Below are 109,553 nucleotides of genomic sequence, written 5' to 3'. Positions count from 1 at the left end.
TGCTAGCTTGCAGCAGGCCCAGACAGCTGACAGGATTTCTGCGGACAGCCAGATGGCCGAGGCAAGGAAGCGGTGCGGTGACGCTCGGGCTGAGCGAGAGCGAGCAACGCGGGAAAAGTATTCGGGTGCCACCACGCCGTAAGTGTGGGCGCTTTGCGCGCCCACTTGCTCTGGTTCAGGGTCACGCGTCCTGGATGGAAATATCCCGGATGAAGCCAGCCTCATCCAGCGGAACTCCGTCCATGCAGCATTCCCTCGCGGCTTCCATTTCTCGGTGCAGACGCACCAGCGCGTCGTTTTCAAGGCAGTCGATGCCTGGCGTGTTGAACGTTGCCTGATCGATCAAGCAACCCAGGTTGTAGTGATCGCGGAGCCAGCGGATACGCCGGAGGATGCTGTCTCGCGTCACGCCATCGATGGTCGATGGCCTAGGGTTCTCGACCAGACGCAGCTTGGGCCTTTGCCCATCACGCCTTGCGACGCGCTGAGCGATCACCTGGGCCAATGCTTCGAGTGTCCCCGCGGCTGGGGGCTCCTTCTTCTGCTTCTCCATCCTTCTCCCTGAGCCTTTGCGCAAGCGCCTTGCTGAAGTCGATCAGGTTGTCGGGCGTTACCGTTGCCTCACCTCGCTGATAGAGGTACTCGTAGGCATAGGCCAGTGGTGTACCGTCTTCTTCATTGCTGAAGTCATCAATTCCGAGGTTGGCAAAGGTCAGCCTCACAAGCCTAATCGCGGAGGCGATGATCTCAGGGTCGATTCGCAGATCCTGAGAACCAGCAGCGGCCCCAGCACCAGCGTCGTCGTCGGACCTCGGCTGGTCCAGCCAGCCATGGGATAGCCCGGCCGCGCGTTCGATCTTGCGCGCAACGTCATCCCCCATCTTCTTGCCGTTCAATAGCTGGTTCAGATAGGAAGGCGCCATGTCCAGGTGGATGGCGATCGCCTTCTGCGTCCCCAACTGGGGTTTTAGCGTGGCGACCAGGGCCTGGAGGTTGAGGTGTCTGGCGGTGATGGCATCCATACGCCAAGCGTAGCTAGTAGCTAAACAGGGAAGTTGCGCTGAGAGCTTGACAATGGGGTTTAGCTCCGGGCTAAATACTGGCGCTATGGACCTACTCACCTTCATTTCGGACCCCGAACGTAAGCGGCGCCTCGCTGCCTTGACCGGCAGTTCTGAGGGATACCTGTGGCAGTGCGCGACCGGATGGAGGAACAAGAAGCCCAGCCCGGTCTTGGCGCGAAAGATTCAGCTGGCATCGGTCGAGATCGGTGTCGCGCTGGGTTGCGAGCCGTTGGCGCTCGCCGCAATCCGTCCCGACATTTGGCCGGCTGAAACTGCATGACCGCCTCGGCAGACATGAGCCAGGTTTGCGGGCGCAAACAGCACCGCTACCACTCCGCCGACGCCTGCTGCGGCGTCATAGGTACGGACAGCGGTGAAGCGCATGCGCTGCGGGAAACTGATGATCTCTGCCATGCGGTCAATGTTGTCCCCGCCGCAGTCAGCTTTTCCACGATGATCGATGGCGCATTTCAGGGGGCCGCATGACGTGCCGTCGCTCTGACCTCTACTGGCGGGACGCGCTGCACAACGCAGTGACCCGTGCTCCTGGGGGGCTGCAGGACGCGGCCGCGCACATTAGCAAGCGCCGTGGCAAGTCGATCTCGGCGGAAACACTGAGGAAGAAGCTCAGGGGCGTCGATGGCGAGTCCGTTTCGATGGAGATGGCCGAGATCCTGACGGACTACCTGCAGCTATTCGTCGGTACGCAGGAGATTGCAACTGACTGGGTCTGCTCCCTTGCTGCCCAGTACGACCTGATGGTCGATTACGTACCGCCGCCGCCGCAGGGTGGTTGGCCTGACGAGCTGGCCGCGATCCAGGCGAAGCTGCTGGAACTGCACAAGCTCACGGGGGCGTTGGCTGGTGCGGGCATCGATGCGATAGCGGATCAACGCCTCAGCGTTCCCGAGGCAGATCGAATCCAAGACCTTTCGCGCGAGGTGCGCAAGCTCTGCTACCGCTTGGAGCGCAATGCGTGCCGTGCGGCTGGGCAGCAGGGGACGGAGGACTGACGTGGGTACGGACCACGCCCGTCGATCTCAGTATCGAAGGCGTGGCATAGCCAGCGCATCCGCGCGGCGAGCCATGGAGCTTGCGGCACTTGCGTTGACCGATGCAGTGCCGGGGCTGATAGGCGAGGAAGCATTGGCAGAGCGAGAGCGCATCCGCCAGCGACAAGAGCAGCACGACAACCGGCAGCACTGTCTGCCTTTGGGGAATCCAGATGTACCAAGCAAGCATTGATTCGGCCCCATCCCCCCGGGTGGCTTGTGAAAGGCCGCGTGCAGACCGTGCTACTGAATCCGCCTTGGCATTGCGAGTCATTCGCGATACCAGCGATGGGTCCTCCCTGGACCTGACGAGCGCGGGTATTCGGACGCGCATTTCCTGGGTAGATAGCGGCTCGGGAAACTACTGAATGTCTGAGAACTATGGGGATGTGCTGCAGCAGTTGCAGTCAGCCGGCCTGCTGGTAACCGAGTTGGACACCACAGGGCGAATGGTTCGCTGCCGCGTCGAGGGCTCACGCGAGCGCCGTGGCTGGTACGCGCTGCACGAACTGAATACCTCGTCCGGCGAAGTGCTGGTCGTCGGCACCTATGGCGTCTGGCACGGCAACGAAAACGGCGCGACCAAAGTTGATCTGCGCAAGCGCGACAAGACCTTCTCTGATGAACAGCGCGAAGCGCTGCGCAACCGGTTGGCCGAGGATCGTCGCAGGGCCGAGTCTGCTCGCCAGACCCAGGCGAAGCGGGCGGCCGAGCGGGCATCGTCGGCCTGGGCCAAGGCGAATGCAGCCGGCGAGGCCGACTACCTGGTCAGCAAGGGCGTGCAGGGATTCGGTCTGCGCTATGGCACCTCCGGCGCGGCACTCGTCCCGCTGCTGGACGTCAACGGCCAGGTGCATGGCTTGCAGGTGCTGCGCAGCGCGAAGCTGGCCGCCGCAGGACGCAAGCCGGCCAAGGAGTACTGGCCGGCAGGCATGGTCAAGAAGGGCCACTTCCATCTGATCGGCGGAAGTCCCCAGTGGATCTTGCTGGTGGCCGAGGGCTATGCCACTGCGGCCACGCTACACATGGCGACGGGATACCCGGTGGCAGTGGCGTTCGACGCCGGCAACATGCTGGCCGTCGCCTCGGCACTGGCAAAGCGCTATCGCGGCATCAAGATGCTGCTGTGCGCCGACGACGACGTGCTGCAGAAGTGTCGACACTGCAAGAGCCGCCTGGTGCTCGCCGACCATCCGCAATTCTGCCCCTCGTGTGCGCAGCCGCACGGCGCGTCGAATGCAGGCCTGCTCGGTGCCGAGGCCGCCGCGCTGGACGTGGGCGGAGCGGTGCTGCACCCCTTCTTTTCCGATGAGCCGGCCAGACGGGAGCGCTTCATCGACAACGGCCGCAAGGTCAGCGACTTCAACGATCTGCACGCCCAGGAAGGCCTGCATGTCGTTCGCGCCCAAGTCGAGGCTCGCCTCACGGAGCTGTCGTGGCGGGTGCCTGCCGAAAAACGCGCGCCTTCCATCACCAGCGACGGGGGCGAGGGGAATGATCGTCTTGCCCCGATCCATTCGCTGAACGAGCTGCTTGAGCGCTTCGCTCTGGTCTACGGGCAGGGTGGCACGGTGTTCGACCACAAAGAGCACATGCTGGTTGCCCTGGGCGACATGCGCGATGCATGCGTGCGCAAGGAACTGCACCGGGCGTGGATGGAGCATTCGGATCGGTCAATCGTGCGGGTGCGGGAAGTGGATTTCGACCCGTCATGCGAGAAGCCCGGGGTGACGTGCAACCTCTTTGCCGGTTGGCCGACGGTGCCGCAGGAGGGCAACTGCGACCGTCTGCTGCAGCTGCTGTGGCACATGTGCGGCAACGAAGCTAACCAGAAGGCGCTGTATGACTGGGTGGTCAAATGGCTGGCCTACCCGCTGCAGCACCCTGGCGCCAAGATGAAATCGACCATCGTCATCCATGGTCCGCAGGGCACCGGCAAGAACATGTTCTTCGATGAGTACATGAAGCTCTACGGTGAGTACGGCCGGGTGCTTGACCAGGCGGCGCTGGAAGACAAGTTCAACGACTGGGCGAGCCGCAAGCTGTTCCTGCTGGCCGACGAAGTGGTTGCACGCACCGAGGTGTACCACCTGAAGAACAAGCTCAAGGCGCTGATCACGGGAGACCGCATCCGTATCAACCCGAAGAACATTCAGGCCTACGAGGAAGACAACCACGCCAACCTGGTGTTCCTCTCCAACGAGGCGATGCCTGTCGTGCTGGAGGAGGATGACAGGCGCCACGCAGTGATCTGGACGCCGGACAAGCTCAGTCATGAGTTCTACACCGAGGTGCTGGCCGATATCCGCAATGGCGCCACGGCGGCGCTGCACCACTATTTGCTGCAGGTAGATCTGACCGGCTTCACCAATGGCACCAACCCGCCGATGACCCAGGCGAAAGAGGAGCTGATTGGCCTGAGCCAGGATAGCCCGCAGCGGTTCTTGGATGAGCTTTACGGCGACGACATCCCCGGGCTCAAGCCCATGCCGGCGCTCTCGAAGGAGTGGTACGAGGTCTATAAGGCCTGGTGTGCGCGAGAGGGCCTGCCGCGCCCGGCGCCGTCACCAAAGTTCATCAACGCGCTGGTGCGCAAGCGCCAGATCACCCATCCCGACCGGGCGCGCAAGCGCTACCAGATCGAGCAGAGCGTGAACGGACCTCACGGCTTCCTGATGCTCGGCAACTGCACCGTGCCTGACGGGAAGACAGAGGCAGCATGGCTGGGAGACCAGGTCGTGTCCTTCCGTCGCATGTTCTCCGACTACAAGGGGCGTGCGTGATCACTATACCCATCAATGTGCGGTGCGTGCGGGATGTGCGGGCCGATGTGCGGGCATTGAATTGCCGTGATTCTCTTGCAGCAGTAGGCATGTGCGGGACGTGCGGGACTCGGCCTACATGGGCGTGCGCGGGCGCGAATGGGCGTCATGCCGTCGCACCACGATGCGCCTCGCGTGCGTATATGGGTGGGCGCACATCCCGCACACGCCGCACACGGCTTGTGCCACAGCCATTCAGTGGATATCGCATCCCGCACACGCCACCGCACAGCCCGCACATGCTCGCGCGCGCGCGTTTTTTCCGCTTTAACGATCTTCGAAGGAAATGGAGTAGGGGGTAGCAATGGCTGAGGATGACGTGACGATCACTGGCAAAGAGCTGGCCTCCCTGATCGGCTGCAAGCCATCCTACGTGGTCGAGCTGAGGAAGAAGGGGAGGGTGGTGGTGGGTGCTGGCGGAAAGGGATTCCTGAAGACCGCCTCCCTGGAGCTCTACGCTCGTACCACAGATCCGGTCTATGCCGGCGTAGCCCAGCGCCACGCCGATGAGCGTGGCAGCTCGCTGGTGGGGAGTGGGGAGGGTGCCAATGCTCTCGCCCCCGACATCGATGACGATGAAGAGGATAGCGACGAGGACGATTCCAGGCCCTCACGGGCCGGCCGGCCGCAGACCCCGGATTCCGCGCGCAAGGCCAAAGCGCTGGCCGACAAGGCCGAGACCGATGCGCACATGGCCCACATCGCGCTGCAGAAGGAGCTGGGGTTGCTGCTGCCTCGTGCGGACGTAGAAGCCTTCCTAGCAGAGCACGCCACGACGTTTCGGGGGGCGATGGAGCGGTTGGCCGATACGCTAGCGCCGCAGCTCGCTGCAACGCTGGATGAGGCTGGGTGCCGCCGTCTCGTGTGGGATGAGGTGAGCCACGCTCTGGAAGAGCTCAGCCAGGGCTTTCGCACGTTGGCGGCCAAGGTGGCAGAGGGTGCGGAATGATGCAGGCACAGCACTGCCTGGCGTCGGTTCTGGCACGCTCGCTTCAGCCGCGACGGCCGATGAGCGTGTCGCAGTGGTGCGATGAGCACATGCGTCTGTCCACCAAGAGCGGTAGCAAGCCCGGGCGCTGGGTGACGGATCGCAACCCGCCCCTGCGTGAGCCGATGGACAACATGTCTGCCCGAAGCCCCGTCCACGACCAGGTCTGCATGTTTCCGATCCAGTTCGGCAAGAGCCAGCTTGCGACCAATGCCATGGCCTATTGGATGGACTACGCTCCCGGCCCGATGATGTATGCGCTACCGGGCGAGGTGTCCATGAACAAATGGATTGCCCAGAAGCTCAACCCCATGATCGAGGTCTGTGCAGCGGTCAAGAAGGCGCTGACCAGCACCGCCAGCCGCGACAGCGCCAACCAGCGCACGTTTAAGGACTTCGCCGGCGGCCAGCTGTTCGTGGAGCACATGGGCAGCCCGCAGCGCCTGAAGTCCTCGACGGTGAAGTACCTGCAGGTGGATGAGATCGATGAGGCGCCGCAGCAGCTCTCCACTGGCGACGATCCGGTGAAGATGCTGGACGGCCGTACATCGTCGTTCCCGACCACCTACAAGCGGCAGTACATCAGCACCCCTGGCATCGCCGGACTCAGCCGGATTGCGAAGCTGTACGACAAGAGCGATCAGCGTCGGTATCACGTGCCGTGTCCCCACTGCGGCCACTTCCAGGCGCTGCAGTGGAGCGGCCTGGTGTGGGCGCCCGACAAGAGTCACGCATGGTATGCGTGCTGTGAGTGCGGCGTCGCGATCGAGGAGCACTTCAAGACAGAGATGATTGCGAAGGGGCGCTGGGTCGCCGCCAATCCGGACTCGCCCATCCGCGGCTACACCATCAACTGCCTGTACTACCAGTTTGGCCTGGGTCCACGCTGGCTGGACCTGGTAAAAGAGTGGCTGGAGGCGCAGGGCGATCCAGCTTCCCTCAAGACCTTCGTGAACGACCGTCTGGCCGAGACGTGGGAAGACCCGGCAATGAGGGCGGTCAAGCACAACGTCATCAAGGATCGTGCCGAGCCCTATGCGCTTCGCTCGGCTCCGCAAGGTGTGCTGGCTATCACCGTAGGTGTAGACACACAGGACAATCGCCTTGCTGTTCACGTCGTCGGCTGGGGGCGGGGTATGACCGCCTGGACGCTGGACTATGTGGAACTGCAGGGCGATCCAGCCGAAGAAGCGGTGTGGGTAGCCCTGACCGATTTGCTCAATCGCGCAATCGAGCGCGAAGATGGCGCGCTGCTCCGGCCGCTAGCTGTCGCCATCGACGCTGGTGGCCACCGCACCGAGGCCGTCAAAAACTACGTCCGTCAGCGGCGCATCACCCGGCCAATGTGCATCTTTGGTGCTGTACCCAACAACGCTCCTGTGCTGTCCAAGGGAAAGCTGGCTGACGTCACCTGGAAGGGCAAGACCGACAAGCGCGGCATCACCATCAACCACGTGGGGACCGTTGCAGCCAAGCACTACCTCTACAGCCGTCTGTCGGCCGACGCCGAGCGCAAGCCCGAGAATCGCATGGTCCACCTCAGTGACCAGCTACCGGAGGAGTTCTTCCCGGGCTTGGTGTCGGAGGTCTACAACCCAGTCAAGAACCGCTTTGAGAAGAAGGTGACCCGAAACGAGCCATTGGACACATGGGTATATGCCTACGCGGCGACCCATCACCCAGAGGTCCGTATCAACCGCTTCACGCGTTCCGATTGGGACCTTTTGGAACAACGGCTGGCTGCGCCGCCAAGCGTGAGCGTTTCACGCGAAACGCCAGCTGCTGCGTCGGAGGCCGACGCTTCCACTGATTCCCGTGAAACATCGAGTGTGCCTCGCCGGCAGCGGCCCGCGCAGCCTCGCAGCATGGGGAGGCAGTGGTGAGCAGGAACACAGTCCGAAACAAGGTGCGAATCAGTGAGCTGACGGAGGAGCTCGCGGTCGGCGCCGCGCTGCGCCTGCGATGTGACAGCGACGACATACGCAGCGTTGTGGAGGCCGTGGTGGCCTACCTTGTCGAGGAGTACCCAGCCCAGGATCTGTACATTCCCGCCAGCATGCAAAGCAGTGCCTACCCTGTGGAAGCGATCCGGAAAGGGATGCAGGAACAGGAGTCAGTACGGTCGCTGTGTAGGAGGTTCAGGATCGACAGACGGACGCTGTACCGCTTGCTTGATGAGCCTTGCTCCAATGGGTAGGGGGTGCGGGTGAGTTCCCCGAGACTCACCCGCACCTGATCAGGAAACTGGCATCCATGATCTCGCGGATGCCTCACTGATGAGCTGGACCAAAGACGATGTGCAGAGGCTGAAGGCCGCCATCGCCAGCGGCCAGTTGTCCGTCCGGCATGGTGATCGTCAGATCACGTATCAGTCTGTCGAAGCAATGTTGACAGCATTGGACCGCATGGAAGCTGAGGTTGCCGCCACGACGGCGGGGCGACGGAAGTCGGCCACACGCCGCTATCGGTTCACGACGCTGAGGGGCTTCTGACATGGCGGCCTCGCTACTGGACAGGGTCATCGGCGCCATTTCTCCGCAGGCAGCCCTGAAGCGTCATCGCGCCAGGGCAACGCTGGATGCGGTGCGTGCCTACGAGGGCGCCTCACGCACTGACGGTTGGCGTGTTCGTAGGGCAGGGGCCAGCGCGAACGCCGATCACCTGGCCGACGCCCGCGAACTGCGCAACCGCGCTCGGGCGCTGGTGCAGAACGTTCCGTACTGCGCGCGGTCCCTCCAGGTGCTGGTGAGTGCAACGATCGGGACCGGCATTACTCCCAAGGCCGAAGGCCCAAACGCTTCGCGCTGGACATCCTGTGGGGCCGCTGGGCCGATGTGGCGGATGCGGACGGAAAGTCGGACATCTACGGCCTTATGGCTACCGCGTATCGCGCGATGGAGCAGGACGGTGAGGTCATGATTCGCCGCCGCACCAGGCGTCAGTCGGACGGTCTTGCGGTCCCGCTGCAGCTTCAGGTGCTGGAGATCGACTGGCTGGATGGGAACAAGAACGGGTCTGCGTCGGGCGGTGGTCAGATCATCAACGGCATTGAGTACGACGCGATCGGCCGGATTCGCGGCTACTGGTTGTTCGGAGCGCATCCCGGTGAGGCTGTGCGCGGCTCTGTACGCTTGAGCAGTTCGTTGGTGCCGGCATCCGACATCATCCACCTCTACAACCCCGTCCGCCCCGGGCAGGGACGCGGCATTACGCGCTTCGCCCCGGTGATCGCGCGAGTGCGCGACCTGATGCTGTACGAAGACGCCGAGCTGGCGCGGAAGAACCTGGAAGCGCGGCTTGGCGTTATCGTCAGTGGCGACATCGACTCGATGTCCAACGCGGACGATGACGGCCCTTCGCAGCTCGGCTCAGATCGCGACCAGGTCACCGACCTTGGGCCACTGCCCAGCGGTGGGGTCACCCACATCACTGGTGCCACAGCCTTCCAGACTGTCGAGCCAAAGCCGGCAGGGGGCTACGTCGAGTATTGCAAGTTTAACGCGCACATCATCACTGCTGGCATCGGTGTGCCGTACGAGTCGGCCACCGGTGATATGCGTGAGGTGAACTTCTCCAGTGCCCGCATCCGGCAGATGGAGTTCCGTCGTGATTGCGAGCAGATGCAGTGGCTGGTGCTAGTCCCGCAGATGTGTAAGCCGATCTGGCGCTGGTTTGACGAAGCAGCTGCGCTTGGCGGTGGGGTCCGTTCCACGGGAAGCACTGCCGACTGGAGCACGCCGCGCTGGGACTACGTCAACCCCAAGCAGGACATCGAATCGGAAATCGCAGCGATGGGCGCCGGTCTCAACTCACCCAGTGAAGCGCTGCGTCGGCGTGGCTACGACCCAGATGCGGTGTACGTCGAGATGGGCAAGGACTTCAAGCGGATGAAAGAGACCGGCGCCCTCGGTCTGATGACTTTCCTTCAATCCAGTGGCGCCCGGACCGGCCTGGTCGACGCCTCAACAACCAACGAGGAATGACCATGCCCCAGCCAATCCAGGCTCCGACGCAGGACGGTACGACGCGCCTCATGCCCCCGCAGTTGCGTGAGGCCAAGCTGCAGCCGACCAGCTTCGATAGCGAGGCACGCACGATCGAACTCCAGTGGACCGCCGGTACCCGTGTGCGCCGCTACGACTGGTGGAATGACACGTACTACTGGGAGGAGCTGGTCGTTGATGAGGCTGCCTGCAACATGGAGCGTCTGTCGTCTGGCGCTGCACCGGTCCTGGACAGCCATAACACCTGGGGCATCGGCTCACAGATGGGTGTGGTTGATCGCGCCTGGCTCTCCAATGGTGAAGGCCACGCCCTTATCCGTCTCTCCGGTCGCGAGGAGCTGGCCGGCGTAATCGCCGATATCGGTGCCGGAATCATTCGCAATATCTCGGTTGGTTACACCGTGCAGCGCTATGAGATCGAGCGCGCCGTCAACCCCGGCGATCTGCCGATCTACCGCGCGGTGGAGTGGACGCCGAGCGAGATCAGCTTCGTCACTGTGCCGGCCGACCCGGCAGCAGGTACCCGCAGCAATCAACCCGCACAGGGGACCCCCTGTGTATTCACCCGTAGCGCATCGTCGCAGGAGCACACCATGCCTCAGCCCGCCGCCCGCGCCGCCGAATCGGCGGTCCAGCAGGAACCCATCAACAACACCCCGGCTCCGGCAGCGCCGGCCGCAGCTCAGGCTCCGGAAGGTGACACGCGCGCAGCCGACATCGTGGAGCTGGCAGCTCGCCACGGCCAGACCGAGCATGCAGCTGGCTGGATTCGCGCTGGTCACTCGGTTGACCACGTGCGCGGCCTGATCTTGACCACGCTGGAGCAGCGCGACGCGGCTGCTGGCGGCAACATCAACCGCATCAGCGTCACTGAGGACGAGCAGGATCTGCAGCGCTCCGCTGTGACGCATGCGCTGCTGCACCGAGCCCAGGTGATCGATCCCGCAACCAAGCGGATCTTCGCGCTCACCGGTGACAATCCAGTGCGCGGCCTGACCCTGATGGATCTGGCCCGTCGTAGCCTGGAGCGCTGCGGCGTACGCACCGATGGCATGGCGAAGCTGGAGCTGGTCGGCCGCGCGTTCACGCAGAGCGGCAGTGACTTCCCGGTGCTGCTCGAAAGCACGATGCACAAGGCGCTGCAGGCGGCCTACGCCGTTGCGCCGGACACCTGGTCCCGCTGGTGCGTCACCGGCACCGTCAGTGATTTCCGCGAGCATTCGCGCTACCGCGTGGGCAGCATTGGCAACCTGGACAAGCTGACCGAGGCTGGCGAGTTCAAGAACAAGAAGATCCCGGACGGCGAGAAGGCAACCATCACCGCTGGCACCAAGGGCAACACCATCAACCTGACGCGTCAGGCGATCATCAACGACGACCTGGGTGCGTTCCTCGGCTTGGCGACCGCCTTCGGTCGTGCCGCAAAGCGGACCATTGAGGCCGACGCGTATGCGTTCCTCGCCAGCAATCCGAAGCTGGATTCCAACAAGACGCTGTTCCACGCCGACCACGGCAACATCCTGGCGGCAGCAGTGCCGAGCGTCACCTCGGTCGACGCGATGCGCGTCCAGCTGGCCCAGCAGAAGGACGTGGGCGGGAATGATGTGCTGGATCTGTCGCCGGCACTCTGGCTCGGTCCGACCAAATACGGCAGTGCCGCGCGTGTCACCAACAAGGCCGAGTACGACCCGGACGCTGAAGGGAAGCTGCAGCGCCCGAACGCTGTGCAGGGTCTCTTCCGCGACATCGTCGACACCGCGCGCATCAAGGACGACAAGTGGTACCTGTTCGCCGATCCGAACGACTGTCCGGCCATCGAGGTCGCATTCCTTGATGGGATCACCGAACCCTTCCTGGACTACGAGGAAGGCTTCACCGTCGACGGTGTGCGCTGGAAGGCCCGCCTCGATTTCGGCATTGCCGCCCTCGACTATCGCGGCGTGCAGCGCTGCGGCTGATCCCCAACTGGAGCACTGAGACATGGCACAGAACTTCGTATCCGATGGGGACGTGATCCCCTGGACCAACACCACCGAACAGCAGGTTGCATCGGGTCAGGCGGTTGTCGTCGGTCATCAGCTGGGGGTTGCCCTGGTCAACATCGCCGTCGGCGCGACGGGCAGCGTAGCCCTGGGCGGCGTGTTCACGCTGCCGAAGGTGCCGACTGCGGTCTTCGAGCAGGGTGAAAAGCTGGTGTGGAGTGCAAGCGCCAAGGCAGTCGACGGTAGTTCCGCGACCGCCGTGGCCGGCGACATCACCGGCGCGGCGTTTGCCTGGGCTGCAGGCTCGGCCGGCCAGGCGACGGCCGAGGTGCGGCTCTCGCCGGGCAACGCCACCAAGGCGTAACCGAATAGGTCGGCACCGCTCACAGATGCCCGGGTGGCGTGAGCGGTGCCAGCCTTCCTTGACCCGCTTTGGGGGAACGATGAAAGACCCGATCAGCCAGGACCTGTTGGCAGCGATGCTTAAGACAGCACCGACCGCAACCGTGGCCGTGGCTACGTTCGATCCAGCTAAGCACCTCAGCTTGGCTGTGATGGTGGTGACGCTGCTGGTGGGCCTCTCGCAGTTCTTCACCACCGTGGTGAAGAACTGGGGCGAATGGATGGGCTGGCTGTCCGCACGCTGGGTCGACGGAGTGCGTTTGCGGCGCTGGGGGGCCCACAGAATCGGCCGTGCTGGCGTTGGCGTTGCGCGCGCATGGAGGTGGCTGCGTGGCCGCTAACCCGAACAGCACAGCCGGCAAGCCCGACGGCAAGTCTCCGGGCGGCCCCCTGGCGCTCGGTTCTGCAGTGCTGCTGGCTCTGTTGGCGCTGTTCGAGAGCGGTGGGAGCACAGTGACCATTGTGTACGCCGACAAACTCGCTGGCGGGTTGCCGACGGTGTGTGATGGCCTGACACGCCATGTCACGGACACCCCGATCATCGTGGGCGAGAAGTGGTCCAAGGAGAAGTGCCGGGTCGAGACCGAGCGTGCGGTGGCGAAGGTCCAGCGGCAGCTCATAAAGTGCTTCCGGATTGAGCCACCGCAGCGCGTCTTTGATGCGGCGTCCTCGCATGCTTGGAACCTGGGCGCCACCGCCACCTGCGGTAGCAGTTCCATGACCGCATGGAACGCCGGCCGCTGGGACCTTGGGTGCCGGCGCTTGCAGCTATCTGACGACGGACGCCCAGTTTGGAGTTACGTGAAGGCGGGCGTCGCAGCCGATGGCAAGCCGGTCTACCGTTTCGTTCAGGGGCTGGCCAACCGCCGCGCCAAGGAACGAGCCCTGTGTGAGGGAAGGGCATGATCCGCACCCTCGTCGTCGCCATTCTTCTGCTGCTGGGCGTCATCGTCTGGCAGCGCGGCTCGGTGTCCATCGCGCACCGTGCGGCCGACCTGGCCGCGTCCAGCCGTGACGCCATGGAAATCGAGCGTGATGCCGCTCGCGCTGAGGCCGATGCCGCAGCCAAAACCCTGAAGGCAGAGCGTGGCAGCGCCGCCGCCGCGAACAACCTGGCATCCAAGTACGAAAAGGAAAAGAACGATGCACAGAAGGCATCTGATCGCCTCATCGCTGATCTTCGCGCTGGCAACCAGCGCCTGCACCAGCGTTGGCAAGCGTCGGTCGCCACCGCAGAGCTGTCCGCGGCCGCCGCTGCCGGCAGCCAGCCTGATGGTCGAGCCGACGACCGAATTGAAAGTGCGGGCCGAGCTATTGGCGCCGCCGCCCAGTGCGACGCCCAGGTGAGGGCACTGCAGGCTTACGCGATGCTGTGTTCGGGAGGTGCGCGGTGAGCGAGGTCGACTTCCTTCGCGATCTGGATGGCACCTTGCACGCCGCCTTTGCGCTGGCAGGCATGGCGTCGCAAGGTCGGTACACGGCCAAGGATGGTCCGACCACCGAGGGTGTGCGTGCCTATGTGGAGCGCGACGTTGAGACCATCGGTGAACTGCGTCAGTTCAGGTCAGGCCGTGTGGAGATCGCGTACCTGCGTTCGGACGTAGCGCCTGACCAAGGCGATCGCTTCGAGGTGGTTTCGAGCGCGTTCGGTACGGAGGTCTTCGTCAATAGCAAGAAGATCAGCGATGACGGCTCGCAGAGCCGCTGGTTGGTGACCCGTGTCTGACCTGGCAGAGCCGCTGTCGTGGCAGCTGGTGGAGTTCCTGGCTGCTCGTGTCCGCCTGATCTTGCGCAGCAGTGGCTTCCGCACTGACATTGGTGCGGGCGCCGTGATCATCGATGAAACCGAGATCAGCGAGGACTGCACCGAGCCGGCAACGATCATCTCTGTCCGCCAGCTTTCGCGCAGTGGCGGCGGCGTGGCCCAGTCCAGCTCCGATGCGGCCATCACCATCGAGTTCGAAGTTCCGCGTGGCAGCGATGAAGCGAATCCCAGGCTGCTCGTTCATCGCGCGCGCCACGACCTGATTCGCGCCCTGACGTTCAAAGAGAAGTCGCTGCCGCTGGGGGTGACCAGCTTCGAACTGCTGGAAACCCAGCTGGCGACCCTGGAGGACGATGCCGGGCATACCGCCGTAGTCGCTCAGATCACCGCGCGGGCTGGTCTGACCGAGACCTTTGAGCCCGTGTCCAACCCGTAAAGGAACCAGAACCATGGCACAGCCCAAAGTCCGTAAATTCGCAGGTGACCTGCGCTTCTGGGAGCACGGCTCCGAGGGCGTTCGCGTCCCCGTCATTCCCGAGCCCGCCGATAAGTTCGGTAACCAGCCCCTGGAGCAGTCCTCGCTGACCTTCAGCTACGAAGCCGGCGATTCGGTGGAGATCAAGAGCAAGCGCCGCGATGCTCGCTATCAGCAGATCATCCACAAGGATTCGAATCCGGGCGTCACCAACGTCTCGATTACCGCGCTGGAAGTGCCGACGGCCTTCCTGGCTCGCATGCTGTACGGCACCCTAGTCAACACCACTGTGGCAGCCGGCTCGGCCACCGCTGTGTCGGTCACTGTTGGCAGCGTGGATACCCCCGTGAAGCTGCCGCACAACTTCATCGAAGCAACGCCGGCGCCGGCGTTCAAGAAGGGCGCAGTGGACCTGGTGAAGGGCACCGACTATGACCTCGAACCCCGTCATGGTCTGTTGATCCCCAAGAAGGGTGGCGCGCTGCAGGCCGGTGATGTTGTGACGGCCGACTACAACTTCGATGCCTACCTGGAAACCGCAATCAGCGGCGGCACCACCCCGAGCAAGTCGTTCCAGATCCTGGGCGACATGCAGGACCGCATCAGTGGCGACGAAGGCCTGCTGACCATTCCCAACGTCGACCTGACCGTCGATGGTGACGTCGACTGGTTCAGTGACGAGCCGATCCAGGTGACCCTGACCGGCCCGGTCATCTTCCAGGCCGGCGAGACCGATCTCTACACCTTCAAGATCGCAGCGCAGTCGGCGGGCTGAGCGTGCTGGTGACCGCAGCGAGGGGAGGGCGCCGGGAGGGCGCCCTCCCGGTTTGAAACAGGAAAGGCACCGTGGCGTCCAATCGCAGTAACAACCTGCTCAAGTACTACGCCAGCGGCCGGCGGGCAAAAGGCTTGCATGGCCTGACCGACCTGGCTGGCGAGGTGCTGAATCGGTACGACCTGTCGGTGCAGCGGGCGTTCATTGGTCTGCAGCGCCGGGCTGGGCCGGCTACTGCGCAGGAGGTCCGTGCCTCTTACAACATCCGCGCCTCTGCGCTGCGCGGGAAGTATCGCGTGGAAACGGGCGAGCGCGGCTACAGCACCGGTAAGCGTGGCAGAGACGACTTCCTTTCGATCTGGGCCAGCACGCGGCAGATCTCGCTGATCGAGTTCGGCGGTCGCTGGGCTGGCCGCAAATCCCGAGGTGCCACGGCGGGCATTGGCGTGGGCGAATCGAAGACGTACGACGGTGCCTTCATCGCCACGATCAAGGGCCGAAAGGCGATCCGTGTGCGCACCTGGGATAGGGCGCAGCAAAAGCGCCACGGCCGTGGCCCCGTTCGCATCCTCCGAGGGCCAAGCCCGTTCGAGATGCTCTCGGGTGCTGATGGCAACAGCCGCGCCTTGGAGGCCCGTCGCCGGCTGATCGAGCGCTTTCACACCACCTACCTGACTGAACTGCGCCGCCAGTGGCGCGTCAACGGAAGCTCCAATGGCTGATCGGCTGGAAGAAGCAATTCGGGTCGTCATCGAAACGCAGGGCCGCGAGGGCGTGGATGAACTGCGCGCGGCGTTTGGCGATCTGGGGGATGTCTCGGTCGAGACCGCTGGCAAGGCGACGAAGCTGCTCGACTCTCTCACTGGGCTGAACGAGGCAGCGGCCAAAGCGGATGCCTTCGACGGCATGCTGGCCGATCTCGCAGAGCTGGAAAGGCAGTTTGATGACAATCAGAAGGCCGCGCTGGCGCTCAGCCTCGGCATCGGGGAGATGGAGAAGCCGTCCCGCGAGGTGCTGGCAGCCCAGCGCGATCTACGTAAGGAGGGCGAGCGCCTGAAAAAGGCGCTCAACGAGCAATGGGACGCCGTAGGCAAAGCCGACGACGAGCTTTCTTCGCTCGGCATCAACACCGCGAACCTGGCCGATCATCAGCAGCGCCTGCGTATCGAGGCGACCCGCAGCGCGGCAGCGCTCACTGAGCAGGCCCGGGCTGCCGCAGCAGAGGCTGAAGCGGGGCGTCGGCGCAAGCAGCAGATCGATGAGGCAGAGGCTGCCTTCCGCAGGCAGGCCACTACCAGCAAAGCAGCGGCAAAGTCCTTGGCCGAGTACCAGGAGCGCGCCGCTGATGCCGCCGCCGGCAGCGGCGACCTGGCGGACGCCACGGAGAGCACTGTCAGCTGGTTCGGCAGACTCAAGGCAGTCGCCGCTGGTGCGATCGCGTTCGTCGGCCTGAACCGAGTGGTTGACGGCATCAAGGCCATCGTGAAGGAGGGCAGCGACGCTGAGCAGGAACTGGCTCAGCTGGAAGCGGCCTTGCACGCCACGGGTCGCACCAGCGAGTTCACAGCGCAGAGCTTGGCCGCCATGCGCCAGCAGCTGCAGAGTGGGCTGTTCGATGATGGGCAGATCAGCGCCGCCCAGGTCCGCCTGCTGTCGTACACCAACATCGTGGGCGAGCAGTTCCCGGCGGCGATGCAGATCACCATCGACCAGGCCCAGCGGCTGGGCATGTCGCTGGAGCAGTCTGCCGAGGTCGTTGGCAAGGCGCTGCAGACGCCGTCGAAGGCAATGGAGAGCCTGAGCAAGCAGGGCTTCACGCTGGATGACAGCCAGAAGTCGCTGATCAAGAGCTTGGAAGCTACCGGGCAGGTGGCAAAGGCGCAGGCCATCATCCTCGACCTGCTGGCCGAATCCTATGGCGGCGCTGCCGCCGCCGCGAAGGTGGGCACCATCGCCGGCCTGTGGAAGACGGCCACCGATCGCTTCAAGGACTGGAAACAGGAAGTCGCCGACCAAGGCGTGCTGACCTACTTCAAGGAACAGCTCACCACCCTGTTGACCACGCTGGATCGACTGGCGGCCGATGGCAGCCTGTCCCGCTGGGCCAAGCGGACCGCCCAGGCCATCATCACCACGGCAGAGGCGGTGAAGGGCGCGACGCAGTGGGTTGTGGACCATGCTCGTGTGATTGGCCTGATGGCTGCTGCGTATGCGCAGTTCAAGATCGTGGGGGCATTGCTCCAGCTGAACGCATGGCGCGCGGCGTTGATCGCGACCACGAACGCGCAGATTGCCAACAATGCAGCGGTCGCAAGCGGCAGTCGGGGTATCGGTCGGTTCGGCGCGTTGCTGCGGGGCATGCCGAAGGTAGTACCCATCACGGTGGCCGTGCTGGGATTGGAAGCGGCGATAGGTGGTCTGGATGTCCTCAAGACCGTGGCGCAGGATATCTGGAAGCAGCACGACCCGGCGCTGAAGCGCGCTGGTGAAGCGCAGCGGGTCTATATCAGCCAGGTGCGCGACTCCGCGCTGCAACTTCGTCAGCAGGCGGTGTCCTTCGTTGCATACCGTGACGTGGTCATCAAGTCGGCCGAGGAAGTTGCCAAGCTCGGTGAGGCCGAGCGGCAGGCCTACGAGAAGCGGCTGTCGGGCCTGGAGCAGTACCTCACTGCGCAGGAAGGATTCCTGCTGATGCAGCAGAAGGCCGGCGTCGCAACGGCAGAGCAACTGCAGCAGCTCGGTCAGGTCACGCAGCGGCTGCTGGATGTCTCCACGGGCTTCGCCTCCCTGCGGACTGGTGTGAAGACCGCTGCTGATGCGCTCGCAAATGGAATTGGCGGTGCGGCCCAGCAGGTTGTGGCGCAGCTCAACGGAATTGATGGCAACGCAAAGCTGGCAGCGGAGTCGATCCGCAAGATGTTCTCAGGACTCAACTTCGCCGATACAGCCAGCCTCGGCTCGGTAGGCGAAGCGCTGGGCTTCATTGCCACTCAAGGTGCCGCGGCCGAGCGAAACGTGCGTGATGGCCTCCTCGCGACGCTGCAGCAGCTGTCGGGTGAAGAGCTCGCCCGGTTCCAAGGTGCGACGCAAGCGGCATTCAACTCGCTGCCGCAGGCGGCAGTGAACGTAGCGGCGGTGCTGCAAACCACCCTGCTTGCCGCGATGACCAAGCTGGGCGTGGCCTCGGGCCAGCTTGGGGTCAGCTTCACCCAAGCTGGCCGTGATGCGATCGCCGCTTTCGGGGCAATCACAGAGAACGCAGTGGCGACCAGCGCCCAGATCGAGACTGCCTTCAAGGCAGCGCTGGGCAACGTCGCCACGCTGGACGAGGCGCGCACTCTCGGCAATCTACTGCAAGCGGCTGGCGAGCAGGGGCGGGTCGGCTTCGATTCGGCGGCCCGTGCCGCCGCCGCACTGCGTGCCCGGCTTCGAGAGATCGAGGCGGGGCTGAACCCACTCACCGATGAATTCCAACGTCTTGGCATCCAGTCGCAGCAGTCGTTGAACGCCGCGCGTGACTCGGCTTGGGAGGCGTTCGAGACCATCCGCAAGGGCGCTGCCAGTGGCAAAGCGTCTGTCGAGGACGTGCGCCGTGCGTTCAGAGCGTATGCCGATACCGCCAAGGCTGCTGTGGCCGACAGTGATGCATGGCGCCGGAACCAGGTGCAGTCGCAACTGGATGTGCAGGGCGCCATCTACGAGACGGGTGACGCATTGGGCGAACTCGGCACGAAGGGCGAGTCGGCTATGGGGCGCGTGGAGCAGGGCGCGCAGAAGGTCACGGGTGCCCTGAAAGAGGTCAAGCAAGCGTCTGATGAGGCGGGTAGTGGCGTGGAGCGAGTGGCTGCCGGCGCCGCTGCGGCCGGCGACAACCTCGGTAACGCATCCTCAGCCGCCCGCGGATTCTCCCTCAACATGGGAGAAATCTCCGACAAGACCCGAGAACTGCTGGATCAAATGAGCGGGCCGAACAGCCTGCAGCAGTTCGCGAACATCTGGAATTCTCTCTACCGACAGCGTCAGGACCTAGCGAAGTACACGGAGGAACAGAAGAAGCTGCTGGACGGCATGGACGAGATCTCCGGAAAGCGGCAGGAGCTTGCCGAGCGCTTCGACCTGGTTGGCGCTGGTGAGCTTGACGCCATCGTTCAGCTCGAAAACCAAATCGAGGCCAAACGATTGGAGAAGGAGCGTGCGGCAAAACAGGCAGCCGAAGAGCGCCGCAAGGCAGCCTTGGCCGAGGCTGAGGCGCAAGCCAGGGCCGACGCTTCACGGATCCAGGCTGGCGATACGAAAGAGCAGGTTCTCACGATTGACTGGAAGGCTCCCAGCAAAGAAGTGGTGGCTGGTGCAACTGCTGCAGAAATCCAACAGGCCGAGCGCATCGCAGGGCTGGTCGCCCCCATCGTGCTGCGGAAGATTGAGCGAAGCCGCGCGGTATCGATCCGGGGGCCGCGATGAGCCGGGTCGTCCTCGCCGGGGTCGAGCTTCCGGCAGATCTGCAATGGACGGACGAATTCACTGCTTGGCGTGTCGGGCAGCAGGTTCGCCACAGCTTGAGCGGGGCGCAGATCGTCCAGGAGTCTGCGCGACAGGCAGGCCGCCCGATCACACTACAGACCACCCGCGATGGACAGGCATACGTCGCCCCCATCCAGCTAGACGTGCTGCGCCAGCTGCAGTCCCTGACCGAGCAGCTCGAGGTAGCGCCGATGCACCTGATCCTGCCGGCCCACAACGGCGGCGAGCGCACGTTCCAGGTGCGGTGGATGCGCACGGATGGGTCTGCGCTGGATGCCCAGCCGCTGCGCTTCGCCACTCCTGCCATTGATGCCGACTACTTCTCCATCACCCTTCGCCTTATGACGGTCTGACCAATGACGATTCTTGCAACCGATATCAAGATGCGCCAATCGCAGCGCCTCACCGACAACCCTGATGGCGGTGGACGCATGGTCCAGGCCGAGATTGTCGATGGAGCGATGAACAACCTCTTCCCCGACATCGGTGATGAAGAGCGGACCACCGGCCGCTCCACGCTCCGCAAGATGTTCGTGCACGTGGACACCCCGGGACCTGATGTTCTGAAAGATGCGATCGCGGTGCTAATCGACCCACCGTCCGATCCGCGAGTGACGGTGACCATGTTCGCCACCGGTTCCTACAGCGACGTGCGCCTGGACGCCAAGAATCGCGTGGAGAGCTACATCACACGTGGTACCGAATCGCGGTTCATCCTGCTGGGTGACCACTTCAGCGGCCAGATGACCATTCAGGTCTACACCACCAAGGACGCACCGAGCCCGGACATCAACGACAATCTGAGCCTGCTGACGCTGGCGGCATCGGGCCGCGACCCGGGGGAGCAGTACGTCAGGGTGAAGACCGTGCTTTCCCGTACGACCCGGACGTTTACCGATGACCAGGGCGCGTTCGAGCGCGATGTGCTGGTGATCGAGCTGGTCAACGCGTTGCTGCTCAACTTCTACGGCCAGGAGGTAATCCGGTACACCGCAACGAAGCCCGGCACCCGCATCTACGAGACCAATGTAGTCGATGCCACCAGCTACCACAGCGTGAAGCGGCTTACGGCGGCGGGGAAGCCCGGCGACCTGTCTGTGCAGATCGATTCGCCTTACGTCCCGATTGTTCCTACCTCGACCGCAGAGACCGCCGTGAGCGATGTTCTCGCTGGCATGGGAACGCTGAGTCACGTTCCTTCGGGGCCGGCCAATAGCCTGGCGCTGAGCTTCAGTAGCACTTTCGCGGCGGGAGTTGCGGTCACTCGCTTCCTCGGGACGGGCATGGCCGTCGGCAGCGTGAAGGTGCTGGTGGGCAGTATCGAGCTGACGGATGACGGCACCGGCGGCCTGGCCTCTGCGGCGCTGACACCCTGGTCGGGCACCGTCGACTATCAGGCTGGCGCCGTATCAATTGTTCACGCCACCGGCGTTGGGAGCACCAGCGTTAGTATCACCGCAACTCCTGCCGGCACCATCCCAATGCAGGGCTTCACCGATGAGATTGCGGTCACCCAGAACAACCAGGGTATGGTCTGGTTGGCCCAGTTGGAGCCGCTGCCGGCGCCGGGCACTGTCGTGGTGGATTACCGTGCGCTCGGACGGTGGTATCGCCTGACCGACAATGGCCGCGGCCAGCTCGTCGGCAAGCCTGGGCAGGGCAGTGGAACCATCAATTACATGTCCGGGTCGTTGGTGCTGACGGCCGGCGCTTTGCCCGACCTGGACAGCAGCATCATCACTGCCTGGGGCACGCCGATCATTGCCGAGGCCCGTGCCGGTGACACCAACATCAAGCCGCCTGCACTGCGGTTCCTGCTGGAGCACGCAGGTGCGATCCCGGGCACTGTACGCCTCACGGTCCGGGTAGGGGGCGCCAGTGTAAGCTTGGTCGACAACGGCGTCGGTGGCCTGCTCGTCGGGTCGGAGCTTCGCGGTTCGATCACCTACGCAACTGGCGAGTGCCTCCTGCAGCTGGAGACGCTGCCAGACGCCAACAGCGTGGTGGCGGTGAGTTACGACTGGGGTGAGCCGCTTCATGCCGCGCCGCAGCCGGTTCCTGATGGAAACGGCTTGGTTTCGTTCAGCCTGCCGCAGGGTCCTGTCAAGCCAGGCTCGGTAATGCTTGACTGGGTTGTTACCGTGATGCGGGATGCCTATGACCTGGCTTCCGCGCCGCAGCCAATGCGCGTCATCGCGAAGGATGACGGTAACGGCAACCTGGTGGCTGTCTCGGTAGGCGACACGGCTGCTACCACCGCGCTAGGGGCCATCAATTACAGCACCGGCGCGGTTACGCTCCAGGCCGGCAAGTTCATGATTCGCCAGGTGTCCTACCCGCAGTACGAACTTCGCTCGGGGCGTTTGAAGGTGGTGGGTTATGGCCGCGTGGACGTGCTTGCACAGTTCTCTGCTGGCACGTTGATCTCGGTCGGATGGACGCTGGCGGGCGCCGGCTCGGAAGCGGCTGAAGAATCTCTGCAGCTTCCGCCGGTTTCCCTGCAGCTGACGCCGACCATCAGCGACAGCATCGTGCCTGGCAGCGTGAGGTTCAGCTTCCGTGGCCGCACCTACGTGGACCGCAGCGGCGGTTTGTACCACAGCGTCGACCCCATGACCGGGGCGGGTGTTTATGCCGGGACGGTCGACTACACAGCTGGAGTGGTGAGCCTGACCGAGTGGTTGGCCGGCGGAACCAACAACGTGCAGATCCAGTCGTTGCTGACGCGGATTGGTGACCCCGGCGTCGCCAACAGCTTTTTCCGCGCACCGGGCTCGCCACTGCGGCCGGGCATGTTCACGCTGCGAGCCAACCGCCTGGATGGTGAGATGCTCACGGCAACGGCCGACATCAATGGGGCCATCTCCGGCGCGCAGATCCGTGGGTCTGTGGATTGGGAGAGTGGCGTAGCGAAAGTGCAGTTCGGCGAGCTGGTACCGGTAGCCGGGAATGAGGGGCAGCCCTGGTTTGATCCGGATCTTGTCGAGGGTGACCGGATCTGGCGACCGACGCTGGTACAAGCGGGGTCCATCCACATGGGGGCGGTGGTGTATCGCTCGATCCCGCTCTCCGAGGTCGTGATCGGCCTATCCTCCGTGCGCCTGCCGAGCGATGGGCGCGCACCGGCTTTTAAGCCAGGACAGACGGTGCTCGTTCATCACACCGCAAAGCATGTGGTGGCCTCGCCGCAGGCGAATCAGACAGTTTCCTTTGGCCGGGGGCGGGTGGCTGCAATTGAGGTGCGCGACGCGCTTGGTGCACCGGTGGATGCGGCATGGTTTGAGGCTGATCTGGATGTGGGAACGCTCAAGTTCAGTGATCCGCTGAACCTCTCCGCCTACACCCTGCCGATCACCATCAGCGAGCGTGTTGAGGATCGGCGGCTGGTGGTGCAACCGCAGATCACTGGTGAGATCGAGATCAACACTGGCCTGAGCCACGACTTCCCGGCAGGCGAGGCGATGATCAGCACCGCGCTGCGATTGGGCGAAGCCAATGGCTCGCTGGATCTACAGGCGAGGGTAGTGAACCTCTTTGATCAGGCGGCCTGGTCCAATGTCTGGGCAGATATCCCCTCTGGGAGCGTCGCGCCTGGCACTTACAACGACACCGACTACCCGCTGGTGGTGACCAACGCCGATGCAATTACCGAGCGCTGGGCTGTAAGGTTCACTTCCGCGACACAGTTTGAACTGATTGGTGAGACGGTTGGCGTTATCGGCACGGGGAACACGACTTCAGATCTTGCGCCGCTGAACCCGCGCACGGGGCAGCCGTACTTCCGGATGCGGAAGGACGGGTGGGGCGGCGGCTGGTCCACTAACAATGTGGTGCGCTTCAACACGGTCGGCGGCCTCGCACCCGTGTGGATGATCCGCACGACCCTTCAAGGAACGCCAGAAGGGGCCAGAGATTCCACCCGATTCCTTGTCATTGGCAACGTGGCGGGGGTGGCCCAATGACTTCTGTCGCCAATGTTTATCGTCACAGCGATCCAGGCGCCCCTCAGCTTACCGGTCAGTCTGGGAGTCTGGTGGCATTGCTCGACGCGGTCCTGGTCAACGGATACGGTGTAGGTGCTGCAGCGAAAGCAGGGGCGGGCTGGGCAGTACAGTTCTCGGGCACCAATAAGCGCGCATACCGTGGCAGCGCCGAGACGGGCTCCGGCGTGTATCTGCGGATTGATGATTCAGGTGCTGACCCTCGCGTGGCGAGGGTCCGGGCCTACGAGACGATGACCAGTATCGATGTGGGGACAGGCCTCGCTCCCACCGCCGCGCAATCGAGTGGCGGAAGGGTCTGGGTAAAGTCAGACAGCGCATCGAGCGCGATTCGGCCTTGGGAAATCATCGCCACGGATACGGCGTTCTATTTCTTCGCTTCGCCCATTCCTGTTGCAAGCGCTGGATACGATGGGGTCGCGATCACTCCCTGCTTTGCGGGCGATATCAATTCCCATCGCGACGGGGACGCCAGTCGCTTCATGATTATGGATAACGGCTTCGACGCTTACACGTCTTCGGCCATCCCAGGGTTTACCGCGCCTGCAGGTCGATGGAACGACTCGAGTGTCATGCCGTCCAGGGCCGTAGGGACACTGGTGCGCTCGTATACCCAGGAGGGCTCGGCGGTGCCCGCTGCCTTGGCGCTCGCCACCTCGGCAGCCAGCAGCGCTCGCAGTTCGCTCGGGGGTGCGGGAGTTGCGTTTCCTGATCCTGTGTCCGGTGGACTGATGTTCGAACGGGCACTCGTAGTAGAAGGGGCAGGGATCATTCGCGGTTCACTGCCGGGCGTCTTCGTGCCGTTGCACGAGAGACCGTTCTCCGATGGTCAGATTGTTGAGGATCTGGCTGGTCTACCGGGTACGGTGCTTCGAGCAAAGTTGGCGTACGCGGCGGTTGGCGCCAACCCGGCTGTGAATCCAATCGACCTTGGTCAACTTCTTTTCGATATGAGCGACCCATGGTGATGAGAGCGCTGCGAATGGGTGTTCAGCTCAGCCCCCGCTTCGTCTATCGGGGGAAGTACTATCTCGGTGGCGATCTGCCTGTTGACCCGGCGGATCCCTTAAGCCCAGATGGTCGAACCAAGATTCTCAACCAGCCAAGGAGCGTGCGAGTCCGAATCCTGGAGCGCAGGTCGATGCGGGTCGTTGCCGATGTGCGTTCGGCGAGCGATGGCAGTTGGCGGGTGGATCACTTGGCAGACATTGAGTACCTGGTCATTGGTCTGGATGAGCGCGGCTTGGTGAACGCGGCCATTCAGGATCGAGTGCGCCCAGCGCTGATGACCGGGCCATGATAGACGGGAGTCATGTGTCGCTGAATCTTGGGCCGCTGCCATCAGGAGGCGGCGCCCACGTTTCGCTTAACCTTGGCGTCGACTGGTTTGTAGAACCCGAACAGCCGGTAATTCGTGGCCTGAGCCGCGCAGTTACGATGCCCTGGCAGGCAGCCACGTCGATGTGCCTCCAGCGAACATCTTCTTGGGGATCTTCTCCACGCGCAGCTGTGGGAGCTTCATCGAGCTGGGGAGGAACTCTTGCGAGCCACTCTTCTGTGGTTTCGGGATGGGGGGTGTCGCCGACGGTCGCCGCCGCCACGTTCAGTTCGTGGTGCGGTCTGATGAGAGACGCGCGCCGAGTGATGCCGTTCACGTGGGGCGCAATGGGGCGGTCTCGCCGGTCCCTCGAAGCGGCATGGAATTCCTCTCTCGGGCGGTTGGGCATCGGATTGGCACTGGGCTGGCGGCAGTTGTTCTCGGTATGTGGCGGCGTGTTGCTTCCTTGGGATACCAGCTCTTCAAGAATCGCACCTTCATTCCGCGGGGCCTGGTCACATCCGGGCCTCGCGCGCCTGCACCGCCGGCTGCCTTGGGGTAGCGCCGGGCGAGTGCAATGGGGAGTGCGCCCGGTTGTCTCGCCTGGCCCGGACCCTGAGACTCCGTTCGCACCAGGCGACCGGATTCCGCTGAACCTGGGGTGCGACTTGGTGCGGGAACCTGGCCGCGCGCCCCTCAATCTGGGCGTCACTGCTTGCTATGTGGTGCGCCCTCACCGTAGGACCTACGTCGTGATCAACACAGTCTCTCTTGTCCGCCTTCCAGATCGCACTCCCATTGAGGTGACGCGGATCTCGCTCAGTTCCAGTCGCGGCACATGGGGCTGGACATTCGATATTGAGTTAGCCGATCCGCAGCAGCTCGCGCTGCTGAAGCCCACCGCAGCGGGCCCTAGGCAGTTTGAGATCAATCTCAACGGCTACGTCTGGACAGGCATCATCGAGAGCTTCCAGAAGCAACGAGAATTCAGCGGGGGTGGCGTTCGCCTGAGCGGCCGCTCCCGGACCGCGCTGCTTGCTGCGCCTTACGCCCCAGCTCGGGTCAAGGCGACCACCGAGGAACGCAGCATGGCCCAGCTGGTAGCCGAGGAACTGGCCGACACCGGCTTCACCAGCCACTACGACACTGTCGATTGGACCGTGCCGGCTGGGGCTTGGTTCTACGACGCCAGTACGCCCCTGGATGCCATCAGCGCGCTCGCAGAGGCGAGTGGCGGCGTTGTCCAATCCGACCCCTCCGCTCTCGCCATGCGCGTGCGTGCGGCCTATCCAGCGAGCCCTTGGGATTGGCGCACAACCCCGCCAGACCATGTGCTGCAGGAGGACATCGTGCTGACGGAGAGCCTGCAGATGCGCAGCGCGCCCCTGTACGACGCTGTCGTGGTGACGGGTGAGCTGGCCGGCAAGGGCGTCACATGCAAGGTGCGCCGGTCGGGCGAGGAAGGCCGCCTCTATGCCCAGCAGGTCAGCAGCCCGCTGATCACCGTGCCGGCGGCAGGAGCGGAGCGAGGCAGGAACATCCTGTGCGATCGCGGAGAACAGGCGGCAGTCGACCTGACGGTGCCGCTGTTCGCCCAGCCCCTGAATGCTGGCGAGATCGGACTGATGTTGCCCTTAGACCTAGTTGAGGTCGTCGGTGCTGACGGGACGTGGCACGGCCAGTGCGAGTCGCTGCGCATCGAGGTCTCGGCGGACGATCGGGCCGTGGTGATCGAGCAAACGGCAACCCTGGAGAGGCACTACACCGATGCGGACTGAACTTTGGGACCAGTTTGGTGACCTGGTTGCTGGTAGCCCGAGGCTTATCGCAACCGTCACGGCGCACAACAGCGATGGCACCAGCAGCCTGACCACCTACGACGGCGTGCAGATGCGCGCGTTCGGGCAGTTGCCACTGACGCCTCCCTACAACGTATGGGTGCGTGGTGGCCGGTTGGTCGAGGCCGCGCCGAACCTTCCCCTCTACGAACTGACCGTCTGACAAAACAGGGCACTGCCCGGACGCCGGCAAGCATCCGGGCAGTGCCGCAACACAGGTGATCTCAGCACCTGGCATTGGCCGTGGCCCCATCGCCCTCGCGAGAGCGGCGGGATTGTCGGCTTCCCCTATCGCAAATCCTGAGAAACCATGCCAAAGCCAATCATTTCCTGGCCGGGCGGCAAGCGCCGCCTCCTGAAGCACCTCTATCCGCACTTCCCGACCCACGACTGCTACGTCGAGGCATTCGCCGGCGGTGCCGCGTCATTGCTTATGCGGCCGTACCCAGCACAGATGGAGGTGCTCAACGACATCAACGGCGAGCTGGTGTCCCTGTACCGCTGCGTCCGCCACCACCTGGATGAGTTCGTGCGCATGTTCCGCTGGTCCCTGGTCTCGCGACAGATGTTCGAGTGGGCACAGATGGAGCGTCCGGAGACGCTGACCGACATCCAGCGCGCAGCGCGGTTCTACTATCTGCAGAAGCTTGCATTCGGTGGCAAGGTGCAGGGGCAATCGTTCGGTGTGGTGACGGCTGGTGGGCCGCGATTGAACCTTCTGCGCATTGAAGAGGAACTGAGCGCGGTCCATCTTCGTCTGGCGAACACCGTAATCGAGTGCCTGCCATGGCAGGAGTGCGTGCGGCGCTACGATCGCCCGGGAACACTGTTCTACCTGGACCCGCCGTACTGGGAGACTGAGGGTTATGGCGTTGAGTTTCCGTTTGCTGAGTACGAGGCGATGGCCGAGCTGATGCGCACCTCGGCCGGCCGGTTCGTGGTCTCGATCAACGACCATCCTGAGATCCGCGAGGTCTTCACCGGCTTCGACCTGGTGCCGCTGCAGCTCGACTACACCATTGGCGGCGGGCAGGGGAGAGGGAAGAAGTTCGGGGAGCTGATCATCAAGAGTTGGAATGACAGGCAGGCGTCGCTCCTTTAGGTGGGACTACGGGATCGGGTGCGAGTTGACCCATATGTCTCCATACGCAGCGATCTTCTCGACTGCAAGAGCTGGTTCAACTCGCTGAACAATTGCCGGCGACCGGGCAGCGATGTCCTTTAGTGACTGGGAAACGGTGAATGCAGAGGTGTGGTCAATGAAGATCGCTCGATCATGGAGGCTTCGCGCCGGAGCGGACCGGATCTCCATGTGGCGGTCGCCGTACTGCGCGTTCCACGCTGCCATTGCAGCTACCAGCCCGGCTGTCAGTGCCTGTTGCCTTCCTTCGCCGTCTCGTAGGAGGCGAATGCTCACTCCTTGAGGTGCGGCGACTATGAATCGGGTGATCGCTTCGTGACTAAGATATGGGTCTACCACTAGGAGATCGTTTCTTGCTTCGCCAATAACCGAGGCGAGAGTCAAGAAAGCTGAGAAGTCGTTGCCGACTGAAATGAACGCGCCGCGTTGTTCAGCAGGAAGGCGCAGTTCCAGCCGTGCGAGAAGATTGGCGAGAGCTTGTCTTAGCCGGAGAGCCGAGGTGCTCCGGAATCCGCGTCGAGCCTGGTCGACGTAGTGACGGAAATCTGCGGCATCACGGATCGAGGCGATCGCGTCGTCGCATTCCAACGCGGCCAAGGCTTTCGCTTGCCACACCTGGTGTTCCTCCCCCTCTGGCTGACGGTCGATGTACGCAGGCATACCTTCGAGCAGCTGACCTACATGGTGGTAGAGTTCAAACGGGGTCATGACCGCTGCCTGTTCAGGATTTGGCAAATTGTTAGCTCATGGAGAGGTGCAGTTCAATGTGCTACTCAGCGCAGATCACCGCCGCCTACCAGAAGCTGGTCAGGATGACCGGCGCCACACTGTCTCTGCAGGAGTTCGCGGCACTCTACGCTCACGACCCCGGCAAGAAGCGGCCTAAGACGCCGAAGGCCATGGACGACGCCTTCCGAGCTGGGGCGAGCCAGGCAGAGCTGGCGGTGTGGGCCGAGGTCGAGCAATGGAACAGGGCCGAGGCCGCCATCCTGGAGCAGGAACTGTTCGCCAACCGCAAACGGCTTGCCGACGCTGAGCGCTCACTGCAGGTGAAGGAGACGAAGAAGGCCCGGGAGGACGTGCGGATTGCCGGCAACAAGATCGAGCGGGCCAAGGTGCGGCTGGCGGACCTGCAGCGTGTTGAGCCGAAGGACCGCGACAGCCGCATTTTCCCCGGCGTCTATGCCCCGGTGATCGTATCGGAGGGCCGGAAGCTGGTCGTCAAGCCGATGCGCTACCAGTGCCGCCTAGCCGGGAAGCCTGCCAACTACGACCAGCGCTTCCCGGGCACCTACAACGCCCGCCGTGACAGCCTGGAGAAGTTCTGGGCGCCGGCCTTCGGCCACAGCCACGGCCTAATGGTGGTGGACACGTTCTACGAGAACGTGGAGGGGCCGGACGGCAAGAATCAGGTGGTGCAGTTCACCCCGCGCACCGGTGAGCCGATGCTGGTGGCCTGCCTGTGGTCGCACTGGATGGATCCGGCCGGCAAGGAGCCGGATCTGCTGTCGTTCGCGGCCATCACCGATGACCCGGAGCCCGAGGTGGCCGCCGCCGGCCACGACCGGACCATCATCAACATCAAGCCCGAGCATGTGGACGCCTGGCTTAACCCGGACCCAGCCAACCTGGACGCCCTGTACCGGATCTTTGACGACAAGCGGCACCCGTTCTACGAGCACCGGCTGGCGGCGTAGGGAACCCCCGATCCTGCGGCGCGCGGTTGCCCGATGGCGCATGGTCGGCGCAGAGGGCATGTTGGGCCTGCCGGACCCGGGGCCGATGGCTGCTCAACCCGGGAGCGCGTGAGCGGCGCCGCGCCGGCACTCAGTCCGAACGATTCAGGCAGGTCGCTGCCGTTTCGCAGGATCTGCGACGGCCAGCCGTATCCTTCCGGCCATGCTTCCCCTACACGACTACCAAGGCTTCCGCACCGCCCAGATTCCCTCAGGCTGGGTCCAGACGGGTGAGCGCTGGGCGCTCTGGTACAACGGCCGCGAGACGGCAAGCGTCACGCCCGACGGCGGTCCCGGGGTCCAGCTATGGATGGAAGGCCAGAAGATGTGGCAGGTGAAGGAAGTGCGCGCCGCCAACGTCCGGCAGGCGAAGCGCTACGCCGAGCGCTGGTGTGCGGCCAGGCTGTACCCGGACCTGCCGCTGCGTCAGGCGGTGGCCCGGCTGACCGACAGCACCCCGATCCAGCCGGAGCCACCGCTGCCTGGCCTTCCACCAACCCGTGAGCAGCAGCAACAGGCCCGGCGGCTGGCTGAGGCAGGAGCGAAGGAGGTCGAGCGGATCAAGGCAGCACTCCAGCCGCGCAAGCCGCCGACCGAGACGAAGCCCCGACCAAGGGACGCCCGTAAGGCGTGGGTGAGGGCGGGGCTCCGGGATCTGCGCAGTTGGTAGAAGGTTCCCGAATACAAGGCTACTGCCCCTTGCAGTAGTAGGGGCTTGGCGCCACGCCTCCTGAATTGAACTCAATCTAACTCATTGACTACAATGCACAGTCGGCCAGCCTTCTAAGCCGGCGGTTACAGGTTCGATTCCTGTCGGGCGCGCCATTGGAAACAATGGCATATGAATTACTTTGGTGCTGGCGGAGCCTTTTCCAGGAACAGCGGAAATGTGTGGCGCGCGACGCCGTGGGTCACAAAAAAGGCCAGCGCGGTGCGCTGACCTTTCTGTGTCCTGGCGAAAGCACTTCGTTGAAGTGCCCCCAAGGCTGAATCATATCTGCTCAAGTTCGCCTACATCGACCCTGCCGCCACCGCAGTTGCCATGGCAACCGCCGCCGATCGGGGCACTGCCGCCACCACCACCACCACCGCCACCACCACCGCGGGAGTTGGGCGGGAGCACGGTCGAAATCACTTCGCCGGAGTCGAAGCCTGCGCCTCGCCACGTGTAGTTGACGCAGGAAATACCGTTGCAGACGGTCAGGACATCGCCGGTCTGAACTCGCGTCTGGGCTGTCCAGACGGTGGTCCGGCCGTCATTGAGCTTCTGGACCTCTTGGGAAAGCTGCTGGTTGGTCACCGGATCGGGATACGGGGTTGTCAGCGTGCATCCGGCGGTGCAGTTGATGACGCCAGGAAGCTTTTTCGCTTGAACGCTCCCGCTCGCCATGAACAGCAGCACGCCTGCAATGGCGGGAGTGGAGTTTCTACCAAGCGAAGGGATAATCCCAATCAGTCTAGCTTTCACAATAGGTCCTTATCGTGGGATGCAACAGTTCTTGAAGATTTCATTCGATGAAATGCGGGCTTTCTCTTTCTCCTGGCTGCTCAGGTTTTTCTCATGGTTGGCAATGTCATTGGTGGTGGCAAAACGTGGGTCCAGCCGGTTGAGGACGCGGGTGTACGCCAGGGCGGCAACGGGATCGGCAGGAACGATGCCGCCATAGGTGTAGGCCATCGCCATGTCGCTGATGACATTGACGTTCCCTTGTGATTCCAGCTCGCGCAGATATCCGGTGGCGGTGTCCTTCCACGCCTCGAGCGCCGCGGGATCACGGATTGCGTCATCAAGCGAACCGATGACTTTCTCCGGCGATCGCGAGTAAGCGCGCATCGCTTCCTGCGAGCCCATGGCGGCGGCCTTCGAAAGCCAGTCGGCGTGATAGATGTCCCGATCCAGGGCCAGCGACTCGCACTCTCCGAGGATTCGTTCCGATCGCTCCAGGAACCAGTTGCCGGACCCGACCGTGGTGGCTGAATCCGCCAGCTTGTCAGCGCGATCCGAGATGAAGGTCTGGCACTGCTCGATGGTTCGATAGATTTCGTAGGTTGCTGTGGCATCTCCGGATTCGGAGCGCAGCATCAGTTGCTTGACGTGGGCGAGCGCGTCACCGGGAGGCCGGAACTCATTGCCTCTTACGATCTCGTAGGCTTTGGGTCCCACCGCCTTGTACGAGCCTGGCGGGATCTTGTTGTCCCGCTCAAGCCTCTGCGCGGCCGCCGCACCTGACCCAGGAAGCGGCCTTCCCTGGTCGGGCCCCTCATCGAGGCTGCCGCTCTTCCAGGATTCCTCTGCCGTCACATCGACAGCCGCCTGCTGCCGGTAGCTGGACATTGCAACGGCTGCCACTGCCAGCACGGCTGCTAGCGCGACGAATCCGATTAGCCGCTTGCTCATCTATTGCTCTCACCTTCATTGCAGGAACCGGCATGGTTGCAAACGCGCGCCTCGCGTTCCATGTCCTGCAGCTAACGTTGTATGAATGGATCTCCCCCATTTCTGTTTGAGATTCATTCATGATTAGTTCACTTATTATTCACGCTTTCGGGAGTGGGCCCGACGATGTCGAGCTGTTGCCTGCGCCTGACCATCGGTACAGGTGGCACGCACCTTCCGGCGATCGGCGTGAGGTGCAGTTTCGAAAGGCGCGGGAGAGGTAGAGCGGGTGATGGCCGAAGTGCATCGGCTGCGCAGGCACCAATAGCGGCTCACTCTGTATTGCGGTGGTCTCGCCTTGCTGGTGTTGACTGGCCTGCTGATGGGGCGACAGCCCAGCGCAACGCGCCGTTCGACGTGATCGAAACGATGTTGCCGAAGGACAGCTGCGGCCGATGTTCTCGGCTGAAGATGAGCGCTTGCACGCGCAGACTGTGCAAGCGATTACCCGTCGTGTGCTTCCTGGCAGGCCGCAGTCGCGCAATGCGATGCTTCAGCTGATCGACGGGGCGGGCCAGCTGCGCCTGCAGTTGCAGGTCACGCCCAAAGGTGAGGTGACGCTGTCATTCTTGGATGAGCATGCAGACATCGCGCGCGTGGTCTCGGCGGAGCAGCTCTGATGTCCTGTTCCGGCCCCTGCACATCAATGTGAAGAAGTGCTTGCAATTCCTTCGCGACTACCGGAAAATGCCGGACTCGCTTCGGGGGACGGACTTCTGGTTCCGCCCGGTAGCGAAGCATCAAGTTCCAGCGCCAGCCTCATCGGCGATGGAGCGAAAGTTTCAGTGGTGGCTGTAGCTCAGTTGGTTAGAGTACCGGATTGTGATTCCGGTGGTCGGGGGTTCGAATCCCCTCAGCCACCCCACTGATTCAACCGCATCGGCGCAGCCGAAACGGTATTGCAATAAACAGAAAGCACGCTACAATGTGTGTCTGAGTTTCACGGGCCGTTAGCTCAGTTGGTAGAGCAGTTGACTCTTAATCAATAGGTCCAAGGTTCGAATCCTTGACGGCCCACCAAGACAGAAGCCACCTGGTACGCCAGGTGGCTTTTTTCTTATGGGTGTGACTCCCATCGTTCCGATGGATCACGCGTTGCAGAACCCGTTCGGCGTGGATCTGCAGCAGGAGCGGGGCTCGCAGTGCTGGTTTCAACCACGTTGAAAAAAGTGCTTGCACCCACCGAGCGGATCGGGTCATAATTCGCGCCCCGATTTCGGGCTGTTAGCTCAGTTGGTAGAGCAGTTGACTCTTAATCAATAGGTCCAAGGTTCGAATCCTTGACAGCCCACCAGACGAAAGCCACTTGGTTCGCCAAGTGGCTTTTTTCTTGCCTGTTCGCTGAGGGGCATCTGCAGATGCCAGCGGTGCTGGCTGGAGTGGAGCCCCCTTGAGTCAAGGGGGCGCGGCGAAGCCGCGGGGATGTGGCGGCTGATGAAGTGGGGCCCGCGCTTTGCCGCGCAAAGCGTGGGGCTGCGGCGCGAATGCGCGGCAGCTTCCCACTTGGTTCGCCAAGTGGCTTTTGTCTTGCCTGTTCGCTGGGGGGGGGCATTTCATCCGCGCATGGCGTGGATCGACTGAAGCAATGCTGAAATCAGGGTCATACGCGTCATCAGTGTTATCAATGCTGTGCGCTGCATCTCACCGCATCGCATCCTGCATCGCACCCAATGGATCTTCCGCGCCGACGGCGCATGCACGAAGGAAGATGTTGATGGCTCATATCAATCGATTGCACCGCACGCTGTGGGTTTCCTTCGCGTTGCTGGCACTGGCGGCCTGCGCGCCCGCCGACAATCCCGCGCAGACCGTCGAACGCGATGCTGGCACTGAAAGTGCTCCTGCGCGCCCGGTCGGTGAGGTCATGCAGATGCAGCCGGCTCAGCCGGCAGAGCGGGAGGCCCTGCCCGATGCGGTGGACGTGCAGCGCAATGCGGATGGTTCGGTGGATGTGCGCAAGGCCACGCCGGAGCCGGCGGCCCTGCGGCGCACCGGCGACGGGGGCGTGGAGATCCGCAAGGTGGATCCTGCAGCCGGGCAGGGTGCCGATACGGCGTCGGCCAAGGCCAGGCCGCAGCAGTGAACCCCGCCACCCCGGATGAGCTTGCGCTCGCCGGGGTGGTTCAACGCGCGGGCTGCGCACCATTGCCATGTTCAGTTTTGTGCAGGCCTTCCGCTTCCCGCCATCGCCTGCGACAATGAACACCTGCGCCGGCCACGCGAAAGTGGCGGAATTGGTAGACGCCCTGGATTTAGGTTCCAGTGAGGGTGACCTCGTGCGGGTTCGAGTCCCGCCTTTCGCACCATCTGGCCGAGCACAGATTGCCTAAGTGATTGAAAAATAAGCTGGCGACGGTCAGTTGTGCTATTGGATTCCCGATTTGGCAATTGATCCCTGTCTCGGAACGTCACCTGTTCCGTTCGAGGCGGCGGGGAGGCGGAACTGCTCCAGCGCAGACATGCCCTGGAGCGATTGCTCGGCCAGTACCTTTGCGTAGACCGCTGAGGTGGTCTGGATGTCGCGGTGGCCGAGCCACTCCTGCACGAGCTTGATGTTGCCGGTCGCCAGCAGCAGCCGGGTGGCGCAGGTATGGCGGAGCGCATGTGGCACGCACTCCTTCTCGGAAGCGAGATGTGTCCCCTTGATGGCCCATTGCCACAGCCGGTCGGCGCGCGTGCGATTGAGCATGGTGAAGGGGCCGTCCGAGGTGGCCGCCAGGGCGTCCTTGCGCCGCTGTAGAACCTCGGCGACGCGGGCGGTGCAGGGTAGGGTGCGGGGACGCCCCTTCTTGAGCGTAGCGTGCCGCCAGAAGCGGACGTGGAGCCTTCCGCCCTGCTCGACTATTTCGGACCACCGGATGCCGATGGCCTGACTCATGCGGCAGCCCAGGTCAGCGAGGCACACGAACAGGTCGCGGTAGTCCGCCCCGTCGCGCACCCGTGGGTGCCCTCCGGCAGGGCCGGTCGGCAGCGTGTCCCACTCCAGCAGCCGCGCCAGGATCATTTCCTCGTCCTCGACGTTCAGGACGAACGTGCGTGCGTTGTCCCGCTCGTCTGCCAAGCTGTACTCGGGCAGCTCTCCCAAGAATCGGCCGGCCTTCCTCTCGCGTTTCAACAGGGCGAGGAGGCACTGCATCTTGCGGTTCACCGTGGCGGGAGCCGCCTTGTCGGCGAGCATGCGCTGGGCCATGTCGTTGACCCCGGCCTGCGTGATGTCGTTGATGGGCGTTTCCTCGCCCAGGTAGCTCTGGACCACCTTGCAGTTGGTACGCACGGTGTCGATGGATCGGAGCTTGCCCCAAAAGTTGCGGTCGTCCAGCGCTTCGTCCATCGCGTCCTTGAGGGTGCGCTGGCGGACCTTGGCCTTTGCCACGGCCATCTGCACCGACCGGGACTTGCCCCTAATCAGCTCCCGCAGCGCGTCCTCTGCAATCTCGGGGTCATCGCGCAGGGCGTCGAGGACCGCCTGCTCCTTGCGCTCGGCGGCCACGCGGTCACGGGTGCCGGTGGACAGGCGCACGCGGCGGTATCCCTCCTGCACGTCGAGCATGTAGTAGCGCTTGTCGGGCGCACCCGGCTTGGGCGCGGTCCCTTTGAGGCGAAGGGCCATGTGTATCTCCAAAAATGAAAAGGCCCGCACTAGGCGGGCCTCGGGGCACAACGGGGTATTGGGGGTTAGGCGGCTGCGACGCGCGCCGTCACCTTGCGGTTGACACGTTCTGCGAGCGAAGCCAGCCAGTGCAGCGCCTTGGTCGTCGGGAAGATCAGGTTGCGCTTGCGGTAGGCGGGATCAGGGCGCTGCTCCAGGAAGTCAGGCCCCGGCTCGCGGTTACGCTTGATAGACGACAGGTCGAGCACATTGCGGCTCACTGCGGAGGGAGAGAGTCCGCCGAGGACGCGCTCAAGGTCCACCTGCTGAATGCCCGGCTCGTCCACAACGGCGAGTAGGGTGAGGATGCGGGTGGCGGTGATGTCCTCGTCGATCTCTTCCCGGAAGGCTGACAGTGCGGTTGTGAGAATGGCCGTCAGTTCTTTCTGCGAGAGATTCATGGTGCGCTCATTTTCCGTAAGGGGATGGTTCCCCCTTGGGAAACCATCAGGGTCTATCTTGGAGCCGCAATGTAAGGATTACAAGGCCCAAGCCAATGTTGATGGCATTCTTGCCAATTTTGTCCATCCAGAAACCACGCTGCCAAGGCGTGGGGGAGGGGTCGATTCCGATCTCATATCCAAAGGCTTTCACGAACAGGTCCAGCTACTTCTGCCCTGCGAAGGGGCCGTCCTGTCCCCTGCTCACGGCGTTGTAATGCGCCGCCACCCCCGGCTGCGCTCCACAAAAAGGTCTTACGTTTCAGTGTTTTAAGAACGGTAGTGCCAGCATCGCCGCCAGGGTCACAATGGCCCCGACCACGGATGCAAAAAACAGTCCTTGCCCTACGCGGACTACCGCGCTGGCTATTGTCCGTCTCACCGTACTCATAGACTGAGAACGCCCCCCTGGTCGTCTGCGGATGCGCAGCCCGACAGCATGACGCTGCCGTCGGGCAGACTACAGGCCACAATGATGGCGCGTCCGTAGGAATCAAGTACCACGGGAGAGATTGATCCCGACTGGTGCAGTGAAGTCATGGCCGAGGGGTCTCCGTTGGGGCCGCGGGTGGGACCGGATACGACACCCGCCAGCCACAGTCCTCGGGGACGACCGAGAACTGGACGCGCTCGTTGAGTAGGCCGAGCATCGCGCGGAGAGCGCCGCGCTTCTCGTTATGGTCGAAATTGATGGTCCGAATCATTCGGGCACCTCGTAGGTCCGTTCATGCAGGACCAAAACCTCCCGCTCGAATACCAAGAACGGGCCGAACTGGTGGACGCGGAGGGCCACGTTGACGATCACCAGGGTCGAGTTTGCGGTGAAATCTGCGTTACGCATATGTAAGTCTCCTGTTATGCAAGTGCTACAAATGGAACAATGAGTGCCAAATATCGAGATTGGCCTTATGATTAGGGCTGAAGGGCGTGATCGCCACTCCCGACCCCAAGGACCATTTGATGATTGACCCCCGCGTAGAAGTCGCCATTACGGCCCTTCACCTAGTCGTATGGGTGTGGACTAGCTCGGTGCCGGCGCATCGCACATACCTGTATTGGCGCAGGGTCTTGCGGAAGCGGCGTTAGCGGCTCCAGAAGTAGAAGCCGCTCACCTCAAACGCGTCACCGTTGAGCCGAATGTCGCGGCCATAGCTCTCGTAGTCGAAGTAGCGGGAGAGGGCGTCGGGCACGCCGTGAAGAAGCCCCGATTCGTCCACATAGTTCTCGGCAAAGTCGGCCCAGCTATCGAACTGGCCCACGTAGGCTTCGCGGAACTGCTCCACGGTCACATCGTCGAGGCCCTCGTGGTCGCAGAAGGCCGTGTAGGCGGCGCGTTCGGTGTCGTTGTGCAACTCGTCCAGCCGCTCTTGCAATGCGCACAGCTTGTCCAGGTCGGGGTGCTCGCCCCAGGTATCCCCGAACACGTCGTCGTAGTCGTGGACGGCCCACTCCTCGGCGCTGGCGACCTTGCCGCTTCCGCCACACGCCGTGCATTCCGCCCCGCCGAATACTCGGGGGACGTATGTGGTTCCAGTACCGCCGCAATCCGGGCAATCAACGGTCACGTTCGGGTGCGGCGACTCGCGCAGGATGCGGGCAATCTCATCGCGCACGTCGTCGGCGTCGCGTCCCTCCAAGTCGATCCACTCGCCGTGCAGGACGCCAGCGTTATATGAGGCAAGGCAGGCAACGTAGATTTGCATGGTGTGCTCCAGAAATGCGAAGGCCCGCACTAGGCGGGCCTCGGGATCAGCGGTGGTTGTCGGTCAGTGCGCCCAATCGGGCTTGACGTTCAGCAGGTAGGCGGCGGCCACTGCGCGGGCGGTGTCCTCGTCGGCCACGTCGGCAATCCACCACCAGCGGTCCTTACCGGCCCAGCGATAGACGCCCCAAAACTGCGCGGCCATCGGTGCGCAAGGCTCGACGCTTCCATCGAACGCTTGGCGGGGACCGTAGGAGACCGATCGGTCGCCCAGGGTGACCAGCTTGTCACCGGCAGGTACAGCCAGCTCGTTGTCGTTGCTCATTGCGACAGGCCCTTTGCGTGCTCAATGGCGCGATCCAGCGCGCCGGGGATGTTGTGAAAAATGCCGTGGCGTGTCGAGTGGGTGAGGCCGATTTTGTAGACCTCAAAATGGTTCGGTCCCTTGCGCAGCACCCACGCCTTTTCGGTCTCGAACATGATGTCCTCCTCGCGGTAGCTCATCGCGCTGCTCCCATGCCCTCGGCGATCCATGCGCGGGCCTGCTGCTCGGCGCGCGCCACACCATCGGCGGTCTCGTGGTCGATGCCGTTCCTCGACAGCCATCCTCCCAGCGGGTCGGCGATGTCGTAGGCCCACACGCCGCTCCACTGCTCGCCGACCTCCTGCCAGAGGCGGTGCAGCATGCGCGCCACCTCGACAAGGAATTGCGAGTCCTCAATGCCCAGCGGCGCAGTGCTGCTCGGCTCGGGCCACGTCCACCCACTCGCCAGCTGCGCGAGGTCGATGGGGTCGAAGTCGGTATCCCTGATTGCGCGGTTGACCACGGTGGCGAACTCCTCGGCTTGCTGCGGCGTCATCGCGGTCGCCGCCAGTTGTTCGTGATAGCGCCCCGGCTGTGCCAGGAACACGTTGCGGGTTCCGTAGGTGCGCAGTTCCATCACAGCACCCCCAGCCCGCGCAGCACCGGCATCACCAGCGCGTTGGTCTCGTCGTTGTCGCTCCAGTCGCTCGCGGCGTCGTCCCCGTTCTCCCAAATCAGGAGCACAAACCCCGCCTTTGTCGCGTCCGGGCGGTAGAACCGCAGGTGATCGTGGTCGGTAGAGGCGAGGGCCTCCAACACTTCTTGCCGGTCGCGGCTGTGCCGAACCGTGGTTTCTTCGCCGTCGTAGACGCCGAGCGAGTAACCAGCGGCGAGGGCGGCATCCACCAGCGCCACGGCTATGCGCTTCGCGCTCGCGGGGGCGTAGTTGTCGAGGTTCATGGCTTTCTCCGGGCAACAAAAAAGCCGCCTTGCGGCGGCTGATGGGTTCGGGTTAAGCGCGGAGCGCGTCGCTGCACAGTGCTTCCGGGTAAGCCGAATCGCGCATCGGCATGACGACGAAAGCGGCGCTCCTGATGTAGGCATCGGTGATGCCGCCTACGGCGAACATTGCCGTCACATCGCCGCCAGTCACCGGGATCAGCGAAGTGGCCTTGCCGCCGAACGCCTTGCGGAGCACCCCGGCGGCCTTCACCACGCCTTCGAGGACAGACGGATCAAAGCCAGATGGCTTCAACTCGTTCGGCTTGGATACGACAGCTCGCCAGTCCGGGTAGGTGCCGTCAATGGCGGCAAACTCGATGGCCTGGCAGCCGCGATCCGCCTTGAACCTCTTCGCGTCGCCCACAGCGCTGAAATCGACGTCGCCCTTCATCTTGGCGATCAGCTCGCACGCATCGCGCGGCACGATGATCTTGCCGAGATCCCACGGCAGACTGGTGCGCACCACCAGCATGCGGTGGCCGTCTGTAGCAACGATGATCGCACCATCGGCGTGCGACTCAATCAGCACGCCATTCAAGTAGAAGCGAACGTCATTCTTGGGGGCCACATGCAGAGCGGCGGCGATCAGGGCGGAAGGAATTTTGTTCATGGCTTTCTCCGGGCAACAAAAAAGCCGCCTTGCGGCGGCTTCGGGTGGATTTGGCGGTGTGCTGTTACAGGAACAGCTTGGTGATCGTGATGATGGCCGTGACCAGCGCCGTAGCGACCGCGAGCGGATACCAGCGGGTCTCCGTCATCAGCTTTTCGCTTTCGCGGTTGATCTTGCGAATCTCGGCGGCGAGCTTGCGCATCTGCAAGTCCTCCATCGGGTTGTTGTCGCTCATGGTAGCTCCAAAAAAGACCCGCCGTCACACGTCGGCGGGGTGTGGAAAACCGAATTGACAAAAGGGGATCAGATGACAACGGGGGATGGACAAGGCGCAACTTGGGTGCGGTTCTTGTTCGCCTGGCGCTCCCGCTCGTTGAGTCGGGCGCGGTGCTCGCGGATGCCGCGGCGGATGCAACCGGCCACGTAGTAGTCGCGGGCGGTCATATCAAACGGGATCATCGTCATGGGTTGCTCTCCAGTGAATCGGACCACCAAAACGCCCCATCACAACGGTAGGGACGCTTTGGCGGTCAGACTCATGCTTGTAAGGCATGGAATCTGACCGTCGCCAGCTTCCGGGAGCGCCTCCAGCTCGCCTAGGAATCCCGTACAGATGGCCCCGCTCTTTCTGGCGGTGACCCGGTATCCGTGGCGGCCTTCATCGGCCCTTACACTTCCCGGCGCGGCTAGTGTTCCCAGCTCCCCGCGTTCTGCCGTGGGCGGCGCTCCTGCCTGCCCCTTTCCTACTGTCCCGACCGCACCCTGCGGCCGTTGTTCGATGGTGGGCATTATGCCCGTTTGTTCCCGGTTTGTCAATCACTCCCGGTAGTGGGATGGTTGAGCCGGACGTTACCTGCGGTGCGCTTAGGGGCCTTTGGGGCTAGTCCTCAGTGCTGGCGGGATAAGCTCTAGGTGCTGTCGATCCATCGGTCGCACGTCTGTCGCCGCCTTTTCCGCTGCCGCCGTGTTGCTGGCGACGGGTATAGATTAGATCAATCCCTGCATGGCGGTCAATACCCCGATGGCAACGATTTTTGGATGGTCGCAGGGAGCGCCTAGCGCGCGCGTGGGGAGCTTCTATAGGCGGGGCGGTAGGGATGCCCGTGGCGGGCCTTGCGTGGGCCGTGGCGGCGCATTGGCTGGCCGTGGTGGGCGGCAGGTGGGCATAGGCTGGGGCAGGGTGCGCCGAGGTGGTAGGCAGGTGTGCCGAGGTGGTGCCGAGGTGGACGCGTGGCGGTCAGGGCAAAAAGACAGATAGGGACAGACAGAGGCGCGAACGTTTGAGCGCGGATGTCCGCAGGTTGCCCAGGTATCGCATGGGAATGCCTAGGCACTGGATACCTAATCCGGTGGTTCACCTTTGGAATCAGTAGGTTAGCCGAGGTGGTGACGCCGCAGGTGACGCGAAGGGGGCGCATCGTGCCTTACGCTACAGGGGGCGACCCCCTACGGGGGGTGATCGCGCCGTTCCAAGTAGTTGGATACTCCTTCGGAAATTTGCCGCAAACCTTTCGACCACCTCTGTCACTTCGAGGAGACGTTATGTACGCCCGCCGATACACGATAAGAACCGCTACCGCGATCACCGTCCTGGCCTTAGTGCTCGCAGGACTCCCTGCCGCGTACTTTCAGACCGGCGTAAGGAGCGCTGAGGAGTTGCGTTCCTGGAACGAGCAGATCATCGAGAACGACGCCTCGCCGCAGGTGTTGGTTGATGAGGCGGTGCGGACGTTTGACGCCGCGACGAATGACCTCATCAGCAACCGCAATTCCCGCAACCTGTTTCTCCAGCTCGCTTTGGGCATCCCGGCGCTCGCTTGGATTGGTGCGGGCGTGGTGCTATGGGTCATCAAGGATGGGACGGAGGTCTAGTCCGCCGCAGTGGCACCCAAGGAGGACAGAGGAACACCCCAGGAGTGCATAGGAGAACTGTAGCTCTACTTGATGGTGAATACCAATGAATAGAACTCTATAGTCCTGCTAGAGTAATACTTAGGTCTTACTATGATAGCACCCTTGTCAAGCCCTCCCAGTGCTCCGTGGTCGAATAAACTTAGCGGTTGGCATAGACATTACAACGAGCATCTATGGCATCGCTCAATACCCTCCTCATTCGCTTGGCGGCGCTGGTCACTGTCCTCTCGCTGGTCTGTGCTGGAGTGCCCGCCGCATATCAGCACGCGAAGCTTCGAGCAGCACGGGAGCTGGTCGAACGTACCCGCGAGGTCATAAACGATGACACGACCGCGTACAGCGTGGTGGCCGATGCGGTGCCAATTCTGGATTCTGCACTGACTGAGGCCGCGCAGCACGAGCACATGAGAGGCCTACTCGTGGAATTCACGATTGGCGTCCCGCTGATCGTTTGGTTTGTCGTCTTGGCTGTAATGTGGTGGTTCAAGGATGAAGAATTGGCGTGATAGCTGAACTGTTCACTTTCAGGTAGAGTCGTTTCCTGTCTTTTAACTGGCCGTCGTGTACGGTACGAACCGTTTGGGGAACGTAGGCGTGGGAGAACGCGCGATGGCTACGGATGCATACAGCCAGGGTCGGCTCGGCTCGTTGTTGGTCATGGAAGATGATCCTGACCTCTCAGGGATGTTGAAGGAAATCCTGGCGATGCAGGGTTACGAGGTCGATGTGGTCGCCTCCGCTGCCGATGCATTCGACCGCATAGAGGCGAAAGCATTTCACGCGGCGATCTTAGACATCCAGACGCAGGACGGAGCATCAATGTCCGTCGCCGATTACCTGCTGTCGCACCGAATTCCCTACATGTTCGCGTCCGGGGTGCCGAACCCGCAGCTCCCTGACGCTCACCAGTGGGCGACCTTTCTCCCGAAGCCGTACCGCATCAAAGAACTCATGAGCGCCCTTGATAGGACTCGCCAAATCGGCATTCCTGTTTAGGCGCGTCCATGCGCCAGTAGTTCAGGTCCGGCGTTTTAGGAAACGCTTTGTAACCGTGTCGTAGGTCTGCACCGGAGGACCGCTGTAGAGGTCCGTCGAGCAGGCCATGAGGACTGCTTCGGTCGCGTTGTGGCCTGCCTTCATGGCGGCCAGGGCAATCGCACCACCACTACCGGCGACGAGGAAGTCGCGCCGGAGGTCGAGAGGGAGACCGTCGTGGTAGAAGGCCACCGGGTTGTCCCGCAGGCCGACCACGAGGATCGTGTACTCGCCCTTGGTCAGTTCGTCGAATCCCTCCGACAGCTCGCGCACGGCTCGCTGGATGTGGGAAGTGGTGCCCGCGCCGAACACCACCAGGTCGCGCCCGGTGGTGTCGGTGGTGCGGTAGAACTTCTCCTCCTCGTACCGCAGATCACCAGCGGTGACCTGCGAGTCGATAGCAACGAGCCGGCCGTCAAAGGCCAGCGTGGTCACTGCTTGATGTGCTCCCGCCAGTAGCTCGGGGTGAACGCAGCCCACTCGATGTCGTTCACGTCATCCCACAGGCGCTCCGCGGCATTCCGCAGGTGCTCCCACAGGCCGCCGAGGACGACGTAGGGAAGCGCCAGGAACACGGCGACGAACAGCCAGCCGGTGTAGGTGCGACGGGAGGTCTCGCGCAGGCGCTCCAGGAGCCATTGCGAGGCGAGGGCAATGCGCAGCGCTACGTACCCCTTAGCGCGCTCGTAGGCGCGCACCAGGCGCTCGCTGGCGCGGTTGTAGATGGTCTTGATGGTCACTTGGAGTTCCAGAGTTTGACTTCCGCCTCGCGGCGGTCGATGAGGCCGGGCAGGTCCGTCAGCACGCCCTTGACGCGACCCTTGGTCCATCGGCGGAGCTGTGCGGGCACCGCCGCGTAGTCGCCCGCGTTGAGCACGCGGAGCAGGGTGGAGCTGGCGAAGTTGCCCTCGCCGAGGTTGAACACGAAGTCGATCAGGGCGGCTTCCTGCGGCGCGCTGAGGGGCACGCGCACGTATCGACGGACGACCGTAGCGGCCTTGGAGAGGTCAGCCTCCAGCAGCTCCACAGCGCGTTCCTCGGTGATGCGGAGGCCAGGCTTCACGTCACTGCCGGTGTGGCCGTAGCCGATGGTCCACTTGTCTGCGGGGCACAGGTAGGCCACCAGGCGCAGACCCTCCGACTTCATCGTCAGAGGGCGCGCGAGCTGGACAGCCTGGCTCACACCGGGGCGTAGGGGTTCGACTGGCCGCCCTGGGTGTGGCAGCAGGGAGCGTGGTTGCAGTCGCACGGCGTTACCGGCGCGGGTGCGCTCGGGCCGTCGTTGTCGTCGTCGTTCTTGCGGCGCAGGAACAGGTACAGCAGGGCAGCGGCGGCGAGCGCCATCAGCCACGCAGCGAGCGTGTTGGACATTGGGTCTCCTACAGGATGTCGAGGTAGTTGTCGGGTGACGGCACGCGGCCGGTCACGGACTGGATGAAGGAGGCGTACTCGCGGTCGAGCAGCTCCTCCAGGTAGCGCTGCTCCTCCTTGGACACGTCTCGGGAGAGCTGGTCGGCCCAATACTTCACGGCCATCGCCAGCGCTTCGAGGCGGTCGTCGTGGCGCAGTGCGCCGCGGTCGCGCGTGATGCGCGTCAGCTGGTAGAACAGCTGGTACTTCTGTTCGGACTTCTGATCGGCGCGGATGATCGAGGCATCGACCACCAGGCGATGCTGGTTCAGCACCGGCTCCAGCACGTCGATGATTCGGTTCTCCTTCGAGGTGCCGTAGTGCTTCACCTCCTCGATGGAGCACGGGTACACGCGCGCCAGGACACCGGAGAGCATCTTGGCGAACATGCCGTCGCCGAAGTTGGCCTCAATGAGGACTGCGGATACCTTCTCGGCGCGTGCGATGTGCGCCAGGGTCTCCAGCGTGTCGTCGTCGTAGCCGCCCTTGGTCGCACCAGCGCGGCGTGCGTAGAGCATGCCCCGAAGCATGCCGACGACCGCGTAGCCGGTTTCGTCGCCGCCTCGGCCCGATGGGTCGATGGCGAGCACCTTGCCGGTGAACTCCTCCATTTCCGAGGCGAGGTACATGGGCCGGTACAGGCGGTCGCCAGTGAAGCCCACGGACGGGATGTCGCTGACGATGTACTCCGGGCCGCTGCTGTAGACCACGCGGATCGGAGCGACCTCGCGGTCCACGTCCATCACGATCAGGTCGGACAGCTTGAGCGGGTACTTCTCGGCGTCGGACAGCGACGCATCGAGCATGAACTGGAGCATGAAGCCGGAGCGTCCGTAGGACGCCTCGCGCTCCATCAAGTCCTCATCGGAGAAGCGGACGCTCTCGCAGTTCTTCCAGGCGAGCTTGGGGTTTGCGTCGAACGCATCAGCGATCATCGGTGCGAGCCGGTCGCCGTACACCTGGCGGTGCTTGGCGTCCTTCGGGTAGCGCGCAGGCCAGATGCGGATGACGTAGCCGCGCTCGGGCAGCTTGTTGTAGAGCGACTCCTCGGTCTGCGGAGTGCCGAGGTAGATGATCTCGCCGCCCGGCTTGAGCACCGCATCGAACTCCTTGACCAGCTCGGCGAGCTTCTCGCGCTGCACGACGGTCATGGAGTTCTTCGGGACTTCGATGTCGTCCGCGATGATGGTGTCGGCGCGGGAGCCGGTGAGCTGGCCGTTGATGCCGACCGACTTCACCGAGGGCGACTGATCGGGCTGCGCGGGGCCGACATCGAACGCCAGGTTCGAGTTGCGCTGGTCGGGACGCGGGCGCAGGTGTTGCAGCTCAGGCAGGGTTTCGATCAGGCGCTTGACGAACACCGAGAACGCATCAGCGCGTTCCTTCGATGCCGAGACAACCATGATCTTGTGCTGGGGGTCTTTCCAGAGGAGCCAGCAGACGTAGGCGGCCGTCACCCAGGACTTGCCGACGCCGCGGTACGCCATGATGACGCGACGGCGCGGGCCGGTTTTCAGGAACTCGCAGATGTCGTACTGGATCGGAGTGGGGCTTGGTAGCCCCAGCTCCTTCCAGACGTACCAGGCGAAGTTGCGGAAGTCCTCGAAAGGGTGACGAACGTGGAGGCTCGTCATGCCCTCCATCAGTTCAGCCGCCCATCCTCAGCGGGATCGAACGGGAACTCGGACACCTTGTCGGCCAGCTTGCCCAGCGGTGAGCCGGGCGGCGTGGCCGCAACGTCGATGCCGTTGTCCTTGAGAAACTGCCGGGCCACGTTGAGGATCGAGGCCAGGCCCTTCGCGTCCGACTCCATCGAGTCGATGGTGTCGGCGAGCTTGTCCGCGACTGCGGCGTGCAGTCGCTCCAAGGCATCCTTGGGGGCGGTCACTTGTTGACGACGCGGTTCAGTACGGTCTCCAGCGCGGACGTGCCGAGCGACGCCAGGATGCACGCGAGCGCGACCTGGGCGACGAAGGAGACGCCGGGGATGAAAATGACGATGGCACCAGCGGCAAGGCAGGTAGCGCCAGAGAGGATTGCGCGGCCGAGCGCCTGCTTCCAGGTGATCGGGTCGTTCGACGTGAGCATCTTTGCGATGCCCACGATGAGGCCGACGCCCGCGAGAGCGCCGACCAGCTTCACTTCATCGTGCATTAGGTCTCCTGTAGGTGGTGAGGGCGTTAGAGCGGAGTGCCGAAGCTGTACTCGTAGCTGCCGCTCAAAGTGATCTGCGTGACGCCATCGGTGACGACTACGGTGAAAGTGCCCATACGGCTAGTGTTGCGGCCAGAGGCGGTCACGGTTCCGCCGAGGCCGTTGCCGGAGATCGAAGCGCCACCGTCCACCGTGCGAGAGATCACCGAGTAGTTGCCGGTGCCGCCCGAACAGCTCACGGTGAACGATCTGCTGATCGTGCCGCTGGTGTTCTGCGGCCAGCTCCCCATCAGCCAGCTCGGCGACAACGACGCTTGGAACGGCGTCGCCTTGACCGCGTTGTAGAACTGCGAGGCGTAGAGCGGGCCGCTCGTGGGTACGCCGTAGTTGGCAGGAACGTCGGGCACCAATCCAGCGCCCCGGTAATACTGGTGCGCGTAGATCGGGTAGCCGCCACCGAACTCGGCGCGGATCATTTCCCAGGAGATCGGGCCGGAGCCGGGGAGGGCCATTAGGCACCTCCCCGCAGCTCGGCGACTTCCTTGCGAAGCGCTTGCACTTCAGCGATCAGAAACGGCACGGCCTTGTCCCATAGGATCGTCTTGATCCCGTTGTGCTCGGACTCGTAGACCATGTACGGCAGCACCTCCTCGACCTCCTGCGCAATTGCGCCGTACTCATGCTTTGCCGAGTAGGTGAAGCCGGGGTTCAGCTCATTGATCCGTTCGTCGTTCCAGTCGAACTCCCGCACGCGGAACTTCGTGAAGAAGTCGTCCACTGCGGAGCGCGCGATGGGCGCGATGTTCTCCTTGAGACGGGCGTCCGAAGCGTAGGAAATGCTGTTGCTCTGACACTGCCAGTCGTTGTTATTGTTGCGGAAGCAGGCCCAGGCGAAACTGTTAGACGCGAGGAAGCCCAGGTTGTTGTCGTTACAGTGGAGCCAGTGAGTCGTTCCGTGATCGGTGTCGTAGAAGGTAATGGTCGGGGAGGTGCTTTCCAGGCGGAGGTCGCCGTCCGCACCGCCGCCAGACGAGATCAACACACGCTTGCTGCCGTAGCTGCGGATGTACATGTTGTCTTGCATGAACCAGCCTCCGCCATGCGGCTCGGAGTACCAGCCGGTGCCGGATTGCTGGGAACGGAACCAGCCCGCGTTGAGGTAAATCTGATCGCCAGCCGTCAGGCGGCCCGCGATATTCGCAGCGCCATTCCAGAACAGGTTGTACCAGCTGTTCGCGTTCCCGCGGGCAATCGAGCAAACGTCATCGCCAGCGCCGTTCGTTCCGTGGATGTACACGGTTCCCGCTGCGCCCATGCCGGTCAACCGCAGAGGCGCGGCGTAGGCCAAAGTGACCTGTCCGGTGAAGGTAGCGCCGCCCAGGCTCGCCTTGCCGTCGAGTGCGGCCTGGAGGCCCGTGACGTTGGCGATGGTGTGCGTGTGGCTCGCGTCGGCCTTGCTGGCGGGGTTGAAGGTGCCCGAGTGCCAAACGGCGTTGCCGTTGATCTTGATCGCGGCCTTGGCCGGGTCGATCTCGATCACGTTGTTGGTCTGAGCCGCTGCGATCTGGAACCTCTTGGCACCAGTGTTGTCATACAGCTGGAGAACGGTCTCAGCGGCGGTTCCCACCTGCTTAAACGACCACGAGCGTTCGCTGTTGAACGTGAGTAGGTCGTTACCGTCTCCCGCAGAACCAACGCCGACAGGTCCGGTGAAGTTCGCCCCGGACAGGTTCGCCTTCGCGTCCAGCGCTGCTTGCAGGCCCGTGACGTTTGGGATGGCGTGCGAGTGCGGCGCCGCGGCCTTGCCGTCGAGCGCAGCCTGGAGGCCGGTCACGTTTGCGATGGTGTGCGAGTGCGACGCCGCGGCCTTGCCGTCGAGCGCCGTCTGCGTCGCGGTGCTGATCGGCTTGTCGAGGTCGGCGGTGTTGTCCACCTTGTCGAGGCCGACCTGCGCCTTGGTGTGCGTGTGGGTGCTCGGCGGGTAGGTCGTCGGCTTGCCGGTGACGTGCGTGTTGAAGTCCACGTCGTTGCGGGTCGCCAGCGCGCCCAGCCCGCCGATGTCGCCAGCCACGAGGGTCACGTCGCCCTGTTTTCCAGCGACGCTGGTGACCTGATCGGTGTTGTCGATCTTCTCCCAGGCGACGCCGTAGAGCGCCTGATCGCCGACTCGCCAGTGGATGTCCCCCACGGTGCCTTCGCCGACGACCTTGTAGAAGTGACCTTTCACGGGATTCGCCGGGAATGCCCCGGTGCTCGCGTCCCACGACCCCATGTAGACCAGGGAGCCGGTAGCCGCAGACTGAGCCTGGGCGGCCCAATGCTTCGCCGAGAACTCGCCCGGCGAAACCTCGGTGCCCTGGGGAGCGTTCGCGTACAGGTTCGCCTTGTCGCGGGCAGCCTCGGCAGCGGTCTTGGCCGACGATGCGGTCTGCGCTGAGGTGGAGGCGGCCGACGCCGAGCCGGACGCTGCGGAGGCATGGCCGGCCGCGGTTACCGCCGAACCAGCCGCTTCGCTGGCCTTGGTGGTGGCGATGGACGCCTGGGCTTCCGCCCGGTTGGCCTGGGAGGTTGCGCTGGTCACCGAGGCGGCAGCAGCGGTTGCGCTGCCAGCTGCGGCGGTCTTGGAGGCGGCGGCCGACTGCGCGTCTGCCTCCACCAGGTCTGCCAGGTCCGTCATTTCCACCAGCACGGCCGCCGAAGCGGCGCGCGAAGCGTCAGCAGCGTTCGCCGCCGCCCGAGCCTGCGACATCGAGTCACCGGCCGAGGCGGCAGAGGCCGACGCTGCCTGCGAGGATGCTGCGGCATCAACGGCCGAAGCACCGGCCTCGGCTGCCTTGGTTGCCGCCGCAGACGCCGATGCGCTTGCTTCGCCAGCCTTTGCGACAGCGGTAGCCGCCGCTTCGGCCGAGGCGATAACGTCGTCCTCGATGCTGGCAGCAGATTCCGCAGCCCGCACGGCGGACGCCTCGGCGGCGTCGGAGAAGCCCAGGGCTTCACTGGCAGACTCGGCCGCTGCGTTCGCCATGCCGGTTGCCACGGACACCAGGTCGCGTACCTGCACGACCGAGCCGGTCAGCTCGTCGGTCAGCCCGGCCACGTCCTTCTGGAGCTGCGGGAACGAGGGGAGGGTGTGGTTGTTGCCCAGGCCGTCCGTCACGACGACGGTGCCTTCCTCCTGAGTCAGCAGCGCGATCATCTGATTCTCGCGCCGGTTCCAGCGGTCTACCAGCGTTGAGAGGCGCGAGGCCAGCTCGGCGTTGGAGACGTAGCCGGGGGTAGTGCTCATGCGGTGCTTGGGTTCTCTCTGAGGGTTATCGGATGCCGAAGGCGAAGCCGCCAATCGACGTGATGAGGTAGTTCGGGTAGGCCGGGGCGTCGTAGCCGTGGACCTGCGGAGGCGGGCTGGATGCGCGACACCGCACGCGGAATGCGCGGGCACCGCCTGTCCATGCGCCGGACGCCGAGAGCGTCACCGACTGCTCGTAGGTGTAGAAGTTGGACGCGGTGAAGGTGTTGCCGTCGCCGCCCATCTGCTGAATCAACGCGCGGTACATCGGCGGCTCGTGCGAGGCGATGACGACCCACACGGAGTCGCGCAGCTCCTCCAAGATGACGTGCAGCCCGTAGACGCGCGTGTTCGCGGTCACGGTCACCGACACGGAAGGCGTATGACCCTCACCAGCCAGCACCGGAGCGCCAAGCCAGAACTCGTGGATCGCCACCCAATCGCCGAGCGGAATGAAATTGTTACCCGCCTGGTAGCAGAGGCTCGTTGCCCCGGTCCACCACACGCCGGTCGCCGACTGGAACTGCCCCACGATGTTGGGGGCATTGACGCGGCCTCGGAAGAACGCGCCGCCGTTGCGGTCCACGTAGAACACCGCGTTGTTGGCGTTCTTCGCGCCGGAGCCAACCCACAGGGGCCAGTCGCCGAGGTTGGAGATTTCCACGCGGAACTCGGCAGCGTTGACGATGTTGCCGTTGCCGTCGAGAGTGTGGGTCTTGAACGTACCGCCGTTGATCGTGCCCGCGTTCGCCGTGAGTGCGGCCAGGGAGTTCACCCTGATCTTGTCCGCAGTGATCGTCCCGTCCACCACCAGCGCACCCTGGATACCCACGGTGGACTGGCCGCCGACCGTACCGATCACGAACGGATACTTGATGCTCGCCAGGGTGCCGCCCGAGGTGTACTGCGGGTGGACGAAGGCGAAGCGATCCGCGGTCACGATGAAGTCGCTGCCGGTCTGCGGGTTCGCGGAGAGGGCGATACCGGCGACCACGGGGACGCCGTTGATGGTGCCCGCGTTGATCTTGACCGAGTAGTTGGCCTGCCACTGACCGTACATGCCGGAGTGCTGCCCGGCGACCACATTGAACTCCTGCCGGATGGTGGCGAAGTCGCCGTCCTTGAACGCCTGGACCTGCGTGGCCGCGATGGCCTGTGCCTGCTCGGCGGTGATCTTGGTGGTGTTGAGCTGCTGCACCAGCGCGCCGGTCGGAGAGGTGACAGCCAGGTCGGCCTTGCGCCAGCCGGTGCCATCCCAAATCTGCGTCAGGTACGCGCCGGTCTGCCCGGTCTTGACCCAAAAGGTCGGAACCTTGAAGCCGCCAGCGGGCGGGGAGGGCTGCGCGTCCGAGAAGATCGTCGGCGCGGTGCTGGTCTCCAGCGTGGATACCTGCGACGCCAGGGCTTCGCGTGCGGACGCTTCGGTGTCGATGCGCTGCTCGAAGGCAGCCGAGACCGCCGACACCTGGCCGTCGATCTCATTGGCGATCCCCTGCGGAACGTTCGCGCCGTAGCTCGCCGCCATCTGCTGCCGGAATGCCGTGTTGGCACCCTCGGCATCCGTCAGGGCTTCCGTGGTCTCGGCCAGGCCAGCGATGTTCTCGCCGTGGCGAACCACTGCCGTCTCAACGTCGGACACGCGGGCCTTGGTGGCGTCAACCTCGGCCATGACTGCGGTGCGGACCTGCGCCGCGCTGTCCTCGATCTCTGCGCCGAGGCGCTGCTCGGTGGCCGCGCGCGCCGCTTCGGTGGTGCTCTCCACCTCGTCGATGCGCTGGTTGAGCGCTGCGGAGATTGTCTTGCCGTTCTCGACCACCTGGCCTTGCAGCTCGGTGATCGCCTCGACGCGCGCAGAGTGCTCGTCGGCGATGGCGCGATTGACCTCCAGGAACCGTGCTTGGTTACTCTGCTCGCCGTAGTCCACCCGCGCGAACAGGTCGATGATCTGCTGCGCGATGACCTTGTTGCCTTCGGTCAGCAGCCCGATCTCATGGGTGGCCGTGCTGATCTTGTCGCCGTAGTCGCGCTGCACGTCGAAGAACTCGTGCGAGCGCATGATCTCCTCCAGGATCGCCTCGGCGTTCACGTCGATGAGGTCGATGCGGGTCAGCAGGTCTTGCAGTGCTGGCGAGCGGAGGAGCTGCTCGATGATTGCATTGAGGTCCGGGTTGCCACCGGGGTTACCGGGGCCGCCACCGGGGAGGCCGCTGCCGCCACCGAACTCGGCGAGTTCCTGGTGCGCGTACAGCAGTTGGCGGAACGACTTGGACAAGTCGCGCGCCGGGAGGTTTGCGCCTTCCTTGTAGTTGACCAGGAGGGCGTCAATCGGCGTGAATCGCCGGATGGTCACAGTGTAGGGTGCGTCGAGCACGCCATCCTGCGACGGAATCTCGATGGTGCTGGCGTCCACCCACGACACGGAGACAGCGCGGGCCGCGTCCGGTTCACCGACGAACGCCCGGATGTGCTCACGGGCGATGTACGGGAACGGCACGGTGAACCGCGTAGGGCCTCCCTCGTAGGTGTAGAGCACGAAGGAAAGGCCGCGCGATAGTTCGATCATGCGTCCTCAAAAAGGTGGAGGCCCCGAAGGGCCTCCTGGTTACGGTCGATCAGTCCCGTCCTTTCGGTCGGGGAACTGCTGTAGGGCTTGATCCGCGATGTTGCGGACGCCCGTCATGTTGTTGAACCACCAAATCTTCCAGAAGTCGCGCATCTGCTTCTCGGTGATCTCCTCGTCGTCGCGGATGGCCGAACCGATCATCCGCGTGCTGCCGTAGACCTTGTTGAACAGGTCGATGGACGGGATGCCCATCACGCCATTCTCCAGGCCGGTCGAGCGGTTGTTGGCGAACACCGGGTCATTGCCCAAGGCGTCCGCCCACACGGCGTCGGTGACCGCGGGGATGACGTTCGACCAGCTCGATTGCGCGACAGCGTTCTTGTAGAAGTTCGCCTGCGTGAGCTGCTTCTTCCGCTGCTCGGGGTTGCCAGCGGTGTTGATGTACGTGCGAGCCGCCCAGCCCATCCCTGCTGCCGAGGTGGACAGCACGACCATCGCGTAGGTGCGCCAGTCGTCGTAGTGGTGGACCGAGTTCAGGAAGTGGCGGGTGTAGCTGTTGACCATGAAGCTGCGGAACTGCGTGACGATGCGGCCGGTGGTGGAGTGCATCAGCTCGATGCTGTCCGAGGCGTCACCTTCGAGAACCTGGTGTCGCGTCACGCGGAACAGGAATGCCCCCATGCGCTCGCGCGTCTGGAACGGCAGCTTGTCCGGGTCGATCTGCTCGATCTGCCGCTTGCCTTTGAGGTAGCCGAACACGTCGGCCTGGGCCTTCTCGTCGAGGCCCCAGGTGCGCAGGCGGGCCACTTCGGCGTCCGACAGCTTCTTGGCGTTAGCCATGTCCAGCAGCCGCAGCAGCGTGGCGCGACCAGCGATGCGTTGGAGCATCGTGTTGATCGGGGCCATGCCGGATGCGACCGAGGTGACGTGCGTCGCCATGTTCATCGCGTTGTCGATCTTCTCGCCGTGCTTAACGTTGAACGTCTGCGGCACGAGCGCGTCCTCGTCCAGGCGCAGGAACGGCGGGTTGCGCAGCCAGTCGGTGCCGGGTGCGAACAGCCGCTCCATCACGCGCGCCTCCTGCGAGGACAGCTTGCCGTCAGCGCCGCGCACCAGGAAGTCGCGGGCGGCACCCACGGAGTTCCAGAAGTTGCGGAGACCGGCATGCGCGATGGTCGGGCCAAGCTCGGCGAACAGCGAGAAGCCGACCTGGTTCATGACGCGGGCGAAGTTCCAGTTGCGCAGGAACCGCGCGTAGCGTGCGCCACGGCTGGCGGGATCAAGTTCGGTGCTGCGGCCGAAGGTGGACTTGAGGCCGATGTCGATCAGGCGCTCGATGTCCTTCACGTCGTCGCCGGACTTGCGGGCGTCGCTCTTGAGCTTCGACACGAAGCGGTCCAGCTGTGCTCGGTTCTTGATGCCAGCCTTCGACGATAGCGCCGACCAGCCGGTGATCTCGCGCATGTAGCGGGTCATCACCGAGTCCACGTCGTTGTCGAACAGGTCGGCCATCGAGACCTGCACGTCCTCGCCAGCCTCGTTGCGGATGGTGGTGGAGTAGGTCTCGTCGAGGTCGATGCGCTTCTTCGCGCGGTCGAGCTTGCCCGACTCGTAGGTCTTGCGCTCCAGCTTAGACAGCAGCTCTTGCGACCGCACGGGCGAGACGCCCGCCTCGGTCAGCATGTTGCCGATCTCCTCGACCGAATCGCTGTCCAGCGGGCGGACCAGCAGGTCCATCCCGTCGCCCTCGAAGTTCGCCTGAGCGCGCTTGAGGTAGGAGCGTGCAACCGCCCCGAGCAGCTCGTCGTCGATCTCGTCGCCTTCGTCGGCGGCGGCCTCCCATGCGCGACGCATGGCGGGCTTGATGAGCTGGTCGATCACGTCGTCCTGGTGGAGCTGCATTTCGCCGAACAGGCGCTTGAAGCCCTTGCCGCTCCAATAGCGCGGCAGGTAGTTGCCGTTCTGCGCCACGTTGGCGAAGCCGTCGAGGTTGCTGTCCTGCGCCAGCTTGAGCGCATCCCGCATCGCCTTGGCGACGCTTCCGGCAGCCTTGGCGGCTTCCGGTGACACGTCCGGCGCACCGCGCACGGCACGGCCGACCTCCTCGTTGAACTTGGCGCGCTCGGAGAAGTTCCACCAATGCGTGCCCGTCCGTTGCTTGTAGGCGTCCCACGCGGCGTTCACTCCGCTCCGCCATTCCGTCTCCATGACGGCCAGGTGGCGCTTGGCGAACTCGCTGGTGGACTCCTGGACCGCGACGGAGCGATCGGTGTACCCGACACCATCGCGGAACAGCAGACGGCCCGCCTCGCGCACCAGCGGCGACTTGGCGCTACCCATGCGGGCAGCAAGGTCGCGGCGGACGGTGGCGAAGTGGGGCGTGATGTGCGCGTTGACCAGCGCCTTGTCGGTGAACTCCTGCTCGAATGCGGTCTCGTTGCGCAGCGGGAGGACGCCTGGCGTCGGGTCGGTGGTGGCGGTGCCAGCAACGCGGGCGGCCGACAGCGAGTCGTCACCAGCCAGCCGCTTCACCACGTCAGGCTTGACCTCGCCATCGAACAGGGCACCCCGGCGAGCGCCGAGGGCACCACCGAACGCGAACGACAGGGCGGCGCTCTGCACGCCATCCGCGAGCGTCTGCTCGGGGTCGTAGGTGGAGGTTGCGGCCGACATCAGCGCGGAGGTGCCCGCAGCCTGTAGACCGGAGCGCACCGCGTTGGCGAGGCGTCCGGCCTTGGCTGCGTACCCCAGGCCGCCCGTGGCGAGATCGAGGCCGGTTGCCACCGGGTCGGTGAAGCCGAGGGCGATCTGTCCGCCCAGGCCAAACTGCGCGAGGTCGTCGTCCGCCATCTGATTCATGAAGGCCACGGATTCCAGATAGGAGAGGTGCTCGTCGGAAGTGGCCCGGCCGAACAGCTCCCACTGCTCCGGGCGCAGGCCCATCGACTCCCAGCGCTTGCGCGCGTCTGCGGGAATGCGATAGCCCTGCTGCGGCTCGTAGCCCAGCTCGGTGATGAAGCGGTCGATGAAGCCGATGCCGCCCTTTGCCTGGGCAGCGCCCCATCCGTCCCATACGGTCGTCTGATCCTTCCGGCGCTGCGCGGCCTCTCGCTGCTCCTTGCGCTCGCGCACGGCTTGCACGATGGGCTGCTGGGTTGCCGGCTTGACGATGTTCTCGTCTGCGCCGGGTAGGGATTCAAACATGCGGTCTTACTTCCTCGTCAGGTACTCCAGGAAGTCCTCGGGGACTGCCGGGGTGGTGGTGGTTTGCTTGGTGCCCGCGTTGGGAACCAGCGGCTTGGTGAGGTCGAACTTGGGCAGCTCGAAGGCGGGAGCCTCGGCGGCGCTAGCGTCGCGCTTGGCGATGGTCGCGGGGATTTCCGTGGTCGCCGACTGCGAGCGCAGGTCGCGGATGTTCCGGGACTGGTCCGCCCAGGTGGTGCGCTGCTCGACCCGACGACGCGCCTGGGATTCCGCAAGGTCTCCCTTCCAGCGCTGGTGCTGTGCCGCGATGGCACGCGGATCGAAACCGATGGCGCGGCCGGTGTCCGGGTCAGGGATCAGCCAGTTGTCGGGGCCGACGATCTGCCACTGCCCCGGATTGCGGGGATTCGGTAGGGCCGACAGCTCATCCGGGTCGCGGCCGAGCTTACGCGCGACCGTCTGGATCAGCTCGTCTACCGCTGGCTCGGCACCCTGCGGCATGCCGATGTTCGGCACGCGACGGCCGTTGACGGTCGTGCGCTGGGCGTCGATCTGACCGACCGCCGCACGGATGGCAGCTTCGCCGGACACGCCGCCACGAGAGGCGATGCGCTCGGCTTCCTGGCGGATGCGGTGCAGCTCACGCGGGTCGCGCGGCTTGCCGTCGATCTCCAGGTAGTCCTTGATGCCGGACTTCCAGGTGTCGTTGATGACCGAGCGGGCCTCCTCGACTTCGCGCTTCGGTTGCGTCAGGACGCGAGCGGCCTCCTGGTGGGACTGACCACTTCGCCGGGTGTCGTAGAGGTACTGGTCCAGCATTGCGGCAGCCTCGCCGCCAGCGACCGTATCGGCGTACTTGGGCGAGACCTTGCGGAGCTGTTCGTACAGCGTCGCGGCGTTCTGGAAGTTCTCCTGGAACGCGGGGTCAGCGCGCTTGAGGATGCGTTCGAGCTGGGGGATGACGATGCCCTGTCGTGCCCACTTCTGGAGCACCTGGCCGCGTGCAGCCTGCGGGGTCTCCTCCCACTCCTTACCGGCCTGCTTCTTGAGGTCGGCGTCGCTGATCTCGTAGGGATTGCCCCCGGCTACCAGCTTGCGGATGCGCTCCTCTCGGGCGCGCTCCTTCGCTTCCTGCTCCCAGCGGCGAAGCGTCTGCTCCTGCTGGTTGTTCCAGTAGCGCTTGAAGGACTGGAGGTCGCCGCCGCTCAGGCCGAACTTGCTGGCCCAGGTGTCGATGGTCTTGTGGGTGAGCTGGCCGCGATCCGCGAGGCCCTGGAGCGTCCACTCGGCCTCGGCCATCGCCTGCTTGCGTGCCTCGTCCTCGCGGTGTGCGATTACGCGGGCACCTGCGGCAGCCGCCGCGCGCAGCTCGTCGCCGTGCTCGGTGTTCATCAAGCCGGGCTGGCCGTCGCCGCGGTCCTGCTCCAGGAACGCCAGGATCGACTGAGGATCACGGTTTCCCGCAGCCAGCTCCTCCTTGGCGGCCTCGACGTAGAGTTCGTCCACGTCGCGCTTGTTGAGGTAGGCGTACTCCTCCTGATCCAGCATCGCGTACAGGCCGTTCATGCCCTCGGAGGTGAGGAACGTGCCGCCCTTGATGCCGTCGCGGATGATCGCGGTCAGCGACTCCTTCTGCCGCACCAGCATTTCCCGCATCGAGTCGGCCTGCCACTGCTGGCGGACCTGCTGCGCGGCGCGCATAGCGACCGGCATCAGGGCCTTGCGGACCTGCGGGTCTTGGAACTCGGGGTTCTGCGTCAGCGCCGCCATCCGCTCCTTGATGAGCGGCTCGATGTCGGTGCCGGGTTCGGCCTTGGCGATCTCCTTGGCCGCTTCGATCTGCCAGTCGCGGACGCGGATGATGCCGTCAGCCTTGAGGTAGCCGCGACGCCATGACTCCGACTGCTGGGCAACGAAGTCCTCGGCCTGCCGGGGCGTACCCTCGGCGTCCTCCTGCATACGTTGGGTCGCCGCGGCGGTGTACTGCTCGCGGCTGTTGGAGATCATCTGCGAGTTGACGGAATCCGAGACGCGCGTCAGCACCGCAGCGGCGGTGCGAGAGAGGGCACCGGCACCAGCGGAGGACGCCTGGTCAGCCTGCACCGCCAGAACGGGGCGCTCGGCGAGACGCTGCGGCACCTGCGCGCGGCGGATGATCTCTTGGGGTTTCGTGCGAGCCACGGGTTACTCGTCTCCGGGAATGGAATAGCGCTTGTAGGTTTGGATGTTGCTGTAGGCGTTCGCGCCTGACTGCATCACGCCGCCCAGCGCCTCGGCATTGCCGGTGCGGATACGAGCGCGTGCTTCGGAGCCGCTTTCGACGACTCCGTTCCTGCGGTTCTTCTCGATGAGGGCCACGTCACGGCCAGCCTGGGCCATGATGTCGTTCGCCAGCAGCTCGACCGAGTTGCCGGACACTGCCGCTTCTGCTGCGGAGGCGCGCATCGCGGATCGCAGTGCGCGGGCCTCCTCCATGCGCTGTTGGGTGCGCTCGGCGGCCTGGTCGTTGATCTGCTCCTGCTGACGCTCCGCGGCTTCCTCGATGGCCTTGTTGTTCTGATTCTGGCCGTACATGGTCGCCATCGCGCTGACTGCGGCGATACCGACCTGGACTGCTACGGGGTTGCACATGGGGTCTTGGTTACTCGGACGAAGGGTGTCTTGGCGAAGCCGTAGGCGGACTCGACGCCGCTCTCGCGGAATCCAAGCCAGCCGAGCCATCGCCGCGTGGTGACGGCGTGGACATCGACGAAGTTGAAGATGGTGCCGAAGGTGGCCGCCCACTCGTCGCTGATCCGCCGAGCTTCTCGGAGGAACGTGCGGCGGAACGAGGGAGCCACCAGGGCGTCGGTGCCCAGCAGCCAAACCGAGGCGATACCCTCGGCGTGCTGGGTGAAGCCGAAGATGCACACGGGAGAACCGTCGTGCATCGCGGCGAAACTGCGGTCGCTCGCGGTAACTGCGTATGCGAGCGCCTGGAGCGGGGTGTGACCATGCGAAGCCGCCACCTCCAGGATGTCCTCCTGCCGCATGTTCTCGGCGACGTGGAGGATGTCGCTGGCGGTGGGGCTTCGATAGGTCAGGGTCATACTCGGCTGCGGGAGACGAACATGCCGCGCCACTGTGCTGACTGGAACCAGCACTGGAACGGCAGGCGGTTGACGAGGTGCATGCGGACGCTGTTGGCGTCGCCCAGCACGGGGAACCGGCGAGAGCCGGAGTGGAACGTCGGGGCGCTGGTGCGGAACACCGAGTCGTTGAGGACGCGCGCGGTGTATGCACCGGAATGCGACGCCACGTAGGTCTCGACTCGGCCGTTGCCGTGCTGCTCGACCTCCAGCTCGAAGTACGCACCGTCCTTGTAGGCGACCTCGATGTCACGCACCTGCGTGCGGCCCACCAGCACGGCCTGGTTCTGCCCACCGCGAACGATGGGCTTGGTCAGGGTGAGTCGGTGCTCGTAGTCCATGCCGACGACCACGCGGCCCTCGGTGTGGTTACCGGGGAGCGCGAGGCGGGTGCGGGCGTTGTCCCAGCGCGCCTTGGTGATGTCCAGGTACGCGCCGGGGTCTTGCCAATCGTCCGTCTTGAGGACGGTGACCGTCATGCCATCGGGCACGATGTAGGGCAGGTCGATCCAGGTCTCGTTGCCGAACTGCTGATAGGTGGGCTGCACCACCAGCATGCGGTCGAGCAGGAAGTTGTAGTCGCCCGTGGCATCCGCGTCGTGCTGGTTGAGCACCATACGGAACTTGAGCAGCTCGCAGCCGCCTCCTGGCGCTTCCGCGACGGCGTACAGCACGTCGTTGATGGCGTGCATGTGAACGATGCGGCCGACGCCGGAGATTGACCAGCGCGTCCATGCGGACTGCTGCTTCTCGTCGCCGATCCAGCGGACGAAGTAGACGTAGAGCTGCGCGTCGGTCGGCTCGTCAGGAGCGAAGAACACGCAGTCAGCACCACTTGCGCTCGCCATCGCTCGCATGCGGCCCGGCATCAGCTTGGGCACATGCGCGGTCACGTCGGCGGCGTCGCCGGTCACCGACAGGTCGTCGATGAAGTATTCGCGCACGCTTGCGTATGCGCCGCTGTCCTCGGTGAAGTACAGCGACTCGCCCATCAGCTTCGGCCGGATGTACGGCGAGCTGCTGTAGCTGTTGACCGGATCGCTCTTGACGTTCTTGGCGGCCAGGTACGGCTCGGCGGTCAGAAGGAACTGGCCGCCCGCAGCGGCAAGGAACAGGGCCGACTGGAACGGGACTGCGTGATAGAGCGTGGTGACGCCGTTCGACCCGCTGACGCTCACGTCGATTGGGTCGGCGTCGAGCACCTGGGTCACCGAAGTGCGCCAGAGGTTGAACGGATCGGAGACCTCGGACATCAGCACGTTCTCCCCGGCCAGGAAGCCCAGGCGGTCCCGGTGCTTGAACACCTCGCGGATGCGCTGGCCGTCGATGGACGGGAACGGGTTGCTTTGCTCGTCACCCGCGAGGCGCGCGGTCCACTCCGGTCCACCGAAGGAGAACCAAAAGCCGTCCGCATGCACCGGATCGGGGATGCGCTTGAGGATGTGCGGCATCGTCTTGGCATCGAAGCGGTGCTTGATGCCCGGCCGGGCGACCTCCAGGTAGACCGAGGAGGACTGCTTCTGGACGTAGTAGTCGTCGAACTGCGATTCGGACGAGCCGATAATGTTGTAGATCGCGCCGGTCGGCACAACGGCCGAGCCTTTGTCACCGGGCTTCGGCAGGTCGGACATCGTTTGCGCCGATCCGTACAGCGAACCGGGCGACAGCTCATCGCTCTGCTTCACGTCTACCAGCCGGTTGACGATGAAGGTGGTGTCGGAGAACGTCGCCAGCGCGAAGCACGACCACGCACGCTGTCCCTGGGTGTCCAGGTAGTTGAGCGCGTCGCCCGTGGCGTTGACGGTGTATTCCTTGCCGGTCTCGTGGTCGAACACGCGGATGCTGCGGTGACCCACGGCGACGATGTAGCGCTCGTTCTCATCGCGGACGATGGAGTGGAAGGCGCAGTCGTGATCGAGGGTGACGCCAAGGCCAGCAACGAACTCGGCGGGCGGACGCTTGCCAGCGCCCATTGCGGCATGCAGCCAGGCGTTGATCGCCTTGGTGAGCTGGTTCGGCGAGCGGACGGTATCGTCCTGCTGCGACTCGCCTCCCAGGAACGAGGGATAGTCCCCCGTGATTAGCGGCATCAGCGGTCCCAAATATCAGACACGTCCGTCGAGCCACTGAGGAAGTTGTGGCCGCGGGCGTAGGTGAAGTCGGCGTGCTCCTGCGCGAAGATGAGGTATGCCTCCTCCTCGTGCTTCTCGGTGAACACGTAGAGCTGGTCGCTACCCAGCACGCTCGTCTGGAACAGACGCGCAGCGCGCACGGCGATGTAGCGGCGGGCCGACTCGGGCAGCTCCTCGTAGGCGAGGAACCAGGTCACGAAGTCGGCGGTGGGTGCCGACGAGAACGTGTCGGCGAGGGTGAGCGGGTTGATGAGGCGCGTGCCTCGGATCACCAGCGGCTCGCTTCCGCGTGCGGGGACGAGCTTGAGGATCGACTGCGGCGGCAGCACCTTGCCTTCCGCGTTGAGCGTGAAGGTGAACGACTCGCTGGTGTTGAACCACCAGCCAGCGGTTTGGACCTCGCGGCTCACCGCGCGGAGGGTGTCGCGCGCCTGCGAGGCGTACAGGTTGCCGAGCGCTTCGAGGTCGCTGATCGGCGCTTCGCCGATAGCACCGAGCAGCACGTTGACGGCTTCGAGTTCCGTGGTCGGAGTGAGTTCGAGGTTCATGAATTCGGGGCAAAAAAACGGGGGACACCCGTGTGGATGTCCCCCGTAGATGGAGAGAGATTGGAGTTGGGACGGGAGCCGACTTGACGATCTAGGTCTGCGGTGCCAGCTACACGACCGGGTACTCTATGAGTCCCGTCCCGGTGGAACTTACGCGGCCTTCGACAGCTCGATGGCACCGCGCGGAGCGAGGATGCCGTGACCCAGCGCGTACTTCGCCAGCATCAGGGTGCCCTGCTTCTCGCCCTGGTACACGTCCTCCAGGGACAGGTCCAGCAGCTTGAGGGTGCCGACAGCCGAGCGGTGGAAGATCACGCCCACGGTGTCCGCGAAGTTGCCGCGGTACTTGGCCGGGATCGAAGCCAGGGCCGACTCATCGACACGCGGCATCGCGTTGATCTTCACCAGCGGGATGCGGGCGACCGAGGAAATGATCGCCTGGCCGTAGGAGCCGTTCGATTCCGCGTTGATGTCGCGGTCGATCAAGTCCTTGTTCTCGGTCAGCAGATACCACTGAGCCGGGGCCAGTGCGCCAGTGAACTCCTGCGGGTTGTCCGGCAGCAGCTTCTCGTCGAACAGCATGCGGGCGTTGCGGAACGCATCGGCCAGCACGGTCGGATCGGAGGCCATCGTGGCGGCCTTGATGATGGCACCACCCGGCTGGCCTTCGACCTTGCCTTCGGTGGTACGAGCGGCCAGGATCGCGCAGCGCAGCTCGTTCTGCATGCGCTTGAGTGCCAGCTCCGCACCCTGCTGACGGGTGTACTCGGAACGCACGTCGAAGTGATTCATCGCTTCGTCGATGTTGGCGATGAAGGCGTGCGAGATCAGCATCGGATCGAGGGTGATGATGGTCTCGTTGTGCTCGACCACCAGGCCCTTGATCTCGGTGCCCGGCACATGGTACTCGGAGCCGATGGTGCCGACGTTCGGGAACGAGGCGGACTTGCCGCTCTCGATGTTGCGCACCGACACGCGGCCGTCCAGCTTGTAGTTCTCGACGAAGCTGGTGATGGTTTCAGCAGTGTAGTTCTGCTTGAACAGCGCCCAGGCGTCGCCGTTGGCCTGGGCTTGACCCAGGCGGGAGGGGATTGCGTCCGACATTTAGTCCTTGCTTGAGGTTGAGTGGATTACTTGAACAGCGGCGACGCGGCCAGGCGGGCGGAGACTTCCGCGCGGTAAGCCGGATCACGCTGGTAGCGCACATCGCGCATCGCTTCGACGACCTGCGCCTGCGACTGGAACGGCTTGGGGCCAGCATCGGCGTTCGATGCGGTCTTGCCATTCAGAAGGCGGCCGTTGCCGCCACGGAGGGCGACGAGGCCCTGGACTGCCAGCGCTGCGCGGCCGGCGTCGCCGGACTGCACCGCTTCGTTGAACGCCCGCTTCTGCTCGGCGCTCAGGTTGGTCTTGGCCCACTGGACCAGGCCGTCGTAACCGGCCTTGCCACCTGCGGGCGAGTAGACGGCGTTCTCGTAGGTCTGCACGCGAGCGCGCAGGCCATCGACATACACGTCCACCAGCTCCTTCGGATAACCGGCGTCCTGGAGCTTCTTGTAGCTCTCCTCGGACAGCGAGCCGTTCGAGTTGAACTCGGTGGCGAAGTCGTCCAGGTTCAGGCCAGCCCGCGCCAAGGCGTCACGCGCGTCATCCGCGGTGGCGTCGTCGATGGTCGCGGGGCCGCCCTTGCCACCCTTGTCGTCGGCTGGCGTGCTCAGTTCTGCGTAGGCGGCTTCCAGCTCCTCCACGGTCTTGTACTTGCCGCCGAACAGGCGCTCGCCATCGGTGCCACCCTGCGCGCCCGGTGCGGGCTGCTGGGTGTCCTGGGAGTTCTGCGGCGGCTGCTGACCTGGGGTCGGCTGGCCGTTGATGCCGTCAAGGCTGACGGTTACTTCGGACTTGCCCGGCTGCGACATTACTTGTCCTCGGGCTTGTAGTTGACGATGACCAGGCCGTTCGCCTTGCGGGTGATCTCGGCCTTGCCCTTACGCTCGACACTCGGAGCCTTCGGGGCTTCCTTGGTCGGCTTGGCGGGCTTCTCGGTGGTTTCGTTCGACATTGCGTCCTTCTCGGGGTTACGGGGTTTGGGTCATCGCTGAGGCGATATTCGGAGCGGCACGGACCATCGCCTCCTGCGCCGAGGCGTCCTGCTGCTCGGCAGCAAGCTCGTCGTCGGAGCGGATCAGGCCCTTGGTGGAAATGTCGGAAGCGGCGGCCAGTCGGGAGATCGCCTCGCCACTGTTGAGGCGGCGTGCCTTCTCCTCTGCGCCGACAAGCGCATCCACTGCCTGACCGAACTCGATCAGCTTGTTCAGGTCGTGGCCGCGGCCGAGGGCGGCGATGCCAACGGTGATGCGCGGCTTGATGAGTTCCTGCGGCAGCTCAGGCAGGCGACCCTGCTTCTGGAGCTTGTGAAGGCGACGGCGGATCAGCGGCAGCAAGAGCTGCTCGCCCGACATCGCCATGAAGCCGCTGAGGGCGTCGTCGAGTTCCTGGGTGAGCACCCGGATTTCGTAGGCGGTCACACGCTCGCCGGGGCGCTGCACGGCGGACTTCACGCCGAAGATCAGCTCCAGCGAGTTCGCCAGCCCTTCGGCCTCCTGACGCACGAAGTTCAGGTCGTAGGCTTTCTGGAGCTGGAGCGTGGTCACATCGCTGGCCTCGCCACGCAGCACCGCGCCGGATTCGGCCTCGGTGAGCTGGCGCTCGCGGATCGTCGAGGTCGGCTTGAGGAACATGATGATCTTCGCCAGCGCGGCGGCACCCTTGCGGATCGCCTTGCGCAGCGCCTCCAGCGACTCGAACGCTCCCACGTAGTCGTAGACCAGGCCCTCGCCGTAGTCGTCCACGAGGGACGGCGGAGCGCACAGGGGAATCCACGGACAGGCGTCGATGGGGTAGGTGCCCACGGTCTCGGGCACTTCGACGCCCTCGACCTCCTGGACCACTTCCCACTCCTTGCCATCTTCCGAGCGACGTACCCAGGTGTAGAGGTTCACGTCGTCGTTCTTGGTCTTTTCGTCGCGTTCCTGGGCGAGCTTCTGCATCACCGCCGCGCGGATCGAGTCCGGCAGCATGGCCGGGGCGATCTTGTCGAGCGTGATGATCTCCAGCACGTTGCCCAGGCCATCGCGGTCGGTCACGTAGGAGGTCAGCGGGTACAGCTTGGGCTTGCCCTCGTCGGGGTCGTAGAGCAGGAAGTTGCCGAGGACGATGGCGTGCTTCGCCGCCTCGCTGAGGACCGGGCGGACGCCGCTGGTCTCCAGGTCGTTGACGATGACTCGCTCCACGTCCACCAGCGCGGCCTCCAGTTCGGAGGTCTCCACGCCAGCCTGCTCGGCGATGTTCTCGGCGACGGCCTGGTCAGGCGCGAGCTTGAACACCGAGGCGTTCGGCGGGAGCCAGGCCAGCACGATCTTCGAGGCCAGGGCGTTGACGCACTTCGGGCCGGTGTCGATGTAGGCGGAACCGGGGGTACGCGACTTCGCGCCCTCGTCCACCCACAGGCGGGGCAGGGTGACCTTGGCGCAGCGCTTGGCGCGCGTCTCGGCTTCTTTGCGGTTGGACTTGAGATCGCCGTAGCGCTTCGCGGCCGTCTGCTTCTCGGCCGAGGTCTGCTTGGCGTCAGCCATTCGGAATGGTCAGTCCTTGGTACTGCGTTGCGTTGTTCAGGTCCAGTCGGACCTTGGACTTACGCCGCTGATCGGCCGCGTGGCCGGTCGGCTGGGTGTCCTGGCGGGTCAGCAGGATCGGGTCTTTCTCCTGCTGGTCCGGCATGTTGGGCTTGCTGCACATGATTAGCGGGCGCGGTGATCCATCTGCTCGACCTTCCGCAGCGCCTTGAGCCGGAGGATCAGGCGGCGCTCGCCCTGCCGGAGCAGGAACTCCTCCTTCGGCTGGGCGGGGTCGTAGATCACTTCGGGGTGCAGTTCGTCCAGGAGGTCGATCAGGTCGTAGGAGTGCAGAGGGATTTGCATAGAACTCCTGGGTTATGAATAGGTGGGGAAACTGTCGTTTCCCCCGATGATGACCACTAAACCCTTAGAGTCGGGCCAGCGATTCCGCGACCATCCGCAGGCGGTGGATCGGGCCGTTGTTGTCGATCACGGTGTCGATCAGGTCGCCGTGGACGCCTGCCTCGGAGGCATGCGCCGAGACCGGGGCCGCGCTGTCGCGGAGCACCTGGACTACCTGGCCGCCCCACTCGCGGATGAACTGCGCCTCGTTGTCGAAGCGAACGTCCGACACCACGACGCCAGCAGCGCCGTCGCGGCGGGCCTGACGGATCTTCTGCGCGACCACCTTGACCCACAGGTCGCGGTCGATCATTTCTCGGCCCCACTCGGTGCCCACGGTCTGCATCAGGCGGCGCGGGGTCTGCCCGTTGAGCCAGTCGAGCGGCTCCTCCTTGAGCGGGCCGTCCTCCATCGCGGACACCGGCAGGCCGGTGATGTCCGCCACGAAGGCGCGGATCGGGGCCGCGAAGGACAGCTTCACGAAGCCGTGGTCGCTGACCAGGAACTCGGCCAGGGTGTCTTTGCCGCTGCGGGCGCGGCCGGTGATTCCGATGATCTTCATGGGGACTCCAAAAGAGAAACCCGGCCTTAGCCGGGTACAATTCGTGTTCGTTATGGAAGGAGACAGGTATGGCGAGTTCTACGCCGAGTAACGCAAACGGAGCTGAAATCTCTGAGCTTGCACAGAAGCTCTATGGCCTACAGGAGGCGATGGATGCGCTCGTGGCATCAGGGCAAGCACAAGGAATTCAGCGAGAGCGCTACGATGCGGCCAAGCAGCTCATCACAGATAAGCTCACCGAGTTCAGCTGCACGTATGAAACGTTGACTACGCCGAAGGCGATCCAGCTTTGGGTTTTCAATAGCCGAGAACCCGTAAGTCGGAATCCATCAGAGATTGCACACTGGAAGCAGTTCTACCTGGACGAGTTGCGGTAAGCAGGATCAGGTGGCTTGGTTGTCGTCAGGCGAAACACCGGGCGATCAGCCAAGCCGCGCCAGCAACGCCGACAGCGGCCGGCCACAGCTTGACGCTGCCAGCCGAGCGGTACAGGGTGCGTTCGAGAGTATTGAGGCTGCGCCACCACAGCCAGGCAGCGCCGTAGGCGACGAAGGCGAACAGCACGGCCAGCACGGCGATGATGGTGATGAACAGGATCAGGGTTTCCACAGCTTCACTTCCTTGGTCTTGGGGTTGTAGTCGCCGTAGCGCAGGATTCGCGCGAGGCGTGCTTGGCGGATCGCATCGTGCTTCGACAGCGGCTCGGTGCCGCCGCGGGGGATGCGGGTGGTGTAGGTGGTGACGACGGTGTTCCACAGCGCGCCGAGGTGCTCCTCGACGGACGCATCGCGGTACGCCTCGTGGATTGGCATGAGCAGCTCGTCCGCGCCCTTGTGGCCGATGCCGGGGAAGCCGGGGTAGTTGTCCACCTGGTCGCCCGTGAGCACCTGCTTCATCCAGAACAGGTCAGCGTCGTGAGCCGAGATCGGCCGGACGCCCACGTCGGGACGGTTGGGGTTGTAGAGACGGATGCCGGGGATCGTCTGCATGTCCTTGTCGATGGACACGACGATGCGGCTACCTGGCGCGCGCTTCGGATTCGGGTGCGAGGCCAGCAGGCCCAGCACGTCGTCACCTTCCAGGTTCTCGATCTCCACGATCTTGTCGCCGAACTCGTCGTATACGAACTCGTCGAGCACGTACCACAGGGCAGGCTTATCCTTGCTGGCGCGGTTGAGCTTGTAGGTCGGGTCGATGTCCTTGCGGAAGTTGTGCTTCTTGCAGGACAGGGCCAGCAGGTAATCACGCGCGCCGAACTTCTCGACGATCTCGTCGATGTAGTCCTCCAGCTTCGCCTTCGCGCGCTCGGGCTGGATCGCTTCGACCTTGTTGCCGTCGCCGTTCCAGTCGATGTTCGCGGTGTTCGAGAACGCGAGCTGGTAGCGCAGCACGTCGGCGTCGATCAGCAGCAGGGGGCCGCGCTTGTTCATGCGTCCACCCACTGCCATCCCAGGAACGCCAGCGCGAACCAGCGGTGCAGCCAGTTCGGACGCTCCCTGACCTGCACGAAGAAGTTGCCGCCGATGACCCAGGAACCGGCCGCATGTGGTGGCCGATAGGTCACGTAGGAAGTCATGGCCGCTTCTCCGGGTGGCGCTCATACCACGCCTGTAGCTCGGCGGCGTAGCGCTTCATTCCGGCCTGGTACTCCGGGCCGTCGCCGAGCGGGTACTCGTACTCGTCGCAGACGTAATCGCTGGTGGGGATGTACGAGAATCCGCCATTGCTGTTGGGGATCAGCATCAGGCCACTCTCGGTGTGTCCTTTCAGGCACGAGCCGTAATCGGCGCGTGGCGGCCAAGGCTTCATGTCGCACGCAGCGAGGCCAGCGCACAGCGCCAGGATCAGAAGTGCGCGCTTCATGCCATGCTCTCGTGTACGGCGACCCAGCACTTCTCGCCAACGCGGCGGATGAAGTAGATCGCGGTGTTCCACTCCACGGGGCGCAGCATGCGCTCCGTGCAGCACGGGCACTTGGCGTTGTAGGCGTGAACCTCGGGCTGGTGTTCGAGCACAGCCACGCGGTAGGTAGTACACGGAGCGATCAAGCGGACATCGCCGTCAGCGGGGCCGCCAATGAAATGCACGCGAAGCTGATTCTCGTTCATCGGTTCGATTCCTTGAGGACTTCCAGGGCGCTCGCCTTGTCGGCGTTGCAGCGCAGGAGGCCGTCCTCGGCGTTGCCGCCGAAGCGGTAGAGGTCGTAGGTGGTGGTGGTCGGGTCAGCCATCACGGCGTCGAGTGAGGAGTGCGTGCCCTCAATGACGGTCGGCTGGAGGAACTGCTCCGGCACGACTTTCGAGGTGTGCGCGGCGCAGCTCGTCAGGAATGCGGCGAGACAGGTAATCGCCAGTTTCCGGGTCAGCATTTGCTGCAATCTCCACAGAGCGGTTGGTGGTGGCGCGGGCGTTCCGCAGCGCTGCATCGAAGGCAGAGCGGCGCACGGCTTCGCGGTTGAGGGTCTCGACGGTCTGCTTGAGGTCGGCCAGTTCCTTTGCCGACTCCTCCAGCTCCGTCACGCGCTGGGCCATTGCGGTGTACTTCCAGGCTGCGAAGCCGCCAGCCGCGAGCGCGGCAACGACCAGCAGCGCCGCGAGGGCGCGCAGGATGTTGGTTGGGTTCATCGGTTCTCTTGGACGTAACAGGCGACTCGCAGAAGCTCCGAGGGAGTCGCGTCGGACTTGATCTGATTCGCGCGTGCGGAGATCACGCGCACGTTGCCCCGGACGTAGCCGAGGTCAGGTTCGATGCGGTCGAGCGTGGGTGAGTTGGGGCCTTGGGCCTTGCGCCCGACAGCGCGGTACAGCGGGATGCCCAGCGCCGGGCAGAAGTCGGGGACCACGATGTCGTCCGACGTGAGGTCGAACGGCAGTCCCTTCCTTGCTGCCCGGCGTTTCGCTTGGCGCACCAGGGCGAGTGCAATGTCCCGCTTGCCGCGGGTCAGTGCGTCTCGGCCCAATTCCTTCCGATCTTGAACTCGCCATCGAGCGGACAGCGGAAGCCGAAGTAATCGCCAGCCTTGCGGATGGCAGCCTGGGCGGTCTTACCCACGAACTCGGCCTTGTCCTCGTCCACTTCGATCTGCCACTCGTCATGGACGTTGGCGAGGAACTCGTAGTGGACGCCCGGCACCAGCCCTGCGGCTTGCAGGTCGGCGTCGAGGATCACCAGGGCTTTCTTCATCACCAGCGCACCGGCCGACTGGAGCAGGGTATTGAGTGCGGCGTGGTCGCTGCGGATGTGCAGCTTCCGGCCATCGAGACCGATCAGGTATCCCTTCTCGGCCGCGCGCTTCTTGACCCCGCGTACCAGCTTCTCCAGCGCAGGCAGCCCCGCCAGGAACTTCGAGCGGAGCTTCGCCCCGGCCTGGCGACCCTTGCCCACGATGGAGCCGAGCTTCGCGTCGCCTGCCCCATAGAGGAAGGCGTAGATGAAGGTCTTGGCGTTGTCGCGGGTGGGCAGTCCTGCCGCCGATTGGTTGACGGAGTGGATGTCGCCTTCGAGGATGACCTTGGCGTACTCGCCGCCGTCGTGCTTTGCCATGAAGTGCGCCAGGCAGCGCAGCTCCAATCCCGAGGCGTCTGCGCCGACCTGGAGCTTCCCTGTTGGGACGCAGAACAACGAGCGGCACTCGAATCCGTAGCCGCCTTCCTGGCCCTTGAGGATTCCCTTCTCCTTCGAGTGCTGGACCTTCGGCACCTGAGCGATGTTCGGCTTCGAGTGCGTCATGCGGCCGGTCACCGCTGCGTTCTGATTCACGCTGCCGTGGATGCGGCCGTCCTTCTTGATGGCCTTGAGCCACGCCTCGTCGCCTTCGGCGAGCTGGCCGAGGCGCTTGTTGACGATGAAGTGCTCCAGCAGGAGCGGGATGATCGGGAACTTGAGCGCGCCCAGGACTTCTTCGTCGATCTTCGGCTGGCCCTTCTCGGTGAACTCCTGGGGCTGCCAGCCGTACATTGCAGTCAAGCGGTCAGCAATGTGCTGGCGGCTTGCCGGGTTGAACACCACGTCCTTGTAGGTCGTGACCTCCACGCCCTTGACGTAACCGCGGCGCTTGTCGTCGCGCTTCGGTACGAACTTGCGCTTCACCACCTTCCACGGCGGAATGACCTTGCGCAGCTCGGCCTCCAGCGCAGTGCGCCGGGACACGAGGATGCACTCCAGCTCACGCGCCTTCTCCTGATCGAACAGGTAGCCGTAGCGCTGCTGACGCGAGAGGATCGGCGCGACGGCCTGCTCCAGCTCGATGGCCTCGGTGGGGAGGCCCTTGCTCATCAACAACGCGAACAGCGCTTGCGTGACCGCAACGTCCTGGTCGCAGTAGTCGTCCATTTCCTGAGACCACTGTGCCCAGGGGTCGAGGCCGCGTGCGGCCATCTGCGCCGCGTAGTCGCCTTTCCAGCGGCCGAGGCGGTAGCCCCACGCTTCGAGGGCGTGGCGGCCGATCAGCTTGCCCGGCAACACCGGGTTCGCTCCCTGCTTCTTGCGGGCCTTGAAGTCGCGGTCCTTGAGGTCCGGGTAGACCAGCGTGGACATCAGCAGCGTGTCGAAGTACGCCTGGACCTTGAAGTCCGGGAACACCTTGGCGATAGCCGGAATGTCGAATCCGGCGATGTTGTGGCCGACAACGCGCTTGGCCTTCTTGAGCCTCTCGACGGCCTGACGGACTGTCATTTCGCCCGTGCCGTGATCGTTGGCGGACAGGATGGGACCGCGCGGTGCGCCGGTCTCATCTACCTCTTGGAGGGAAATGCAGTGGATCGTGTCAAGTTCGTCGAGGAGGCCATTGGTCTCGCAGTCGAATACGAGGATCAACGGCGGTCCTCCTTACGGGTAGCCGTGGTTGGTTACGGGGATTGCGCGGACGCGGCGGCGGGCGCGGAGGATGTACTCCGGCTCGGGGGCCTTCGGCGGCGTGTGGACGCCCTGCGGCGCGTGACCGGGGAAGTCGTCGTCCTCGAACACTTCGTCCTGCTCGGGCTGGTCGGGATGCAGTGTGTAGCCGTAGTCCTCGACGTAGTGCGTGATGCGGCGGATGGTGCGCTCGGTGCCGTTGTTGTTCAGCACGAACAGCAGCTTCTCGGTGCAGTCGCGCACCACTTCGGCGAGGTCGTAGTAGCACACCACCACCTCGTCGTACTTTTTCAGGAACACGGCGGCCATTGCGCAGCAGCGCAGGTCGAAGCGGCGCACATGCTCATCCACAGTGCCGAACTCGAAGCCGATCAGGCTGACAAGGCGACCGCAGGGCGAGCGGAAGTTGCGGATGCCGGTCGGGGCATCCTCGCTGGTCCACCCAGGCATGTCGTCGAGCACGTTGGAGACGTAGTAGTAGTCGGCGCTGCACTTGAAGAAGCAGTCGATGTCCTTGATTTCGGTCCCGTCGTAGAACGCGCGCAGGCTTCCGCCACCCAGGATGACCAGGTGGCGGACTTCGGCCGGCAACACGTTGAACAGGGACCGAGCGTGTTGCTCGGCAGTCATGGTTGGTCCCTTAGCGGATCAGGTTGGTGAATCGCTCGGCGACGCGCAGGGCGCGCTCGGCTTCTTCCTCGTGCTCGTCGGCCTGCGAGTGCAGGACATCGGCCTTGTCGCGCAGCGTCGAGGCGGTGGCGATGCGGTCGGCGCTGATCTTGAACAGCTTGTCCACCTGGCCCTCCAGCACCTTCACCACGTCGGTCACGGTGCCCTTGCGGAACGGAGCGGTCAGCAGGTCGATTGCGATGGCGACGATCTCTTTCATTGGGGTAGTTCCTCGGCTTTGATGTGGATGACCACGCGCCGCCCAGGCTTGCCGTACATGACACGGCAGGCTTGGTCGGAGCGCGGGAGTTGGTAGGGGAGAACGAGGCTCTCAGCGAAGGAGAGCGGCGCATCAGCTGGGATGAAGCCGACGACCGAGCGGCCGTCAGTAGTCGGAGGTGGATACATCGGATGACTCGTCGGCGAAGTCGCCGTATTCGCCCGGAGCATCTGCATTGAGCAGACGGCCGGATGCGTGGTCGTAGCTGTAGTAGAGAACCTGGCCGTTCGACTGGCCGGTGAAGCGATCCTTGAGGACGCGGAAAGTCGTGCAGTTGCGCTCGGCCTCGTTCTCGGCCTGCGTGTTGCGCTCCAGGCCGAACGCGAAGTGCGTCCAGAAGCCAATCGCGCGGCTGCCCTTGAAGTGACGGAGCATCACGCGCCCGCCTTCCTCGTGCGGCTTGCCTTCCGGCGTGGCGAGGTGCGAGACGAGGTAGATGCAGATCAGGTGGCGCTGCGCGAACTGCGCGATCTTCGCCATCGTGTCCTCCAGCATCTTCCGCTCGTCCTCGGCACCGGCCGCAAACGACGTGAGGTTGTCGAGGACGATGTGCTTGACGCCCTCGGCGACGACCATGTGGGCCATCTTGGCTTCGATCACGTCCCACTCGGACGAGCCGAAGTGGTCGTAGATGAACACCTGGCCCTTGTCGAGAATCTCGAACGCGGCTTCCAGTTCCTCCTGCGTCCAGCTCCCATCGGGGACGTGGAATCGGCGGCCTGCGACCTTGCCTGCCATGCGCTTCGCCGTCTCGACCGGCTGCTGCTCCAGGAAGAACAGGCCAACGCGGTCGCCGGTTTCCTGCGCGATGAAGGCTGCTTCCTCCATCAGCCAGTCGGTCTTGCCGATGCCGGTGCCTGCGCCGAAGGTGTAGACCTCGCCGTACCGCTTGCCGTAGGTCAGCGCGGTGAGGCGCGGGTCGTGCCAAGGCATGCCCATCGAGACCGGCTTGAGTGCCTTCTCCTTGAGGGAGCCGAACGTCACCACGCCATCGGGGCGCTTGGTCTGCGCTTCGTAGATGGCGCGAGTGATCGCCTCGGCATCGCCACGCTGGAGCAGCTCGCTCGGGTCTTTCGCCGGGAGCTGTGCGATCTTGGCCTTGCCGGGAGTCAGCAGCAGCGCCACTTCCTGCGCGGCGGCCTGGCCCGGTTCGTCCATATCGAACATGAGCACAACCTCGTCGAAGCCGTTGACCCACTCCAGCTCGCGCTTGATGGACTTGGCCGCGCCTTGCGCCCCGTTCGGGACGGACACCACCGGCCAGCGGAGGCCGAGTGCCTGCGCCACGGAGAGCGCGTCGATCTCGCCTTCGGTGATGACGAGGCGTCGCCCCGGTTCGTAGAGGTGTTGGCCGAACAGCCCGCACGCCTTCGAGTCGCCGATGAACGAGAACTTCTTGTCGGGGTAGCGGAGCTTCTGCGCGACGATGCCGCCATCGCGCTTGTAATTGGCGATCTGCACGGTCTTGCCGTGCTTGTCCTTGCCAATCCAGTAGCCGTACTTACGGCATGCTTCCTCAGTGATACCGCGCTTCGCCAGGGCTTGCGGTTCACCCTTCGCAAAGTCGCTCATGGTTTTCCTGCTGGTGGGTTGAGAGACCTCCTCGCCTTCGGCTGGCTCGTAGTGACCGCAGCCGAAGCAGTAGCCGTGCCCGTCGCTGTAGCGCGCAAGGTTGTCCTTGCTGCCGCAGTTCGGGCACGGCTCTTTGTGGAGGTATTCGGAGTCAGCGCTTTGCACGCTCCACGGACCACATGCGCTTGCGGTAGGAAATGCCGAGGCGACGATTCAGCGCACCCTTGACGGTGCGGCCCAGGCCGCGGAAGGGCTTGTCGGCGCGCGCCCATGCGCGCTCGAAAGCCAGGCGCATCGCGGACGGAATGACGGTGGTGGCGGTGTTGGTCATGCGTTCTTCTCCAGCAGGAACTTGGTGAATGCGGCGACTTCTTCGGTCGCATCGTTGGCGTCGAGGCCCAGCTCGTCGGTGCAGTAGTTGCGATACAGCTGGAGCAGCGCATCGACGCGGTACTGCTTCGGAGCGCGGCGCGCTTCCAGGAGCGGAGCCTTGCTGCGGCGCTGACGGCGCGACAGGCGATAGCGCGTGTACCGCTGCCCCGAGGCGTCCTCGCAGGTCTGCGTTTCGATCTCGAAGCCAGCAGCGCGCAGCTCATCGACGCGCGAGGCGAGGCGGCGGATGCGGTAGACGCCTTCGGCCTGCCACGAGGTCAGGTGCGAGTGGCGACGCAGGTGATCCAGGACGACCTGGGTTTGCGGGGGCAGCGGTTTCACGTTGGGTTCTCCTATCGAGGGAAGTCAGGTGCCCACACGACGGGCTTGCCGTAGGCGGCGAGCAGGCGTCGCAGCGCGGCGTGTTGGGCTTCGGTGAAGTTGTCCTCGGGCTGCATGGCGTCGTTGACGCCGCCCAGGAGGCAGACTTGGTATGCGGATTGGTTGTGCTTACCGGCGAGAGCGCCGGGCTGATTCAGCGGGCGACCGTCGTAGATCGAGCCGTCGCGTTCGATGACGAAGTGGACGGCGATCTTCGAGTAGCCCTGCGAGCGGTGCAGGCGTGCGAGTTCTTCGCCGGTCGTGACCTGCTCGGGGCGGGTCATGCTGGCGAGGACGAACAGCGCCTCTACCGATTCCAGAGGTTTGAGGCGCACTTAGAGTTTGTAGAGGTGGACTTCGGTGCGTGGTTCTTCGTCCGGCTGCGCCCAGCGCTTACCGGAGAGCAGCCACATGACTTGCTTGTCGTCGGCCCAATAGCCGGTAGCTTTGGTCACAACGTCCATCGGCCCCTTGGCGAGGTTGTCCACGTCGCCCTTGGGAAACGCGGCCTTCGAGGTCTTGGCGCGTTTGCATACCGCGATGATGACCACTAAAACCGGATCGGTCGGCGACAGGTCCAGGTCACCGGCTGGCAGATGCTTCTCTGCGGCTTCCTTCCAGGTCTTGTAGGTCTTGCCGTAGTAGACGCCCCAGCGCGAAACCTTCGGGCGCGAGGCGGGCACCGGGTCAAACGGGAACGTGAGGGAGGCCAAATGCTTGGCCCCCCTCGCGGTGTCCACGATGACCGACAGCGGATCAGTAGTCGCCGTCATCGCCCTCGTCGTCGGAGTCGCTGTCGTCGTCCGAGTCGTCATCGCTGTCGCTGAACGGCGCGCTGTCGGCGGCCTCGTAGCCGTCCTCCTCGCCGAAGCCGTAGTCCTTGGCGTTGCGCTGGCCGAACTCGACCAGCTCGATCACCTGGACGGCGACCATGTAGCAGGTCAGGTAGAACTTCTTGGCCGATTCGACGAACGAGCCGCCGATCTCGTAGGAGACCTTGAGTTCGCTGCCGCCGCCGATCTGCGGCGGGTTGTCGATCTTCTTGCCGCGGGCGTCGAAGATGTCCGGGCGCATGGTGAACTTCTTGCCGGTGCGCTTGCTGACGCCGCTGGCCTTCATCTTGAACTTCACCAGCACGCGGCCGGTGTCATCGCCGTTCTCGTCGGTTTCTTCGGTGAACACCGGGGCCACTTCGGCACCCTTCTTCTTCTTCGGGTTCTCGCTCAGGAACTCCTGGAACAGCTCGTCGCGCCGGGTTTCCAGCTTCTTCGCCAGCGCCTTGAAGTCCTTGTCGTTCGGGTCGAACGCCAGGCTCACGGTGTATTCGCCTTCCGGCTTGAACTTGGTGTCCGGTTCGTTCAGGCGCGGCCACACGGCGGTGCCCTTGGGGGAGACGAATCGTTCGCGCTTCTTGGTTGCCATCAGTTGTCGGTCTCGTAGTTGGTCGGGAGATAGATGCCCGCGCGCCACAGGTCAGCGGCGGCGGTCAGCGGGGTGTCGGCGGAAATGCCGAAGGCTTCGTCGATGTCGAAGCCGATGAGCGCCTCGTCGATGAAGGCGTCGGTGATCGGGTCACGCATCACGGGTAGTGCGGTTTCAGCTCGCGCTCCGCGTAGCGGCGCACGGCGTTGAGGGTGTTGACCTGCCGGTAGCGGCAGTCCTGCTCCATGCGCGAGACGACCCGCAGCACTTCCATCGGATCGAGGCCGAGCACTTCGCAGAAGTTCTTGAAGGCACACGCCAAGCCGATCACCTGATCGGCCGGGTGGCCGAGGGACTGCACGCTGTCGATCACGACGAAAGCGCCGCGTGCGGCGCTCTCGGCAGAACGTGAGTGCAGTCCGTCGATGACGCGATCACGCACCTGCGTGCAGCTCCGTCATGCGGTGCTTGAACTCCTCGACCGTGCCGTGTTCGGCCGGGTTGTAGATGCCGAGGACCACACCGAAGTGGTCCTGGGCAACGTAGGTGTTCAGTGCGTGCTGGTAGTTGATGCTCATGTTAATGTTCTCGCTTGGGGTATCAATTGCCAAAGGGGGATGGACTAGGCAAAGAAATAGCGCGACTCCAGCACCAGGCTGAGGTCCAGGTCGCCATGCGGCGGGAGGGGTGGGAGTTTCTCTGCCGCTTCTGGCGGGAGCTGCTCGACGAGTTGCTGTCGGAAGTCGGCCAGTACGTCGCCGCTGTATTGATCGACGAACGCCTGCCGGAGTGCGGCGGCGAGGATTGCTGCCTGGCCCGCGTGCGTACCGTAGGAGTCGTGGATCATGGCGAACGACTCGATGCCGTTCTCTGCCGCGAGGCAGGTGGTCAGCATCATGTGGCTGGCGTCGCAGGAGTGGACGAAGTTCGGGCTGATCCCGAGGGTCTGCCTGCGACGGTCGAGCTTAGTACCGCCGATGTTGACCACTAAATTCACCTCGCGGCCTCCGACGTGCGGCCGGATGCGGACGCCTTCCTCCTCGCGGTACTCCTGGAGGACCGGGAAGCCAGCGGGGGTCGTCCAGCTCACCGGCAGGTCGGCCGACGAGGCGACCTTGGAGGCGTCACGCAGCCAGTCCATCGCCGCGCGGGCTGCGATCACGACCTCGCCGATGCACTCCCACAGCAGGGTCGCCAGGTACTCGGCGGTCTCCCAATCGTCCTCCATGCCCAGCTTCTTGAACTTGGAGAGCACCTGGGCGCGCATGCCCGACTTCGTGACGCCGTAGGGAAGCGTCATCACCGGCTGCTTCACGATGTCGCGGGTGAGCTGGCCGTCCAGCTTGATCGCCAGCGGGTCGCCGCTCTCGGCACGGGCGCGCAGCTTCTCCTGGGCCACGTCCTTCACGCGCGAATAGATGTCGGCGGGCTTCGGCTGCGGGATCAGGTTGGTGGCTGCGCCGCCCACGGAGTCGCGGAGCATGGCCGAGAAGTTCTGGAGGCCGTTGCAGGAGCCGTCGAGCGCGATGGGCAGATGGGAGACGTGATCGCGGCCGTTGAGGCTGTAGCCGAGCCACTCGAAGCACGCGGCCAGCGCGCAGAACGGGCTGTCGGCGTCCATCCAGAAGCGTTGGCCGTCCAGCGGATCGAGGGCGCTGTCGAGAATCTGCTCCTCGTGCTCGCGCACCCAGGCCACGCGCTCCTCGAACGACACCTTGTCCACGCCGAAGCAGTTGGCGACGTGGATGGCGAGCCAGTAGGCACCGTCCTCGCCGAGCGGCACGCCTTGGGCGAACGTCAGCAGGCCCTTGGCCGCATCATCACCCTGCGGGGTCAGCGTCGGGGGCAGGGGATAGCACCGGCCGCGGAAGTCGAGGTTGTGCGGGAAGTAGATCGCGGGGTACTCGGCGAACTTCTCCGCCAGGGCGATCTTCTGCGCGGCGGCGAGGCGGGTGGACACGCTGCGTGCGTTGGCCTCGTAGACCTTGGCGCGGCCGCGCTTCCATTCCTTGAACTCGTCGGCGTGGTGCTCCTTGAAGTAGTCCGGGTCGGTCTCCAGCAGGGCAGGGCGGCTCGGCAGGTCCAGCAGCTCGCGCTCCGGCAGCCCAGCGACACCGCCTCCTGCGTTCCACAGCTCGCGCATGACCTCCAGGACGGGCACGTTCACCTTCCAGGCGGTTGCCTGGATGGCGTTGAGGGCCTGGTAGACGTTGGGCATATCGACCAGCGCCAGCTCGCGCTTGTAGGCGCGGTTGCGGGTACGCACGAGGTCAGCCCGGCCGCCGATGTCGGTCAGGTAGCCGCCGTCGCGGGGCGTGGTCCACGGACGCGGCGGGACGACCATCGGCATCAGCACCGGCTGGTACAGTGCGGCGCTGTCGTGGGCCTTGGTCAGCCAGTCGAGCACCTTCTGATTCCCGGCGATGAGCAGGTGGCGCTTGCCGCGCTCGGCCACGGTGACCAGCTCGACCAGCCCGGTCGCCTCGACGAACAGCTCGATGAGCTTCATGCCCACCAGCAGCGCGTCCTTGTCGGACAGGTAGAGGCGCTTGTCGTCCTCGGGGGCGAACTCGGCGTCGGCGATGACGTGCCGCATGACGGCGGTGGAGTGCCGGGCCGAGGTGGACTTCTTGAGCTGCTCCTGGACCACCCGGTACAGGCCGGGGTGCTTCTCGCGGAGCAGGGAGAAGTTGATCTCGTTGGCTACCTCGTGGCCCAGGGTGATCGCCACGGACACCGCCTTGCGGTGATCGGCGACCAGCGCGTTGACGCAGGTGAAGCTGGTCAGATAGGCGAGGGCGTGGGGGTTCAGGTGGCGGATGAACTTGAGGGCGGCGTGGCGCTTGCCCGGCTTGCCGGTGTCGGCTTCGGCCACGAACGCCATGATCGCGGCGGCGGTGGCGTCGATGCTCTCCATGACCAGCTTGCGGCCGGGGCCGGTCTCGGCCTCCTGGCGCTGCTCCCTGATCTTCTCGTAGCGGGCAATGCCCAGGCTGGTGCTTTCCTTCTCCAGTTCGAGCTGGGCGGCGTGCAGGTCGTTCTCTTGCCAAGTCGTCATCGTTTGCCCTCGGGGGATGCAAAAGTCAAAACGGGAGGACCGCACCGGGGGCTGCCCGGTACGGTCCTGAGTGGTTCGGTTGTTGGTCCTGGGTGGACCTATGTGGAACTGTAGTAGTCCTCGGTGGTGAACAGCAATGAGTAGTTCTGAATGGTTGTCCTAGGAGGAGGTCCGCCGAAGATGACCACTTTATTCGGCGTCACCTGGTGTCACCTGTCGTGGCACCCGGCGTCACCTATATGTCACCCGAAGCGTCACCTGATAGACTGGAAAGCTGTAAGTAGTTGAGTGGTCAGGACTAAGCGGCAGGGGCTTCGGGATTTAGGTTCCAGTGCCGCAAGGCGTGGGGGTTCGAGTCCCCCCTTTCGCACCAGTGCCGGCCTGTCCCCGCCCTGATCGGGCCATCTGCGCCCCCTTGACCGGCACGCGCTGGCAGTGCACGCCGAATTGGGCGAAACTAAAGGGCTGCGGCAAGCAGGCGCGTCCCAGACGTCGCGTCCTTACAACCGTTTCATCCCAATCATCGAGCCGGGGGCCTGGGCCACCGGTGGCAGGAGTCAACATGCAAGCTTCGATCGAATCCACCGGCAACCTGGAACGCCGCCTGAGCTTCTCGCTGCCGGAAGAGCGTCTGCAGAGCCACATCGCCGGCCGCCTCGGCGAAATCGCCCGTACCACCCGCATCAAGGGCTTCCGCCCGGGCAAGGTGCCGGCCAAGGTGATCGAGCAGCGCTTCGGCGCGCAGGTCCGTGGCGAGGCGCTGGACGGCCTGCTGCGCGAAACCTTCGATGCGGCCGTGCGCGAGCACGACCTGCGCATCGTCGGCAGCCCGCGCATCGACAAGGGCGACGAGGGTGAGTTCTCCTTCGTGGCCACCGTGGAAGTGGTGCCGGACTTCGGCGACATCGACGTCAGCAAGCTGACCGTCGTGCGCCATACCGCCGAGATCACCGACGCCGACATCGACCAGATGATCGAGAACCTGCAGAACCAGCGTCGTACCTGGGCCCCGGTCAGCCGTGGCGCGCAGGACGGTGACCTGGTCGCGGTGGAAACCTGGTCGCAGGCCGGCGAAGAGCGCCTGCCGGCCGAGGGCACCGAGAAGGGTTCGATCGTGCTCGGCCAGGGCATGATGTTCGACACCATCGAGAAGGGCCTGGTCGGCCTGGCCAAGGGCGAAGAGAAGACCCTCGACGTCGAGTTCCCGGCTGACTGGCGCGTGCCGGTGCTGGCCGGCAAGACCGTGCAGGTCACCGTCAAGGTCACCGAGGTCTCCGAGCCGGTCGTGCCGGCGGTCGACGAAGCCTTCATCAAGAGCTTCGGCGTGAAGGGCGGCGATGTGGAGCAGTTCCGCAGCGACATCCGCGCCAACCTGGAGCGCGAGCTGAAGGGTGCGTTGATGAACCGCCTGCGCCGTGAAGTGGGCGAGCAGCTGATCGCGGCCTACTCGTCGGTGGAAATGCCGCCGCGCCTTGTCGAGAACGAAGCCCGCGCCATGCTGGCCCAGCAGGTCGAGCAGCTGCGCCGCAACGGCCAGAACGTCGGCGAGATCCCGGCCGATGCCCACGAAGGCTTCAAGGACGCTGCCGCCAAGCGCGTGCTGGTCGGCCTGCTGGTCGGTGAAGTGGCCCGCATCAACGACCTGCGCCTGGAAGCCAAGCGCCTGAATGAAACGATGCGTCTGATCGCTTCGACCTACGAAGAGCCGGAGCAGGTCATTGAGATGTACCGCAACGACCCCCAGTTGATGTCTGGCCTGCAGAACCGTGTGATGGAAGAGCAGGTGATCGACTGGATCGCCGAGCGTGCCCAGCACACCGAAGAGAAGCTGTCGTTCCAGGACGCGATCCGCCAGTAAGCCCGGGCGGATCACCGGATGCCCCGCGCCTTTGTCGGCGCGGGGTTGTTGCCCCCCAAGATAGGTACCTCACGTAATGGACAACCGAACCAAAGCCCTGAACCTGGTTCCGATGGTGGTCGAGCAGACCAGCCGCGGCGAGCGTGCCTACGACATCTATTCGCGCCTGTTGAAGGAGCGCCTGATCTTCCTCGTGGGCCCGATCGACGATCACATGGCCAACGTGGTGGTGGCGCAGTTGCTGTTCCTGGAATCGGAAAACCCGGAGAAGGACATCAACATCTACATCAACTCGCCGGGTGGCGTGGTCACCGCCGGCATGGCGATCTACGACACCATGCAGTACATCAAGCCGAATGTGAGCACCACCTGCATCGGCCAGGCCGCCTCGATGGGCGCCCTGCTGCTGGCCGCGGGCGAAGCCGGCAAGCGCTATGCGCTGCCGAACTCGCGCGTGATGATCCATCAGCCGCTGGGTGGCTACCAGGGCCAGGCCACCGACATCGACATCCACGCGCGCGAGATCCTGACCCTGCGTTCGCGCCTGAACGAGGTGCTGGCCAAGCACACCGGCCAGTCGCTGGAGACGATCGCCCGTGACACCGAGCGCGACAACTTCAAGAGCGCCTTCGAGGCGCAGGCCTACGGTCTGGTCGACCAGGTCCTGGAGCGTCGTCCGGATGAGTCGATCCAGGCCGGTTGACCGGCCTTCACGGGGCCAGGGAGGCCTCGTTCCTGCAGGGTCGGGTGGGACTGGTGTCCCCTCGGCCCTGTGCTATTCTCGAATCGAACCCCCGTTCAGCGGGTGGGGTAACTGGGTAAGCGAAGCATGAGCGAAGACCGCCAAGGTCGTTCCACGGACACCGGCAAGATCCTCTACTGCTCTTTCTGCGGCAAGAGCCAGCATGAAGTGCGCAAGCTGATTGCGGGTCCGAGCGTGTTCATCTGCGATGAGTGCGTGGAGCTGTGCAACGACATCATCCGTGAGGAACTTGAGGAAAAGGCGCAGTCGGCGCGCAGTTCGCTGCCCAAGCCGCGCGAGATCCTCGAGGTCCTCGACCAGTACGTGATCGGCCAGAACCGTGCCAAGCGCACGCTGGCAGTGGCCGTGTACAACCACTACAAGCGCATCGAGAGCCGGCAGAAGAACGACGACGTCGAACTGGCGAAGTCGAACATCCTGCTGGTCGGCCCGACCGGTTCGGGCAAGACGCTGCTGGCCGAGACCCTGGCCCGCCTGCTCAACGTGCCGTTCACCATGGCCGACGCCACCACGCTGACCGAAGCCGGTTACGTGGGCGAGGACGTGGAGAACATCATCCAGAAGCTGCTGCAGAAGTGCGACTACGACGTCGAGAAGGCGCAGCAGGGCATCGTCTACATCGATGAAATCGACAAGATCTCGCGCAAGAGCGAGAACCCGTCGATTACCCGCGATGTGTCCGGCGAAGGCGTGCAGCAGGCCCTGCTGAAGCTGATCGAAGGTACCGTGGCCAGCGTTCCGCCGCAGGGCGGCCGCAAGCACCCGCAGCAGGAATTCCTGCAGGTGGACACCAAGAACATCCTGTTCATCTGCGGCGGCGCGTTCGCCGGGCTGGACAAGGTGATCCAGGCGCGTTCCACCGACGTCGGCAGCATCGGCTTCGGTGCCAAGGTGAAGAGCAGCGAGCGCAAGCAGGAAGTGGGCAAGGTGCTGGCGGAAGTCGAGCCGGAAGACCTGATCAAGTTCGGCCTGATTCCCGAGTTCGTCGGCCGCCTGCCGGTGGTCGCGACCCTGGAGGAGCTGGACGAGCCGGCCCTGATCAAGATCCTGACCGAGCCGAAGAACGCTATCACCAAGCAGTTCAAGAAGCTGTTCGAGATGGAAAACGTGGAGCTGGAGTTCCGTCCGGACGCGTTGTCGGCCATCGCCAGGAAGGCGCTCAAGCGCAAGACCGGCGCCCGTGGCCTGCGCACCATCGTCGAATCGGTCCTGCTGGACACCATGTACGACCTGCCGTCGCAGGAGAACGTCAGCAAGGTGGTCGTGGACGAATCGGTGATCGAGCACAAGTCCGAGCCGTACCTGATCTACCAGACCCCGGCGGCCCCTGAACAGAAGGCCGCAGGCGCCGAGTGATCCTTCCAGGTTGTTGATTGGAAAGGATTTTCAAGGAATGCCTTGCATCTGAAAGCCGATGGCCCCATAACGGGGCCATCGGCTTTTTTTGTCTCCGGAAGATGCCCTCCCGGAGGCGGTTTTCCCCCTTCCCTGGAGCCCCCATGGCCCGTTCCCCAAGTGAAACCCTCGACCTGCCGGTCCTGCCGCTGCGCGACGTAGTGGTGTTCCCGCACATGGTCATCCCGCTGTTCGTCGGCCGTGACAAGTCCATGCACGCGCTCGAACAGGCAATGGAGGCGGACAAGCGCATCCTGCTGCTGGCGCAGAAGTCGGCCGAAACCGACGACCCGCATGCGGCCGACCTCTACCAGGTCGGTACGCTGGCGCAGGTGCTGCAGCTGCTGAAGCTGCCCGACGGCACCATCAAGGTGCTGGTTGAAGGCCTGTCGCGCGTGCAGGTCACCCACGTCGACGAGCGCGACGGCTCGCTGCATGGCCAGGCCGTGGAGATCGACGCCACCGACGAGCGCGAGGCGCGCGAGGTCGAGGCGATTGCCCGCTCGCTGATGTCGCTGTTCGAGCAGTACGTGAAGACCAACCGCAAGCTGCCGCCGGAGCTGCTGCAGACGCTGTCGGGCATCGATGAGCCGGCGCGCCTGGCCGACACCATCGCTGCGCACATCAGCGTGCGCCTGGCCGACAAGCAGCGCCTGCTGGAAACGCTGGCCGTCGGTGACCGCCTGGAGATGCTGGTCGGGCTGGTCGACGGCGAGATCGACGTGCAGCAGATGGAGAAGCGCATCCGCGGCCGCGTGAAGTCGCAGATGGAGAAGAGCCAGCGCGAGTATTACCTCAACGAACAGATGAAGGCCATCCAGAAGGAACTGGGTGACCTGGACGACGCGCCGGGCGAGCTGGAAGAACTGGCCCGCAAGATTGCCGAGGCCGGCATGCCGAAGGCGGTTGAAGCCAAGGCGCGCAATGAACTGAACAAGCTCAAGCAGATGTCGCCGATGTCGGCCGAAGCCGCCGTCGTGCGCAACTACCTGGAGTGGCTGCTGGGCGTGCCGTGGAAGAAGCGCAGCAAGGTGCGCAAGGACCTGAAGGTCGCGCAGGATACGCTCGATGCCGACCACTACGGCCTGGAGAAGGTCAAGGAGCGCATTCTTGAATACCTAGCGGTGCAGTCGCGCGTGAAGCAGATGAAGGGCCCGATCCTGTGCCTGGTCGGGCCGCCGGGCGTGGGCAAGACCTCGCTGGGCCAGTCGATTGCCAAGGCCACCAACCGCAAGTTCGTGCGCATGTCGCTGGGCGGCGTGCGCGACGAGGCCGAAATCCGTGGCCACCGCCGTACCTACGTCGGTTCCATGCCGGGCCGCATCGTGCAGAACCTCAACAAGGTCGGCAGCAAGAACCCGCTGTTCGTGCTCGACGAGATCGACAAGATGTCGATGGACTTCCGTGGCGATCCGTCTTCGGCGCTGCTGGAAGTGCTCGATCCGGAGCAGAACAACGCATTCAACGACCACTACCTGGAAGTGGACCTGGACCTGTCCGAAGTGATGTTCGTGGCCACCTCGAACTCGCTCAACATTCCCGGCCCGCTGCTGGACCGCATGGAAGTGATCCGCATCCCCGGCTACACCGAGGATGAGAAGCTCAACATCGCGACCCGCTACCTGGTGCCGAAGCAGGTCAAGGCCAACGGCCTGCAGCCGGAAGAGCTGGAAATCGGCAGTGACGCCATCCAGGACATCGTGCGCTACTACACGCGCGAATCGGGCGTGCGCAACCTGGAACGCGAGATCGCCAAGATCTGCCGCAAGGTGGTGAAGGAGATCGCGCTGGCCGGCCCGCAGCCGGTGAAGGCGAAGAAGGGTGCGAAGAAGCCCAAGGCGCTGGTCAATGTGTCCAGCAAGAACCTGGACAAGTACCTGGGCGTGCGTCGCTTCGACTTCGGCCGTGCCGAGGAAGAGAATGAAATCGGCCTGGTCACCGGCCTGGCCTGGACCGAAGTCGGTGGCGACCTGCTGCAGATCGAATCGACCCTGGTGCCGGGCAAGGGCCAGCTGATCCTGACCGGCCAGCTCGGCAACGTGATGAAGGAATCGGCGTCGGCCGCGCTGTCGGTGGTGCGTTCGCGCGCCGTGGGCTTTGGCATCGACAGCGACTTCCTGCAGAAGCATGACGTGCACCTGCACGTGCCCGATGGCGCCACGCCGAAGGATGGCCCGAGTGCCGGGGCGGCGATGGTCACCTCGCTGGTGTCGATGCTGACCAAGGTGCCGGTGCGCGCCGACGTGGCGATGACCGGCGAGATCACCCTGCGTGGTCGAGTCACTGCCATCGGTGGCCTGAAGGAGAAGCTGCTGGCCGCACTGCGTGGCGGCATCCGCACGGTCATCATCCCGGAAGAGAACCGCAAGGACCTGGCCGACATCCCGGCCAACGTCACCCGCGATCTGAAGATCGTGCCGGTGAAGTACATCGAAGAAGTCCTGGACCTGGCGCTGGAGCGTCCGTTGGCACCGAAGAAGGCGCGCAAGAGTGCGCAGCGTGTCACGGTGCGCAGCAAGGCCAAACCGAGTGGAAACGCGCGCGTCAAGCATTGACGCGCGCTGTCCAATGGCCCGAAACCCGCGTCGTTGCTGGCTTTCCAGCTTGCGTGGGGGTAGGGCCACTGGTATAAAAGCAGCACTCGCGAATGAGTGGTCGCAGCCTGGTGATCGCTGGATTCGGCGAACCGTTTCCACATGGCGGCCGCATGCAGATGGCGTGCGGTTGCTTCCCTGTCGAATAAGCGGAACCCACCGCCAAAGGAGTTGTAGAGAATGAACAAGACCGAATTGATCGATGCCGTTGCTGAAGCTGCCGACCTGACCAAGGCAGAGTCCAGCCGCGCTGTCGATGCCGTCGTTGCTGCCATCACCAAGGCGCTGAAGGACGGCGATGCGGTCACTCTGGTTGGCTTCGGTACCTTCCAGGTCCGCGACCGTGCTGCCCGCACCGGCCGCAACCCGAAGACCGGCGACACCATCAAGATCGCTGCTTCGAAGAATCCGTCGTTCAAGGCTGGCAAGGCCCTGAAGGATGCTGTAAACTAAGCGGCTCGCTGGGGTGCTTAGCTCAGCGGTAGAGCGTCTCCTTTACACGGAGAGGGTCGGGGGTTCGAAACCCTCAGCACCCACCACAGCACCGCGGTAAAAGTTTGAGTGTGGAGCGGTAGTTCAGCTGGTTAGAATGCTGGCCTGTCACGCCGGAGGTCGCGGGTTCGAGTCCCGTCCGCTCCGCCATTCAACGAGGCCTCCGGCCAAAAGCTGGAGGCTTTGTTTTCTCCCCGGTCCAGGCCGGCTGAAAGCAAAAAGGTAACAACGCGGAGCGGTAGTTCAGCTGGTTAGAATGCTGGCCTGTCACGCCGGAGGTCGCGGGTTCGAGTCCCGTCCGCTCCGCCAGTACATCAAGGCCCCCGGTTCAAGGCTGGGGGCCTTGTCTTCTCACCGAGAGGTTCGGAGGAAGGCGAAAAAGTCTTTGCAAGAACGGAGCGGTAGTTCAGCTGGTTAGAATGCTGGCCTGTCACGCCGGAGGTCGCGGGTTCGAGTCCCGTCCGCTCCGCCATTGCAGACTTCTTAAGTCCCTGTGAAAAAACTTTGAAAAAAGTGTTCATCGGGCTGGGTTTCCAGAGAGTCTTCGGATATACTGGGCGCCTGCAAAGTTCAAGCGCGGAGCGGTAGTTCAGCTGGTTAGAATGCTGGCCTGTCACGCCGGAGGTCGCGGGTTCGAGTCCCGTCCGCTCCGCCAACTCTAAAAGCCCTCGGCGCAAGCCGGGGGCTTTTTCTTTGCGCCAGGATGTGGAGTTGGCCGACGCACTGGTGGTGCCTGCCTGCGCAAGTGGGCGCAGGCCGCGTCGGTGCTGCTTTTGGTCCCTGCGGCGAAGCGGGTTACACTGCCGGGCTCGCCAATCAGGCCTTGTGATTCCTCACCATGCTGCAGAAACTCCGCGACAAGACCTCAGGCTGGATCGTCACCGTGATCCTGGGGCTGCTGATGATTCCGTTCCTGTTCGTGATCGACAACAGCTACCTCGGTGGCGTTGGCGCACAGAACGTGGCCAAGGTTTCCGCGCCGCCCACCTGGTGGCGTTCGGCGCCGTCGTGGTGGCCGGTGCGCATGCTGTGGCAGCACCATGAGATCAGCTCGCAGGATTTCCGCACGCGTTTCGAGCAGGAGCGCATGCGTGAGCGCCAGCAGCAGGGCGACAACTTCGACCCGCGCGCGTTCGAGAGCACCGAGAACAAGATGGCCGTGCTCGATCAGCTGATCGACGAACAGGTCGTGCGTCTGGTCGGTGAACAGGCGGGCGTGGTGATCGGCGACGGCGCGGTGCGCGAGTACATCGCGACCATGCCGGCGTTCCTCGATTCGAACGGCAAGTTCAACGAGAACAACTACCGCCTGGCATTGGCCGGTGGCAATCCGCCGCGTACCCCGACCCAGTTCCAGGAACTGGTGCGTGAGAGCCTGCAGCAGTCGGTGATCCCATCGGGCCTGCAGAGCTCCGGCTTCGTCACCCAGGCCGAGACCGAGCGCCTGTTGAAGCTGCTGGGCGAAACCCGCGACGTCGAGCTGGCCGCGTTACCGCCCGTACCGGCCGATACCGCGCCGGTCACCGATGATCAGATCAAGAAGTGGTACGACAGCCACGGCAAGGATTTCCGCCAGGCCGAGAGCGTGTCGCTTGAGTACGTCGAGATCAACGGTGCGAACCTGCCGGCACCGACCCCGGCCGATGAAGCGACCCTGCGCAAGCGCTATGAAGAGGAAAAGGCAAAGTTCACCTCTCCGGAGCAGCGCCAGGCCGCCCACATCCTGATTACCGGCGCCGGTGCTGAGGCCAAGGCGAACAAGCTGCTGGCCCAGGCAAAGGCGGCCGGTGCCGACTTCGCAGCCCTGGCCAAGGCCAACTCCGAGGATCCAGGCTCCAAGGACCAGGGCGGTGACCTGGGCTGGGTGGAGCGTGGCGCGATGGGCAAGCCGTTTGACGATGCCCTGTTCGCGGCCAAGGCCGGCGACGTGATCGGTCCGGTCAAGACCGACTTCGGATACCACATCATCAAAGTGGCCGCGGTACGCGGCGGCGAAGGCAAGTCGTTCGAGGAAGTGCGTGACACGCTGGCTGCCGAGCAGCTGAAGGCCGACGGCGAGCGCGGCTTCAACGAACTGGCCGGTCGCCTGGTCGATGCCATCAACAAGAGCCCGAGCGATCTGGCGGCCGCCGCCAAGGAAGTGAACCTGCCGCTGCAGACCCTGGGCCCGATCACCCGCGCGACCGCCAGCGGCATCGCCGCTGACCCGGCCGTGCTGCGTGCCGCCTTCTCCGACGTGCTGGTGCAGGACGGTACCGCCAGTGACCCGATCGCCCTGGGCGGCGCGACCAACCACAGCGTGGTCATCCGTGTGGCTGCACACACCCCGGAACAGGCCCTGCCGCTGGACAAGGCCCGCGAACAGGTGATCGCTGCGATCCGTGCTGATCGCCAGCGCCAGGCCAGCGACAAGGCCGCCGATGCCATCCTGGCCAAGCTGAAGGCGGGCGCCACCCTGCAGTCGCTGGCCGCCAGCGAGAAGCTGCAGCTGAGCCCGATGCCGGGCCTGCCGCGCAGCCAGCCGGTGCCGACCCCGGAAATCAACCGCGCGATCTTCAGTGCGCCGGTGCCGGCTGAAGGCAAGCCGAGCTATGGCAAGGTCGACGTCAATGGTCACGCGCTGCTGTTCGCGGTGAACAAGGTCAATCCGGGCGACATCAAGGAAGTGACTGCAGAGCAGCAGAAGCAGCTGAAGGAACAACTGAGCCAGATCGACGGCATGGCCGCGGCCAAGGCCTACATCGAGGCGATGCGCAAGAAGTTCATGATCCAGACCACCGAAGCGAACCTGTAAGCCTCGCGGCGGCACCCATGAGAGAGGCCCGGCAATGCCGGGCCTTTTTTTTTGTGCGGGCGCTGCTGGAAATTGAATTGTAGAGCCGAGCCCATGCTCGGCTGGCCATGAACCCCGACAAGTCGCAGGCAAGAAAAAAGCCGAGCAGGGGCTCGGCTCTACAGGAGGGCCTGGCCTGCGCGTCAGTCTTCGACGCGCAACACGGCGCCCGGCTTCAGCACGCTGCTGCCGCTCAGGCCGTTCAGCGACAGAAGCGCCTTGACCGGCATGCCATAGCGGCGGGCGATGGTCCAGGCCGATTCACCATCACGCACGGTGTGGCGACGGCTGCGCGGACGATCGGCGATCGCGGCCACGGTCTTGGCGACCTGCGGCGTTGGCGAGGCGGCGGCAGCAGGTACGCTACTGGCCACCAGTGCGGTGGCGGTGTCCGCCACGGTCGCGCTGGCGGCCGAGACCGGCGCCAGCACGCGGGTGGTGCCGGACGAGACGCGCCCACCGCCCGCCAGGGCGGGGTTGAGGCGGACGATCCTGGCCGGGTCCAGGGCACGCTGTGCGGCCCACTGCTGGACGCTGGTGCCGGCGGGCAGGGTGTGGTCCTTCAGTACGGGCACGGTGCGGTCCAGCGAGGCCATGACACCTGGCTGGTCTTCCACATCTTCCAGCACGCAGGCCAGGGCATGCAGCTTCTCGACGTAGGCATGGGTGACCGGCGACAGGCCGGGCAGCGCCGAGGGCTTGGCGTTCTGCGCGTTCATGCCGGCCTTGCGCATCGATTGCAGCACGCGGTACTCGCCGGCGTTGTAGGCCATGGTGGCCAGGCGCCAGTCGCCGCCGAACATGCCGTGCAGGGTCTTCAGGTAGCGCACTGCGGCTTGGGTGGAATCGACCGCCGACAGGCGCCCGTCGTAGCCGTTGGCCATGGGCACGCGGTGATTGCGCGCAGTGGTGGCGATGAACTGCCACAGGCCGGTCGGGCCGCTGCCATTGCGTGCATTGGGCCGGTAACCGCTTTCCACGAACGGAATCAGCGCGAACTCGGTAGGCAGGTTGGCCTTGCGCAGCTCTTCGACCACATAGCCGAACAGCACCAGTGCATCGTCATCCTGGTTGGCCAGGCGCGACGGGGCGTGGGCGAACTGCTTCTGCCAGCGCGGGCTGGTGGCCTCGGCATTGCAGGTGGGCTCGGCCAGGCCGTCGCGGAAGCTGGAGAAGATCTCCTGGCCGTTGCGGACCGACGCGGCCGGCAACGCGGCCGGATCCAGCGGCAGGGCCGCGGCGGCGGTCAGGTTCTGGCCGATGCCAGCGCCCAGCGACTGGGCGCCGGCGGTTCCGGCCAGCCCCAGGACCAGGCCCAGGGCCAGCGGCAGACTTCGGCGCATCATGCGCGGAAGCCGTCTTTCCAGTGCCGGAGACCGGCCATCACGTCGACGTCGTCAACGACGTCACGGCCCAGGTGCGCCGACACCGACGCGCGGATCGGCGCAGTGTGCACACGCAGGAACGGATTGCAGTCGAATTCGCTGGCCAGGGTTACCGGCAGGGTGGAACGGTCATCGCGGCGCATGGCCAAAGCCTCCTCTTGGCGCTGCCGCAAGGCAGCGTTGGCGGGGTCGACATGCCGCGCGAAGACGGCATTTGACACGGTGTACTCATGAGCGCAACAAAGCAGCAGTTGCGCGGGCAAGGTACCCAGCTTGCGCATCGATGCCAGCAGCTGGGACGGCGTACCTTCGAACAGGCGTCCACAGCCCAGGCTGAACAACGAATCTCCGCTGAAAAGATGTTCAGCAGTGTGAAACGCGATGTGGCTGCGGGTATGCCCGGGCACGGATAGTACGTGGAACGCCTGACCCAGTGCCTGAACGCGTTCACCTTCGCCGACCCGTTCGGTTGCCGTGGGGATGCGCTCCTCGACGGGTGCGATCACCCGGACTCCAGGAAAACGTGCCTGCAGCACCGGCACGCCACCGATGTGGTCATCGTGATGATGGGTGAGCAGGATCGTGTCCACGCGCAGGCCCTGATCGGCGAGCGCAAGCACCGGCGCGGCATCGCCGGGATCGACGACCACGGCGTTACCGTCGTCGTCGATCAAGGTCCAGATGTAGTTGTCCGCAAATGCGGGCAGGGCAGTCAGTCGCATAGAATTGGACCATGCCCGCGCTGCAGAGCACCCGTCAAGCGAGCCAGACCCCGTGGTTCGACAGCGAACCGGCGGAAGCCCTGCGCGTTCTGGAGCGGCAACTGCTGCTGCCGCAGCTGTCGTTGCTGCCGGTGCAGCCCTGGCTGTGGATCGCGCCGAGTGCCGCATGGCTGGACGATGCGCAGCTTGGCGGGCGCGGCCTGCGCCTGTACCGGCAGGGGCACGGCTATGCCGGCGACACCCGCTGTGCGTTGCCGCTGCCGCTGGCCAATGAAAGCGTCAATGCGGTCGTGTTGCAGCATGTCACCGCAGCTGACGCTGATCGGTTGCTCGATGAGTGCGAGCGCGTGCTGATGCCGGGCGGCCATCTGTGGCTGAGCAGCCTCAACCCGTTCAGCCCTTACCGCAGGCACTGGCGCCAGCACGGGCTGGTGGTGCGCACGCCGCAGCGGATCCGCCTGCTGCTCGGCCGCCACGGGCTGGAGTGCGACGATATGCGTTTCCTCGGCCCGCTCTGGCGCGGCGCCGGCAGCCGTCGCCCGGGCGGTTGGTCGCCACTGCGCGCGGCCTGCCTGTTCCATGCTGAAAAGCGAACGCTGGCCCTGCCCGGGCCGAAACCGTTGCCGGTGCGTTGGCACGGCACCGTTGCTACCTGATCTGGAGTTGTATTGAAAACCATTGAAATCCACACCGACGGCTCCTGCCTTGGCAATCCTGGCCCCGGCGGCTGGGCTGCACTGCTGCGCTACAAGGGCCACGAGCGTGAACTGAGCGGCGGCGAAGCGCACACCACCAACAACCGGATGGAGCTGATGGCGGCCATTTCCGGCCTGGAAACGCTGACCGAGCCGTGCAACATCGTGCTCTACACCGATTCGCAGTATGTGCGGCAGGGCCTGACCCAATGGATGCCCGGCTGGATCCGCAAGAACTGGAAGACCGCCGGCGGCGACCCGGTGAAGAACCGCGAGCTGTGGGAGCGCCTGCATGCGGCGACGCTGCGGCACCAGATCGACTGGCGCTGGGTGAAGGGCCACTCCGGCGATCCGGACAATGAGCGGGTGGATACCCTGGCGCGCAACGCGGCCATCCAGATCCGCGACGCCAGCCCGGTAAACTGAGCCCATGCGTCAGATCATCCTCGATACCGAAACCACCGGCCTGGAGTGGAAGAAGGGCAACCGCATCGTCGAAATCGGCTGCGTGGAGCTGTTCAAGCGCCGCCCGACCGGCAACAACTACCACCAGTACATCAAGCCGGACTGCGAGTTCGAACAGGGCGCGCAGGAAGTCACCGGCCTGACCCTGGAGTTCCTGGCTGACAAGCCGGATTTCGCGCAGATCGCCGATGAATTCCTGGCCTTCATCGATGGCGCCGAGCTGATCATCCACAACGCGGCGTTCGACCTGGGCTTCCTCGACAACGAGCTGTCGTTGCTGGGCCCGCAGTATGGAAAGATCACCGATCGCTGCACGGTGATCGATACCCTGGTGATGGCGCGCGAGCGCTTCCCGGGCCAGCGTAATTCGCTGGATGCGCTGTGCAAGCGCCTGGGCGTGGACAATTCGCACCGTGCGCTGCATGGCGGCCTGCTCGACGCGCAGATCCTGGGCGACGTCTATATCGCGCTGACCTCGGGCCAGGAAGAGATCGGCTTCGGCCTGGGCGACGATGACGGTGGTGGCGCCGGTGCCGCGCTGCAGGCGTTCGATACCAGCAAACTGCTGCCGCGCCCACGCGTGGTGGCCACCCCGTCTGAGCTGGAAGCGCACAGCGCGCGTCTGGAACGACTGCGCAAGAAGGCCGGCTACGCCTTGTGGGATGGCCCGAAGGTGGAAGAGCCCGCCAGCGCGTAATGCCTGGCATGGGGTACTGCCGGACGCTGGCCGGCAGTGCCGTATCCACGCATGGCGTGGATCTGCCGCTTAATGGCAGCGCACCAGGATCACGCTGATGTTGTCGCGGCCACCGCCGTCGAGCGCGGCCGCGACCAGCGTGTCCACGCATTCCTGTGCGCTGGCATCGTCGAAGGCGAGGGTGCGGGCGATGCTGCGGTCGTCCACTTCCTCGGTCAGGCCGTCACTGCACAGCAGCAGTTGCATGCCTGGGCGCAGCTCACCGCTGGTGGTGGCCACGTTCAGATGTGCAGGATCGGTCACGCCCAGCGCCTGGGTGACCACGTTGCGATGCGGATGCGCGCGTGCCTGCTCGGCCGTCAGGTTGCCCTGCGCGACCAGCTCCTGCACCACGCTGTGGTCCTGGCTGAGCTGCGCCAGCTGACCATCGCGCCACAGATACGCACGGCTGTCGCCGACCCATGCCACTTCGTAGCGATTGCCCTGCACGCGTGCTGCGACCACGGTGGTGCCCATCGGCAGGGTGTCGTTGCGCCTGCGCGAGGCGCGGATGATCTCTTCGTCGGCGGTGCGGATGGCGTGGACCAGCGGCGCACCACGGCGGATCTCGCGCACGATGGTTTCGCGGGCCAGCGCGCTGGCCACCTCGCCGCAGGCGTGGCCGCCCATGCCATCGGCCACCAGCCACAGGGCCAGCTCGCTGTCACCGTAGTAGGTGTCTTCGTTGAGCTCGCGGCGCAGGCCGGGGTGGGTGAGGTGTCCGAATTCGATCATGGTGTGCGGGGGCGGGGTATTGCTGGGGAGACAGGCATCATCGGGGGGCTGCAGGCATCCGGCAAGGCATGCACTCAGGAAATTTTCACTTCGTTGACCGGAATGACTTGTCGCCGGCCTCGCTTCCTCGTATGATGCGCGTCCCCGGTCCGCCGGGGACCACCCGGAGAGGTGGCAGAGTGGTTGAATGTACCTGACTCGAAATCAGGCAGGCGTTTATAGCGCCTCGGGGGTTCGAATCCCCCCCTCTCCGCCAGACAAAGAAAAAAGCCGCCCACTGGGCGGCTTTTTTCTTGGCCAACGTTCGGGGGATGCAGGCGGTTGTTGTAGTGATCGACACCTCTGATGCGGGGGGATGAGAACCCCCGACGGGGTTCGACGGTTCTGCAGGAGCAGAACCGGACAGCCGTAGGCTGGCCCTGGAGCGCGTAGCGCGGAAGGGGCGGGTGCATGGATGCACCCGACAATCCCCCCCTCTCCGCCAGATAAAGAAAAAGGGCTGCCGAAAGGCAGCCCTTTTTCTTTATCTGGCGCGGGACGCGACGCGCTCTGCGCGTCGCCCCACACGTTGCTGCGCAACGTGTGGGCCCCTCCCTTTGCTGGCCTCTCCCCGCCCCTGTCGGGGCAGCCCCTCAACAGAGGGGCTTGGTCCTCCAGATGCATCACGGGAGATCCGCGCGGTGCGTGGATGCTGTTCCTGCTGGCAGGCTCATCCACGCATGGCGTGGATCTACCCGGGATATCCGTGCGGACGCTGCGGGTTACCATGTACGCATCACCTGCTGGAGCTTTTCCCGATGACCGCTGAAATCCTCGTCCCCGTTTCTTTCGGAGAGCTGCTGGACAAGATCTCGATCCTGCAGATCAAGTCCGAGCGCATCAGCGACGAGGGCAAGCTGGCCAATGTGCGCAGGGAGCTGTCGGCGCTGGAGCAGACCTGGATGGCACACCCGGCCGCGGTGAAGGACATCGCCAGGCTGCGTGCCGAGCTGAAGGCGGTCAACGAGCAGCTCTGGGACATCGAGGACGACATCCGGCTGAAGGAGAAGGCGCAGGCGTTCGACCAGGGCTTCATCGACCTGGCGCGCAGCGTCTACCTGCGCAACGACGAACGCGCACGCATCAAGAAGGCGATCAACCTGGCGCTGGGTTCGGCGTACGTGGAAGAGAAGTCCTATCAGGATTACGCGCAGCGCACGTGATCCCGGGCAGTCCGCCGCTCACCCCAGGTGGTCGGCGACGTAGCGTTCGAAGGCGGCGATACCGTCTTCGACGGTAATCAGTTCCATCACATCGTCGAATTCGATCTTGGTGCCCCACTTCAGATCGGTGGCCTGCTTGGCCAGGTACTTGCGCGCTGCGTCGTCGTAGCGGTCCACGCAGTAGCGGCGGTCCGAGTACGGGCCACTACGGTTCGGGTTGCTGGCCGCATGCAGTCCCAGCACCTTGGTGCCCATTGCGTTGGCGATGTGCATCGGGCCCGAGTCCGGGGTCATCACCAGGTTGGCGCGGGCCAGCAGGGCGGGCAGCTGCTTGAGCGTGTCCTTGCCGACCAGGTCCAGTGCCGGCGTCTGCAGCTGCGCTTGGATCGCATCGGCCATGTGGCGCTCCAGTTCGCTGCGGCCACCGCACAGCACCACCCGCCAACCGCGCTGGACGGCATGGTTGGCCACCGCGGCGTAGCGGTCGGCGTACCAGTTGCGGCGCACGTGGCTGGAACAGGGTGAGATCATCAGCACCGGGCGGCCATCGTCCTGCCACTGCGCGGCGGCCCACTCGAAGGCAGACGGCGGCACGGCCAGATCCCAGCTGACTTCGGTCTGGCGCAGGCCCAGCGGCTCGCAGAAGCTGCCGATGGCATCCAGCACGTGGATGCCGGGGCGATCGGGAATACGCTCGTTGATGAAGAGCCCGTGCAGGTCCTTGGAGCGGCTGCGGTCGTATCCGATGCGGCGCTCGGCCGGAATGAAGGCCGACAGCAGGTTGGCGCGGAACGCGACCTGCATCTGCAACAGCGCTTCAAAGCGCCCCGGTGGCAGTTGCCTGCGCAGTTCCTTGACCCCGGCCATGCCGCTCTTCTTGTCGTAGGCATGGAAGGTGACGCCGGGCAGGCCGCCAAGCAGCTTGTGGCCAACCTTGTCGATGATCCAGTGGATCGGCGTGTCCGGGCGCGCAGCCTGCAGGGTGCGCACCAGGGGCACCACGTGGGTGACGTCGCCGAGTGCGGACAGGCGCAGGAGGCACAAGGAGGAGGACGCTGATGCCATGTGTTGTTAGACTCAATGAAATGGTCGCATTCGACGCCAATGAAGCGCTGACGCCATGCCGCGAGGGTCGCGGCATCGGGGCCATTCTGTTCGACCGCGAGCGGCTGCGGCAAGCCGATATTGGCCTGTTCTCGCCCAAGCACTGGGGCAGCAAGGCCCGCCCGGTGGGCGAGGGCGGCCGCGGCAGCGCCTGGTTCGTCGATGCGCCGTTCGGTGCCAGCGTGCTGCGCCACTACCTGCGCGGCGGCATGGCGGCCCGGATCAGCCTCGACCAGTACCTCTGGCGCGGCTCGGACCGGACCCGCAGCTTCGCCGAATTCCGCTTGATGCGCGCGCTGCGCGAGAAGAAGTTGCCGGTGCCACGGCCGATCGCCGCGTTCTACATGCGCGAGGGCCTGCGCTACCGGGCCGCGATCCTGATGGAACGGATCGAGGGCGTGCGCTCGCTGGCCGACCGCGCACTGGTTGCGGGCCGGGGCGCGCCCTGGGAGGAGACCGGGCGGCTGATCGCCCGTTTCCACCGTGCCGGCCTGGACCATGCCGACCTCAACGCGCACAACATCCTGTTCGATGGCAGTGGCCATGGCTGGCTGATCGATTTCGACCGTGGGGTGATCCGCATCCCGGCCACCGGCTGGCGCGAACGCAACCTCAAGCGGTTGCTGCGCTCGCTGATCAAGCTGCGCGGCGAGCGCAGCGTGGAAGATGTGCAGAAGGACTACGCACGGCTGCGCCGTGCCTATGACATGGCCTGGAACCGGGGCACCTGATGGACTGGTCGTTGCGTTTCCTCGGCGTCGGCAACGCGTCGGCGGTCGAGCTGGGATCGCCGATGTCGGTGATCGAGCGCGGTGGTCGCCCGTGGCTGACCATCGATTGCGGCGGTGAAGGCCTCACCGCGTTCAAGGCGCACTACGGGCACATGCCGCAGGCGCTGTTCGTCACCCATGTGCACCTGGACCATGTGGCCGGCTTCGAGCGCCTGTTCGTGGACACTTTCTTCAATGCGAACCGGCGCGGCAAGGTGCGACTGTACGTGCCTGCCACGGTGGTGCCGCTGCTGCACAAGCGCATTGGTGACTATCCGAACGTGCTGGCCGAGGGCGGTGCGAATTTCTGGGATGCCTTCCACCTGATCGTGGTGGGCGAGGCGTTCTGGCATGAGGGGGTGCGCCTGGAGGTGTTTCCGGTGCGCCATCACTGGCCGGAGACGGCCTATGGCCTGCGCCTGCAGGGCGCGCTGACCTGGAGCGGCGATACCCGGCCGATTCCGGAGATGCTGGCGCGCTACGCCAACGACAACGAACTGATCGCCCACGACTGCGGCCTGCACGGCAACCCGTCACACACGGGCGTGGACGACCTGGAGCGTGAGTACAGCATCGAACTGCAGGCGCGGATGATGCTCTACCACTACGCCAGCGTGGCCGATGGCCAGGCGCTGGCCGCGCGCGGGCACCGCGTGGCGCAGCCGGGGCAGTGCGTGCCGCTGGCCGACCCGACCGCGCCGCACGTACTGGTGCAGGATCCGCCGTGAGCAGGACCGGCCAGCCCGCCGATGCGGCGCTGGCCGCCGAACTGGAGGCGCTGGAGCGCGCGATGTAGTAGCGCGGGGCCATGCCCGGCAAAGGGCGCCAACCAGGGTTGGCATCTACCAGAGGCGAGGGCGTCGCCGGAAAAGGCGGTGGCCCCGCCGGCTGGCCTCGGCGCCCGCGTCGATCGATACCGTTGCTGCCTTCCGGCCCTGGCGGGGTTTTCGACCTAGCGTCGCGAGGGGCCGACGGGGCCACCATAGAGACGTTGGCCGCCCGGTGGGCGGCCAGTTCACGGATCAGGGGAAGCAGCGCGCGATGCGCTGGAGACCACAGCCGGACCGCACATCGGATTACCGATGGCAGGCCCTCATTCTAGCGCAGGCCGGGCCATCGACGCCAGCTTCACGCACTGAACCGGCTGTAACCCGTTCCTGGCCACGGCGGCCGGGCGTGGCCCCCGTTGCTAGAATGCCGGCCAGGAGGAACGACCTCCCCCACATTGGGAATCAAAGACCAGGACGGCCTGGCCCTACCAAGAGGAGGGCCGTCATGGCCTGGATCTATCTATTGTTTGCCGGCCTGCTGGAAATCGTCTGGGCCGTATCCATGAAGCAGTCCGAAGGCTTCACCCGGCTCACCCCCACCGTGGTCACGATCATCGGCATGATCGCCAGCTTCTGGCTGCTGGCGGTGGCCATGCGCAGCCTGCCGCTGGGCACCGCCTATACGATCTGGACCGGCATCGGCGCGGTCGGCGCGTTCGTGGTCGGCATCGTGTTCCTGGGTGAGCAGGTCAGCCCGATGCGGATCGGTGCAGCGGTGCTGATTGTTTCCGGCCTGGTGCTGATGAAACTCTCCAGTAGCTGAATTATTTACTCATGGCGGGGATGGATTCCCCGCCACATACAGCGATATGCATTTTCGGCAAAACCATTCTGCTGGCCTCTTTTATTTGACGTGCGTCATGAAAATAACGCGCGCGATTCACATGCCGCTGGCACCGCCGGTCGCACAGTGCCGCCATTCGTCGGGCGAAATCGGGGAGTTTTCGCCTTGAGGGACACGCTGACGTACCTGTCCCTGGGTGCGATCAGGTGAAGATGTGAAGATTTTAAGGAGTTAATGCCTTCAGGCCTTGTTCCCGTATCGGGAGCAGGGGTGGCCCGCATTGTCTCCAAAAAAACCTGCCAGCTGTGCCATCCGGTCTTTTCATGGAGATTTACCGATGAACCGCATTTACCGTCTGGTTTTCAATCGTGCCCTTGGGGTAATGCAGGTTGCTTCGGAGGTCGCCCTGAATCTCGGGGGAAGCGCGGTCAGCGCAGGGCGGATACCGCGATTGCGGACGCACCAGCTGGCGGCGGCATTGGCCGCCACACTGGCCAGTGGATCGGCATTCGCGGCGTGTACGGGTACCACGACCGTAAACTGCGACAGCACCACCACCATCAACAATTACTCCAACGCGACCAACGGCCTCACGCTGAACATCGCTGCGGGTGCATTGCTGCGTACGCCGCCGATCGTTGGTGGAGGCAACGCAGCAACGCTGACCGGCGACAACGTGACGGTCAACAACAATGGCACGATCGATCCGAGCTCGATCGTCCTTGCCTCGCCCGGCCTGGTCATCGGCAATGGTTCTGCCAACAACAGCGCGATCGTCGTCAACAACAACGCCAGTGGACAGATCAAGGGTGTCGTCAACATCGCAACGCTGCTGGGCTTCGGTGGACAGGCGCTGGTGGCACAGAACGTCAACGGCACCACCACCATCAACAACGCCGGCCTGATCAGCACGTCGTTGATCGGCGCAGGCAGCGTTTCCGACGCGACCACGGTGGTGACCTACGGTGGTGCGGCAGCCAATGTGACCAACATCGGCACCATCGACGGGCGTGTCGGCCTGGGCGCTTCTGGCGGTAATACGTTCCTCAATGCAGGGGCGGTCAGTGGCAGCGTTCACCTGGGTGATTCAACCGGCGGCAATACCTTCACCGCAGTGTCGGGTTCCAGCGTTGTGGCCGGCGGTGGCACCGCCCTTGCCGGCGTGATTACGGGTGTTACCGGGGTGAAGGTTGCGGCAGCGGGAACGGTCGACGCGGGTACCGGCAGCGGTGCGGGCAACAACGCGCTGGTGCTGCAGAACAGTTCCGCCGGTCCCGGGTCAGGCACCGGCGGAGCGGTGACCACACTGGGCTGGAACCAGTACCTCAACTTCCAGAAGCTCACCGTCAACAGCGGTACCTGGAACCTGCAGGGCGCATGGGGCGCATCCGGCCCGACGACGCTCAATGATGGCCTGGTCAATTTCAACAATGCCGGTTCATTCGGCACCGGGCTGTTCACGGCCAACGGCGGTGCCATCGCATCCTCCACGGCCGGTCTGAATCTGGCCAATGCGTTCAACCTCGGCGGCAATCTATCCCTGGCCGGGACCAATGCGTTCGGCTTGAATGGCGTGCTTTCAGGCGCTGGTGGGCTGACGGTGAACAACACCGGCATTGTTACTCTCGGCGGCGCAAACCTGTTCTCCGGGGGCGTCAACCTCAATGCCGGCGGCCTGCTGCTGGGCAATGCCGGTGCACTCGGCAGCGGCAACCTGACCGTCGGTGGCAGCGCCTCGCTGGATACGACGGCAGGCTTCACCCTGGGCAACAACCTGGTGGTCAATGGCGGGGGCTCGCTGAACCTGCTGGGCAGCAATGCGCTGACATTGAGTGGCTCGATATCCGGTGCCGGCAACGTGACCAAGAACGGTGCCGGCACGCTGACCTTGAACGGTGCCAATTCGCTGAGCGGCAGCTTCAACCTGGCCGGGGGCGCGTTGGCGCTGGGCGCGGGCGGCAGCCTGTCGCCCACCGGCGCGATCACGCTGGGCGTCGGCACCAGCCTGGATCTTTCGGCGGCGGCCGACCAGACCATCGGCTCGCTGGCCGGGCTTGGCGGTTCGGTCAACCTCGGCAGTCACACCCTGACCCTGGGCGGGCTGGGCAATACCAGCTACAGCGGCACGTTCGCCGCAGGCACCGGCGGCCTGATCAAGCTCGGCACCGGTGTGCAGACCCTGTCGGGCGTCAACAGCCTCACGGGCGGTGTTGCGCTCAACGCCGGTGGCTTGTTGCTGGGCAATGCCGCCGCGCTGGGCAGCGGTACGCTCTCTGTCGGCGGCAACACCACCTTCGACGGCACCACGGCGCTGGCGCTGACCAATGCTGTCAGCCTCGGATCGGGTGCCAGCCTGAATCTGCTTGGCGGGCAGGCGCTCACTTTCAACGGGGTGATCAGCGGCGCTGGCGGCCTGATCAAGGATGGTGCATCGTCGCTGACCCTCAACGGCGCCAATACGTTCGGCGGTGGTCTGGCACTCAACGCGGGCAGCCTGGTGCTGGGCAACGGCGGTGCACTGGGAACCGGGGCACTGAACGTCGGCGGCGCGGTATCGCTCGACGCCAGCGCCGGGCTCGCCGTGGGCAATGGCATCACGCTTGGCGCCGGTGGTTCGCTCAATGTGCTGGGCTCGAATGCGCTGACGCTGGGGGGTGTCATTGGTGGGAGCGGCAGCCTGGTCAAGAACGGCGCTGCCACGCTGACGTTGGGCGGCGCGAACACGTTCACTGGTGGACTGGCGGTAAATGCCGGAACGGTGGCATTGGCCAGTGGTGGCAGCCTGGCGGCGACCGGCGCGGTCAGCCTGGCCGGCGCTGGCAGCGCACTGGATATCTCGCTGGGTGGCAACCAGACCATCGGTGCATTGTCCGGTGTGGCGGGCAGCACCCTGGCGCTGGGCAGCAGCACGCTCACCTTCGGTGATGCCACCAACCAGACCTTCGCCGGCGTGATCGGCGGCACCGGTGGGCTGATCAAGCAGGGTACCGGCGTGCAGACGCTGACCGGTGCCAGTACCTTCAGCGGTGGGGTGAATCTTGCGGCCGGTGGCCTGGTGCTGGGCAACGCCGGTGCGCTGGGAAGCGGTGCGTTGACGGTCAGTGGCAACGGCTCGCTGGACGCCACTGTGGCGCTGAACCTGGGCAATGCGATCAACCTCGGCGCGGCCCTGACCCTGCCGGGCAGCCAGGACCTGACCCTGGGCGGCAACATCACCGGCACCGGCAGCCTGGTCAAGAATGGCGCGTCGACACTGACCTTGAACGGCACCAACACCTTCAGCGGTGGACTGAATGCAAACGCCGGCAGCCTGCTGCTGGGTAACAGCGGCGCGCTCGGTACCGGAGTACTGGGCATCGGCGGCAACGTCACGCTCGATGGCAGCGCCCCGTTGAGCCTGACCAACAATGTTGACCTGGGCGCGGGTGCGGCGCTGTCGTTGCCGGGCTCGCAGGCGATCACGCTGGGTGGCGTGGTGTCCGGTACCGGCAGGCTGGTGAAGAACGGTGCCAGCACGTTGACCCTCAACGGCGCCAACAGCTTCGGTGGTGGGCTCACCGTCAACGGCGGCGGTGTGTTCCTGGGGAACGCCGGCGCACTGGGCACCGGTGCACTGTCGGTGGGCGCCACTGCCACGCTGGACAGTTCAGCAGCGCTGAACCTCGCCAACAACGTCAACCTCGGGGCAGGCGCGGCGCTGGATCTGCTGGGCAGCCAGGACGTGTCACTGGGCGGTCTCATCAGTGGCACTGGCAGCCTGGTCAAGAATGGTACGGCCACGCTGGCGTTGAATGGACCCAACACCTTCAGCGGGGGTGTCGGCCTCAACGCGGGCCTGCTGCAGCTGGGCAATGCGCAGGCACTGGGTACCGGCCAGCTGGACGTGGGCGGTAACGCTTCGCTGGATGCAACGACTGCACTCACCGTAGGCAACCTCATCGGCCTGGCCGCCGGTGCGAATCTCTCCGTGCTGGGCGGCAATGACCTGACGCTCACCGGTCCGGTATTCGGTGCCGGTGGGCTGATCAAGGACGGCGCGGCCCGCCTCACCCTGTCCGGCGCCAACCTCTACACCGGTGGCACCACCATCAACGCCGGCACGCTGGCGCTGGGGGCGGGCGGCAGTCTTGCCGCGGCCGGCGCGGTGGATCTTGCGGGTGCCGGTGCGACGCTGGACATCTCCGCAGCCGGTGCGGCGCAGACCATCGGCGCGTTGAATGGCGTGGCAGGCAGCCAGCTGGTGCTGGGCGCGCAGTCGCTGGCCTTTGGCGGCGCCAGCAGTGGCAGCTTTGCCGGCGTGATCGATGGTACCGGCGGCCTGATCAAGACCGGTGCCGGCGTGCAGACGCTGTCCGGTGCCAATACTTTCAGTGGTGGCCTTGCACTCAACGACGGTGGCCTGATTCTCGGCAACGCCAGCGCACTCGGTACCGGTGCACTGGGCATTGGTGGCACGACCACGCTGGACAGCACCGTGGCGCTGAACCTGGCCAACGCAGTGAACTTCGGTGCCGGTACGCAGCTGACCCTGGGCGGCAGCAACGATCTCACCCTCGGTGGCGTGGTGGCCGGCAATGGCGGCCTGATCAAGAACGGTGCGGGCCTGCTGACCCTCAACAACACCAATACCTTCGATGGCGGCCTGACCTTGAACGGCGGTGGCCTGGTGGTCGGTGCGAATGGTGCGCTCGGTACCGGCGCGCTGGCGGTGAATGCCAGCACCACGCTGGACACGGGCGCGGCAGTGACACTCGGCAATGCGGTCACGCTGGGCTCGGGCGTCGTACTGACGTTGCCGGGCAGCAATGCGCTGACGCTGTCGGGCGTGGTCGGCGGCAATGGCAGCCTGGTCAAGAATGGTGCCACCACGCTGACGCTGTCCGGTGCCAACACCTACAGCGGCGGTACCACCATCAATGCCGGCACGTTGGCGCTGGGCGCGGGCGGCAGCCTTGCTGCAGCGGGTGATGTCACGTTGGGTGCAGGCGCTGGCTTTGATATTTCCGGTGCCGGCAGCAGCCAGACCATCGGCGCGCTCAACGGTGCGGGTGGCAGCACCCTGGCGCTGGGCGGCAATTCGCTCACCTTCGGTACGGCCGGCAACGCCGCGTTCGATGGCGTGATCAGTGGCGGCGGCGGTCTGATCAAAGCAGGCGCGGGCGTACAGACGCTGTCCGGTGCCAACACGTTTGGCGGCGGCGTAACGCTCAACGCGGGCGGACTGGTGCTTGGCAATGATTCGGCGTTGGGCACCGGCGCATTGACCGTTGGTGGTGCCGCCACGCTGGATACCACCGGCCTGGCAACGCTGGCCAACAACATCGCGCTCAACGCCGGGCTGACCGTGCTCGGGACCAATGCACTGACGCTCAACGGCGTCCTGTCCGGGGCCGGCAGCCTCACCAAGAATGGCAGCGCGACGCTGACCTTGAACGGCGCCAACACCTATACCGGTGGCACCAACATCAATGCCGGCACGCTGGCGCTGGGGGCCGGTGCCAGCCTGGCGGCGAGCGGTACCGTGAACCTCGCCACGGGTGCCACGCTGGATCTGTCTGCCGGCAGCGGCACGCAGCAGTTCGGCACGCTGGTCGGCAATGGTACGGTGAACCTCGGTGCCAACTCGCTCGAGGTCGGCGGCGCCACCGATGGCACCTTCAGTGGCTCGATCGCAGGCACCGGTGGCCTGACCAAGGTGGGCGCGGGCATCGAAACGCTGACCGGTGCCAACACCTACACCGGCGGCACCTTCATCAACGCTGGCACGCTGGCGATTGGTCCGGGCGGCAGCCTGGCCGCGACCGGTGCGGTGACGCTGAGCGCTGCGGGCACCGGCTTCGACATCTCCACCGCAGGTGCCAACCAGACCATCGGATCGTTGAACGGCGTGGCCGGCTCGACGGTGAGCCTGGGGGCACAGACGCTGATACTCGGTGGTGTGGGCAACAGCCTCTTCGATGGCGCGATTTCCGGCACCGGTGGCCTGGCCAAGAATGGCGCCGGCATCCTCACGCTGGGTGGCGCCAATCTGTTCAGTGGTGGCGTTGCACTGAATGGCGGTGGCCTGGTGGTCGGCAACAGCGCTGCGCTCGGCAGCGGCGCGTTGACGGTCGGAAGCAACGCAACGCTGGATGCAACGACCGGCGTCAGCCTTGCCAACAACATCGGGCTGGCAGCGGGTGCCAGCCTCGATCTGCTCGGCAGCCAGGCGCTGACGCTGGGGGGCGTGATTTCCGGCACGGGCGGACTGATCAAGGACGGTGCGGCCACCGTAACCCTGAGCGGTGCCAACACCTACACCGGGGGGACCACCATCAACAGCGGCACACTGGCAATCGGTGCCGGTGGCAGCCTCGCCGCAACCGGTGCGGTGAACCTGGCCGGTGCGGGCACGCTCGACATCTCCGCGGGTAACCAGGCCATCGGTTCGCTGGCCGGCGTTGCAGGCAGCACGGTGGCGCTGGGCGGCAGCACACTGACCCTGGGCGGCACCGTGGACAGCACCTTCAGCGGTGTGATCGGCGGCAGTGGCGGCCTGATCAAGAACGGTGCGGGCGTGCAGACGCTCAATGGCGCCAACACTTTCAGCGGTGGCGTGGCGCTCAACGCCGGTGGCCTGGTGGTCGGCAACAATGCTGCGCTGGGCACCGGTACGGTGACGGTCGGAGGCGCTGCGACGCTCGATTCGAACACTGCGGTCATCCTCGGCAACAACTTCATCCTCAGCAACGCGTTGACCGTCCTGGGCAGCAACAACCTCACCCTCAACGGCAACCTGAGTGGTACCGGCAGCCTGACCAAGGAGGGTGCCGCGACGCTGACCTTGAACGGCACCAACACCTATACCGGCGGCACAAACATCAACGCTGGTACGCTGGCACTGGGTGCAGGCGCGAGCCTGTACGCCAGTGGCATCGTCAACCTGGCCTCGGGGGCGACCTTCGATCTGTCGGCAGGCAGCGGCACGCAGCAGTTCGGTACCCTGATCGGCAACGGCACGGTGAATCTGGGCGCCAACACGCTGACGATCGGAGACGCCACCAATGGCACGTTCAGTGGCTCGGTGGCCGGCTCCGGTGGGCTGATCAAGGAAGGCTCCGGTACCCAGACGTTGACCGGCACCAACACCTTCACCGGTGGCACCACCATCAACGCCGGCACGCTGGCGATCGGCGCCGGTGGCAGCCTCGCTGCGACGGGTGCGGTGAACCTGGCCAACGCCGGTACCACCTTCGACATCAGTGCGGGGGGCGCGCAGGCGATCGGTTCGCTGGCAGGCGTGGCAGGCTCTTCAGTGGCGTTGGGTGGCAGCACGCTGACCCTCAATGGCGTGGGCAATACCACGTTCGCCGGCACCATCGGAGGTGCAGGGGGGCTGGTAAAGAACGGCGCAGGCATCCAGGGCTTGACTGGCGTCAACGTCTTCACGGGCGGCGTGACCCTCAATGCCGGTGGCCTGCTACTGGGCAACGACGGTTCGCTGGGAACCGGTGCGCTGACCGTAGGCGGCAACGCCAGCCTGGATGGCACCAGCGCGCTGACGCTGGCCAACACCGTGCAGCTGGCCAGCGGCACGCTGACTCTGGGCGGCAGCAACGCACTGACCTTGAACGGCCCGATCAGCGGCGCTGGCGGCCTGCTGAAGGATGGCGCGGCGACGGTCACCCTCGGCGGTGCGAGTACCTATACCGGTGCCACCACCATCAACAGTGGCACGCTGGCGGTGGCGGCCGGTGGCAGCCTGTCCGGTGCCAGCACGGTCAACCTGGCCGGTGCCGGTACGCTGGATATCAGTGCCGGTGGCAGCCAGAGCATCGGAGGCCTCGCTGGCGTGACCGGTTCCAGCGTGGTGCTGGGCGGTGCAACCCTGACTACCGGCGGCAACAACGGCAGCACGACCTTCGCCGGCGTGCTCAGTGGTACCGGCGGCCTGGTGCAGAGCGGTACCGGCACGCTGACCCTGAGCGGCGACAACACCTATACCGGAGGCACCAGCATCAACGGTGGCAGTACGCTGCAGATCGGCAACGGCGGCAGCACCGGTTCGGTGCTGGGCGACATCACCAACAACGGCAGCCTGGTCTACAACCTCGGCACCACGGCAACCGTGGGCGGTGTAGTCGGCGGCAGTGGCAGCCTGACCCAGGCCGGCAGCGGCACGCTGGTGCTGACCGGCAACAACACCTACACCGGCGGTACCACCATCAATGCCGGTGGCACATTGCAGATCGGCAACGGCGGTGCGACCGGCGCGATCGTCGGCGACATCACCAACAACGGCGCGCTGGTATCCAACGTGGCCGGCAACACCACGCTCGGTGGCACCATCAGCGGCAGTGGCGGCCTGACCCAGGCCGGCAGCGGCACGCTGACCCTGACCGGCGACAACACCTATACCGGCGGCACCACCATCAATGCCGGTGGCACGTTGCAGGTGGGCAATGGCGGTGCGACCGGCGCGATCACCGGCAACGTTGCCAACAACGGCAGCCTGGTGTTCGACGTTGCGGGCAACACCACGGTCGGCGGTGCGATCAGCGGCAGTGGTGGCCTGACCCAGGCCGGTAGCGGTGTGCTGACCCTGGTGGGCAACAATACCTACACCGGCGGGACCACCATCAATACCGGCGGCACGCTGCAGGTGGGCAACGGCGGCGCGACCGGCGCCATCGCTGGCGACATCACCAACAATGGCGCGTTGATTTCCAACGTGGCCGGCAACACCGCGCTGGGCGGCACCATCAGTGGCAGCGGCGGCCTGACCCAGGCGGGCAGCGGTACGCTGCTGCTGACCGGGACCAACACCTATACCGGCGGCACGACCATCAACGCCGGCAGTACGCTGCAGCTGGGCAATGGCGGGGCAACGGGCTCAATCGTCGGTGATGTCACCAACAACGGCACGCTGGTGTCCAACCTGGCGGGCGATACCACGCTGGGCGGCACCATCAGCGGCAGTGGCGGCCTGACCCAGGCCGGCAGCGGTACGCTGACCTTGACCGGCAACAACACCTATACCGGCCCGACCACCATCAACACCGGTGGCACGCTGCAGGTGGGTAATGGCGGCGCCACCGGTGCGATCGGCGGCAGCGTCACCAATAACGGCAGCCTGGTGTTCAACGTGGGCGGCAACACCACCGTCGGCGGCGCCATCAGCGGCAGCGGTGGCCTGACCCAGGCGGGCACCGGCACCGTGATCCTGGCCGGCAACAACACCTATACCGGCGGCACCACCATCAACACCGGCGGCACGCTGCAGGTCGGCGATGGTGGCGCCAGCGGTGCGATCACCGGCAACGTTGCCAACAACGGCAGCCTCGTGTTCAACGTCGGCGGCAACACCACGGTGGGCGGCACCATCAGCGGCAGTGGCGGCCTGACCCAGGCCGGCACCGGCACCCTCACGCTGACCGGCAACAACACCTACACCGGGGGTACCACCATCAATGCCGGCGGCACCGTGCAGGTCGGCAACGGTGGGGCCAGCGGCTCGATCATCGGCAACATCACCAACAACGGCGGCCTGGTCATCAACACCGGTGGCACCACCACGCTTGGCGGCAGCATCACCGGCGGTGGCAGCATCGTGCAGGCCGGCCCGGGCACGCTGAATCTGGGCGGCAACAGCGGTGGCTTCAGCGGCACCGGCCAGGTCACCGGCGGCGGCCTGAATGTCACCGGCAACATCGGCGGACAGTGGACCATCGGCAGCGGCACGACCCTGTCCGGCACCGGCACCATCGGGGGTACCGGCGGTGGCGTGACGGTGTCCAGCGGCGGCGTGCTGTCGCCGGGCAATGGCCCGGGCAATGGCGGTGGTGCAGGCAACGGCACCGGCACGATCACGGTGGGCGGCAATCTGAACCTGTCACCGGGCAGCACGCTGGGCATCGACCTGGGCGCCACCGGTAGCGACACAGTGCAGGTCGGCGGCAGCGCGAATGTGGGCGGCAGCACCGTGCGGGTGAATACCATTTCGCCGAGCACCAGCTACCAGCAGGGCCAGCAGTACACGGTGGTCAATGCGGGCGGTGGCGTGAGTGGGCAGTTCGCCTCGGCAACCTCGCCGTCGGCCTTCCTGACCATCACCCCGGTCTACACCGCCAACACGGCCAACCTGCAGATCGACGTGGCGCAGACCGCAGCGTTCACCACCGTGGCCAACACGCGCAACCAGTACAACACCGCCGCGGCGCTGGACAGCTTGCCGCAGAGTGGCGCGGCCTTGGGCCTGTACAACACGGTGCTGATGTATGACGCCGGCACTGCGCGCGGCGCGTTCGACCAGCTCTCCGGTGAAGTGCACGCGGCCAGCCGCGCGGTGCTGCTGTACGACAACTACCTGGAAGAAGGCATCCGCCAGCGACTCGGCAGCGAGTTGCCGACCGTGCGTGGCGAACGCGCTTCGGCCTGGTTGGCCGGCAGCGGCAAGGTGTTCAGGCAGGATGGCGACGGCAATGGCGATGAGATCCGCGCCAATCGCAATGCGCTGATGGCCGGTGTCGACTGGCAGCTGGGCGAGCATGTGGTGCTGGGTGCAGCGGCCGGCAACGAACGGCTGGATACGCGGCTGTATGATCGCAGCTCGCGGGCCCGCCTGCGTGGCCACACGTTCGGCCTGTATGCACAGGGACAGTGGAACAACGGCTTCGCGGTTGGCGGCAGCGTGTCGCGCGGTGACTACCGGACGCGCACCACGCGTGAAGTGCCGTTGTTGGGCCAGACCCTGTACAGCCGCCAGGATTCCGATGTGACCATCGCCCAGGTGGAAGGCAGCTGGACATGGACCCACGGCAGGACCCGGCTGCAGCCCTATGTGCAGTTCACCAAGCACTGGGTCGACAGCGATCGTGCGGTGGAGCAGGGCGGCAGCGCGGCACTGGTGCTGGAAGGCGGCAAGGACACGCTCAATGTCAGCACCGTGGGCGTGCGTGGGCGCTGGGACGTGGGCAGCGGCGAGCGCTTCCCGGCGCAGCTCACGGTCGGCCTGGGCTGGCAGCACGCCTCGGGTGACACCGATGTGGCCAGCCGCAACCGCTTCGCGGTGGGCGGCGACGCCTTCGATGTCTACAGCGCGGTGATGGCACGCAATGCCCTGGTCAGCCAGGTGGGTGTGGCGGTCGGCCTCGGCCGCAACAGCCAGCTGTCGATGTTCGTGCAGGGCCAGCATGGCGATGGCCGCCGCGATGTCGGCGGGCAGATCAACCTGCGCGTCGGGTTCTGAGGGAGCAGGCGGGCGGTAGAACCACGCCCTGCGCGGATGGCAGGGGCGGGAGCGCTAGAGCTCCCGCTCCATTTCAACGGCGTCGATCCCGGCGCCATGCCCATCGGGCACGATGCGCGCCACCTGGAAACCCAGGCCGGCATAGAAGCCCTGGGTGTGCTGGCTGGTGCTGAGCGCGATGCGCTTGATCGAGGGATCCGCTTCGGCCTGGCGCAGGCGCGCGAGTGCCAGTGTGCGGCCCAGCCCCTGGCGGTGCAGCGCGCGCTGCACCATGCCCCAGCAGAAGCCGGCGCTGCCGTCGCCACGGCGCGAGAGGCCCACCACAGGCGACGACGTTTCCATCGCGCTCGATCACCTGGAATGCACACGCCGGGG

113 protein-coding genes, 10 tRNA genes, 1 other RNA gene and 1 pseudogene (1 of these 125 running past the window's edge) are annotated in these 109,553 nt (G+C 64.7%); 58 read left to right on the top strand and 67 right to left on the bottom strand.

The window, feature by feature from the left end:
* Positions 1–142, top strand: the end of a protein-coding gene (locus tag A7X97_RS01455) for a DUF4124 domain-containing protein (RefSeq protein ID WP_111007514.1). It extends 410 nt beyond the left edge of the window; the window shows 142 of its 552 coding nt (coding positions 411–552); its start codon lies beyond the left edge, outside the window; it ends in the stop codon at positions 140–142.
* Between the two features lie 39 nt (positions 143–181).
* Here A7X97_RS01455 and A7X97_RS01450 read toward each other — a convergent pair whose 3' ends face one another.
* The 3 genes from A7X97_RS01450 to A7X97_RS21865 form a co-directional block, all read right to left on the bottom strand.
* Positions 182–496, bottom strand: coding sequence for a hypothetical protein (locus A7X97_RS01450; RefSeq protein WP_239504091.1), 315 nt, complete (start codon positions 494–496; stop codon positions 182–184).
* Positions 468–1,022, bottom strand: a complete 555-nt coding sequence (locus A7X97_RS01445; protein WP_239504090.1) for a hypothetical protein — start codon at positions 1,020–1,022, stop codon at positions 468–470. Before A7X97_RS01445 ends, A7X97_RS01450 begins: the two co-directional genes overlap by 29 nt.
* A gap of 225 nt (positions 1,023–1,247) precedes the next feature.
* Positions 1,248–1,478 (bottom strand): hypothetical protein, encoded by a 231-nt coding sequence (locus A7X97_RS21865; RefSeq protein ID WP_181503418.1) that lies wholly within the window; start codon positions 1,476–1,478, stop codon positions 1,248–1,250.
* 68 nt (positions 1,479–1,546) lie between these two features.
* Here A7X97_RS21865 and A7X97_RS01435 point away from each other — a divergent pair, with 68 nt between their 5' ends.
* The 25 genes from A7X97_RS01435 (at position 1,547) to A7X97_RS01320 (ending at position 28,109) form a co-directional block, all read left to right on the top strand.
* On the top strand, positions 1,547–2,077 hold the full coding sequence (locus tag A7X97_RS01435) for a hypothetical protein (protein ID WP_111007510.1): 531 nt from the start codon (positions 1,547–1,549) through the stop codon (positions 2,075–2,077).
* A gap of 407 nt (positions 2,078–2,484) precedes the next feature.
* Positions 2,485–4,899, top strand: coding sequence for a DUF5906 domain-containing protein (locus A7X97_RS01430; protein WP_111007509.1), 2,415 nt, complete (start codon positions 2,485–2,487; stop codon positions 4,897–4,899).
* Between the two features lie 343 nt (positions 4,900–5,242).
* Positions 5,243–5,887 (top strand): hypothetical protein, encoded by a 645-nt coding sequence (locus A7X97_RS01425; RefSeq protein WP_111007508.1) that lies wholly within the window; start codon positions 5,243–5,245, stop codon positions 5,885–5,887.
* Positions 5,884–7,809 carry a phage terminase large subunit family protein gene (locus A7X97_RS01420; protein ID WP_111007507.1) on the top strand — a complete coding sequence of 642 codons (1,926 nt, stop codon included), beginning with the start codon at positions 5,884–5,886 and terminating at the stop codon, positions 7,807–7,809. The genes A7X97_RS01425 and A7X97_RS01420 overlap by 4 nt, the downstream gene beginning before the upstream one ends.
* Positions 7,806–8,123, top strand: a complete 318-nt coding sequence (locus tag A7X97_RS01415; protein ID WP_146260224.1) for a hypothetical protein — start codon at positions 7,806–7,808, stop codon at positions 8,121–8,123. Before A7X97_RS01420 ends, A7X97_RS01415 begins: the two co-directional genes overlap by 4 nt.
* Positions 8,124–8,202: 79 nt before the next feature.
* A complete protein-coding gene (locus A7X97_RS01410) occupies positions 8,203–8,418 on the top strand; it encodes a phage head-tail joining protein (RefSeq protein ID WP_015994693.1) in 216 nt (71 codons plus the stop codon).
* A gap of 1 nt (position 8,419) precedes the next feature.
* On the top strand, positions 8,420–8,845 hold the full coding sequence (locus A7X97_RS22225) for a phage portal protein (protein WP_281268013.1): 426 nt from the start codon (positions 8,420–8,422) through the stop codon (positions 8,843–8,845).
* Entirely contained in the window at positions 8,761–9,909 is a 1,149-nt protein-coding gene (locus A7X97_RS01405; RefSeq protein ID WP_281268012.1) for a phage portal protein, read from the top strand. The genes A7X97_RS22225 and A7X97_RS01405 overlap by 85 nt, the downstream gene beginning before the upstream one ends.
* Before the next feature lie 50 nt (positions 9,910–9,959).
* Positions 9,960–11,888 carry a prohead protease/major capsid protein fusion protein gene (locus A7X97_RS01400; protein ID WP_245884913.1) on the top strand — a complete coding sequence of 643 codons (1,929 nt, stop codon included), beginning with the start codon at positions 9,960–9,962 and terminating at the stop codon, positions 11,886–11,888.
* Positions 11,889–11,910: 22 nt separating this feature from the next.
* Positions 11,911–12,276 carry a DUF2190 family protein gene (locus A7X97_RS01395; RefSeq protein WP_111007504.1) on the top strand — a complete coding sequence of 122 codons (366 nt, stop codon included), beginning with the start codon at positions 11,911–11,913 and terminating at the stop codon, positions 12,274–12,276.
* Positions 12,277–12,355: 79 nt separating this feature from the next.
* Positions 12,356–12,655: a hypothetical protein gene (locus tag A7X97_RS01390; protein ID WP_111007503.1), complete on the top strand. Its 300-nt coding sequence runs from the start codon at positions 12,356–12,358 to the stop codon at positions 12,653–12,655.
* Positions 12,645–13,220 (top strand): lysozyme, encoded by a 576-nt coding sequence (locus A7X97_RS01385; protein WP_111007502.1) that lies wholly within the window; start codon positions 12,645–12,647, stop codon positions 13,218–13,220. The genes A7X97_RS01390 and A7X97_RS01385 overlap by 11 nt, the downstream gene beginning before the upstream one ends.
* Positions 13,217–13,708, top strand: coding sequence for a lysis system spanin subunit (locus tag A7X97_RS01380; protein WP_111007501.1), 492 nt, complete (start codon positions 13,217–13,219; stop codon positions 13,706–13,708). Before A7X97_RS01385 ends, A7X97_RS01380 begins: the two co-directional genes overlap by 4 nt.
* Complete coding sequence (locus tag A7X97_RS01375; RefSeq protein ID WP_111007500.1) at positions 13,705–14,040, top strand: head-tail joining protein; 336 nt, start codon at positions 13,705–13,707, stop codon at positions 14,038–14,040. Before A7X97_RS01380 ends, A7X97_RS01375 begins: the two co-directional genes overlap by 4 nt.
* Entirely contained in the window at positions 14,033–14,515 is a 483-nt protein-coding gene (locus A7X97_RS01370) for a hypothetical protein (protein ID WP_111007499.1), read from the top strand. The genes A7X97_RS01375 and A7X97_RS01370 overlap by 8 nt, the downstream gene beginning before the upstream one ends.
* A gap of 13 nt (positions 14,516–14,528) precedes the next feature.
* Positions 14,529–15,329, top strand: a complete 801-nt coding sequence (locus tag A7X97_RS01365) for a phage tail tube protein (protein ID WP_111007498.1) — start codon at positions 14,529–14,531, stop codon at positions 15,327–15,329.
* A gap of 71 nt (positions 15,330–15,400) precedes the next feature.
* Positions 15,401–16,051 (top strand): hypothetical protein, encoded by a 651-nt coding sequence (locus tag A7X97_RS01360; RefSeq protein WP_111007497.1) that lies wholly within the window; start codon positions 15,401–15,403, stop codon positions 16,049–16,051.
* Positions 16,044–19,790, top strand: a complete 3,747-nt coding sequence (locus tag A7X97_RS01355; RefSeq protein ID WP_111007496.1) for a phage tail length tape measure family protein — start codon at positions 16,044–16,046, stop codon at positions 19,788–19,790. The genes A7X97_RS01360 and A7X97_RS01355 overlap by 8 nt, the downstream gene beginning before the upstream one ends.
* Positions 19,787–20,203, top strand: coding sequence for a hypothetical protein (locus tag A7X97_RS01350; RefSeq protein WP_111007495.1), 417 nt, complete (start codon positions 19,787–19,789; stop codon positions 20,201–20,203). Before A7X97_RS01355 ends, A7X97_RS01350 begins: the two co-directional genes overlap by 4 nt.
* Positions 20,204–20,206: 3 nt before the next feature.
* The gene (locus A7X97_RS01345) at positions 20,207–23,812 is read left to right on the top strand and encodes a hypothetical protein (protein WP_111007494.1); all 3,606 of its coding nucleotides are present in this window, start codon (positions 20,207–20,209) and stop codon (positions 23,810–23,812) included.
* A 71-nt stretch (positions 23,813–23,883) separates the two neighbouring features.
* A complete protein-coding gene (locus tag A7X97_RS01340) occupies positions 23,884–24,819 on the top strand; it encodes a hypothetical protein (RefSeq protein WP_146260223.1) in 936 nt (311 codons plus the stop codon).
* Between the two features lie 173 nt (positions 24,820–24,992).
* Positions 24,993–25,151, top strand: a complete 159-nt coding sequence (locus A7X97_RS21860) for a hypothetical protein (RefSeq protein ID WP_181503417.1) — start codon at positions 24,993–24,995, stop codon at positions 25,149–25,151.
* Between the two features lie 770 nt (positions 25,152–25,921).
* A complete protein-coding gene (locus tag A7X97_RS22015; protein WP_245884911.1) occupies positions 25,922–26,947 on the top strand; it encodes a hypothetical protein in 1,026 nt (341 codons plus the stop codon).
* Positions 26,937–27,170: a hypothetical protein gene (locus A7X97_RS01325; RefSeq protein ID WP_111007490.1), complete on the top strand. Its 234-nt coding sequence runs from the start codon at positions 26,937–26,939 to the stop codon at positions 27,168–27,170. Before A7X97_RS22015 ends, A7X97_RS01325 begins: the two co-directional genes overlap by 11 nt.
* 147 nt (positions 27,171–27,317) lie before the next feature.
* Positions 27,318–28,109, top strand: a complete 792-nt coding sequence (locus tag A7X97_RS01320) for a DNA adenine methylase (RefSeq protein ID WP_111007489.1) — start codon at positions 27,318–27,320, stop codon at positions 28,107–28,109.
* Between the two features lie 6 nt (positions 28,110–28,115).
* On the opposite strand, the gene A7X97_RS01315 is transcribed toward A7X97_RS01320, so the two are convergent.
* The gene (locus tag A7X97_RS01315) at positions 28,116–28,856 is read right to left on the bottom strand and encodes a phosphatidylserine/phosphatidylglycerophosphate/cardiolipin synthase family protein (protein ID WP_111007488.1); all 741 of its coding nucleotides are present in this window, start codon (positions 28,854–28,856) and stop codon (positions 28,116–28,118) included.
* A 56-nt stretch (positions 28,857–28,912) separates the two neighbouring features.
* Between A7X97_RS01315 and A7X97_RS01310 the strand changes: the two genes are divergently transcribed.
* Together A7X97_RS01310 and A7X97_RS01305 are read left to right on the top strand one after the other, a co-directional pair.
* On the top strand, positions 28,913–29,845 hold the full coding sequence (locus A7X97_RS01310; protein WP_111007487.1) for an SOS response-associated peptidase family protein: 933 nt from the start codon (positions 28,913–28,915) through the stop codon (positions 29,843–29,845).
* A 202-nt stretch (positions 29,846–30,047) separates the two neighbouring features.
* On the top strand, positions 30,048–30,554 hold the full coding sequence (locus A7X97_RS01305; RefSeq protein WP_111007486.1) for a hypothetical protein: 507 nt from the start codon (positions 30,048–30,050) through the stop codon (positions 30,552–30,554).
* 321 nt (positions 30,555–30,875) lie between these two features.
* Here the strand turns inward: A7X97_RS01305 and A7X97_RS21855 are convergent, their stop codons facing one another.
* On the bottom strand, positions 30,876–31,286 hold the full coding sequence (locus A7X97_RS21855; RefSeq protein ID WP_245884910.1) for a hypothetical protein: 411 nt from the start codon (positions 31,284–31,286) through the stop codon (positions 30,876–30,878).
* A 75-nt stretch (positions 31,287–31,361) separates the two neighbouring features.
* Positions 31,362–32,282 carry a hypothetical protein gene (locus tag A7X97_RS01295; RefSeq protein ID WP_111007485.1) on the bottom strand — a complete coding sequence of 307 codons (921 nt, stop codon included), beginning with the start codon at positions 32,280–32,282 and terminating at the stop codon, positions 31,362–31,364.
* 434 nt (positions 32,283–32,716) lie between these two features.
* On the opposite strand from A7X97_RS01295, the gene A7X97_RS01290 reads away from it, so the two are divergent.
* From A7X97_RS01290 to A7X97_RS01265, 6 genes are all read left to right on the top strand, one after another.
* The gene (locus A7X97_RS01290; protein WP_111007484.1) at positions 32,717–32,941 is read left to right on the top strand and encodes a hypothetical protein; all 225 of its coding nucleotides are present in this window, start codon (positions 32,717–32,719) and stop codon (positions 32,939–32,941) included.
* A 168-nt stretch (positions 32,942–33,109) separates the two neighbouring features.
* Positions 33,110–33,186: transfer RNA gene (locus A7X97_RS01285), tRNA-His, on the top strand.
* A gap of 79 nt (positions 33,187–33,265) precedes the next feature.
* Positions 33,266–33,341: transfer RNA gene (locus A7X97_RS01280), tRNA-Lys, on the top strand.
* A 198-nt stretch (positions 33,342–33,539) separates the two neighbouring features.
* A tRNA-Lys gene (locus A7X97_RS01275) sits at positions 33,540–33,615 on the top strand.
* Between the two features lie 420 nt (positions 33,616–34,035).
* Positions 34,036–34,404: a hypothetical protein gene (locus A7X97_RS01270; RefSeq protein WP_111007483.1), complete on the top strand. Its 369-nt coding sequence runs from the start codon at positions 34,036–34,038 to the stop codon at positions 34,402–34,404.
* A 136-nt stretch (positions 34,405–34,540) separates the two neighbouring features.
* Positions 34,541–34,627, top strand: a tRNA-Leu gene (locus A7X97_RS01265).
* A gap of 59 nt (positions 34,628–34,686) precedes the next feature.
* Here the strand turns inward: A7X97_RS01265 and A7X97_RS01260 are convergent.
* From A7X97_RS01260 to A7X97_RS21840, 11 genes are all read right to left on the bottom strand, one after another.
* Positions 34,687–35,931, bottom strand: a complete 1,245-nt coding sequence (locus tag A7X97_RS01260; protein ID WP_111007482.1) for a tyrosine-type recombinase/integrase — start codon at positions 35,929–35,931, stop codon at positions 34,687–34,689.
* Positions 35,932–35,996: 65 nt separating this feature from the next.
* Positions 35,997–36,371 (bottom strand): helix-turn-helix domain-containing protein, encoded by a 375-nt coding sequence (locus A7X97_RS01255; protein ID WP_005412378.1) that lies wholly within the window; start codon positions 36,369–36,371, stop codon positions 35,997–35,999.
* 739 nt (positions 36,372–37,110) lie between these two features.
* Positions 37,111–37,251, bottom strand: coding sequence for a hypothetical protein (locus tag A7X97_RS21850; RefSeq protein ID WP_005412379.1), 141 nt, complete (start codon positions 37,249–37,251; stop codon positions 37,111–37,113).
* A 241-nt stretch (positions 37,252–37,492) separates the two neighbouring features.
* Entirely contained in the window at positions 37,493–38,113 is a 621-nt protein-coding gene (locus A7X97_RS01250) for an antirestriction protein ArdA (protein ID WP_111007481.1), read from the bottom strand.
* A gap of 63 nt (positions 38,114–38,176) precedes the next feature.
* Positions 38,177–38,437 (bottom strand): hypothetical protein, encoded by a 261-nt coding sequence (locus A7X97_RS01245; RefSeq protein ID WP_111007480.1) that lies wholly within the window; start codon positions 38,435–38,437, stop codon positions 38,177–38,179.
* The gene (locus tag A7X97_RS01240; RefSeq protein ID WP_049397876.1) at positions 38,434–38,616 is read right to left on the bottom strand and encodes a hypothetical protein; all 183 of its coding nucleotides are present in this window, start codon (positions 38,614–38,616) and stop codon (positions 38,434–38,436) included. The genes A7X97_RS01245 and A7X97_RS01240 overlap by 4 nt, the downstream gene beginning before the upstream one ends.
* The gene (locus tag A7X97_RS01235; RefSeq protein ID WP_111007479.1) at positions 38,613–39,053 is read right to left on the bottom strand and encodes a hypothetical protein; all 441 of its coding nucleotides are present in this window, start codon (positions 39,051–39,053) and stop codon (positions 38,613–38,615) included. The genes A7X97_RS01240 and A7X97_RS01235 overlap by 4 nt, the downstream gene beginning before the upstream one ends.
* Positions 39,053–39,376, bottom strand: coding sequence for a hypothetical protein (locus A7X97_RS01230; protein ID WP_111007478.1), 324 nt, complete (start codon positions 39,374–39,376; stop codon positions 39,053–39,055). The genes A7X97_RS01235 and A7X97_RS01230 overlap by 1 nt, the downstream gene beginning before the upstream one ends.
* A 52-nt stretch (positions 39,377–39,428) precedes the next feature.
* Positions 39,429–40,028, bottom strand: coding sequence for a DNA polymerase III subunit beta family protein (locus A7X97_RS01225; RefSeq protein ID WP_111007477.1), 600 nt, complete (start codon positions 40,026–40,028; stop codon positions 39,429–39,431).
* Between the two features lie 64 nt (positions 40,029–40,092).
* On the bottom strand, positions 40,093–40,263 hold the full coding sequence (locus tag A7X97_RS21845) for a hypothetical protein (RefSeq protein ID WP_181503416.1): 171 nt from the start codon (positions 40,261–40,263) through the stop codon (positions 40,093–40,095).
* 68 nt (positions 40,264–40,331) lie between these two features.
* Positions 40,332–40,493 carry a hypothetical protein gene (locus A7X97_RS21840; RefSeq protein WP_155029018.1) on the bottom strand — a complete coding sequence of 54 codons (162 nt, stop codon included), beginning with the start codon at positions 40,491–40,493 and terminating at the stop codon, positions 40,332–40,334.
* A 1,077-nt stretch (positions 40,494–41,570) separates the two neighbouring features.
* On the opposite strand from A7X97_RS21840, the gene A7X97_RS01220 reads away from it, so the two are divergent.
* The 3 genes from A7X97_RS01220 (at position 41,571) to A7X97_RS01210 (ending at position 42,938) form a co-directional block, all read left to right on the top strand.
* Positions 41,571–41,900: a hypothetical protein gene (locus tag A7X97_RS01220; RefSeq protein WP_032961796.1), complete on the top strand. Its 330-nt coding sequence runs from the start codon at positions 41,571–41,573 to the stop codon at positions 41,898–41,900.
* 215 nt (positions 41,901–42,115) lie between these two features.
* Positions 42,116–42,448 (top strand): hypothetical protein, encoded by a 333-nt coding sequence (locus A7X97_RS01215; protein ID WP_032961798.1) that lies wholly within the window; start codon positions 42,116–42,118, stop codon positions 42,446–42,448.
* A gap of 103 nt (positions 42,449–42,551) precedes the next feature.
* Entirely contained in the window at positions 42,552–42,938 is a 387-nt protein-coding gene (locus A7X97_RS01210) for a response regulator (RefSeq protein ID WP_005409127.1), read from the top strand.
* A gap of 21 nt (positions 42,939–42,959) precedes the next feature.
* Here A7X97_RS01210 and A7X97_RS01205 read toward each other — a convergent pair whose 3' ends face one another.
* The 23 genes from A7X97_RS01205 to A7X97_RS01105 all read right to left on the bottom strand — a co-directional run bounded on the left by A7X97_RS01205 (position 42,960) and on the right by A7X97_RS01105 (position 65,980).
* Positions 42,960–43,412: a hypothetical protein gene (locus A7X97_RS01205; protein WP_005412387.1), complete on the bottom strand. Its 453-nt coding sequence runs from the start codon at positions 43,410–43,412 to the stop codon at positions 42,960–42,962.
* On the bottom strand, positions 43,409–43,717 hold the full coding sequence (locus A7X97_RS01200; RefSeq protein ID WP_049447208.1) for a hypothetical protein: 309 nt from the start codon (positions 43,715–43,717) through the stop codon (positions 43,409–43,411). Before A7X97_RS01200 ends, A7X97_RS01205 begins: the two co-directional genes overlap by 4 nt.
* Entirely contained in the window at positions 43,714–44,124 is a 411-nt protein-coding gene (locus A7X97_RS01195) for a lysozyme (RefSeq protein WP_219627573.1), read from the bottom strand. Before A7X97_RS01195 ends, A7X97_RS01200 begins: the two co-directional genes overlap by 4 nt.
* Positions 44,125–44,156: 32 nt before the next feature.
* Positions 44,157–44,348, bottom strand: coding sequence for an LPXTG cell wall anchor domain-containing protein (locus A7X97_RS01190; RefSeq protein WP_049434054.1), 192 nt, complete (start codon positions 44,346–44,348; stop codon positions 44,157–44,159).
* 8 nt (positions 44,349–44,356) lie between these two features.
* Complete coding sequence (gene terL, locus A7X97_RS01185; protein ID WP_111007476.1) at positions 44,357–46,030, bottom strand: phage terminase large subunit; 1,674 nt, start codon at positions 46,028–46,030, stop codon at positions 44,357–44,359.
* On the bottom strand, positions 46,030–46,275 hold the full coding sequence (locus A7X97_RS01180; protein WP_032961803.1) for a hypothetical protein: 246 nt from the start codon (positions 46,273–46,275) through the stop codon (positions 46,030–46,032). The genes terL and A7X97_RS01180 overlap by 1 nt, the downstream gene beginning before the upstream one ends.
* Positions 46,272–46,541, bottom strand: coding sequence for a phage holin family protein (locus A7X97_RS01175; protein ID WP_111007475.1), 270 nt, complete (start codon positions 46,539–46,541; stop codon positions 46,272–46,274). The genes A7X97_RS01180 and A7X97_RS01175 overlap by 4 nt, the downstream gene beginning before the upstream one ends.
* Positions 46,542–46,567: 26 nt before the next feature.
* Complete coding sequence (locus A7X97_RS01170; protein ID WP_111007474.1) at positions 46,568–47,053, bottom strand: hypothetical protein; 486 nt, start codon at positions 47,051–47,053, stop codon at positions 46,568–46,570.
* Complete coding sequence (locus A7X97_RS01165; protein WP_146260222.1) at positions 47,053–49,827, bottom strand: tail fiber domain-containing protein; 2,775 nt, start codon at positions 49,825–49,827, stop codon at positions 47,053–47,055. Before A7X97_RS01165 ends, A7X97_RS01170 begins: the two co-directional genes overlap by 1 nt.
* Positions 49,828–49,852: 25 nt before the next feature.
* Positions 49,853–52,390, bottom strand: coding sequence for a phage tail fiber domain-containing protein (locus A7X97_RS01160; RefSeq protein WP_111007472.1), 2,538 nt, complete (start codon positions 52,388–52,390; stop codon positions 49,853–49,855).
* Positions 52,391–52,429: 39 nt separating this feature from the next.
* Positions 52,430–55,594 carry a hypothetical protein gene (locus A7X97_RS01155; protein ID WP_111007471.1) on the bottom strand — a complete coding sequence of 1,055 codons (3,165 nt, stop codon included), beginning with the start codon at positions 55,592–55,594 and terminating at the stop codon, positions 52,430–52,432.
* 6 nt (positions 55,595–55,600) lie between these two features.
* Positions 55,601–57,775, bottom strand: coding sequence for a hypothetical protein (locus A7X97_RS01150; RefSeq protein ID WP_111007470.1), 2,175 nt, complete (start codon positions 57,773–57,775; stop codon positions 55,601–55,603).
* Between the two features lie 3 nt (positions 57,776–57,778).
* Positions 57,779–58,177 (bottom strand): virion core protein, T7 gp14 family, encoded by a 399-nt coding sequence (locus A7X97_RS01145; protein WP_049397861.1) that lies wholly within the window; start codon positions 58,175–58,177, stop codon positions 57,779–57,781.
* 32 nt (positions 58,178–58,209) lie between these two features.
* Positions 58,210–58,683 carry a hypothetical protein gene (locus A7X97_RS01140; protein ID WP_049434065.1) on the bottom strand — a complete coding sequence of 158 codons (474 nt, stop codon included), beginning with the start codon at positions 58,681–58,683 and terminating at the stop codon, positions 58,210–58,212.
* The gene (locus tag A7X97_RS01135; RefSeq protein WP_111007469.1) at positions 58,680–60,812 is read right to left on the bottom strand and encodes a phage nozzle protein; all 2,133 of its coding nucleotides are present in this window, start codon (positions 60,810–60,812) and stop codon (positions 58,680–58,682) included. The genes A7X97_RS01140 and A7X97_RS01135 overlap by 4 nt, the downstream gene beginning before the upstream one ends.
* A complete protein-coding gene (locus tag A7X97_RS01130; RefSeq protein WP_005412402.1) occupies positions 60,812–61,402 on the bottom strand; it encodes a hypothetical protein in 591 nt (196 codons plus the stop codon). The genes A7X97_RS01135 and A7X97_RS01130 overlap by 1 nt, the downstream gene beginning before the upstream one ends.
* Positions 61,403–61,552: 150 nt before the next feature.
* Positions 61,553–62,506: a major capsid protein gene (locus A7X97_RS01125; protein WP_111007468.1), complete on the bottom strand. Its 954-nt coding sequence runs from the start codon at positions 62,504–62,506 to the stop codon at positions 61,553–61,555.
* Positions 62,507–62,532: 26 nt separating this feature from the next.
* On the bottom strand, positions 62,533–63,318 hold the full coding sequence (locus tag A7X97_RS01120) for a capsid assembly protein (RefSeq protein WP_111007467.1): 786 nt from the start codon (positions 63,316–63,318) through the stop codon (positions 62,533–62,535).
* Entirely contained in the window at positions 63,318–63,461 is a 144-nt protein-coding gene (locus tag A7X97_RS21835; RefSeq protein ID WP_160314196.1) for a hypothetical protein, read from the bottom strand. Before A7X97_RS21835 ends, A7X97_RS01120 begins: the two co-directional genes overlap by 1 nt.
* A 16-nt stretch (positions 63,462–63,477) precedes the next feature.
* On the bottom strand, positions 63,478–65,034 hold the full coding sequence (locus tag A7X97_RS01115; RefSeq protein ID WP_005412405.1) for a portal protein: 1,557 nt from the start codon (positions 65,032–65,034) through the stop codon (positions 63,478–63,480).
* The gene (locus A7X97_RS21830) at positions 65,027–65,179 is read right to left on the bottom strand and encodes a hypothetical protein (RefSeq protein WP_005412406.1); all 153 of its coding nucleotides are present in this window, start codon (positions 65,177–65,179) and stop codon (positions 65,027–65,029) included. Before A7X97_RS21830 ends, A7X97_RS01115 begins: the two co-directional genes overlap by 8 nt.
* A 20-nt stretch (positions 65,180–65,199) precedes the next feature.
* Entirely contained in the window at positions 65,200–65,379 is a 180-nt protein-coding gene (locus A7X97_RS01110; protein ID WP_049434071.1) for a hypothetical protein, read from the bottom strand.
* A 64-nt stretch (positions 65,380–65,443) separates the two neighbouring features.
* Entirely contained in the window at positions 65,444–65,980 is a 537-nt protein-coding gene (locus tag A7X97_RS01105) for a deoxynucleotide monophosphate kinase family protein (protein ID WP_004154581.1), read from the bottom strand.
* Positions 65,981–66,048: 68 nt separating this feature from the next.
* Between A7X97_RS01105 and A7X97_RS01100 the strand changes: the two genes are divergently transcribed.
* Entirely contained in the window at positions 66,049–66,357 is a 309-nt protein-coding gene (locus A7X97_RS01100) for a hypothetical protein (protein WP_111007466.1), read from the top strand.
* Positions 66,358–66,382: 25 nt separating this feature from the next.
* Here the strand turns inward: A7X97_RS01100 and A7X97_RS01095 are convergent, their stop codons facing one another.
* The 21 genes from A7X97_RS01095 to A7X97_RS01015 form a co-directional block, all read right to left on the bottom strand.
* On the bottom strand, positions 66,383–66,589 hold the full coding sequence (locus A7X97_RS01095; protein ID WP_111007465.1) for a hypothetical protein: 207 nt from the start codon (positions 66,587–66,589) through the stop codon (positions 66,383–66,385).
* On the bottom strand, positions 66,577–67,410 hold the full coding sequence (locus A7X97_RS01090) for a hypothetical protein (RefSeq protein WP_004154583.1): 834 nt from the start codon (positions 67,408–67,410) through the stop codon (positions 66,577–66,579). Before A7X97_RS01090 ends, A7X97_RS01095 begins: the two co-directional genes overlap by 13 nt.
* Positions 67,407–67,556: a hypothetical protein gene (locus A7X97_RS21825; protein WP_004154584.1), complete on the bottom strand. Its 150-nt coding sequence runs from the start codon at positions 67,554–67,556 to the stop codon at positions 67,407–67,409. Before A7X97_RS21825 ends, A7X97_RS01090 begins: the two co-directional genes overlap by 4 nt.
* Positions 67,553–67,843 (bottom strand): hypothetical protein, encoded by a 291-nt coding sequence (locus A7X97_RS01085; RefSeq protein WP_049434075.1) that lies wholly within the window; start codon positions 67,841–67,843, stop codon positions 67,553–67,555. The genes A7X97_RS21825 and A7X97_RS01085 overlap by 4 nt, the downstream gene beginning before the upstream one ends.
* Entirely contained in the window at positions 67,840–68,088 is a 249-nt protein-coding gene (locus tag A7X97_RS01080; RefSeq protein WP_004154585.1) for a hypothetical protein, read from the bottom strand. Before A7X97_RS01080 ends, A7X97_RS01085 begins: the two co-directional genes overlap by 4 nt.
* Positions 68,085–68,210: a hypothetical protein gene (locus A7X97_RS22220; protein ID WP_258013034.1), complete on the bottom strand. Its 126-nt coding sequence runs from the start codon at positions 68,208–68,210 to the stop codon at positions 68,085–68,087. The genes A7X97_RS01080 and A7X97_RS22220 overlap by 4 nt, the downstream gene beginning before the upstream one ends.
* Before the next feature lie 28 nt (positions 68,211–68,238).
* A complete protein-coding gene (locus A7X97_RS01075; protein WP_005412414.1) occupies positions 68,239–68,604 on the bottom strand; it encodes a hypothetical protein in 366 nt (121 codons plus the stop codon).
* Positions 68,601–68,939 carry a hypothetical protein gene (locus tag A7X97_RS01070; RefSeq protein WP_050483582.1) on the bottom strand — a complete coding sequence of 113 codons (339 nt, stop codon included), beginning with the start codon at positions 68,937–68,939 and terminating at the stop codon, positions 68,601–68,603. The genes A7X97_RS01075 and A7X97_RS01070 overlap by 4 nt, the downstream gene beginning before the upstream one ends.
* Complete coding sequence (locus A7X97_RS01065) at positions 68,921–70,795, bottom strand: DNA polymerase (protein WP_049417451.1); 1,875 nt, start codon at positions 70,793–70,795, stop codon at positions 68,921–68,923. The genes A7X97_RS01070 and A7X97_RS01065 overlap by 19 nt, the downstream gene beginning before the upstream one ends.
* 12 nt (positions 70,796–70,807) lie before the next feature.
* Positions 70,808–71,464 (bottom strand): Gabija anti-defense Gad2 family protein, encoded by a 657-nt coding sequence (locus tag A7X97_RS01060; RefSeq protein ID WP_111007464.1) that lies wholly within the window; start codon positions 71,462–71,464, stop codon positions 70,808–70,810.
* Positions 71,465–71,474: 10 nt separating this feature from the next.
* Positions 71,475–71,723 (bottom strand): hypothetical protein, encoded by a 249-nt coding sequence (locus A7X97_RS01055; RefSeq protein WP_111007463.1) that lies wholly within the window; start codon positions 71,721–71,723, stop codon positions 71,475–71,477.
* 165 nt (positions 71,724–71,888) lie between these two features.
* A complete protein-coding gene (locus A7X97_RS01050; protein ID WP_111007462.1) occupies positions 71,889–73,520 on the bottom strand; it encodes a toprim domain-containing protein in 1,632 nt (543 codons plus the stop codon).
* Complete coding sequence (locus tag A7X97_RS01045) at positions 73,507–73,686, bottom strand: hypothetical protein (protein ID WP_004154591.1); 180 nt, start codon at positions 73,684–73,686, stop codon at positions 73,507–73,509. The genes A7X97_RS01050 and A7X97_RS01045 overlap by 14 nt, the downstream gene beginning before the upstream one ends.
* Complete coding sequence (locus A7X97_RS01040) at positions 73,683–74,069, bottom strand: helix-turn-helix domain-containing protein (protein ID WP_004154592.1); 387 nt, start codon at positions 74,067–74,069, stop codon at positions 73,683–73,685. Before A7X97_RS01040 ends, A7X97_RS01045 begins: the two co-directional genes overlap by 4 nt.
* 11 nt (positions 74,070–74,080) lie before the next feature.
* Positions 74,081–74,443: an N-acetylmuramoyl-L-alanine amidase gene (locus A7X97_RS01035; protein ID WP_004154593.1), complete on the bottom strand. Its 363-nt coding sequence runs from the start codon at positions 74,441–74,443 to the stop codon at positions 74,081–74,083.
* Complete coding sequence (locus A7X97_RS01030) at positions 74,444–74,881, bottom strand: RusA family crossover junction endodeoxyribonuclease (protein ID WP_049444495.1); 438 nt, start codon at positions 74,879–74,881, stop codon at positions 74,444–74,446.
* Positions 74,865–75,530, bottom strand: coding sequence for a hypothetical protein (locus A7X97_RS01025; RefSeq protein ID WP_004154595.1), 666 nt, complete (start codon positions 75,528–75,530; stop codon positions 74,865–74,867). The genes A7X97_RS01030 and A7X97_RS01025 overlap by 17 nt, the downstream gene beginning before the upstream one ends.
* Positions 75,530–75,688 (bottom strand): hypothetical protein, encoded by a 159-nt coding sequence (locus A7X97_RS21820; protein ID WP_154267700.1) that lies wholly within the window; start codon positions 75,686–75,688, stop codon positions 75,530–75,532. The genes A7X97_RS01025 and A7X97_RS21820 overlap by 1 nt, the downstream gene beginning before the upstream one ends.
* Complete coding sequence (locus A7X97_RS01020; RefSeq protein WP_005412421.1) at positions 75,688–75,972, bottom strand: hypothetical protein; 285 nt, start codon at positions 75,970–75,972, stop codon at positions 75,688–75,690. The genes A7X97_RS21820 and A7X97_RS01020 overlap by 1 nt, the downstream gene beginning before the upstream one ends.
* Positions 75,965–76,108 carry a hypothetical protein gene (locus tag A7X97_RS21815; RefSeq protein WP_005412422.1) on the bottom strand — a complete coding sequence of 48 codons (144 nt, stop codon included), beginning with the start codon at positions 76,106–76,108 and terminating at the stop codon, positions 75,965–75,967. Before A7X97_RS21815 ends, A7X97_RS01020 begins: the two co-directional genes overlap by 8 nt.
* A 44-nt stretch (positions 76,109–76,152) precedes the next feature.
* On the bottom strand, positions 76,153–78,588 hold the full coding sequence (locus A7X97_RS01015; RefSeq protein WP_111007461.1) for a DNA-directed RNA polymerase: 2,436 nt from the start codon (positions 78,586–78,588) through the stop codon (positions 76,153–76,155).
* A 562-nt stretch (positions 78,589–79,150) separates the two neighbouring features.
* Between A7X97_RS01015 and tig the strand changes: the two genes are divergently transcribed.
* From tig to A7X97_RS00960, 11 genes are all read left to right on the top strand, one after another.
* On the top strand, positions 79,151–80,446 hold the full coding sequence (gene tig, locus A7X97_RS01010; protein WP_069138945.1) for a trigger factor: 1,296 nt from the start codon (positions 79,151–79,153) through the stop codon (positions 80,444–80,446).
* A 76-nt stretch (positions 80,447–80,522) separates the two neighbouring features.
* On the top strand, positions 80,523–81,149 hold the full coding sequence (clpP, locus tag A7X97_RS01005) for an ATP-dependent Clp endopeptidase proteolytic subunit ClpP (protein WP_004146318.1): 627 nt from the start codon (positions 80,523–80,525) through the stop codon (positions 81,147–81,149).
* A gap of 126 nt (positions 81,150–81,275) precedes the next feature.
* The gene (gene clpX / locus A7X97_RS01000) at positions 81,276–82,565 is read left to right on the top strand and encodes an ATP-dependent Clp protease ATP-binding subunit ClpX (protein WP_004154600.1); all 1,290 of its coding nucleotides are present in this window, start codon (positions 81,276–81,278) and stop codon (positions 82,563–82,565) included.
* A gap of 143 nt (positions 82,566–82,708) precedes the next feature.
* A complete protein-coding gene (gene lon, locus A7X97_RS00995) occupies positions 82,709–85,159 on the top strand; it encodes an endopeptidase La (RefSeq protein WP_072168264.1) in 2,451 nt (816 codons plus the stop codon).
* Positions 85,160–85,378: 219 nt separating this feature from the next.
* Complete coding sequence (locus A7X97_RS00990; RefSeq protein WP_005408270.1) at positions 85,379–85,651, top strand: HU family DNA-binding protein; 273 nt, start codon at positions 85,379–85,381, stop codon at positions 85,649–85,651.
* Positions 85,652–85,662: 11 nt separating this feature from the next.
* Positions 85,663–85,737: transfer RNA gene (locus tag A7X97_RS00985), tRNA-Val, on the top strand.
* 26 nt (positions 85,738–85,763) lie between these two features.
* Positions 85,764–85,840 (top strand) — tRNA-Asp (locus tag A7X97_RS00980).
* Between the two features lie 82 nt (positions 85,841–85,922).
* A tRNA-Asp gene (locus tag A7X97_RS00975) sits at positions 85,923–85,999 on the top strand.
* Positions 86,000–86,085: 86 nt separating this feature from the next.
* Positions 86,086–86,162 (top strand) — tRNA-Asp (locus A7X97_RS00970).
* A 106-nt stretch (positions 86,163–86,268) separates the two neighbouring features.
* Positions 86,269–86,345: transfer RNA gene (locus tag A7X97_RS00965), tRNA-Asp, on the top strand.
* 183 nt (positions 86,346–86,528) lie between these two features.
* Complete coding sequence (locus A7X97_RS00960) at positions 86,529–88,484, top strand: peptidyl-prolyl cis-trans isomerase (RefSeq protein ID WP_088496266.1); 1,956 nt, start codon at positions 86,529–86,531, stop codon at positions 88,482–88,484.
* Positions 88,485–88,666: 182 nt separating this feature from the next.
* On the opposite strand, the gene A7X97_RS00955 is transcribed toward A7X97_RS00960, so the two are convergent.
* Entirely contained in the window at positions 88,667–89,869 is a 1,203-nt protein-coding gene (locus A7X97_RS00955) for a lytic transglycosylase domain-containing protein (protein ID WP_072168262.1), read from the bottom strand.
* Positions 89,866–90,630, bottom strand: coding sequence for a hydroxyacylglutathione hydrolase (gene gloB / locus A7X97_RS00950; RefSeq protein ID WP_065177986.1), 765 nt, complete (start codon positions 90,628–90,630; stop codon positions 89,866–89,868). Before gloB ends, A7X97_RS00955 begins: the two co-directional genes overlap by 4 nt.
* A gap of 11 nt (positions 90,631–90,641) precedes the next feature.
* Here gloB and A7X97_RS00945 point away from each other — a divergent pair, with 11 nt between their 5' ends.
* The 3 genes from A7X97_RS00945 to dnaQ are packed head-to-tail and all read left to right on the top strand — an operon-like array spanning position 90,642 to position 92,487.
* On the top strand, positions 90,642–91,286 hold the full coding sequence (locus A7X97_RS00945) for a methyltransferase domain-containing protein (protein ID WP_072168260.1): 645 nt from the start codon (positions 90,642–90,644) through the stop codon (positions 91,284–91,286).
* Between the two features lie 12 nt (positions 91,287–91,298).
* Positions 91,299–91,751, top strand: a complete 453-nt coding sequence (rnhA, locus tag A7X97_RS00940) for a ribonuclease HI (protein WP_005408275.1) — start codon at positions 91,299–91,301, stop codon at positions 91,749–91,751.
* A 4-nt stretch (positions 91,752–91,755) separates the two neighbouring features.
* On the top strand, positions 91,756–92,487 hold the full coding sequence (gene dnaQ / locus A7X97_RS00935) for a DNA polymerase III subunit epsilon (RefSeq protein WP_049415209.1): 732 nt from the start codon (positions 91,756–91,758) through the stop codon (positions 92,485–92,487).
* Positions 92,488–92,556: 69 nt separating this feature from the next.
* On the opposite strand, the gene A7X97_RS00930 is transcribed toward dnaQ, so the two are convergent.
* A complete protein-coding gene (locus A7X97_RS00930; RefSeq protein ID WP_061479956.1) occupies positions 92,557–93,261 on the bottom strand; it encodes a PP2C family protein-serine/threonine phosphatase in 705 nt (234 codons plus the stop codon).
* Between the two features lie 165 nt (positions 93,262–93,426).
* Here A7X97_RS00930 and A7X97_RS00925 point away from each other — a divergent pair.
* Positions 93,427–93,517: transfer RNA gene (locus A7X97_RS00925), tRNA-Ser, on the top strand.
* A 541-nt stretch (positions 93,518–94,058) separates the two neighbouring features.
* A complete protein-coding gene (locus A7X97_RS00920) occupies positions 94,059–94,463 on the top strand; it encodes a DUF6165 family protein (protein WP_061479957.1) in 405 nt (134 codons plus the stop codon).
* 18 nt (positions 94,464–94,481) lie between these two features.
* On the opposite strand, the gene A7X97_RS00915 is transcribed toward A7X97_RS00920, so the two are convergent.
* Positions 94,482–95,528, bottom strand: a complete 1,047-nt coding sequence (locus A7X97_RS00915) for a glycosyltransferase family 9 protein (protein WP_111007460.1) — start codon at positions 95,526–95,528, stop codon at positions 94,482–94,484.
* Between the two features lie 20 nt (positions 95,529–95,548).
* On the opposite strand from A7X97_RS00915, the gene A7X97_RS00910 reads away from it, so the two are divergent.
* Positions 95,549–96,298, top strand: coding sequence for a 3-deoxy-D-manno-octulosonic acid kinase (locus A7X97_RS00910; protein WP_111007459.1), 750 nt, complete (start codon positions 95,549–95,551; stop codon positions 96,296–96,298).
* Positions 96,298–97,065 (top strand): MBL fold metallo-hydrolase, encoded by a 768-nt coding sequence (locus A7X97_RS00905; protein WP_072168256.1) that lies wholly within the window; start codon positions 96,298–96,300, stop codon positions 97,063–97,065. Before A7X97_RS00910 ends, A7X97_RS00905 begins: the two co-directional genes overlap by 1 nt.
* A gap of 156 nt (positions 97,066–97,221) precedes the next feature.
* Here the strand turns inward: A7X97_RS00905 and ffs are convergent.
* An RNA gene (gene ffs, locus A7X97_RS00895) (signal recognition particle sRNA small type) lies at positions 97,222–97,312 on the bottom strand.
* Positions 97,313–97,612: 300 nt separating this feature from the next.
* On the opposite strand from ffs, the gene A7X97_RS00890 reads away from it, so the two are divergent.
* Both A7X97_RS00890 and A7X97_RS00885 read left to right on the top strand, forming a co-directional pair.
* Positions 97,613–97,930, top strand: coding sequence for a DMT family transporter (locus tag A7X97_RS00890; protein WP_005415486.1), 318 nt, complete (start codon positions 97,613–97,615; stop codon positions 97,928–97,930).
* A 358-nt stretch (positions 97,931–98,288) separates the two neighbouring features.
* Positions 98,289–109,178: an autotransporter-associated beta strand repeat-containing protein gene (locus A7X97_RS00885; RefSeq protein ID WP_111007458.1), complete on the top strand. Its 10,890-nt coding sequence runs from the start codon at positions 98,289–98,291 to the stop codon at positions 109,176–109,178.
* Positions 109,179–109,232: 54 nt separating this feature from the next.
* On the opposite strand, the pseudogene A7X97_RS00880 reads toward A7X97_RS00885, so the two are convergent.
* Positions 109,233–109,553: pseudogene (locus A7X97_RS00880) on the bottom strand (GNAT family N-acetyltransferase); the annotation flags it as partial.

The sequence above is a fragment of the Stenotrophomonas sepilia genome (assembly GCF_003244875.1).
Classification (GTDB): Bacteria; Pseudomonadota; Gammaproteobacteria; order Xanthomonadales; family Xanthomonadaceae; genus Stenotrophomonas; species Stenotrophomonas sepilia.
Note: the sequence above shows the minus strand (reverse complement) of the source record. Positions and strands in the feature narration are given on the sequence as shown.

Excerpts from the sequence above, each read along its gene's own strand:
- A7X97_RS01445 (WP_239504090.1), bottom strand. The coding sequence starts at position 1,022 with ATGGATGCCATCACCGCCAGACACCTCAACCTCCAGGCCCTGGTCGCC.
- A7X97_RS21865 (WP_181503418.1), bottom strand. The coding sequence starts at position 1,478 with ATGGCAGAGATCATCAGTTTCCCGCAGCGCATGCGCTTCACCGCTGTC.
- A7X97_RS01435 (WP_111007510.1), top strand. The coding sequence starts at position 1,547 with ATGACGTGCCGTCGCTCTGACCTCTACTGGCGGGACGCGCTGCACAAC.
- A7X97_RS01430 (WP_111007509.1), top strand. The coding sequence starts at position 2,485 with ATGTCTGAGAACTATGGGGATGTGCTGCAGCAGTTGCAGTCAGCCGGC.
- A7X97_RS01425 (WP_111007508.1), top strand. The coding sequence starts at position 5,243 with ATGGCTGAGGATGACGTGACGATCACTGGCAAAGAGCTGGCCTCCCTG.
- A7X97_RS01420 (WP_111007507.1), top strand. The coding sequence starts at position 5,884 with ATGATGCAGGCACAGCACTGCCTGGCGTCGGTTCTGGCACGCTCGCTT.
- A7X97_RS01410 (WP_015994693.1), top strand. The coding sequence starts at position 8,203 with ATGAGCTGGACCAAAGACGATGTGCAGAGGCTGAAGGCCGCCATCGCC.
- A7X97_RS22225 (WP_281268013.1), top strand. The coding sequence starts at position 8,420 with ATGGCGGCCTCGCTACTGGACAGGGTCATCGGCGCCATTTCTCCGCAG.
- A7X97_RS01400 (WP_245884913.1), top strand. The coding sequence starts at position 9,960 with ATGCCCCCGCAGTTGCGTGAGGCCAAGCTGCAGCCGACCAGCTTCGAT.
- A7X97_RS01395 (WP_111007504.1), top strand. The coding sequence starts at position 11,911 with ATGGCACAGAACTTCGTATCCGATGGGGACGTGATCCCCTGGACCAAC.
- A7X97_RS01390 (WP_111007503.1), top strand. The coding sequence starts at position 12,356 with ATGAAAGACCCGATCAGCCAGGACCTGTTGGCAGCGATGCTTAAGACA.
- A7X97_RS01380 (WP_111007501.1), top strand. The coding sequence starts at position 13,217 with ATGATCCGCACCCTCGTCGTCGCCATTCTTCTGCTGCTGGGCGTCATC.
- A7X97_RS01365 (WP_111007498.1), top strand. The coding sequence starts at position 14,529 with ATGGCACAGCCCAAAGTCCGTAAATTCGCAGGTGACCTGCGCTTCTGG.
- A7X97_RS01355 (WP_111007496.1), top strand. The coding sequence starts at position 16,044 with ATGGCTGATCGGCTGGAAGAAGCAATTCGGGTCGTCATCGAAACGCAG.
- A7X97_RS01350 (WP_111007495.1), top strand. The coding sequence starts at position 19,787 with ATGAGCCGGGTCGTCCTCGCCGGGGTCGAGCTTCCGGCAGATCTGCAA.
- A7X97_RS01345 (WP_111007494.1), top strand. The coding sequence starts at position 20,207 with ATGACGATTCTTGCAACCGATATCAAGATGCGCCAATCGCAGCGCCTC.
- A7X97_RS21860 (WP_181503417.1), top strand. The coding sequence starts at position 24,993 with ATGCGGGTCGTTGCCGATGTGCGTTCGGCGAGCGATGGCAGTTGGCGG.
- A7X97_RS01325 (WP_111007490.1), top strand. The coding sequence starts at position 26,937 with ATGCGGACTGAACTTTGGGACCAGTTTGGTGACCTGGTTGCTGGTAGC.
- A7X97_RS01320 (WP_111007489.1), top strand. The coding sequence starts at position 27,318 with ATGCCAAAGCCAATCATTTCCTGGCCGGGCGGCAAGCGCCGCCTCCTG.
- A7X97_RS01315 (WP_111007488.1), bottom strand. The coding sequence starts at position 28,856 with ATGACCCCGTTTGAACTCTACCACCATGTAGGTCAGCTGCTCGAAGGT.
- A7X97_RS01310 (WP_111007487.1), top strand. The coding sequence starts at position 28,913 with ATGTGCTACTCAGCGCAGATCACCGCCGCCTACCAGAAGCTGGTCAGG.
- A7X97_RS01305 (WP_111007486.1), top strand. The coding sequence starts at position 30,048 with ATGCTTCCCCTACACGACTACCAAGGCTTCCGCACCGCCCAGATTCCC.
- A7X97_RS01295 (WP_111007485.1), bottom strand. The coding sequence starts at position 32,282 with ATGAGCAAGCGGCTAATCGGATTCGTCGCGCTAGCAGCCGTGCTGGCA.
- A7X97_RS01290 (WP_111007484.1), top strand. The coding sequence starts at position 32,717 with ATGTTCTCGGCTGAAGATGAGCGCTTGCACGCGCAGACTGTGCAAGCG.
- A7X97_RS01270 (WP_111007483.1), top strand. The coding sequence starts at position 34,036 with ATGGCTCATATCAATCGATTGCACCGCACGCTGTGGGTTTCCTTCGCG.
- A7X97_RS01260 (WP_111007482.1), bottom strand. The coding sequence starts at position 35,931 with ATGGCCCTTCGCCTCAAAGGGACCGCGCCCAAGCCGGGTGCGCCCGAC.
- A7X97_RS01255 (WP_005412378.1), bottom strand. The coding sequence starts at position 36,371 with ATGAATCTCTCGCAGAAAGAACTGACGGCCATTCTCACAACCGCACTG.
- A7X97_RS21850 (WP_005412379.1), bottom strand. The coding sequence starts at position 37,251 with ATGCGTAACGCAGATTTCACCGCAAACTCGACCCTGGTGATCGTCAAC.
- A7X97_RS01250 (WP_111007481.1), bottom strand. The coding sequence starts at position 38,113 with ATGCAAATCTACGTTGCCTGCCTTGCCTCATATAACGCTGGCGTCCTG.
- A7X97_RS01245 (WP_111007480.1), bottom strand. The coding sequence starts at position 38,437 with ATGAGCAACGACAACGAGCTGGCTGTACCTGCCGGTGACAAGCTGGTC.
- A7X97_RS01240 (WP_049397876.1), bottom strand. The coding sequence starts at position 38,616 with ATGAGCTACCGCGAGGAGGACATCATGTTCGAGACCGAAAAGGCGTGG.
- A7X97_RS01235 (WP_111007479.1), bottom strand. The coding sequence starts at position 39,053 with ATGGAACTGCGCACCTACGGAACCCGCAACGTGTTCCTGGCACAGCCG.
- A7X97_RS01230 (WP_111007478.1), bottom strand. The coding sequence starts at position 39,376 with ATGAACCTCGACAACTACGCCCCCGCGAGCGCGAAGCGCATAGCCGTG.
- A7X97_RS01225 (WP_111007477.1), bottom strand. The coding sequence starts at position 40,028 with ATGAACAAAATTCCTTCCGCCCTGATCGCCGCCGCTCTGCATGTGGCC.
- A7X97_RS21845 (WP_181503416.1), bottom strand. The coding sequence starts at position 40,263 with ATGAGCGACAACAACCCGATGGAGGACTTGCAGATGCGCAAGCTCGCC.
- A7X97_RS21840 (WP_155029018.1), bottom strand. The coding sequence starts at position 40,493 with ATGACGATGATCCCGTTTGATATGACCGCCCGCGACTACTACGTGGCC.
- A7X97_RS01220 (WP_032961796.1), top strand. The coding sequence starts at position 41,571 with ATGTACGCCCGCCGATACACGATAAGAACCGCTACCGCGATCACCGTC.
- A7X97_RS01215 (WP_032961798.1), top strand. The coding sequence starts at position 42,116 with ATGGCATCGCTCAATACCCTCCTCATTCGCTTGGCGGCGCTGGTCACT.
- A7X97_RS01210 (WP_005409127.1), top strand. The coding sequence starts at position 42,552 with ATGGCTACGGATGCATACAGCCAGGGTCGGCTCGGCTCGTTGTTGGTC.
- A7X97_RS01195 (WP_219627573.1), bottom strand. The coding sequence starts at position 44,124 with ATGAAGTCGGAGGGTCTGCGCCTGGTGGCCTACCTGTGCCCCGCAGAC.
- A7X97_RS01190 (WP_049434054.1), bottom strand. The coding sequence starts at position 44,348 with ATGTCCAACACGCTCGCTGCGTGGCTGATGGCGCTCGCCGCCGCTGCC.
- terL (WP_111007476.1), bottom strand. The coding sequence starts at position 46,030 with ATGGAGGGCATGACGAGCCTCCACGTTCGTCACCCTTTCGAGGACTTC.
- A7X97_RS01175 (WP_111007475.1), bottom strand. The coding sequence starts at position 46,541 with ATGCACGATGAAGTGAAGCTGGTCGGCGCTCTCGCGGGCGTCGGCCTC.
- A7X97_RS01170 (WP_111007474.1), bottom strand. The coding sequence starts at position 47,053 with ATGGCCCTCCCCGGCTCCGGCCCGATCTCCTGGGAAATGATCCGCGCC.
- A7X97_RS01165 (WP_146260222.1), bottom strand. The coding sequence starts at position 49,827 with ATGAGCACTACCCCCGGCTACGTCTCCAACGCCGAGCTGGCCTCGCGC.
- A7X97_RS01160 (WP_111007472.1), bottom strand. The coding sequence starts at position 52,390 with ATGATCGAACTATCGCGCGGCCTTTCCTTCGTGCTCTACACCTACGAG.
- A7X97_RS01155 (WP_111007471.1), bottom strand. The coding sequence starts at position 55,594 with ATGTTTGAATCCCTACCCGGCGCAGACGAGAACATCGTCAAGCCGGCA.
- A7X97_RS01145 (WP_049397861.1), bottom strand. The coding sequence starts at position 58,177 with ATGGCGACCATGTACGGCCAGAATCAGAACAACAAGGCCATCGAGGAA.
- A7X97_RS01140 (WP_049434065.1), bottom strand. The coding sequence starts at position 58,683 with ATGACCCTGACCTATCGAAGCCCCACCGCCAGCGACATCCTCCACGTC.
- A7X97_RS01135 (WP_111007469.1), bottom strand. The coding sequence starts at position 60,812 with ATGCCGCTAATCACGGGGGACTATCCCTCGTTCCTGGGAGGCGAGTCG.
- A7X97_RS01130 (WP_005412402.1), bottom strand. The coding sequence starts at position 61,402 with ATGAACCTCGAACTCACTCCGACCACGGAACTCGAAGCCGTCAACGTG.
- A7X97_RS01125 (WP_111007468.1), bottom strand. The coding sequence starts at position 62,506 with ATGTCGGACGCAATCCCCTCCCGCCTGGGTCAAGCCCAGGCCAACGGC.
- A7X97_RS01120 (WP_111007467.1), bottom strand. The coding sequence starts at position 63,318 with ATGTCGCAGCCGGGCAAGTCCGAAGTAACCGTCAGCCTTGACGGCATC.
- A7X97_RS21835 (WP_160314196.1), bottom strand. The coding sequence starts at position 63,461 with ATGTCGAACGAAACCACCGAGAAGCCCGCCAAGCCGACCAAGGAAGCC.
- A7X97_RS01115 (WP_005412405.1), bottom strand. The coding sequence starts at position 65,034 with ATGGCTGACGCCAAGCAGACCTCGGCCGAGAAGCAGACGGCCGCGAAG.
- A7X97_RS21830 (WP_005412406.1), bottom strand. The coding sequence starts at position 65,179 with ATGCCGGACCAGCAGGAGAAAGACCCGATCCTGCTGACCCGCCAGGAC.
- A7X97_RS01110 (WP_049434071.1), bottom strand. The coding sequence starts at position 65,379 with ATGCAAATCCCTCTGCACTCCTACGACCTGATCGACCTCCTGGACGAA.
- A7X97_RS01105 (WP_004154581.1), bottom strand. The coding sequence starts at position 65,980 with ATGAAGATCATCGGAATCACCGGCCGCGCCCGCAGCGGCAAAGACACC.
- A7X97_RS01100 (WP_111007466.1), top strand. The coding sequence starts at position 66,049 with ATGGCGAGTTCTACGCCGAGTAACGCAAACGGAGCTGAAATCTCTGAG.
- A7X97_RS01090 (WP_004154583.1), bottom strand. The coding sequence starts at position 67,410 with ATGAACAAGCGCGGCCCCCTGCTGCTGATCGACGCCGACGTGCTGCGC.
- A7X97_RS21825 (WP_004154584.1), bottom strand. The coding sequence starts at position 67,556 with ATGACTTCCTACGTGACCTATCGGCCACCACATGCGGCCGGTTCCTGG.
- A7X97_RS01085 (WP_049434075.1), bottom strand. The coding sequence starts at position 67,843 with ATGAAGCGCGCACTTCTGATCCTGGCGCTGTGCGCTGGCCTCGCTGCG.
- A7X97_RS01080 (WP_004154585.1), bottom strand. The coding sequence starts at position 68,088 with ATGAACGAGAATCAGCTTCGCGTGCATTTCATTGGCGGCCCCGCTGAC.
- A7X97_RS22220 (WP_258013034.1), bottom strand. The coding sequence starts at position 68,210 with ATGGCTGACCCGACCACCACCACCTACGACCTCTACCGCTTCGGCGGC.
- A7X97_RS01075 (WP_005412414.1), bottom strand. The coding sequence starts at position 68,604 with ATGAACCCAACCAACATCCTGCGCGCCCTCGCGGCGCTGCTGGTCGTT.
- A7X97_RS01060 (WP_111007464.1), bottom strand. The coding sequence starts at position 71,464 with ATGACTGCCGAGCAACACGCTCGGTCCCTGTTCAACGTGTTGCCGGCC.
- A7X97_RS01055 (WP_111007463.1), bottom strand. The coding sequence starts at position 71,723 with ATGAAAGAGATCGTCGCCATCGCAATCGACCTGCTGACCGCTCCGTTC.
- A7X97_RS01045 (WP_004154591.1), bottom strand. The coding sequence starts at position 73,686 with ATGACCAACACCGCCACCACCGTCATTCCGTCCGCGATGCGCCTGGCT.
- A7X97_RS01030 (WP_049444495.1), bottom strand. The coding sequence starts at position 74,881 with ATGACGGCGACTACTGATCCGCTGTCGGTCATCGTGGACACCGCGAGG.
- A7X97_RS01025 (WP_004154595.1), bottom strand. The coding sequence starts at position 75,530 with ATGGCAACCAAGAAGCGCGAACGATTCGTCTCCCCCAAGGGCACCGCC.
- A7X97_RS21820 (WP_154267700.1), bottom strand. The coding sequence starts at position 75,688 with ATGCGTGACCCGATCACCGACGCCTTCATCGACGAGGCGCTCATCGGC.
- A7X97_RS21815 (WP_005412422.1), bottom strand. The coding sequence starts at position 76,108 with ATGAGCATCAACTACCAGCACGCACTGAACACCTACGTTGCCCAGGAC.
- A7X97_RS01015 (WP_111007461.1), bottom strand. The coding sequence starts at position 78,588 with ATGACGACTTGGCAAGAGAACGACCTGCACGCCGCCCAGCTCGAACTG.
- tig (WP_069138945.1), top strand. The coding sequence starts at position 79,151 with ATGCAAGCTTCGATCGAATCCACCGGCAACCTGGAACGCCGCCTGAGC.
- clpP (WP_004146318.1), top strand. The coding sequence starts at position 80,523 with ATGGACAACCGAACCAAAGCCCTGAACCTGGTTCCGATGGTGGTCGAG.
- clpX (WP_004154600.1), top strand. The coding sequence starts at position 81,276 with ATGAGCGAAGACCGCCAAGGTCGTTCCACGGACACCGGCAAGATCCTC.
- lon (WP_072168264.1), top strand. The coding sequence starts at position 82,709 with ATGGCCCGTTCCCCAAGTGAAACCCTCGACCTGCCGGTCCTGCCGCTG.
- A7X97_RS00990 (WP_005408270.1), top strand. The coding sequence starts at position 85,379 with ATGAACAAGACCGAATTGATCGATGCCGTTGCTGAAGCTGCCGACCTG.
- A7X97_RS00960 (WP_088496266.1), top strand. The coding sequence starts at position 86,529 with ATGCTGCAGAAACTCCGCGACAAGACCTCAGGCTGGATCGTCACCGTG.
- A7X97_RS00955 (WP_072168262.1), bottom strand. The coding sequence starts at position 89,869 with ATGATGCGCCGAAGTCTGCCGCTGGCCCTGGGCCTGGTCCTGGGGCTG.
- gloB (WP_065177986.1), bottom strand. The coding sequence starts at position 90,630 with ATGCGACTGACTGCCCTGCCCGCATTTGCGGACAACTACATCTGGACC.
- A7X97_RS00945 (WP_072168260.1), top strand. The coding sequence starts at position 90,642 with ATGCCCGCGCTGCAGAGCACCCGTCAAGCGAGCCAGACCCCGTGGTTC.
- dnaQ (WP_049415209.1), top strand. The coding sequence starts at position 91,756 with ATGCGTCAGATCATCCTCGATACCGAAACCACCGGCCTGGAGTGGAAG.
- A7X97_RS00930 (WP_061479956.1), bottom strand. The coding sequence starts at position 93,261 with ATGATCGAATTCGGACACCTCACCCACCCCGGCCTGCGCCGCGAGCTC.
- A7X97_RS00920 (WP_061479957.1), top strand. The coding sequence starts at position 94,059 with ATGACCGCTGAAATCCTCGTCCCCGTTTCTTTCGGAGAGCTGCTGGAC.
- A7X97_RS00915 (WP_111007460.1), bottom strand. The coding sequence starts at position 95,528 with ATGGCATCAGCGTCCTCCTCCTTGTGCCTCCTGCGCCTGTCCGCACTC.
- A7X97_RS00910 (WP_111007459.1), top strand. The coding sequence starts at position 95,549 with ATGGTCGCATTCGACGCCAATGAAGCGCTGACGCCATGCCGCGAGGGT.
- A7X97_RS00905 (WP_072168256.1), top strand. The coding sequence starts at position 96,298 with ATGGACTGGTCGTTGCGTTTCCTCGGCGTCGGCAACGCGTCGGCGGTC.
- A7X97_RS00890 (WP_005415486.1), top strand. The coding sequence starts at position 97,613 with ATGGCCTGGATCTATCTATTGTTTGCCGGCCTGCTGGAAATCGTCTGG.
- A7X97_RS00885 (WP_111007458.1), top strand. The coding sequence starts at position 98,289 with ATGAACCGCATTTACCGTCTGGTTTTCAATCGTGCCCTTGGGGTAATG.